The following is a 112,559-nucleotide window of genomic DNA, read 5'->3' on the forward strand; positions in this document are numbered from 1 at the left end:
CTGGAGTACCTGCCGGGCCATCACGATCCCGAGGCAGTCGTCATGCAGCTGCTCCAGACACGCACGGGGGCGGCGGCGAAAGAACTGGGCGTGACGGAGGACATCCTGAAGCACGCCCTGGAAGAAGCACACGTCTCCAACATCCACGACCAACCTGCCGTCGTGAGCGAACACACAGGTGTGGACGAGGTACGGCTGATCTCCTTCGCGGTGCGCAGAATCCGCTCTGCGCCGAGCTTCCGCAAGGACACTGACCGGCTCATGGAACGCATTCGCACACTCGTGGCGCCTTCGCCGTGACCTTGGCCAACTGGGAGGTGGTGAGGGCTGAGGAGCGAATCATCCTCAGACCAGGATGTGCTGCGGGGGTGACGTGAAGGCATCCTTCGTCGCATGAGGCGGGACGAAGCGCGTTTCACCTTGCTTGACTTCGTACGAGTCGAGCAGGAACGACGTGTTGGGTCGTGATCTCCTCGATTCACCCCAGGGGGGCGATCTGGCGCTTGATGGCCTTGACCTCCTCCGGGTTGTTCACCGTGGCAATCCCCTGAACGGCGACGGCTCAGGGATCGGAGACGCGGGCCGCCCTCCGCTCGCGGTCCGAGCACTTCGACGGCGACGGCTTGGAACGAGCCGATCCACTGATAGCGGGTGTCGAGGTCGGTCTGTCTCTACGCCTGCCCTTGTTGATCAGATCGAGAGCCTCCTCGGGCGGCATGGTCTCGCAGTACTCGCAGATCTCGGCCAGGATCTTCGCCAGCTCGGGGTCGATCTCCGCCGCGAACGAGAGTTCTTCGTCGTCGCTGGCCATGGTGATCACTATTTCGCGCCGACGCTCAGTCCCGGAGGTAGGGCCGGTGCCAGTGGCGTTCGCTGAGGACCTTGGTCCACTCGGCGGCGAGCCGCTCCCGCTTGTCGTCGGGAAGCTCGTCCAGGGTGGGGCGGAGTCCCTCGATGATCTTTGCGACCTCATACGGGTCACGCCGGACGGGCAGACCGAGGTGATGGGCGATGGTACGGAGAGTCATCGTGATCAGCTTCTTCAGGTTTTTGATTCCAGTGTGCGCCCCACGCTCCCGGCATCCAGCCGAGGGCACATCCGATGTGGCGGAGGCGATCCGGGAGGCCCTGGCCGGGCTCGGCCGGCGACAAGCCGTACGTGCACCTGGGCATGGGCCGCGCGGCTGTGGCCGAGCGGAGCGCACCTGGGCGCCCCGCCGTTTAGGGAACCAGGGCTATCCATCAGCTTGAGCTGGTTGGATGCGGTGGGCTCGACAAGAACGCTGACACCGTGTCCTTCTGACGTGAGCTGGTTCTCGGTTGGTGGATAGAGACACAGTGGCTTTGCAGAGACAAGGAAGGGCCGAAGAGTAGGCCCGCGTCGAACAACGAGAACATTTGCGTGCGCGTCAGCGCGGGTGTCTCGACCCAAACCGAAGGGTTTGGATCGAGGCTGCCTGTGCACCCGATCCGACCCATGACAGGGAAGGTAAGGATCGGTGGACGGCGCAGCCATCCTCTTCGTTCTGGCCGTCGCTGGCGTGGCTTCGATCTCCCTCTTCGCGCTGAAGGGGCTGCTCGACCAACTTCCAGACGTGTTCGACTCCGCTGGGCGGGCCCGCGATGCTTGGCATCGATTCCGGAAGCCCGAGGCCCCGCCTCCGACGGACGAGCCTGGGACGTCGGCAGCAGCAGATGAGGACGAACAGCCGCCTGCCGCCGCGTAGGCCGGGCTCGGGGTATCGCCCATCCCGGCGGAGCTCATGCTGCGCGGCCCTTCGCTAGGTCAGATGGCGCCAGCCAGGCCAGCTGTGTCACCGATGGCTTTGAGGTCATCCGTCCAGGGCGAGCCGACCATCAGGTCGTTGAACGCGATCATGCCAAAGAACAGGAAATAGAAGGCCAGATAGGGCGACGCTTCCATCGGGTCACCCTCGATGCCGTACGTCGGCGTGAGAGTCAGCTCAATGGTGTCGTCCGACTCCCGGTAGAAGCACCCGGCGGCAGTGAGAGTGGCGTGCGAGAGCTGGGTTTCCCCGATGTACGACTCGAAGAGCCCGCCGCCAAGCCTCTTGGTGAGAGCGTTCATCTGCGAGTACTGATTGGCTGGGCTGCCCGGGATCACCGCGTCCCGCACAGCGTTGGCAGTGTCAGCGTCGTACTGATACCCGCGATCGTCGGCGGCCTGGCGGAGGCCGGTGTGCTTGAACTGGTGCGCCTTGTTCATCGAGTCCACGGTGTCCTCGCCGTCCCTGACGAGCCACTGAAGGTGGGCGACGTACTCCACCATGAGACGTCGGTTGGGCGCGGCTTCGTGAGCAAGCCCGTTCCTGTGCAGAGAGACCACGGCGGCGGCCTGCCGGTGCAGGGCGGCCACCAAACCCCAGCCGACCTGAAACGGTCGGCGGTTCTCGGGGGCTGGAGCGTGGTCGGCAGCGCCGCCGACCAACAGCTCGGTCAGGGCCTCTAGGCCGCGAATCGCCAGCCTGTTGGCCTCTTCAAATTCCATGCGGTAGATCGTCCCGCATCCCGCGCAGAGCCTGCATTAGGTTTTCATAGTCGGCGCTGGACACAATCAGGACACCAGACAGCGAGAGACGACCGGAACTGACCGGAACTGACCGGAACCAATGATGATGCATCTTCCCAGGTCGGTCGCCTTTCGAGGCATCGCCCCAGGTAGGCCAGGACACGGGATAAGTATTGGTCGTACTGTTGCTCCACGCGTCTCTGGCCAGGGCGGGGAGCACGGTCAAGTCGCCGATGCCTACCCACGCCACCTACCGGCTCAGCCGAAGGCGGCGATCGTGACGGTTTTTCTCAATCTAGGATATTTCACCCCCAGCGCTCGCTCCCGACCTGCATCTATGCAGGTCAAGCACAGCGTTCACACGTCCATACTGCGCGACTACCTCGACTAGGTCGCGATCGTACGACGCCGAAGGCCCGGCCCCCTCCAGGGGAGCCGGGCCTTCGCGCTGAGCGGGTGCGGGGGCCGGAGTTGTGAATCACCCTGGGTTTTCCATGACCACCCCAGAGTGAGGAACGTGTATGCGTTTTCCTTTTTCCCGGGCGCTGACCCCGCCGCTGGTTCTCGCGGTCGCCGCCACTGCCGTAACGGTCGTGTCCGCCGTCCCGGTGTCCGCGGACAACGTCGTCGTCGGTGGTTTCCCGGTCGAGATATCCGAGAGCCCGTGGACCGTGGCGCTGTCCAGCCGTGACCGGTTCGGGGGTACGCGCGCGGGGCAGTTCTGCGACGGCGTGGTGGTAGGCCCCACCACCGTGCTCACCGCGGCTCACTGTCTGGGCGAGGACGTCCTGAGCGTGCCCCCGGACCAGGTGCGCGACCTCAAGGTCATCACAGGCCGTACGGACCTGCTCTCCGACCAGGGGCGGGAGATCGCCGTACGCGACACCTGGGTGAACCCTGACTACGACAGCGTCAGCAACGCCGGCGACTTCGCAGTGGTCACCCTTGCGCAGGCCCTCCCGAAAGGCTCGGTCGTCCCGATGGCGGCCGCCGGTGACCAGGCGTACGAACCGGGCACGGCCGCCACTGTCTACGGCTGGGGTGATGTCACAGGCTCCGGCGACTATGCACGCAGCCTACGGGGGGCACGCGTGCATGTGCTTCGTGATGCCCTCTGCGAGCAGGCGTATCCGGGCAGCGCCGAAGGCACCTATGGCGCCGACACCATGGTGTGTGCCGGGGAGGAGAAAGGTGGCCACGACGCCTGCCAGGGGGACAGTGGAGGGCCGCTCGTCGCACAGGGGAAGCTGATCGGGCTTGTGTCCTGGGGGAGCGGCTGTGGGCGCGCTGAGAGCCCCGGCGTCTATACGCGGGTGTCCGAGGTCATGCGCACGCTGGGCTGGGGCGGCAGTCCAGGGGCGAGGCGCACGGGGGCGCCTGGCCGGGTCTGAGGAGGGTCTCCGAGTACGAGCGCGCGCGGCGCCCCTGTCGGGGTGCCGCCCGCGGGCCGGCCTGTGCCGGTGCTGGCTCGTCGTGGACGCGAGGTGTCAGCGCTCTTCTTCGGAGGCGGATGCCGGAGCGGCCGTCAGTCGCTCCGTCTCGTCCTGTATCTCAGCGGCGATCTTCTTGAGTTCCGGCTCGAACTTGCGACCGTGGTGGGCGCAGAAGAGCAGTTCTCCGCCGCTCAGCAGGACGACGCGCAGGTATGCCTGGGCGCCGCAGCGGTCGCAGCGATCGGCGGCCGTCAGCGGGCTCGCGGGGGTCAGAACAGTAGTCACGTCGCCTCTTCTCTAGCTCGACGAGCTGTCGTACCAGGGTCAACATCCAACCAGCCCGAAAACGTTCCCGCTCGTGGCTTTCCCTCGAAAAAAATCTTCGCGGGCGGCTGACTGCTGCCGGTTGGCGGCGAATGTGCCGTATTGCGTGTCTATGTGTCTTACGGTTTCGCGCTGTCGGTCAATGTCGGTCCTCCCGGCTGGGTTGCCGGTTGTTCATGAGGACGTGCCCGGAGCCTAAATGGTTCATGCCTGGAAGGGAACGTGATGTGTGCTTCACTCCATCGAGGGATCGAACACCTATGCGACCCTGGGCTAGTGTGAGTTCATGACGAGGGTGGCGTTACAACGGCTCTACCAGGCCTCGGTACCCTCTGAGCGGCAACCGAAGCCGCGCCCTTACCCAGAAGGGCCCCACCTGAAATTCAGCGAGGAGCGAACCGCGTGACCGCCGAGACGTCCGTGCCGTCCACAGCGCTGCTGGCAGGAGCAGACCGGGACGGTTCCAATTACACCGCGCGGCACCTGCTCGTCCTCGAGGGGCTCGAGGCCGTGCGGAAGCGCCCGGGTATGTACATCGGGTCGACCGACAGCCGTGGACTGATGCACTGCCTGTGGGAGATCATCGACAACTCCGTGGACGAGGCCCTCGGGGGCCACTGCGACCACATCGAGGTGATCCTCCACGACGACGGATCCGTCGAGGTCCGGGACAACGGCCGAGGTATCCCGGTCGACGTCGAGCCCAAGACCGGCCTCTCCGGTATCGAGGTCGTCATGACCAAGCTGCACGCCGGCGGCAAGTTCGGCGGCGGCTCGTACGCCGCCTCCGGCGGTCTGCACGGCGTCGGCGCCTCCGTGGTGAATGCCCTGTCCGCCCGGCTCGACGTCGAGGTGGACCGCAGTGGCCACACGCACGCCATCAGCTTCCGGCGCGGTGCCCCCGGAGCCTTCGCCGCGGACGGCCCCGACGCCAAGTTCGAGGCCAAGAGCGGCCTGCGCAAGGCCAAGAAGATCCCCAAGACCCGGACCGGCACTCGCGTGCGGTACTGGGCCGACCGCCAGATCTTCCTCAAGGACGCCAAGCTCTCCCTGGAGAACCTGCACCAGCGGGCACGCCAGACGGCTTTCCTGGTGCCCGGCCTGACCATCGTCGTCCGCGACGAGTTCGGCCTCGGTGAAGACGGCAGCAAGGGCGAGGAGTCCTTCCGCTTCGACGGGGGCATCAGCGAGTTCTGCGAGTACCTCGCCACCGACAAGCCGGTCTGCGACGTCCTTCGCTTGTCCGGGCAGGGCACCTTCAAGGAGACGGTTCCGGTCCTGGACGACCACGGCCAGATGACCCCCACCGAGGTCACCCGCGAGCTCGGCGTCGACGTTGCGATGCGTTGGGGCACCGGTTACGACACGACCCTGAAGTCGTTCGTCAACATCATCGCCACGCCCAAGGGCGGCACCCACGTCGCGGGCTACGAGCAGGCGGTCACCAAGACGCTGAACGAGGTGCTGCGCGGCAAGAAGCTGCTGCGCGTCGCCGAGGACGACATCGTCAAGGACGACGCCCTGGAGGGCCTCACCGCAGTCGTCACCGTGCGGCTGGCCGAGCCGCAGTTCGAGGGGCAGACCAAGGAAGTCCTCGGCACCTCGGCGGCCCGGCGGATCGTGAACACTGTGATCACCAAGGAGCTCAAGGCGTTCCTCACCTCCACGAAGAGGGACGACGCGGCACAGGCGCGTGTGGTCCTGGAGAAGGCCGTCGCCGCCGCCCGTACCCGGATCGCCGCCCGCCAGCACAAGGACGCGCAGCGCCGGAAGACAGCCCTGGAGTCCTCGTCGCTGCCTGCCAAGCTCGCCGACTGCCGCAGTGACGACGTCGACCGCAGCGAGCTGTTCATCGTCGAGGGAGACTCCGCGCTCGGCACCGCCAAGCTCGCCCGGAACTCCGAGTTCCAGGCGCTGCTGCCGATCCGCGGCAAGATCCTCAACGTTCAGAAGTCGTCCGTGACCGACATGCTCAAGAACGCCGAGTGCGGCGCGATCATCCAGGTCATAGGAGCGGGGTCGGGCCGGACCTTCGACATCGACGCGGCCCGCTACGGGAAGATCATCATGATGACCGACGCCGATGTGGACGGCTCCCACATCCGGACGCTGCTGCTGACCCTGTTCCACCGCTACATGCGGCCCATGGTCGAGGCCGGCCGGGTCTTCGCGGCCGTCCCTCCGCTGCACCGTGTCGAGCTCATCCAGCCCAAGAAGGGCCAGGACAAGTACGTCTACACGTACTCGGACCGCGAACTGCGCGACAAGCTCATGGAGTTCGAGAGCAAGGGCGTCCGGTACAAGGACTCCATCCAGCGGTACAAGGGTCTCGGCGAGATGGACGCCGACCAGCTGGCCGAGACGACCATGGACCCGCGTCACCGCACACTGCGCCGGATCAACCTCGGCGATCTGGAGTCCGCCGAGCAGGTTTTCGATCTGCTGATGGGTAACGACGTCGCACCGCGCAAGGAGTTCATCTCCAGCTCGGCGGCGACGCTGGACCGGTCCCGCATCGACGCGTAGCCGCTGCGCTCGGCCGGGCCGGAAACGATGGCGGTCCGGTGCCGGAAACGGTGCCGGTGGCGGGCCGTCGGGTGAGAGTCGCGGCACTGTCGGGTGGAGGCAGGGGCCGTGGCTGTCGGCATGGCCGTTGTGCGTGCCGGTCACCGGCCGCGCTGCCGTGCGGATGACCGGCCGCCGAGCCGCTGTCGGGCAGAGGCGCTCTGCGAGCAGTTCTGTGGGGTCGCGGTCGGGCATGGCTTCGCCCTGCCCACAGTTCTGTCGGCCCGCTGCCGAGCAACGCGTCGCCCCGCCCACAACACCGGCGACCGGAGTCGGAGTCGGCCGTCTCCACCCGTGGGTGGACGCGGCAGCGGTGCCGGATCCACCCATGATCCACCCTGGCTCCGATCTCCTGACCAGCGAATTTCCGTAGCGTCGAAGGCGTCGGCAGCGCTCGCTGTCGGCACCGTCCTTCTTCGCTCACGGAGGCTTTGATGACCGGGCTCGTCGACGCGTTGTTGATCGCGGCCGTGGCCGCTCTGGTGATAGTGCGCCAGTTCCGCGCAAGCCGGATCGGCACGGGAAAGCGCTGGTGGCTCGCCCCCGCAGTCCTGACCGTCCTCGCGTTGCGCGAGCCCGCCATCATCGACGCCCATCACCGCACCGAGTCAGTGTTCTTGCTCGGCGCCGAACTCCTCGTCGGCCTCGCCACGGGAGCCGCGTGGGCGTGGACCACCCGCATATGGGCGGAGCCGGACGGCACGGTATGGAGCAGAGGCACCAGAGCGAGCGTGGTCGTCTGGGTCGCCGGTATAGCCCTGCGCCTCGCGCTCTTCGCCCTCGGTTCGGGGTTGGGCGTGAAGCAGGACACGTCCGCCCTTCTCCTCGCTCTGGCGATCACGTTGCTCGTCCGTGGAGGGATCCTCACCTGGCGCGCTCGATTCCTGTGCCCGACCCCCGAGCAGAGCCCGGCGTACGGTGACACCATGTCCCGGCCCGCGTGGAAGGAACATGTGTGACGGAGAACGCCTGGACACGCTGGCCTTCCCGGGAAGCGCTCAGCCGCAAGGAACTCACCCGGCCCCGTCGACTGTTCGCCTCGGCCGTCCGGCTGGTCGTGCTCGCCATTCTGCTCTGGGGTGTCGCCACCGGCAGTGTGGTCCACGGCTGGGGTGCCGTCGGGGCCGCGGTGGGGGTGCTGGTGGCTGCGGCCGTTGCCTGGGCCTTCTACCGAACCACCTTCGAGCACCAGCTCTGGTCGTCCCTGGCACTCGTCACGGTGCTCCTGGGACTTGCACTCGCCGCCCAAGCCGTGGGGTTCAGAATCCCGGCCCTCGTCCTCTGGTGCGGCTGCGCCGTCACCGCGCTGGAGCGGCTGCCTCTCGCGGCCGCGCTACCGGTGGCCTCGGCCGGCCTTGCGTCGTATGCCGTTTTCAACGACGACGCCTGGCTTACCACCGCGGCCACGGCGGCGGGGCTCGCCCTGGGCGGGTACGTGCTGCGACTGGACGCCGAGGCCCGTAGCAGCGCCCAGCGGCTGCTGGCCCAGGAGCGGGCGGCGCTGGCGGCCGAAGCCGAGTCGGCGGCGCTCGTGGAGCGGGCCCGTATCGCCCGGGAGATCCACGACGTACTGGCACACAGCCTCTCGGCGCAGCTTGTGCACCTGGAGGCGGCACGCCTGCTGATCGAGCGGGACGCCGACCGGGACCAGATCCTGGAACGCGTGGTGGCAGCCCGCGGGATGGCCCGTGAGGGACTGGAGGAGACTCGGCAGGCCCTCTCTGCACTGCGCGGCGAACTGACCCCGCTGGAGGACTTCTTGACTCAGCTCGTGGATACGGCCACGGGGACCGAGGTCACCGTTACGGGTGAGCGCAGACCGCTGGCTGCCGAGGCGTCACAGGCCGTACGGAGGGTTGCGCAGGAAGCTCTGACGAACGTGCGCAAGCACGCACCGGGCGCCAAAGTGCAGGTACGGCTGGAGTACGGCGAACACCAAGTCACGCTGGGTGTAAGGGATTCGGGCGGGTCGGGGGGCTCGGGCGGCGAACTCGCCGGTTCCGGTGCCGGGTACGGTCTGCTCGGCATGCGCGAGCGTGCCGAACTGCTGGGTGGCTCGTTGGAGGCCGGGCCGGACAAGGAGGGGTTCGTGGTGACGCTGAAGGTGCCCGCATGACGGAGGAGGCGGAGGTCGAGCCCGCCCGGGTGGTGGTCGCGGACGACCAGACCGTCGTCCGTGAGGGCATCGTGATGTTGCTGGGGCTGCTCCCCGGGATCGAGGTCGTCGGTGCCGCGGGAGACGGGGACGAGGCGGTGAAGCTCGTCGCCGAACTCGCCCCGGACGTGGTCCTGATGGACCTGCGCATGCCCCGCTGCGACGGAGTGGAGGCAACCAGACGGATCCGGAGCGAGCATCCCGGGACACAGGTCGTGGTGCTCACCACCTACGCGGACGACGAGTCCCTGTTTCCGGCGCTGAGAGCGGGAGCACGCGGGTATCTCACCAAGGATGCGGGAGGTGACGAGATCGTCCGGGCGGTGCGCAGCGTGCTGTCCGGGGACGCGGGACTGTCGCCGAGCATCCAACGGCGGTTGCTGGAGCGGCTGTCGGAACCTGCACCGCCAGCGGCGCCGGCGGTGCCCCCCGACGGGCTCACCGCGCGGGAGACCGAGGTACTGGAGCTGATCGCCGAAGGGCTCAGCAACCCTGAGATCGCCAAGAAGCTGCATGTCTCCACGGCCACGATCAAGACCCACGTCAACAACATCTTCACCAAGGCGAGGATCAAGGACCGCGCTCAGGCGGTGCGTTACGCGTTCGCGAAAGGGCTGGCGCGGCCGCCGACGGGGTGAGTCACCTGATGGAGTGAAGAGCGCGGGGAGAAGAGTCGGGGATCTTCCCGTTCTGTCCATCCTTGGGCATGCACTCAAGCAACGGTCGCTCCGGCGTAGGCGGGGGTGGACCCGAGAGTATGGCCGGGCAGAGCGGCGGCTATTGCCCACCTCCCGCCGAGAAGTCCGGAAGCGTGCGGTACGACGATCCCTGGTACGACGCGCTCGCTTCGGGCTGGGGGGAGTCGGGAGATGCCGGAGGGCCGGTTCCGGTCGTTCCGCCCGCGCGTGAGGAGCATGAGCAAAGGGCTGCGGCCGATGTGTACCTCGAGGTGCAACGCAGCGCGGCGTTCCGGGAAGTGCGCAGTCGCTACCGGCGGTTCGTGGTGCCGGCGGTCGCAGGATTCTTCGCCTGGTACGTGGGATTCGTTGTGATGGCAACGACTGCTCCAGGGCTGATGGGTCGGCCTGTGGCGGGTGCCGTGAATGTGGCGATGCTCGCGGGGCTGGGGCAGTTCCTCACCACGTTTCTGCTGACCTGGGCCTATGCCCGGCATGCTCGGCTGCGCAGGGACCGGGCCGCGCTCGAACTGCGGTGGGACACCCAGGAACTGACGCGTGAGGTCCGAGGCGGTGCTTCGTGACGGACAACCATCAGACGCTGGCGCTGCTCCTGTTCAGCGTCTTCGTGGCCGTCACCCTGGGCATCACGACCTGGGTCAGCCGCAACCGGCAGGGTTCGGTGGAGGAGTTCTACGCGGGCGGGCGGCTCTTCACTCCGGTGGAGAATGGTTTTGCCATTGCTGGCGACTACATGTCGGCGGCCTCATTCCTCGGCATCTCCGGGCTCATCGCCCTTTACGGCTACGACGGGATGCTGTACTCGGTGGGCTTCCTCGTGGCCTGGCTCGTGGTGCTGTTCCTGGTCGCGGAACTGGTGTGCAACTGCGGGAGGTTCACGCTCGCCGATGTGGTCGCGGCGCGGATGCGTGAGCGGCCGGTGCGGATCGCGGCGGGGACGTCCTCGGTCACCGTGTCCGTTCTGTATCTGGTGGCGCAGATGGTCGGTGCGGGCAGCCTGGTCGCGCTGCTGCTGGGGGGTAAGGGCGAGGCGGCACAGGCCTGGACGGTCGTCGGTGTCGGTGCTCTGATGGTGATCTATGTGTCGCTGGGAGGGATGCGGGCCACCACATGGATTCAGATCGTCAAGGCGGTTCTGCTGCTCAGCGGCACGGCGGCGCTGACCGTGCTCGTGCTGGTGCGCTTCCACGGTGACCTCGACCAACTGCTGCTGACGGCGGCGGAGCGCAGCGGCCATGGCGAATCGTTCCTGGCGCCCGGGTTGACGTACGGCGGCGACTGGACCGCCCGCTTCGACTTCATGAGCCTCGGACTCGCCCTGGTGCTGGGCACAGCCGGGCTGCCGCACATCCTGTCCCGCTTCTACACCGTGCCGACCGCACGGGCCGCGCGGCGTTCGGTGGTCTGGGCGATCGGGCTCATCGGCGGCTTCTACCTGATGACCATCGTGCTGGGCTTCGGCGCGGCAGCGATCGTCGGCCCGGATGCCGTACGGGGATCGAACGCGGCCGGAAACACGGCGGTTCCCCTGCTCGCGCTCGATCTCGGAGGCGGCGCCGATTCCACTGGCGGAACGGTTCTGTTCGCGATCGTCGCCGCGGTCGCGTTCGCCACGATCCTCGCGGTGGTCGCCGGCATCACACTCGCGTCCTCGGCGTCCGTGGCCCATGACCTCTACGCGTCCCTACGACGCCGGCACGCCAAGCCGCGCAGCGAGGTGGCCGTCGCCCGCGCGGCCGCGGTCGGCATCGGCGTGGTCGCCATCGCCCTCGGTCTGCTGGCCCGTGACCTCAACGTCGCCTTCCTGGTGGGCCTGGCCTTCGCCGTCGCCGCCTCGGCCAACCTGCCTGTGCTGCTCTACTCGCTGTTCTGGCGCGGCTTCACCACACGCGGCGCGGTGTGGGCCGTATACGGCGGGCTCATCCCAGCCGTGGTCCTCGTGGTGCTGTCGCCGGTGGTGTCGGGCAGCCCCGAATCACTGTTCCCCGGCGTGGACTTCCAGTACTTCCCGCTGCAGAACCCCGGACTGGTCTCCATCCCGCTGGGCTTCGTCGCCGGCTGGCTCGGCACGGTCACTTCGGCGGAGGAACCCGACGAGGCCAAACACGCGGAGACCGAAGTGCGGTCGCTGACCGGGGCGGGGGCGGTGTAGGCGGGGCGGCGGAGAAGAGGGCGCCCGGCATCCGTATGAAGAGGGGGCACGGTCCCTTCTCCCGCCCCCACCCGGGCCGTGTCCTCAGGCGCGGGTCGCCCACACGTAACGGTGTTCCGGGCGGCCCGCGTCGCCGTACTTGAGGGTGAGACGGGCCCGTCCGGTGCGTTCCAGGAGCTTCAGATAGCGCTGGGCGGTCTGGCGGCTGACCCCGGTCCGCTCGGCGATCTCCTGCGCCGACAGCGGTCCGTCGGCGCTCATCAGGCACTGACGGACCAGCTCCACGGTGGTGGGGGAGTGCCCTTTGGGCAGGTCGGGCTCCGACGGTGCCGAGAGCGCGCCGAAGATACGGTCCACCTCGGCCTGCTCCGCCTCGCCGCCGCCGTCGAGGGTGCGGCGCAGCTCCGCATACGCCTCCAGCTTGGCCCGCAGCCCCGCGAAGGCGAACGGCTTGACCAGGTACTGCAGCGCGCCCTGTCGCATCGCCGCCTGCACGGTCGTGATGTCCCGGGCCGCCGTCACCATGATCACGTCGGTCTGGTGGCCGCGGCGGCGCATCTCCTGGACGACCGCAAGTCCCGTCTCGTCGGGCAGATAGTGGTCCATGAGGACGAGGTCCAGTCGCGGCAGCGACTCCACCTGGCGCAGCGCCTCCTCCGCGCTGTGCGCCTCGCCGGCCACATGGAAGCCCGGCACCTTCTCGACGTAGGCGGCGTTCACCCGGGCGACCCGGGTGTCGTCGTCCACGACCAGGACCTCGATCATCGCGACTCCTCCTCGGCGGCGCTCGCCGGTGCCGACGGGACCGTGAGGGCCGGTTCCAGGTCCGGCTCGGTCAGTGCCTCGGGCAGGACGACGGTGAACTCCGCGCCCCCGCCGTGCGCCTCGCCCACAGCCGCGCTGCCCCCCTGCCGCTCGGCGAGCCTGCGCACCAGGGAGAGCCCGATGCCGCGCTTGCCGTGCGCGGGCGGCTGCTTGGTGGACCACCCCTCGGTGAAGACCAACTCCCGCTGCTCCGCCGGGATCCCGGGCCCCGTGTCGCGCACCCTGAGGACGACGGTCCGTCCCTCGGCGCGCAATTCGACCTCCACGCGCGTGTGCATCGTGCCCGCGACGGCGTCGAGAGCGTTGTCGACGAGGTTGCCGACGACCGTGACCAGCCCGCGGGGATCGACCAGCCGGTCCGGCAGCCGCGTCCCGTCCGAGACGCGCAGGGCGACTCCGCGCTCCGCGGCGACGGTCGCCTTGCCGACCAGCAGGGCGGCGAGCAGGGGGTCCTCGATCTTCTCCGTGACCTGCTCCGCCGTCGCCCGGTGGTCGCCGACCACCTCTCCCACGAAGTCCACGGCGTCGTCGTACATCTCCAGCTCGAGCAGGCCCAGGAGCGTGTGCATGCGGTTGGCGTGTTCGTGGTCCTGGGCGCGCAGGGCGTCGATCAGGCCGCGCGTCGAGTCGAGTTCCCGGCCCAGCTGCTCCAGCTCGGTGCGGTCGCGCAGGGTGGCGACGGCGCCGCCGTCGTCGGTGGGCATCCGGTTGGCGATCAGGACACGCTGGCCGCGCACTGTGAGCAGATCGGTGCCCGTTACCCGCCCGGACAGGACATCGGCGGTACGTCCCTCGCCGAGCGCCTCGTCGGGGGAGCGGCCCACCGCCTCGTCGCCGATGCTCAGCAGGCGCTGTGCCTCGTCGTTGAGGAGGCGGACCCGGCCCGCGCGGTCCAGGGCGACGACTCCCTCCCGGATGCCGTGGAGCATGGCCTCACGCTCCGCGAGCAGTCCCGAGATGTCGGAGAAGGCCAGGTCCCGGGTCTGCCGCTGGACCCGCCGGGAGATGAGCCAGGCGGCCAGCGCGCCGACGGCCAGGGCTCCACCCGCGTACGCCAGCAGCTCCGGGATCGCGTGGATCAGCAGGGCCCGGACACTGTCGTACGCGATGCCCACCGAGACCGCCCCGACGATCTCCCCGTCGCTGTCCCGCAGCGGCACCTTGCCACGGGCGGAGCGGCCCAGCGTGCCCTCGTCGATCTCCATGACCTCCTGGCCGGCGAGCGCCTCGCTGGGGTCGGTGGAGACGTGCTTGCCGATCTGCGCTGGCTCGGTGTGCGACCAGCGCACCCCGCGTGTGTCCATGATCACGACGTACTCGGCCTTGGTGGCCTTGCGGATCTTCTCTGCCTCCCGCTGAACCGGCCCGCCGGCCGTCGGCGGAGTGTTCTCGACCTGCTCCGCGAGCTGGGGCTGGGCCGCTGCGGTCTGTGCGATCGAGAGAGCTCGGCGCATCGCCTGGTCGTCCAGCTGGTCGCTGAGCGGCGCGAGGAACAGCCCGGTCGCGAGTACCGCGACGCCCGCGGCGATCGCCACCTGCATCAGCAGCACCTGCGAGAACACCCGGCGCGGCAGACCGAGCCGCAGACGGCGTGCGGGGGGAGTGGGGCTCATACCCAAGACGTTACGCGGACGTGCCGGAGCAGCCGTAGGGGTGTGGCATGGATCTCTTGATCAATGCATGGACAGGCGCTGCCTGCGGACATGCTGTGCTGCGGTGCCCTGATGTCGGTCGTGCGGTCGGCTCGCGAGCGCCGCCGGTGTGAGCTCGCGCACCGCCACCACGTCCATCCGCGCGGGTGAGCCGAGCACGGACGCGCCGCAGCTCTCCGGGCGGGGCGGAAGCGACGCACCCTGGGCGACGACCACGCGCCAGTGACGCCCGTCCGCGTGGGCGACGGTCACCTCCCAGCGCGGTGCCGCGCCGTCCGTCCGTACGACCGTCAGCGCGTCCGCGGTGGATTCGCGGGCCGCCGTGCGGACCGCGAGTTCGGCCGCCTGAGCGGGCCGTTCCCAGGCTGAGCTACCCCGGCACCCCTCCAGGACGATCCGTCCCTCCTGCACGCCGTGCAGGATCTCCTTGACGGCGGGCGCCTCGACCCTGCCGTAGGCGTAGCCGTACGGCAGGACGAGCAGCGTCGGCGAGAAGCGGTGACCGCCCAGATGGGTGACTTCCCAGACCCCCTCGACCCCGGAGGCGGCGAGTGCGGCCGCCAAGGGACGGCCGAGGAGCGCGCAGCAGCGGTCCCGCTTGCCGTTGGTGCACACGAGCGCGAGCGGATCACCGGCGTGGGGCCGCCCGCCGAGCGCCGTGCCGACACTGCGGTGGTCGCCTCTGCCGAGCGCGGCGAAGTCGAGGTCGAGCAGGCGCCACGGGTCGCGGACGGTGGCCCCGTGCAGCCACACGTTGCCGGGCACGGTGTGGGCCACGTACACCTGACGCGCGGTGGGGGTGCCGAGGTCGGCATGGCGTCCGGGGCGCCGGATGAGTGCGATGCGTACGCCGGTGCCCTCGGCGGCGGCCTCCAGGGCGCGTCCCAGCGCGGGATCCAGATGGCTCGAAGTGAGCGCCTTGACACCCCAGGGACCTGGCTGCTCCAGCAGCAGCCAGGTCGTCGCGGTCGCCGCGGTTCCCGAAATGGGCTCGTCGAGGTCTCGAGAGACGCTTGCACACGTACTCACAGAGGTGAGCCTAACCTGACTTGATCCAGGGCGACTTCCGGGCCCGCTCGACGTCCTACTCCGGCAGCGGTTGGGGCGGCCTCGGGCCCTCGTAGAGTCCGCTCGGGCGCATGCGCAGCGGGAGCTCGCCGTACTCCTCCAGGGCGTGGGCGATCCAGCCCGCCGTACGGGCCACGGCGAAGATCGTCTCGCCGGCCGTGGCCGGCATGCCGCTGGATGCGGTGAGCACGGCGAGTGCCAGGTCGACGTTGGCGTGCAACGGGGTGTGCCGGGCGGTGGTGGCCACGATGTCGCGGGCCGCGGCGAGGGCGGGTGCGGCCCGGGGGATCTCCTCCAGAAGGGCGAACAGCGCACGCGCGCGTGGGTCCTCGCCGGCGTAGAGCCGGTGGCCGAGCCCCGGGATACGGCGCCCTGAGCGCAGCTCGTCCGCGATCACGGGTCCGGCGTCGCCCTGGTCGAGGACGTCCAGCAGCAGGCGGTGGACGAGTCCGCTCGCGGCGCCGTGCAAGGGGCCCTCGATGACGCCGAGGCCCGCGGAGACGGCCGCGTAGGCGTGTGCGCGGGCCGATGCGGCGACGCGTACCGCGAGTGTGGAGGCGGCCAGGTCGTGGTCGACGAGGAGTCCGAGTGCGGTGTCCAGGACGTGCAGCGAGGCCTCGTCGGCCTCCCGTCCGCTGAGCCGCGCCCACAGCCGGCGGGCCAGCGGGCCCTCGTCGCCGTGGCCGGGTCGCATCGGCGGCAGAGCGGCGACGAGCGTGGGGATGAGGATGCGGGCCGTGCCGAGAACAGCTTCCTCGGACAGGTCGAAGCGCAGCGGATCCGCCGTCGCGGCGGCGATCGCGGCAACCCGCAACCGGTCGGTCGGGTCGGTGTGCTCGGGCAGCGCGGCGACGGCGCGGCGGGCGACGGCGACGGATGCCTCGGGGGCGGTGAAGTCGGTGCCGGGGCGCAGCTGCCCGGTCCACAGCCACTCGGCGACCTCTTCGTAGGTGTGGCGTGCGGCCAGCTCGGCCGCGTCGACGCCGCGGTAGTAGTACCGGTCCGTGTCGATGAGCGTGATGCGGGTGCGCACGGACAGCTCGCCGCCCGAGGCCGGACTCCCGCCGCCGACCCGCCTGTTGCGCCGTGCCAGCGCCTCGACCTCCTTCGCGTCGAAGGTGCTGCTCCGGCCGCCCGGCACTCGGCGGCTGCTGAGCTGACCGCGGCTCACGTACGCGTACACGGTCTCGGCCTTCACACCCAGAAGCTCGGCGGCCTCCTTGGTGCTCAGCCGCCGTTCCGAGCGACTGGGGGCGGGTTCTTGATCGGGCATGGAGGTCACCGTATCCGTCTTGCAGGTTCATTGATCTCAGATTGATTGAATCAATATTGACAGAGATTGAGTCAAGAGTGGACAGTCAAATCAAGTTCAGGGAGGAAAACATGTCCGTCAACAGGTCCGCAACCACTCTTGTCGACGTACCGCGAGGGCTCGCGGGTGTCGTCGTGACCGACACCGAGATCGGCGACGTGCGAGGGCTGGAGGGCTTCTACCACTACCGGCAGTACTCGGCCGTCGAGCTGGCGCAGGCCCGCAGTTTCGAGGACGTCTGGCATCTTCTGGTCCTCGGCGAGCTGCCGGACGCCGAGCGCGGTGCCGCGTTCTCCGCCAAGACCGCAGCCTTGCGCCGACTGCCCGACGAGGTGCGCGTGGCACTGCCTGTCATCGCGGCGGCGAGCGCCCGGTCCGGCCCGCTCGCCAGTATGCGTACGGCGCTGTCGTTGCTGGGTGCGGCCAAGGGCTTCCGGCCGGTGTACGACATCGACGCGGACGGGCGCCGCCGGGACGCCCTCGTCGCGGCCGCCGCCGTGCCGACGCTGCTGACCGCACTGCACCGGCTGGGGATCGGGCTCGAGCCGGTGGAGCCGCGGGAGGACCTCTCGTACGCGGCGAACTACCTGTACATGTTGACGGGTTCGGAGCCGGACCCGCAGCGGACCCGGGCGATCGAGCAATACTTGATCTCAACCATTGACCATGGCTTCAATGCATCAACCTTTACGGCGCGCGTCATCACATCAACCGGAGCGGATGTGGCCGCGTGCCTGGTGGGGGCCGTGGGTGCGCTGTCCGGCCCGCTGCACGGCGGGGCTCCCAGCCGGGCACTCGACACCCTGGACGCCATCGGCACGCCCGAACGCATCGACTCCTGGATCCGCGAGCGCGTCCTGGCCGGCGAGCGCATCATGGGCTTCGGGCACCCTGTCTACCGCACGGAGGACCCCCGCTCCCGGATGCTCCGCGAGATCGCCCAGAGCTTCGGCGGCCCACGCGTCGACTTCGCCGTCGAGGTCGAGCGGCGGGTCGAGGCGATCCTCGCCGAGCTGAAGCCGGGCCGCGAACTCCACACGAACGTCGAGTTCTACGCGGGCGTGGTCATGGAACTCTGCGGTCTGCCGCGCGAGATGTTCACCCCGACGTTCGCGGCGGCGCGGGCGGTGGGCTGGAGCGCCAACATCCTGGAACAGGCTGAGGACTCGAAGATCATCCGTCCGGTGGCGCGATATGTGGGGCCGGGAGCGCCGGTTGGCGTACCGGCAGCCTGAAACTGGATATATGTTCCTTTACGGGGAAGTGCAGGCTTCGCCTTCGTCCGTCACTCTTGGGGATGTTCTGGCGGTGTGCGATTGAATTCACCCCGACGAGTGATAACGAACTTGTAAAGAGGTGTATCTGCGCGAAGGCCTGAGGGGTTGGATAACTCGGGTGCTTGCCGTCCGGCGATCGCGGTTCGGACGCGCCGCTGGTCAAGGCTCGACGTATCCTGCCGTCGCCGCGCAGCAGCGTTGGCAGACGCTTGTGCCTTGAGACAGAGGAAATTGACAGTGAGTCAGATCATTCGCCGCCTCGGTGTATCTCCGCGCCTCCGGGGCAGCACGAACGGCGCGACGTGCCCCGACATCTTTGAATTGGCCGACGGCAATTTTGCCATTATCGGCACGGATGTCACCGACTCGCTGGACTCGCAGTTGCCCGCCGACGCGGCTCGCGCCGACTATGAGCGCATCGTCGTGATCACCCGCGAGACCCTCGTCAAGGCGAAGGCCGATATCCCGGACGCCTGAGCCGTCATCGGTATCGCCGAAGGCGTCTGCCCGGTACGAGATCGCTTCGTGCCAGGTGGGCGCCTTCGTCATGGGGCGCCGGGCGGGTCTCCCACGACCCACCACTCCTCGGGGTCGGCCTCTTCGAGTTGGTGGAGCAGTTCGTCGACGATCAGGCCCAGACCGGCCTCTTCGGTGTCGGCCAGGCTGGCGCGCTGCTGCTGGCTGGCGTACCAGTACTCCCTCATGACCGGGTTCTGGAGCATCCCCCGAACGTGTTGGAAGAACTCGTCCTTGCTCAGGTTGCCGATGCGGTAGGAGGTGAGCAGGTTGGTGTACATGGCGTTGGCGAAGAGGTACTGGCGCCGCTGCTTCGGGGTGAGGTTTCCCTCGTAGTGGTCGAGTACCTCGGCGAGTTCGGGGTCGTCGATGGCCTTGCTCAGCAGCTCCCAGTGCTGACGCTGTTGCCAGGCCAGGTTGGCGCGGGTGTTCTGTGCGGTCCTGGCTTCGTCCTCCAGGCGTTCCACGCGTGCGCACAGCGCATTGAGACGGCCTCGTTCGGCCGCCTTGCAGGCGAGGGCACCCGCGACGACGCCGAGCCCGGCCGCGGCGACCGAGCCGAGTCCGCGTACCCCATACTTCCGTGTGGCCATGTCAACCCCCGAATCAGGCGGCCGTCCGCCGGTCGTCGGGTGCGGGTCGACTGAGGGGGACCGGCGAGCGATGGGCGGCGCTTGCCGCCTCCAGGGTGCCGAGCGGCTCTGATCGGCGGGGAGGCGGAGAGGAGGCGCACAGAGGGATGCGAGGGTCGCACGCTCCGGCGCCATGCCCAACGTCTGCCCCGCGCGGGCTGCTAACAATCGTTCACTTCGCGGGGATTCTTTCCGCTCGTATCCTGGGGCGGCATTCACAGTTCGTACGCACGCCGAGCCGCGAGCCGGGGTGCGCGTTGGCGTGAGAGAGGTCGCACATTGGTTCCGAGTCCGGGCCGGCCGCAGATCCCGGTCGTCGTGCTCGCCGGGTTCCTGGGCTCCGGCAAGACGACGCTGCTCAACCATCTGCTCCACCGCAGTGGCGGCAGCCGTATCGGGGCCATCGTCAATGATTTCGGTGCCATCGAGATCGACGCGATGGCCGTGGCGGGCGCGCTCGGCGACTCCACCGTGTTGCTCGGGAACGGCTGCCTGTGCTGTGCCGTCGACGTCAGTGAACTCGATCTCTACCTCGATCGGCTCGCCCGGCCCTCGGCCGGGATCGACGTCGTCGTCATCGAGGCCAGCGGCCTGGCCGAGCCGCAGGAGCTGGTGCGGATGGTGCTCGCCAGTGAACATCCGGGGATCGTGTACGGCGGTCTGATCGAGGTCGTCGACGCCGCCGAGTTCGACGGCACGCGCGCGAAGCACCCCGAGATCGACCGGCATCTCGCCCTCGCCGAACTCGTCGTCGTGAACAAGGTCGACCGGGCGCCCGACGGTGAGCGGGTCCTGGACGTCGTCCGGTCCCTCGTCGACCGCGCCGCCGTCGTGCCCGCCACCTACGGCCGCATCGATCCCGAGTTCCTCTTCGACTGCCGCCCCGCGGGCGAGCGGATCGGGCAGCTCACCTTCGACGACATCCACGATCACGGGGAAGACGGCCACGACCACGCAGGTCATCTGCACGCGGCCTACGACAGCCTGTCCTTCACCTCCGAAGTGCCCCTGAACCCACGCCGGTTGATGGAGTTCCTCGACAGCAGGCCCGAGGGGCTGTACCGGATCAAGGGGTACGTCGACTTCGGCCCCCATGACGCGAACAACCGGTACGGCGTCCATGCCGTCGGACGGTTCCTCCGGTTCCGTCCCGAGCCCTGGGGCTCCGGCGACGCGCGCGTGACCCAGCTCGTGCTCATCGGCGCCGGCATCGATGCCCCGTCCCTCGGCAAGGAGCTGGAGGCGTGCAAGGACGACGCCCCACACGCCGACGAGCACGGCATGTGGGGCGTCCTGCGCTACGTACAGGATCCCGAAGGGGATCTTGAGGAGCCCGGTCTCTAGACCGGCCCCGCCACCACCGACACCGTCTTGCCCAGGGACACGCCCGAGCCGTCGCGGCGCGGGTCGATCTCCGGGAGGTCGGCCGGTGTGCCGTTCTTCTGCGCGGCCCGCGCCGGGACCGGGCCCGCCCAGGCCAGGGAGAGACAGTCCTCGCCCTTGAGGAAGCGCTGGCAGCGCACGCCGCCGGTGGCGCGGCCCTTGCGCGGGTACTGGTCGAACGGAGTCAGCTTGGCCGTCGTCTGCACGGAGTCGTCCAGCGTGCCGCGCGAGCCGGCGACGGTGAAGACCACCGCGTCGGCCGCCGGGTCGACCGCGGTGAACGAGATGACCTTGGCGCCCTCGGTGAGCTTGATGCCCGCCATGCCGCCCGCGGCGCGGCCCTGCGGGCGGACCTGCGAGGCCTGGTAGCGCAGCAGCTGGGCGTCGTCCGTGATGAAGACCAGGTCCTCCTCGCCGGTGCGCAGCTCGACCGCGCCGACGATCCGGTCACCCTCCTTGAGGGTGATGACCTCCAACTCCTCCTTGTTGGACGGGTAGTCGGGGACCACACGCTTGACCACGCCCTGCGCGGTGCCGAGCGCCAGACCCGGGGACGACTCGTCCAGCGTGGTCAGGCAGACCACCGTCTCGTCGTCCTCCAGGGACACGAACTCGGCCAGCGGGGCGCCGCCCGCGAGGTTCGGCGTCGCCGCCGTGTCCGGGAGCTGCGGCAGGTCGACGACGTCGATCCGGAGCAGACGGCCGGACGAGGTGACCGCGCCGATCTCACCGCGGGCCGTGGCCGGTACCGCCGAGACGATCACGTCGTGCTTGGTCCGGCGCGCGTCGGCGTCCTCCGCGAACGGGTCGCCGTTGGCCGTACGGGCCAGCAGACCCGTGGAGGACAGCAGCACCCGGCACGGGTCGTCCGCCACCTGGAGCGGAACGGCGGCGACCTGGGCGCCCGCGGACTCCAGCAGGACCGTACGCCGGTCGGTGCCGAACTTCTTGGACACCGCGGCCAGTTCGGCGGAGACCAGCTTGCGCAGCTCCGCGTCCGACTCCAGGATCCGGGTCAGCTCCTCGATCTCCGCCTTCAGGCGGTCCTTCTCGGACTCCAGCTCGATCCGGTCGTACTTGGTGAGGCGGCGCAGCGGCGTGTCCAGGATGTACTGCGTCTGGATCTCGCTCAGCGAGAAGCGCTCCATCAGGCGCTGCTTGGCCTGCGCGGAGTTGTCGCTGGAGCGGATGAGGCGGATGACCTCGTCGATGTCCACCAGGGCGGTGAGCAGGCCCTCCACCAGGTGCAGCCGGTCGCGGCGCTTGCCCCGGCGGAACTCGCTGCGGCGCCGCACGACGTTGAAGCGGTGGTCGAGATAGACCTCCAGCAGCTCCTTGAGGCCCAGCGTGAGCGGCTGGCCGTCGACCAGTGCCACGTTGTTGATGCCGAAGGACTCCTCCATCGGCGTCAGCTTGTAGAGCTGCTCCAGGACGGCTTCCGGCACGAAGCCGTTCTTGATCTCGATGACCAGGCGCAGGCCGTGCGCACGGTCGGTGAGGTCCTTGACGTCGGCGATGCCCTGCAGCTTCTTCGAGCCGACCAGATCCTTGATCTTGGCGATCACCTTTTCCGGGCCGACCGTGAAGGGCAGCTCGGTGATGACGATGCCCTTGCGGCGCGCGGTCACGGCCTCGACGGAGACCGTCGCGCGGATCTTGAAGGTGCCGCGGCCCGTCTCATAAGCGTCCCGGATGCCGGACAGGCCGACGATCCGGCCGCCGGTGGGCAGGTCGGGGCCGGGGACGTGCTTCATCAGGGCGTCGAGATCGGCGCCGGGGTGCCTAATCAGGTGGCGGGCGGCCGCGATCACCTCGCGCAGGTTGTGCGGCGGCATGTTCGTGGCCATGCCGACCGCGATGCCCGAGGCGCCGTTGACCAGGAGGTTCGGGAAGGCGGCGGGCAGGGCCACCGGCTCCTGCTCCTGACCGTCGTAGTTCGGGGTGAAGTCGACGGTGTCCTCGTCGATCGACTCCGTCATCAGGCCCGTGGCCTCGGCCATCCGGCACTCGGTGTACCGCATGGCGGCGGGCGGGTCGTCATTGCCCAGCGAGCCGAAGTTGCCGTGGCCGTCGACCAGGGGGACACGCATCGAGAAGGGCTGGGCCATGCGCACCAGGGCGTCGTAGATCGACGCGTCGCCGTGCGGGTGCAACTTACCCATGACCTCGCCGACGACGCGGGCGCACTTCACATAGCCGCGGTCGGGGCGCACGCCCATCTCGTTCATCTGGTAAACGATGCGGCGGTGCACCGGCTTGAGGCCGTCGCGGGCGTCCGGCAGGGCTCGGGAGTAGATGACCGAGTACGCGTACTCGAGGAAGGAGCCCTGCATTTCGTCCACGACGTCGATGTCGAGGATCCGCTCCTCGTACGAGTCGTCGGGCGGCGGGGTCTTCGTGCTGCGGCGGGCCATCGCTGCCTGGCTCCTCTGTCTACTGGTCGCTCGCCCACGGGCGCGCTCTTGCTGAAGCGTTGAATGAATCTGACGCGGACCATTGTGGACCGCTGCACTGACAACGCGGACCAGGACCCGGCGTCGGCCGTCCCGCCCGGCGTTCACAGGTGCCGCCCGCCTCAGGCGGGACAGCACGCCCGCAGGCTACGCGATCTCGCTCTGGGCGTACGTCGGGCGGGAACTTCGCCGACGCTCCGCACGCTTGCATACAGTGGCAGGACCGGCGGGATATCCGCAGTTACGACGAGTGTTTCCGCGATCGAAGGGACGTACATGCCCATGGGTCACACGGCCACAGACCAGGCAGGCACCGGGGGCCTGACAGCGACCGAGCACCGCCTGGCCAACGGCCTGCGCGTGGTGCTCTCCGAGGACCACCTGACCCCGGTTGCGGCGGTGTGCCTCTGGTACGACGTCGGCTCGCGCCACGAAGTCAAGGGCCGTACCGGCCTGGCTCACCTTTTCGAGCATCTGATGTTCCAGGGCTCGGGCCAGGTGAAGGGCAACGGCCACTTCGAGAAGGTGCAGGGCGCCGGCGGCTCGCTGAACGGCACCACCAGCTTCGAGCGCACCAACTACTTCGAGACCATGCCCACCCACCAGCTGGAACTCGCCCTCTGGCTGGAGGCCGACCGCATGGGCTCCCTGCTCGCCGCCCTCGACGACGAGTCCATGGAGAACCAGCGCGACGTCGTGAAGAACGAGCGCCGGCAGCGCTACGACAACGTCCCCTACGGCACGGCTTTCGAGAAGCTGACGGCCCTCGCCTACCCGGAGGGCCACCCCTACCACCACACCCCGATCGGCTCGATGGCCGACCTGGACGCGGCGACCCTGGACGACGCCCGCGCGTTCTTCCGGACGTACTACGCGCCCAACAACGCGGTGCTCTCCGTGGTCGGCGACATCGACTCCGAGCAGACGCTCGCCTGGATCGAGAAGTACTTCGGCTCCATCCCCGCGCACGACGGCAAGCCCGCCCCGCGCGACGGCCAACTGCCGGAGATCATCGGCGAGCAGCTGCGCGAGATCGTCGAGGAAGAGGTCCCCGCGCGCGCGTTGATGGCCGCCTACCGCCTGCCGCACGACGGCACGCGCGCGTGCGACGCGGCCGACCTCGCGCTCACCGTCCTCGGCGGCGGTGAGTCCTCCCGCCTCTACAACCGGCTCGTACGACGCGACCGTACGGCCGTCGCCGCCGGATTCGGCCTGCTGCGGCTGGCCGGCGCGCCCTCCCTGGGGTGGCTGGACGTGAAGACGTCCGGTGACGTCGAGGTGCCGGTCATCGAGGCCGCCATCGACGAGGAGCTCGCCCGGTTCGCCGCGGAGGGCCCCACGGCCGAGGAAATGGAGCGTGCCCAGGCCCAGTTGGAGCGCGAGTGGCTGGACCGGCTCGGCACGGTCGCGGGCCGCGCCGACGAACTGTGCCGGTACGCCGTCCTGTTCGGCGACCCGCAGCTCGCCCTCACCGCCGTCGGGCGGGTGCTCGAGGTGACCGCCGAAGAGGTCCAGGAGGTTGCCAAGGCGCGCCTGCGGCCCGACAACCGCGCGGTGCTCGTGTACGAGCCGACCGTCCCCACGGAGACCGTCGAGGAACCCACCGAAGACCTGGAGTCCGCGGCGACCGTGGAAGCCACCGACGAGAACGAGGAGGCGGCCAAGTGACCGAGCTCGCCGCTATGGAATTCCACCCCGAGCCCCGGGCCGGCGAGGCCAGGCCGTGGGCGTTTCCGGCCCCCACGCGCGGGACCCTCGACAACGGCGTCACGGTCCTGCGCTGCCACCGCCCCGGCCAGCAGGTCGTCGCCGTGGAGGTGCTCCTGGACGCACCGCTGGAGGCCGAACCGGCCGGCCTCGACGGTGTCGCCACGATCATGGCGCGGGCCTTCTCCGAGGGCACCGACAAGTACTCCGCAGAGGAGTTCGCCGCCGAGCTGGAGCGCTGCGGAGCCACCCTCGACTCGCACGCCGACCACCCCGGCGTCCGGCTCAGCCTGGAGGTCCCGGCCTCGCGGCTGTCCAAGGCGCTCGGCCTGCTCGCCGACGCCCTCAGGGCGCCCGCCTTCGCGGACAGCGAGGTCGAACGGCTCGTCCGCAACCGCCTCGACGAGATCCCGCACGAGCTGGCCAACCCCTCCCGCCGGGCCGCCAAGGAGCTGTCCAAGGAGCTGTTCCCGGCGGACTCGCGCATGTCGCGTCCGCGCCAGGGCACCGAGGACACGGTCGAGAACATCGACTCCGCGGCCGTCCGTGCCTTCTACGAGAAGCACGTGCGTCCCGCCACGGCCACCGCCGTGGTCGTCGGCGACCTCACCGGCATCGACCTGGACGCGCTGCTCGGCGAGACGATCGGCGCCTGGACCGGCTCACCCGCGCAGCCGCGCCCGGTGCCGCCGGTGAGCGCCGACGACACCGGCCGCGTCGTCATCGTGGACCGCCCCGGTGCCGTCCAGACGCAGCTGCTCATCGGCCGCGTCGGTGTCGACCGGCACGACCGCGTGTGGCCCGCCCAGGTGCTCGGCACGTACTGCCTCGGCGGCACCCTCACCTCGCGGCTGGACCGCGTCCTGCGCGAGGAGAAGGGCTACACCTACGGAGTGCGGGCGTTCGGGCAGGTCCTCAGGTCCGCCCCGGACGGCTCGGGCGCCGGGATGCTCGCCATCAGCGGCTCCGTCGACACCCCGAACACCGGTCCCGCCCTGCAGGACCTGTGGACGGTGCTGCGGACACTCGCCGCCGACGGGCTCACCGACGCCGAGCGCGATGTCGCCGTGCAGAACCTGGTCGGTGTGGCGCCGCTGAAGTACGAGACCGCCGCGGCCGTCGCCAGCACGCTGGCCGACCAGGTGGAGCAGTACCTGCCGGACGACTACCAGGCCACGCTGTACCAGGAGCTCGCCGCGACCGGCACCGTCGAGGCCACCGCGGCTGCCGTACGCGCCTTCCCGGTGGACCGTCTGGTGACGGTGCTCGTGGGCGACGCGGCGCAGATCAAGGAGCCGGTGGAGGCCCTCGGCATCGGTCAAGTCACCGTCGTGTCCGCCGAGTAGGGCCGCGGAGAGGCGAACCCTCGGGTTACGCGCGCGGGGAGCCCCGGTGACGGAAGCGTCACCGGGGCTCCCTTATGTCCGAATTACGGGAGAGGTTGCCTGTCTGGCCTGTGGCATGCGCTACAAAAGCCGTGATCCGTTTGGGGATTGAAAGATGTCCCGTTTAGCGTCTTCCGGGCTGTCCGTCAGGCACTGCGCCGCACCCGCGGCACCGGACAGTCATCGCCGAGTCCCCAGACGGCGCGAGCCAGGGGAGCCGGGGACCCACATGTGCAGTCCCTGGGGTGAATCGGACGCCCGCGCGTGCCGCGAGGGGGTCCGTAGGAGACCTTCCTGCTCCGAACCCGTCAGCTAACCCGGTAGGCGAGAAGGAAGGAAAGGACCAGCCACTACATGGCGTTCACCCGCGCCACCGGGAAGCACCGCCGTCCCAGCCGTATCCAGCGCACCACCGCTCGCGCGGCGGGCGTCGCGGCCCTCACCACCACCGGCGTCATCGGCACCCTGGCCGCCCCCGCACTCGCCGCCGAGCCGGCGGCCGAGACGACCGGCCTGATCCCGGTCCTCAGCAGCGCCGCCGCCGACCAGATCGCAGAGCAGGCCGCCGCCCAGCAGCAGGCCGCCGAAGAAGCCGCCGCCGCGAAGAAGGCCGCCGAGGCCAAGAAGAAGGCCGCGGCGGAGCGGGCGCAGAAGGCCCGCGAGGCCAAGGAGCGCGCCGCTCGCGAGGCCGAGCGCAAGCGCCTCAACAGCTACGTCCTGCCGATCACCGGCTCGTACGTCTCCACCGGCTATGGCGCCGGCGGCTCCCTGTGGTCCTCCGGCAGCCACACCGGCGTCGACTTCCACGCCGCCAGCGGCACCTCCGTCCACGCGGTCGGCCGCGGCACCGTCGTCGAGGCGGGCTGGGAGGGCTCGTACGGCAACCAGGTCGTGATCAAGATGAACGACGGCACGTACACCCAGTACGGCCACCTGTCGTCCATCGGCGTCTCGGTGGGCCAGAGCGTCACCCCGGGCCAGCAGATAGGCCTCTCCGGCGCGACCGGCAACGTCACCGGGGCGCATCTGCACTTCGAGGCCCGTACGACCGCGGAGTACGGCTCCGACATCGACCCCGTCGCCTACCTGCGCTCGCACGGCGTGAACGTCTGACGACAGACGTCTGAGCCCCCAGGCTCCGCCTCCCCAGGCCCCGGCTCCCCGAGCCGGGGCTTTCGGCCTTTCATACCCCCGGCTGTCCAAAAAATATCCATGGATTCCGGTCCGCCATCGGAAATTCCGGCTCATTGCCATAGAGTCACTGAACACGCGTCAATCGTCGACGTTTCACGGGGATTAAAGCGGAGGTCGGTCATGCGTATTCCGGCGCACTCGGTATGCACGGCGATCCGGGACGACATCGTCGCCGGTGTCTACGAGCGCGGCAGCCGGCTCACCGAGGAACTCCTGGCGCGCCGCTACGGCGTCTCGCGCGTCCCCGTCCGTGAGGCCCTGCGCACGCTGGAGGCCGAGGGATTCGTGGTGACCCGGCGGCACGCGGGCGCGTGCGTCGCGGAACCGACCGAGCAGGAGGCCGCGGACCTGCTGGAGATGCGCATGCTCCTGGAGCCGCTCGGCGCCTCCCGGGCCGCCCAGCGGCGCACCGAGGCGCATCTGAAGGTGCTGCGCGGCCTGGTCAGGCTGGGTCAGGAGCGGGCCAGGAGGGGCAACAGCGAGGATCTGCGCTCCCTGGGCGGCTGGTTCCACGAGACGCTCGCCCAGGCCTCCGGCAGCCCCGCGCTGACCTCGATGCTGACCCAGCTGCGGCACAAGATCGCCTGGATGTACGCCGTGGAGGCGCCGGCCAACCCCGTGGAGTCCTGGGCGGAGCACGGCGCGATCGTCGACGCGGTGGCGCGCGGTGACGGCGAGCGCGCGCGGGCGGTCACGGCGCAGCACACGGAGCGCTCGACGGTCGTGCACCGGCTGCGATTCGCCGTCCCGGGAGAGCGCACGGAGCGTGTGAGGAACTCGCAACATGCCGTAAACATGACGAGCCTGCGGCATTAACACAAGAGCCGTATACAAAGAGGGCCTAATTCGCGGGGGATTATTTCTGCTGCCCGCGATCGGAAAATGCGAAGGGCTCGCCCGGAAATTCGGACGAGCCCTTCAATTCTGCTACTCAGACGGTCTCGGGAAGCTCCTCGAGCCCCTCGGCGACCAGCTTCGCCAGCCGGTCGAGGGCGATGTCCGCGCCCTCGGCGTCGGAGGCGAGCACGATCTCCTCGCCGCCCTGGGCGCCGAGCCCGAGGACAGCCAGCATGGAGGCCGCGTTGACGGGGTTGCCGTCGGCCTTGGCGATCGTCACGGGGACCCCTGCGGCCGTGGCGGCCCGGACGAAGATGGAGGCGGGGCGGGCGTGGAGACCCTCGGCCCAGCCGACGTTGACGCGGCGCTCAGCCATGTGATGCTGCCCTTCAGGTGTTCAGGGTTGTCTAGACCAGTTTCCCATATCGTGAAGCAAGCCCGGAACTGTCCTGCGTCCCGTCCTTGAAGTGCCGTCGGACCGCGGCCTCGGCCCGACTCCCGTCCTCCACAGACTGCCTCGCGCCGTTGTCGTACGCGAGCCGTACTCTGGGCCCCATGCAGAGCGCGCCGGACCGGCACGAGTACCCCGCCCACTGGGAAGCCGACGTGGTGCTGCGCGACGGCGGCACCGCGCGCATCCGCCCCATCACCGTTGATGACGCCGAGCGCCTGGTCAGCTTCTACGAGCAGGTCTCGGACGAGTCGAAGTACTACCGCTTCTTCGCGCCCTACCCGCGTCTGTCCGCCAAGGACGTCCACCGCTTCACGCACCACGACTTTGTGGACCGGGTGGGACTCGCGGCCACCATCGGCGGCGAGTTCATCGCCACCGTACGCTATGACCGCATCGGCGCCGAGGGGCTGCCCGCGTCGGCGCCGGCCGACGAGGCCGAGGTCGCCTTCCTGGTGCAGGACGCCCATCAGGGGCGCGGTGTCGCCTCCGCCCTCCTCGAGCACATCGCCGCCGTCGCCCGTGAGCGCGGCATCCGTCGCTTCGCCGCGGAGGTGCTGCCCGCCAACTCCAAGATGATCAAGGTGTTCACGGACGCCGGGTACACCCAGAAGCGCAGCTTCGAGGACGGCGTCGTACGCCTGGAGTTTGACCTCGAACCCACCGACCGATCGCTCGCCGTGCAGTACGCGCGCGAGCAGCGCGCCGAGGGGCGGTCCGTGCAGCGGCTGCTGATGCCCGGCTCCGTCGCCGTCATCGGCGCCGGCCGCACCCCCGGCGGCGTGGGCCGCAGCATCCTCGGCAACATCCGGGACGCCGGGTTCACGGGCGGTCTGTACGCCGTGAACAGGGCCCTCCCCGAGGAGCTCAAGGACCTCGACGGGGTGCCGGCCTACCGCTCCGTGCGGGACATCGAGGGGCCCGTCGATCTCGCGGTCGTCGCCGTGCCCGCGGACCATGTCCCCGAGGTCGTCACCGAGTGCGGCGAGCACGGCGTGCAGGGGCTCGTCGTGATCTCCGCCGGGTACGCCGAGAGCGGTCCGCAGGGGCGCGAGCGGCAGCGGGAACTCGTACGGCACGCGCGCGCGTACGGCATGCGGATCATCGGCCCCAACGCGTTCGGGATCATCAACACGTCCGACGGCGTACGGCTGAACGCGTCCCTCGCTCCCGAGATGCCCCGCCCCGGCCGCATCGGGCTCTTCGCCCAGTCCGGCGCCATCGGGATCGCGCTGCTGTCCCGGCTGCACCGGCGCGGGGGCGGCTTCACCGGGGTCACGGGCGTGTCCACCTTCGTGTCGTCCGGCAACCGGGCGGACGTGTCCGGGAACGACGTGCTCCAGTACTGGTACGACGACCCGGACACCGACGTCGTCCTCATGTACCTGGAGTCCATCGGCAATCCCCGCAAGTTCACCCGGCTCGCCCGGCGTACGGCGGCGGCGAAGCCGTTGGTCGTCGTGCAGGGTGCGCGGCACGGAGGTGCGGCGCCGCAGGGGCATGCGGTGCGGGCGACGCGGTTGCCGCATGCCACGGTGTCCGCGCTGCTGCGGCAGGCGGGGGTGATCCGGGTGGACACGATCACCGAGCTGGTCGATGCGGGGCTGTTGCTCGCGCGTCAGCCGCTGCCTGCGGGGCCTCGGGTGGCGATCCTGGGGAACTCGGAGTCGTTGGGGTTGCTGACGTACGACGCGTGTCTCTCCGAGGGGTTGCGACCGCACGCTCCGCTGGATCTGACGACGGGAGCTTCGGCGGACGACTTTCATGCAGCGCTGGCGAGGGCGTTGGCCGACGACACGTGCGATGCGGTGGTGGTGACCGCGATACCGACAGTGGGGGAGGGGCAGGCGGGGGATGCGGCGCTGGCGGAGGCTTTGAGGTCGGCTGCGGCGGAGGTTCCCGGGAAGCCGGTGTTGGTGGTGCATGTGGAGCTCGGGGGGCTTGCTGAGGCGTTGTCGGCTGCGGCCAGTACTGCACCACAGGCGGGTTCAGCCGAACCCGGTGCTGCAGGCGGGGCCCACCCTCCCCCACTCTCGGCTTCGCTCGAGCGGGGGGACCCCCATCTCCCTGCGGAACGACTGCCCACCGCGGGGGCGGCAGCTGAGGAAGCTGGGCTCATCCCCGCCTACCCCGCCGCCGAGCGTGCCGTCCGTGCCCTCGGCGAAGCCGTGAAGTACGCGCAGTGGCGGCGTGATGCCGCCGAACCCGGCAAGGTGCCGGAGTACGAGGACATCGATGAGAAGGGTGCTGCCCAGCTGATCGACGGGCTGTTGGCGCGGGGGCAGGGGCTGACCCTGGGGACCGAGGAGACGTGTGAGCTGCTCGGGAAGTACGGGATCGGGGTCCAACGGGCTCTCCCCGCGCTGTCACCCGATGACGCCGCCGTGGCCGCCGACGCCCTCGGCTACCCCGTCGCCCTCAAGGCCACGGCCCCGCACCTGCGGCACCGGGCCGATCTGGGCGGCGTACGGCTGGATCTGGCGGACGAGGAGCAACTGCGCAGGGCGTACGCCGAGTTGACGGAGCTGTTCGGTAGGGCGGAGGAGCTGCGGCCGGTGGTGCAGGGGATGGCGCCGCGCGGGGTGGACACCGTCGTACGGGCGGTGATCGATCCGGCGGCCGGGGCGGTGCTGTCGTTCGGGCTCGCCGGGGCCGCCTCCCAGCTGCTCGGCGACACGGCGCACCGGATCGTCCCGGTCACCGACCGGGAGGCGGCCTCGCTGGTGCGGTCGATCCGGACGGCACCGCTCCTGTTCGGCTGGCGCGGCTCGACGCCGGTCGACACCCCGGCCCTGGAGGAGCTGCTGCTGCGGGTGTCGCGGCTGGTGGACGACCACCCGGAGGTCGTCGCGGTGACCCTGGAGCCGGTCGTCGTGGCCCAGCGCGGAGTCAGCGTGCTCGGGGCGTCCGTGCGGCTGGCACCCCCGCCCGCCCGCGACGACCTCGGCCCGCGAACGCTTCCGGTGTATTAGAGAGCGGCCTGTACGGGAGGCGGGCATGCATGAGAGACCGGCGTGACCGGTGCCTCGCAGTCGGTGGGCCCCCGTAGGATGGCGTCATGGCCAAGACCAGTACGACGACCCAGGGGCTGCGAGCGGCGATCGAGCGCAGCGGCTACTACCCGGCCCTCGTGGCCGAGGCGGTGGAGGCCGCTGTGGGCGGCGAGCCCATGCGGTCGTTCCTGGTCCACCAGGAGACGACGTTCGACCAGAACGAGGTGCGGCGGCATGTGACGGTGCTCGTCCTCACCGGCAACCGCTTCATCGTCAGCCACACCGATGAGCAGGCGGCCGACAGCACCTCGCCGACGCCGTACGCCACGACCTCCACCGAGTCGGTCAAGCTCAGCCGGATCTCGTCCGTCGTGGTCAGCCGGGTCGTCGCCAACCCGGAGTCGTACACGCCGGGCAAGCTGCCCCGCGAGGTCGTGCTGACCATCGGCTGGGGCGCCGTCTCCCGGCTCGACCTGGAGCCCGCCGCCTGCGGTGACCCCAACTGCGAGGCCGACCATGGCTACACGGGCAGTTCGACGGCCGACGACCTCAGCCTGCGGGTCAGCGAGGCCGGCGACGGCCCGGAGACGGTCCGCCAGGCTCTCGCCTTCGCCCAGTCGCTCTCCGAGGCGATCGCGGATCTCGACAGCTGATGGTTCAGCCAGCCTGGGACACCCACCCGGAACCCCTCACCGTCGACTCCGCCCCCCGGCCCGAGTACGGCAGCGGCTCACTCGCCGACCTGCTCCCCACGCTGGCCGCCGGCATGGACGTACCCGGAATGACCGCGGCCATTGAGGAGCTGACCGCGGCCGACCGCAACTGCGTGTTCCTGATCGACGGCCTCGGCTGGGAGCAGCTGAAGGCGCACCCGCAGGACGCGCCCTTCATGACCTCCCTCATCAGCAGCTCGCGCGGGGGCACGGGCCGTCCGCTCACCGCCGGATACCCGGCGACCACCGCGACCTCCCTCGCCTCCGTCGGCACCGGCCTGCCGCCGGGCGCCCACGGCCTGCCCGGATACACCGTCCGCAATCCGGCCACCGGCGAGCTGATGAACCAGCTGCGCTGGCATCCGTGGACCGCGCCGCGCCCCTGGCAGCCGTACCCCACGGTCTTCCAACTGGCCCAGGACGCGGGCGTGCACGCGGCTCAGGTGACCTCTCCCGCCTTCCAGAACACCCCGCTGACGAAGGTGGCGCTCAGCGGCGGAACGTTCCACGGGCGGCTGACCGGCGAGGACCGCATGGATCTCGCGGCCGAGCAACTGGCCGCCGGCGACCGCGCGCTCGTCTACACGTACTACGCCGAACTCGACGGCGCCGGCCACCGCTTCGGCGTCGACTCCGACACCTGGCGCGGCCAGCTGATGTACGTCGACCGGCTGGTCCAGCGCCTCGCCGAGCAACTGCCGCCGCGCACCGCGCTGTACGTCACCGCGGACCACGGCATGATCGACATCCCCTTCGACGAGCAGCACCGCATCGACTTCGACGAGGACTGGGAACTGCGCGCCGGCGTCGCCCTGCTGGGCGGCGAGGGCCGCGCCCGCCACGTCTACGCGGTGCCGGGCGCCGAGAACGACGTACTGACCTGCTGGCGCGAGGTGCTCGGCGAGCAGTTCTGGGTGGCGTCGCGGGACGAGGCGCTCGCGGCGGGCTGGTTCGGGCAGCCCGGGGAATGCGACGAGCGGGTGTACGACCGGATCGGCGACGTCGTCGCGGCGGCACGGGACGACGTACTGATCATCGCCTCGGAGCGGGAGCCGAAGGAGTCGGCGATGGTCGGCAACCACGGCTCGATGACCCCTGCCGAGCAGCTGGTCCCGCTGCTCGAAGTACGCTCCTGACGCCCACTCTCGTAGATCCTTGCCGAAAGGTGCTCAACTCCCCATGCCCGAGCTGGTGTTCTTCTCAGGGACGATGGACTGCGGGAAGTCAACTTTGGCGCTACAAATCGAACATAATCGATCGGCGCGTGGTCTGCAGGGGCTGATCTTCACGCGTGACGACCGTGCGGGTGAGGGCAAGCTGTCGTCGCGTCTGGGGCTGGTGACCGACGCGGTGGAGGCCGGGCCGGGGCTGGATCTGTACGGGTATGTGGTGGAGCAGTTGTCTCGGGGTGGCCGGGTCGACTACGTGATCGTGGACGAGGCCCAGTTCCTGCTGTCCGGGCAGATCGACCAACTGGCCCGGATCGTGGACGACTTGGAGCTGGACGTCTTCGCGTTCGGCATCACCACTGACTTCCGGACGAGGCTTTTCCCTGGCTCCCAGCGTCTGATCGAACTTGCCGATCGTCTGGAGACTTTGCAGGTCGAGGCGATGTGCTGGTGCGGTGCGCGGGCCACGCACAATGCACGCACCGTGGGTGGAGAGATGGTCGTCGAGGGGGAGCAGGTCGTCGTGGGCGACGTGGCTCAGTCGGCGGCGGAGGTCGGGTACGAGGTGCTCTGCCGACGTCATCACCGCAGGCGGATGACGAGCGCCACGGCGCGGGCGGCGGCGCTGTCGCCGGACGTGCTGCCGATCACCGCCACTTGACCTCCGGCCGGCGAGAAGCGCGTCGACTTGCCTGTCGGCCGCTGGCCATGGGGGAGCGAGTGTTGGGGAGCGGGAGGCTCTGGGCCGTGGGTTCAGGAGGGGCGGCCTTGGCCGCAGGTTTGAATCCTGGGCGGAAGTCGCAAACATGGGAAGCCGGATCGACGCCGGGCAGGGGCGGATCATTGGTGGTGACGATCCCTGTCGCACTCCGAATGTGGTGCCGCCGGGGGAGTCGTGCCTCTGCGCAGGTTCGATGCCGACACGGGTGGTCATGTGTCTCCCTGGGGCTGCCCGGAGTGGGAGGCGGAGTCACGGGTGAGGGCGATGTCGTGTGGACCGGCGGACGGGACGGCGTCCGCGGTGCCGGGGGCGATATCGCCGTCGAACCGGTCGGTGAGGCAGTGCGCCAGCAGGCCGAGCGCGTCCCGTACGGCGGGATCGCCGATCCTGGTGCATAGGTCCCGCGCCTCAAGCAGGTGCTCGGGGCGGCAGTGCAGAAGCGGGCGCTCCAGGAGGGCGCGGGCGGCGGGCAGGTGAGGGCTGTGCACCTCGAAGCTCTTGCTGCCAGACGCCGCGATCGTGACGAACATGTCCTGGCCCGGAGACAGGGTGAGCAGCTGCCTGTACGCCGGCCACAGCGAACGGGGCGGAAGCCAGGGCAGGTCGTCGGTCACCCCGGGGTTGTACGCGCGGGCGGCGAAGGCGTCGTCGAGGACCGGCACCCGCCACCTGGAGAGGGGCCAGCCGTCACGGAGCTTGCCCAGGCGCCGTTCGACGAGGCTTGGGGCACCGTCGGGCGGGAACTCCCAGATCTCGGTGACCTCGTTCTCGGGCGGGGAGGCCAGACAGTGCAGCACCAGCACGTCCGGGGCAAGGAAGGAGAGCGCGGGGTGGTGGCGCGCGGTGCCGTCGGAGGTTTCGTACGCCGTCGTCTTGGCCAGGATGTCCCCGTCCTCGCTCGCCATGTACACCTGTCCTCTGCTGACGAACGCGAGGAGACGGGCCCCGGGCAGCGTCGCCAGGGCGGAGTACACGGAGTACGTCGACAGCCTGTCGCTCCCGGTGAATTGCGGCAGCGGCCGGTGTCGCAACCCGTCCGCGCCGGGGTCGAGGAAAGCCGGTCCCTCGGGACACAGCACCACCGCGCCGCGGCTCGTGCGCCGCAGGCGCGCCATACTCGCGGGCCCGCCGACGCGCTCGTTTGCGGGAAGGATCCGGAGAATCCGGTCGCGCCTCTTCGCCGCGACCGTGATCAGCACCTCGTCGCCGAGGTGCAGGACCGAGTCGCCGGTCTCCGTTCCCCACAGGTCGCTTCCGCTGAAGCGGGGCGTGACCTCGCCCTCGCCTGTGCCGATCCGGAGTGTCTCCACATGGAGTTCGGTGGTCCCTCCAAACCTCCATCGGAGGTACCTCAGGGCGAGTTCGGAGGTGTCCGGCGAGAAGGAGGCGCCGTGGAGGCTGCTGTTGACCGGAAGGTCATGGGAGATCCTTCGGTATTGCGGCAACCGGTCGGTCAGGGCCCGCAGCGGGCCGGGTGAGGCCCTCGCGAGCAGTTCCACGGCCTCCGCGGTGCGCTCCCGCGCGGGCAGCAGCCGGGCCGCCGTGACCGCCTTGGGCAGGGGCAGGTCGCGGGTGAGGCGGCGTAGCTCCGCCCACTCCTGACGCTCCGCCAACTGGTGGCCGAGATAGTCGAGTTCGTCGTACGACAGCTCCGCGACGCGGTCGCGCCGGTCGCCGGAGACCACCACCCGGACGACGTCGGCGTTCCCGTCGGCGGCCATAACCGTACGCAGCCGCTCGCGCACCTCCCCGGCCGCCGCCCGGTATCCCAGGGCCAGCAGGGAACCGTCCGGATCCAGCGCCTGCCGCTGGGCGTGTTGTCCGATCAGGGTCAGGTAGGCGGCCCGGTCGGCGGGTTGCTCGGGGGCGGCTGCCAGCAGGTCGAGGACGTCGGGTTCGGGCAGTTCGGCGGTGCGTACGGCGTCTTGCGCGGCAGGGTCGCCCTCCGCGCACGCCCGTACCAGGCGGCGCCAGGCGAACCGGGCGAGCGGGCCTCGGGAGCCGTCGCGGCGGCGACGCAGGGCGCGGTCACTCCAGGGGGCGGTGCGCATCGGTGGCGTATCCCCTCTCTCCCCGTGTCTCTCCCAGCGCAATCGCGTCGCCGGGTGGCGCGTCCGGCGGGACGCCGATTCCGATGTCGTGGCGGAAGCGGTGTTCCAGGCAGGCCCGCAGCAGGGTCAGCACCGCGCGGGACTCCTGGTCGAGGGCGGGGTTCTGCTCGACCGCGATCACGTCCGCCAGGTTGTGCCGCGTCATCAGGCCCAGGGGCCGGGCGACGAACGGGGGCAGGGTGAGGACGCCGAGGGCGTACAGGTTGATCGCGTTGTGCTTGTCGTCCACGGCGAGTACGTCGCCTCGCGGTGACAGCCGTGCCTCGGTCGCCGCGTCCTGGCTTCCGACGAGGGCGATGCTCGCGGAGACGGGATGGTGCTCGTCCCGGGTCGGCGGGACGTCGAGGAGCTGCAGATGTGCCCGGGTGACCGCCAGGAAGCGGTTCAGCGCGGGCGACCAGAAGACGGCGCTGGGGCGCTCCCGTAGCAGCCCTCCCTTGCCATAGCGCAGCCGGGGGCCGGTCGTCGCCGGTGGACCCACTGCGGTGAGCGGGTCGTGCCACACGTGCAGACGGCCCTCGAAATCGCAGCTGATCAGGGTCGCAGGCGACAGGGCGGCCTGCCATGTGGCATTGCTCCGGGGCGAGCCGTCCGCGCCCTTGGGCAGTCTGTTCGCCTCGGCACCGCCGAGCCGGACGAGCACGCCCTCGTTGTCGTCGAACACGGCGATCAGCCGGCCTTCCGGATCCACCGCGGTGGCTCTCGGATGGATGCCGTCGACACCACCGAGTCCGGCCGGCGGCACGTCGGAGTCGGCGGTGAGCACCGTGCACCCCGCGGGGCGGTCCGTGGACACGATGAAGGACCGGTCTCCGGCGACGCGCTCCAGGGCGAGGATCTCGCCCGCTCCGAAGCCGGGCTCTGTTCGCACACCGTTGTGGTCGGCGAGGTGGATGCGCATCGTGTGGTCGACATCCGCGGTGGCGAGGAAGGACTCCGGGTCGTACTCCGCGACCGCGACCGTGTCGGAGCCGAGATGAGCGACGTACCCCAGCGGATAGGTGAAGCCCGTGTGGAGCTGCGAGAGTGTTCTGCCGGTGAGGTCCACGATTCCGGCGACGTCGTCCGTGGCGCCGGGCGGGAGGCCTTCGACGGAACCCGAGCCGATGAAGGCGAGTTGGGTGCCGTCCGGCGCGAAGTCGAAGGTGCGGAAGACGTCGATCCGCTCGTCGAGCTCTTCGGGCCTGATCCGGGTGTGCGGGGTGTCCCAGGACGACGGTACGGCGGACCAGGCGTCCACGCGGTCCCGTACGGCGGCCGGGTCCACGGCACGCAGCGCCTCGAACAGCCGGCGGTCGTCCTCACCGGCCGGCCGCCAGGCGCCGAACGCGCGGACCGTGCCGACGGCTTCGGCCAGCGGCAGCAGCGGGGTGATCCGCTAGAGCCCGGCCCAGTCGCGTCGGTCAGTCAACTGCCGTACCGCGTACGCCCGTTCCTGCTCGTCCAAGGCGGTGGCGGTGGGCTGCGTGGCGTCGCCCGCCAGCACCCGTAGAACGTCGAGGCCGCCGAGCCCGGTCATCGCTTCCCGCAGCGCCGAGCGCTCCTCGGACGGTGCGCCGCGGTAGCCGAGCGCCAGCAGCACGCCGTCGGGATCCAACGCCCGGTAATGGCTGTGCTGTCCGGTGCGGACGAAGAAGACGACGCGCTCCACCTCGCCGGCGGGAGCCAGCCCCCGCGCCACGCAGAAGGCGATCGCCTCCGGTACATCCCGGTCCACCGCCGCCGCACAGAACAGGTCTACGGCTTCGGGGTCACCCGACGTGAGGAGGCGGGCGCGGGCGCGTTCCCCGAGGGGGTGAGTGAAGCGGAGGGCGGCGTCGGCGAGGACGTCCGAGGGGAGCGGGATGGTGTCCTGGGGCTGGGGCTCGCTGGGTGTCTCGACGGGTGCCTTGCCGGGTTTCTCCTCGGGCATCGCGCCGCTCCCGCCCTCCGGTTGCCGTGCGCGGGTAGGCGTGGGCGAGAGTGCCAGTCGGCTGTGGGCCCACGTCCGGGGATCCGTGGGCGTCGCGGCACGCGCCCAGCCCTCCAGCAGCGACCACAGTGCCGGATCGTGGGCGTTCAGCCAGTCATGCCAGGCCGCGTCAACGACCGCGTCGGGCACCGGCGTCGCGGTCTCCAGGAGCAGGGGCACGGCCGGGGTGCTCCAGCGGGCCGGGGCCGGTCCGGACACCGCGGGGTCCAGCCAGGCCCGCCACACTGCCTCGGCACCCTGGGATCTGACGGCCCGGGCGAGCGGGCGCGTGACCCCCGGTGCGCCGGAAGCGGCCGCGCGCAGCACGCGCCGCGTGGCCCACCGGATCGGGAGGGAGCCCTTCGGGAGCGCCGACCGCAGCACGAGCGCGGCGGTGCGCAGGTCCATGTGCCGCGGATCCGTGTGTCTTGGTCCCGTGCGCCGCGACTCCACACGCCTCATTCCCACGCCCCTCACCCCTCACCTCTCCTGTCCCTCGCCGAGCCCTCGCTCCCCGCCGAGTGCGATGTCCGTGGCCCCGCCTGCCACCACGGGCCGCGCCGACCCCAGTCCGATGTCGTGTCCGAAGCGTTCCTCCAGGCCGTACTGGAGACGGCGGAGGGCGTCTCGCACCGCCGGGTCGCCGATCCTCGGCAGCAACTCCTGAACCTTCCGGAGCTGTTGCGGATCACCGTGTGCCGGCGGCCGTCGCAGCAGCTCGCGTGCGACAGGGAGGATCTCGTCACGGATGCCCACGCTGCCCACTCAGAACTCTCCTTCCGCGCCGACCGGCTAGGCCATGCCGGTGAACGTCACCGTCGCGTCGCCGGCGACGGTGACGTCCAACTACGGTACGGCGGTCAGGTCACCGGCGTGCAGCGGCCGGTGCGCAGCCAGTACTCCTTGTTCGACGAGCCCCGCAGCCCCCGGGCCAGCTGGAGCCGCGGGTTGTAGCGTCCGGCGATCACCAGATCGGCGTCGGCGACGGCCGCCGACCGGGCCGCGTCCACCTCGATGCCGGCGCGGGAGAACCCGCTCAGCACGATTACCGACAGGCTGCCCCAGCGGCTCGCCGCCGGTCAGGGTGACGCCGTCGATGTGCGCGGCGTCGGCCAGCGCCTCCTCGGCCACCCCGTCGGCCGTAGGCACGAGAGCGGAGCCGGCTGCCGAGTGGGTCTCGGGATTGAAGCACCCCGGGCAGCCCAGGGCGCACCCCTGGCTCCAGACGACGAACCGGACCCTCGAGCCCTTGGCGGCACTTCGGGGCACGACGGCATGCACCGCCACGGCGTGCGCGGGCCGCTCACCCCTGCCACAGGCGGTCCTGCTCCTCGGCCGCGCCCTGCTGGTAGGCCTCCTCGGTGAGCACCTGGTGCTCCACCGTTCCACCGAGCAGCCGGACCAACTCGTCGGTGTCCTGCAGACACCGTGTGCCGGAGACCCCTTGGACGTGCACCTCCACGGTGCCGTCCGCCGCGATGACGACCTCGATACTCTCCTCCGCCATCAACTCACCCTTCACCCGGGGGAAATGACTCCACTCACTATGCGGGGCGGGACTCGGGAGGGGTCCCAGGGGAAGCGGGCGTCATCGGACGGCTTGGTGTCGGTGCCGGAGGCGATGAGGGCGAGGATGGCCCGGACCGTGTACTCCGGCTGGAACACGCCACCGGCGTCTCGCAATCCCCAGATCATGCGCGGGCCCAGATAGAGGAGGAGCAGCGCGGCCGTCACCGTCGCCGTGATGCGGGCGCGACGGCATGCACCCGCCACGGCGTTTGACGTGTGCGGGGCGCTCGGGGGTCATGCCCGGGACCGTACGTCCGAAGCTCCGGGACCCCTCCCAGACGCAGAGTCGCACCATTCGGTGAGCCAGACGTCCTGCGATCGAGGGAGATCAGCATGGGCAACCCGACGTACGCCGCCGGGCCCGTGGTGCCGGAGCCGGCCGAGGGCAGGGCGTACGACCCGCTGGCCGTCGCCCTGGGCAACGCCTCCCTGCTCGGCGTCGGCTGTCTGTTGATGCGGCGGTGGAAGCTCGCCGTCGCCGCCGCAGCCGGCACCGTCATACTCGTCTCCCGGCTCGTGTCGACCGAAGAGGCGTCGTACGAGATCACAGTGCTCGTGTGGTGGGCAGCCGTCATCATCCACGGGTGGTATCTGGCAGGCAGGGGCGCCGACCGGGTCGCCGTACCCCGTCAGCGCCTGGTCACGCTGCCGGTGCTGCTGACCGCGCGGCTTGCGCGGTTCGACGCCTCCCAGATCGGGCAGAGCGTCACCGATGCCCGCGAACGCGGCGATCGCGCAGGGGTGTTGAGCGCCCAGGACGAGGTGTGGTTCGGGCACCGCATCGCCGATGCGCCACTCGCCGCCCGCGGCGACGAAGCCGTATGAGCCTGCGAGCGGCTGCAGACGGCCCGGACCGAGCTGACCACCGGGCTCACCGGGGACACCGAGGCTCTGGAGGACGGCTTCGGCACGCTCGCCTCGGTGCTCGCGGAGCCCGGCAACGACAAGACGGTCGAGACAACCCTGAACGGATTCCTCCGCGGCCTGCCCGCCAAAGACCCCTGCGACACGGTCACCGTCACCGACTGGCTCCGCGACCGGAAGCGGAGCAACGACGTTCTGGACCAGACCTCCGACACGGTCGAACGGATCGAGCCCGCCGCGCTCGTCGGGTGCGCCGACGGCCTCATGGCGGACGACAGCTGGGAGTCGGCCCGCGCACACTACGAGCAGCTGCTCGACCAGTACCCCGACGACGACCTTGCGGACCAGGCCCGGACGGGAGCCAGGAAAGCCACGCTGAACATACATCGAGCTGGCCAACGTCCGCAGCCTGCTCGCGGGCGGCACCGGCGCACAGCCCAAGTACTGCTCCAGCCCGGCGAAGTACAGCGGAGCCAAGCCCATGGGCACCAACCCCGCGCTGTTCTACCCCGACAGCGAGTATGCCATCGACCACTCGGAGAAACTCCCCGGCTCCTGGAAGGCCGACGGCCCCACCGACGCTGTCCTGGTGGTCTGCATGGGCGAGACGACGTTCGGAAGCCCCGTCGAGACCTGCTCGTATTACCAGAGCGGGTCTTCCGGCGCTGTCTCGAACGTGTCCTTCTACAAGATCGCGATCCCGGTAAAGGTGTACGAGTTGCGCACGGGGAAGATCGTCGTCAACCGCACGATCCGGATCAACGGCACGAGTTGCCCGGAGACCATCTACACATCCAAGGACTCGACAAGCGAGTACGTCGTGGAGACCACGTCCGACGTGAAGGCTGCCTTCCGGCCGCTGGTCGTCCGGTGAGCGGTGGCGCGGACCGTGGCTTCGGAGGATGGACGTCCTGGGACGGCTCGCGGGCAAGGCCAGTGAGCATGAGGCCGACGGCCGCAAGGAGCTGTGCTGGTCCAGAAAGGTCTGGAAGGCAGTCGGCGGCGATACCGACCGGAGCGGCTGGTCGTGGTTCTGGTCCTGGAGCCCGTTGATCGGGCTCATCGGGCTGTTCGGGTTCCTCTGTGAACGCGGCGGCCCGAAGACCAACGAGTACGGTCGCATGGACATGCCTGCACGAGTGAAGCGCGTCGCGGCGGTGGTGGTCGCGGGCGTACTGGCCGTCGGCGGTTGTTCGTCGGACAAGGACACGGACACATCCGAGGCCAAGCCGTCACCCGGCGCCTCCAAGCCCGCTGAACCCGCGTCCCCGAGCCCGTCTCCGACCGGCCCACTGCCCAAGGCCAAGGACGGCAAGGACACCGGAGCCTGCAAGGACGGGAACTGCGAAATCCTCGTCACCGAGCCGGTGGCCGTCGTGATCGGCGACGGGTATCTGCACGCGCTTCGAGTCCTCGGAATTCCTGGGCTATGTGAGCTTCGGCAACGGCGGGGAAGCCGCGTTCTCCACAGCGGGCGGCAAGAAGACCACCGTCGACGCCACCGCGGTCAACAAGGATGGCGCCATACTTGAAGTTCAGTACGAAGTAGCTCCGCAGGGGGAGAAAGAGGCTGAAGCTTCCCTTGGACTGGACACCGAACCCGATTGCTCGCGGTCTTCTCGCGGTCGTCGTCCTGCCCTTCGGCGACCTACAGGGTAAACAGGGCACGCCGGTCGCAGCATTTGGCCGTTGTCCAGCTCACCCGGCCGCCATGGCGGAGTGGGCTAGGAACAGCGTCCCTGCGCTGCTGGCCATCTACGCTCGCCGCATTTCGGGATCCCGGTCGTCTGCGACCGCAACGGGCATCAGGAACAAGGCCACTCACACATGGCAGATCGGCCCATCCGCACCCGCCACCATCCCGGGCCAGCGGGCCTCATTCTGAAAGATCAGTAGATGGTGGATGGTCAAGCAAAAGGACGCTGGCTCTCCAGATAGAGCACAACCGTTCGGCGCGCGGACTGCAGGGCGTGATCTTCACGCGCGACGACCGTGCGGGCGAGGGCAAGCTGTCGTCCCGGCTCGGGCTGGTCACGGACGCGGTGGAGGTCGAGGACGGGCAGGACCTGTACGCCTACCTCGTCGACCACCTCTCCCACGGTGGCCGCGCGGACTACGTCATCGCGGACGAGGCGCAGTTCCTCGCGCCGGAGCAGATCGACCAACTCGCGCGCGTGGTCGACGATCTGGGCCTCGACGTCTACGCCTTCGGCATCACGACCGACTTCCGCTCCAAGCTGTTCCCGGGGTCCCAGCGCCTCGTCGAACTCGCCGACCGGGTCGAGGTCCTCCAGGTCGAGGCCCTGTGCTGGTGCGGTGCCCGCGCCACGCACAACGCCCGCACGATAGGCGGCGCGATGGTCGTCGAGGGTGCCCAGGTCGTCGTCGGCGACGTCAACCAGGCCGACGACATCGGCTACGAGGTCCTGTGCCGCCGCCACCATCGCCGCCGTATGACCGCGGCGACGGCACACGCGGCGGCGCTGTCACCGGATGTCCTGCCGGTTTCGTCGGCCTGAGCGAAGCCGTACCGAGCCGCACCGCCGGTCTCACCGACCTGAGCTCAGGCCGGGCTCTGGACCAGGCAGAACCTGGCGCCCTCGGGGTCCGCGACCGTGGCCACGCGGCCGTGTTCGGTGTCGTGGGCCGGCTTGAGGACATGCCCGCCGAGGTCGGCGACCTGGGCGAGGCTCTCGTCCGTGTCGGCGACTTCGAAGTACGTCACCCAGTGCGGACCCCGGTCACGGGGCAGGGAGTTGCCGACGCCGTGGATACCGGCGACCGGGCGGCCGTCGATGAGCAGGGTCACGTGGTCGAAGTCGGCGGAGACCACCGGCTCCTCGTCGTAGGCGAACACGGTCTCGTAGAACTTGGCGACGCTCGCCGACTCGAAGGTCAGCAGGTCATGCCAGGCCGGAGTGCCGGGCACCCCGGCGATGGCCGTGCCGCGATGCGCCGCCGCCTGCCACACGCCGAAGACCGCGCCCGACGGATCCGAACCGATCACCAGCCGCCCGGCCTCCTCCGCGTCCAGCGGGCCCACCCCGACGGTGCCGCCGCACAGCCGTACCGTCTCGGCGGTCAGATCGACGTCGTCCGAGGCCAGGTAGGGCGTCCAGGCGATGGGGAGATGCCGGTCCGGCGGGAGCTGGCCGATGCCGGCCACTTCACAGCCGTCGAGCAGCGCCCGCACATAGGGGCCGAGCTGCCGGGGGCCGGGCCGGAACTCCCAGCCGAACAGAGCCCCGTAGAACTCCTGGGTCGTGGCCAGTCCGTGCGCCATCAGACTCACCCAGCAGGGCGTGCCGGGCGCGTGCGTTTCGCCGTTCGGGCCGGCCGACCCCCGTGCCTCGGTCATCGTCACTCTCTCCTCGACCCCTTGCGGCAGCCGTGTCGCCGCCGCTCTGCGGACCCCCGTGCCGATGCTCGCACCCCCGTGGGACCGCGCGCTCCGGGCGCGCCGCCGTCTTTGCGGCCCATGCCCGGAGAATGACCGGTGTGCGGTTCCTCGCCCATTTCGGTGCGATTGCCGACGGATGTCGATCTGCTGTACAGCATGTGCCCGATCCCGTACGCCTCGTGATCGGGGCTGTACGGCCGAGCAGAGTAGCCGGACATGGACGACGCGGCCACCCCATACGCAAGGATGGTGGCCATGAACGCCATCATCTTCGCAACCGAACTCGCGAGCGAGCTGGCGGGAGTGACCCCGCCCGTCCTGCTCGATGTCCGCTGGCAGCTGAGCGTGGCCAAGGCGGCCGGCGAACCGCCCTTCGACGGACGGGCCGAGTACGAGGCCGGGCACCTCCCCGGCGCGGTCTACGTCGATCTGGACCGGGAACTCGCGTCGGCACCGGGCGAACGCGGCCGGCATCCGCTGCCCGACATGGCGGAATTCGGTACGGCCATGCGCCGGGCCGGTGTCTCGTCATCGGTCCCCGTGGTCGTGTACGACGGCGGCCAGGGCTGGGCCGCGGCACGCGCCTGGTGGCTGCTGCGCTGGACGGGGCATCCGGAGGTGCGGGTCCTCGACGGCGGGCTGCCCGCTTGGCAGGGCCCGCTGGAGACGACCGTGCCCGTGCCGGCCGAGGGCGATTTCCAGCCGGTGCCGGGGGCGGTGGACATGCTGGATGCCGATGGGGCCGCGGCGTTGGCACGGAGCGGCGTGCTGCTCGACGCGCGGGCGGGGGAGCGGTACCGGGGAGAAGTGGAGCCGATCGATCCGGTAGGTGGGCACATTCCGGGCGCCGTGTCCGCGCCCACGAACGAGAACGTGGCGCAGGACGGCCGCTTCCTCGCCGCGGACGAGCTCCGGGCCCGGTTCAAGACTCTGGGTGTGTCCGAGGACGGCCCGGAGGTCGGCGTGTACTGCGGTTCGGGAGTCTCCGGCGCCCATGAGGTACTCGCCCTGGCGGTCGCGGGGATTCCGGCGGCGTTGTACGTGGGGTCCTGGTCGGAGTGGTCCGCGGATCCGTCCCGGCCGGTTGCCGTGGGGCCGGATCCTCAATAGCCGTTCAGCCGTACGACAGTGGGGCCCGCGCCTTGGCTCGGCGCGGGCCCCACTCTCGTACGACCGGCTACTCCTGCTTCTTGCGCCGTGTCCCGAACACGATCTCGTCCCAGCTCGGCACCGCTGCCCGGCGGCCGGGGCGGACACCGTCGGCTTCGGCCTGGCGGTCGGTGGAGCCGATCAGGCGGTCGCGGTGGCTGCCGACGGACCGGGGCATGAGGACGTCGGCGTAGGCGGAACCGGCCCCGGCCGAGGCGGCGGGCGCCGGGGGTTCCTCCTCGGCGGGTTCGGGAGCGGCGGGAGGTTCCTCCACCGGCTCCGGCGCCGGGCGTTCCGGGACGACCATGTCGCCGCGGAAGCTCGGCACCGCCTCCAGGAGGCTGGTCAGCGAGTCGCGTTCGCCGGTGCTCTCCACCTCGGGTTCGGGGGAGGGTGACGGCAGCACCGGACGCTCCGGGCGGTCCATCGGGCGATCGCGCGGCAGCCGGGCGATGCGGGGCACGAACGGGAAGCTGGGCTCCGCCGTGGCGAGGTCCTCGGACTCGCCGATCAGCGAGCGCGCCTCCTCGTCGACGGCCTGCACGAGCCGCCGCGGCGGGTCGTACGTCCAGCTCGCCGAGTGCGGTTCGCCCGCGACGAGGTAGACCAGCAGGACTTCCCAGGTGCCGTCGTCACGGCGCCACGAGTCCCACTGGACGCTGTCCTTCTCGGCGCCGCGCAGCAGCAGCCGCTCCTGGACGGTCTCGCCGAGCTGCGGTCCGGCGGCGTTCTCGCCGGGCCTGCGGACGGGTGTCTTGCGGGCCCGCTCGGCCATGAAGGCGCGCTCGGCCAGCACCGGGCCCTCGAAGCGGCGTACGCGGTCGACCGGAATTCCGGCCATCTGTGCGACCTCTTCCGCGGTCGCACCCGCACGTATGCGCGCCTGGATGTCACGGGGGCGGAGATGGCTCTCCACCTCGATCTCGATCTGGCCGAGGCGCGGCCGGTCGCCGCGCACGGCGGCGCGCAGCCGTTCATCAATCGGGAGGGTGTACTCCGTCGAGTCGGCAGCCTTGAGCACCAGCCGTGTGCCGTCATTGGAGACGGCCACGACACGCAGTTCGGGCATGGGGACCTCCCGGGTGGTGCCTGCCGACGTCACGTGCGTCGCTGCTTCCGCTAGTCGAGTGTGGCCTGCCCGGGTGCAGCCTGCCACAACCTTGCCGAGTTGCCCGGCGTGTCGGGCCAGGGCCCTGGATCGCCGTTATGGCACGGTTACCTATTCGCAACGCTAAGTGACATACTCCGTCACCCTGTGCAACTAGCCCCCTCACGGCGGTCCTTGAAGGCCACGGACGCCCTGGCGGGAGACCGGACCCAGGGCTCGCAACAGTACTCCATTCGGGCCACGTGCGTGGATTGGCTCGCCGCCCAACTTCTGGCAAGGGGTCGGACTTGGTCGTCCGGGCGCGGGTTTTCGGGATCTCGAACGTGGCGCACTTCACGCAATCGGCGGAAACGGAACCAATGGCTTCGCGCCTGCGTCACGAGTCGGCTACGACCCCAGCACCCTCCGCAAGTAGTCGTTCTGGAACCGCCGTTCGGGATCGAGCCGATCCCGCAACGCCGTGAACTCACCGAACCGGGGGTAGACCGCGGCGAAGTACTCGGCGTCCCGGGTGTGCACCTTGCCCCAGTGCGGCCGGCCCTCGTGGGCGGTGAAGATGCGTTCGGCGGCGGTGAAGTACGCCTGATAGGGCGTCCCCTTGAACATGTGGACGGCGATGTAGGCGGTGTCGCGGCCGGACGCCGTGGAGAGCGTGATGTCGTCGGCGGGGGCCGTGCGCACCTCGACCGGGAAACTGATCCTCAGGCCGGATCGGTCGACCGTCGTCTTCAGTTCGCGCAGCGTCTCGACGACGGCCTCGCGCGGAACGGCGTACTCCATCTCCACGAAGCGCACCCGGCGCGGAGAAGTGAAGACTTTGTAGGGAATGTCGGTGTAAGTCCGCGCGGACAGCGCCTTGCTGGAGATCTGGGCGATCGCCGGGACGGTGGCGGGCACCGCGCGGCCGGCCCACTGGGCCACCTGGAAGACGCCGTTGGAGAGGAACTCGTCCTCGAACCAGCCCGCGAGCTGCCCCACCGGCTGTTCCGGGCCCGCGCTGCGGTTGTTGCGCTTGGTGTTGGTGTTGCCGGTGTGCGGGAACCAGTAGAACTCGAAGTGCTCGTTCTCCGCCCAGAGTTCGTCGAACCGGCTGGTGACCTGGTCCAGACTCATCGGCTCCTCACGGGCCGTGAGCAGGAAGATCGGCTCCACGGCGAAGGTGATCGCGGTGATGATGCCGAGGGCGCCCAGGCCTGTGCGCGCGGCCGCGAAGACCTCCGGATGCTCTTTCTCCGAGCAGGTGAGCAGTGAGCTGTCGGCCGTGACCAGCTCAAGGCCCTTGATCTGGGCGGCTATCGAGGCCGAGTCGCGGCCGGTGCCGTGGGTGCCGGTGCTGGTGGCTCCGGAGACCGTCTGCTCCATGATGTTGCCCATGTTCGTGAGCGACAGGCCCTCACGGGCGAGAGCCATGTTGAGTCTCTTGAGCGGGGTGCCGGCCTCCACCGTGACGGTCCCCGCTTCGCGATCAATATTGCGGATGCCGGTCAACAGTTGAGGGCGGATCAACACACCGTCTGTGGCGGCAACGGACGTGAACGAATGCCCGGAACCGACGGCCTTCACCGTCAGCCCGTCCTCCGCCGCTTTCCGTACGGCCGCGGCCAGTTCGTCCACGGAGGCGGGTTCGACCTGCCGCGCCGGCCGGGCGGCGACGGTGCCGCCCCAGTTACGCCACGTGCCGTTCCTGCCGCTCACTGTGGTGCTCAACGGTGCCTCCCCGCCGTGGAGCCGGCCTGCTGAGCCGGCGGTACCCGAGGAAACCGACCGCGACCGCGACGGCCCCGGACACCGCCGGAACCCCGTACCCGGCACGCGCTCCGGCCGCGTCGATCACCCAGCCGGCCACGGAGGAGCCGAGTGCGACCCCGACCGCGAGCCCTGTGCTCACCCAGGTCATGCCTTCGGTGAGCTGCGCGCGTGGTACGTGCTCTTCGATGAGGGACATGGTCGTGATCATCGTGGGAGCGATGGACAGACCCGCAACGAACAGCGCCACGGCCAGAAACGGCAAGTTTCCGACCAGTAGGAGGGGGATCATACTCACGGCCATCATGAATACGCCCAGCAGCCAGCGACGTTCGGGCGCCCCATGGAACCGCAGCAGCCCGAACACGGCTCCTGCTGCGCAGGAGCCCGCAGCGTAGATCGCCAGCACGAGGCTGGCTGCGCCCTTGTGCCCCTGCTCCTCGGCGAAGGCCACGGTGACCACGTCGACGGCCCCGAAGATCGCTCCGGTCGCCACGAAGGTGGCCACCAGGACCTGCAGACCGGGTGCGCGCAGCGCGCTGCCGCCGCTGTGGTGCTCGCGCGGATGCGGCTTCGGCTCGGTCGCGCGCTGTGCGGTGAGCCAGAAGACCCCGGCCGCCAGGAAGCAGGCGGCGAGCAGCGGTCCGGCCTCCGGGAACCACGCCGTGGACAGGCCGATGGAGATGATCGGCCCGAAGATGAAGCAGATCTCGTCCACCACGGACTCGAAGGAGTACGCGGTGTGCAACTGCGGGGTGCCCCGGTACAGCGCCGCCCAGCGGGCACGGATCATGGCCCCGATGCTCGGCACGCAGCCGATCCCGACGCAGGCCACGAACAGCACCCAGTCCGGCCACCCGTAGTGCGCGGCGAACAGCAGCAGGGCCGCCGCGACGAGCGACACCAGCGTCGCCGGGCGCAGCACCCGCCGCTGCCCGTACCGGTCCACCAGCCGCGACACCTGCGGGCCCGCGATCGCGGCCGCCAGCGCGATGGTGGCCGACAGGGCGCCCGCCAGCCCGTACCGCCCGGTGATCTGGGAGATCATCGTGACGACGCCGATGCCCATCATCGACAGCGGCATCCGCCCGAGGAAGCCGGCGGCGGAGAAGCCCTTGGAGCCGGGGGCGGCGAACAGGGCGAGATAGGGGCTGGGCACGGGGTCTCCGGTACGGCGGGTGCGGGTGTCCCTCGGCCGGGCACTGGCCCGGCGCGGGCTGGGGTAAGGCGTAAACAGGGCTGATACAGATTACGAGCCATGTCACCCACGTGCACCACCGGGACCGCACTGGTCACCCCGCCGTTTCCCGGCTGTCAGTACCGGGTGGCAGGATCGGGTCATGCCAGACGCGCTCGATGCCACCCCCTATGACGCCCTGCTCCTGCTCTCGTTCGGCGGCCCGGAGGGCCCGGACGACGTGGTCCCGTTCCTGGAGAACGTGACGCGGGGGCGCGGCATCCCCAAGGAACGCCTCAAGGAAGTCGGCCGGCACTACTTCCTGTTCGGCGGGGTCAGCCCGATCAACGACCAGAACCGCGCCCTTCTCGACACCCTCCGCAAGGACTTCGCCGATCACGGCGTTGACCTGCCGATCTACTGGGGCAACCGCAACTGGGCGCCGTACCTGACGGACACCCTGCGCGAGATGGTCGCCGACGGCCGCCGCCGCATCCTGGTCCTCGCCACCAGCGCCTACGCCTCGTACTCGGGCTGCCGCCAGTACCGCGAGAACCTCGCCGACTCGCTCGCCGCGCTTCAGGCCGAGGGTCTGGAGCTGCCGAAGATCGACAAGCTGCGGCACTACTTCAACCACCCCGGCTTCCTGGAGCCCATGATCGACGGCGTGCTCCAGTCACTGGCCGACCTCCCCGAGGACGTCCGGGACGGCGCGCACATCGCCTTCACCACCCACTCGATCCCGACGGCCGCCGCGGACACCTCCGGCACGGTCGAGGACCACGGCGACGGCGGTGCCTACGTCGAGCAGCACCTGGACGTCGCGGAGTTGATCGCTGACGCCGTGCGCGAGCGCACCGGCATCGACCACCCCTGGCAGCTGGTGTACCAGTCGCGCTCCGGAGCCCCCCACATCCCGTGGCTGGAGCCCGACATCTGCGACCACCTCGAGGAACGGCACGCGGCCGGGGCGCCGGCGGTCGTCATGGCGCCCATCGGTTTCGTCTCCGACCACATGGAGGTCCTGTACGACCTCGACACGGAGGCCAAGGCGAAGGGCGAGGAGCTGGGGCTGCCGTTGCGCCGCTCCGCCACCGTCGGCGCCGACCCGCGGTTCGCCGCCGCGATCCGCGACCTCGTCCTGGAGCGGGCCGCCGTCGAGCGCGGCCAGGAGGCCACACCGTGCGCCCTGGGCGCCCTCGGCCCGAGCCACCACCTCTGCCCGGTGGGCTGCTGCCCGGCCCGTGCCCCCCGTCCCGCCGCCGCGGGCGCCGACAGCACGTACGCGTGAGGAGCGCCGTGACCGACCCCCTGCACTCGGACCTGCTCGCCCTGGCGCAGGAGGCCGCCCGACAGGCGGGCGAGCTGCTGCGTGACGGCCGCCCGGCCGACCTCGCGGTCGCCGCCACCAAGTCCAGCCCGATCGACGTGGTGACCGAGATGGACATCGCGGCCGAGAAGCTGATCACCGGGCTGATCGCCGACCGCCGCCCCGACGACGGTTTCCTCGGCGAGGAGGGCGCCTCCGTCGAGGGCGCGAGCGGCATCCGCTGGGTGATCGACCCGCTCGACGGCACAGTCAACTACCTGTACGGGCTGCCCACTTGGGCCGTCTCCATCGCGGCCGAGCAGGACGGCGAGCGAGTCGTCGGTGTCGTCGCGGCGCCGATGCGCGGTGAGACGTACCACGCGATACGCGGCGGCGGCGCGTGGGCCACGGGCGCGTGGGACGGTGAACGGAAGCTGACCTGCCGCCCGGCGCCACCCCTCGACCAGGCCCTGGTCTCGACCGGCTTCAACTACGTCTCCGAGGTCCGCGCCCACCAGGCCGACGTCGCCCAGAAACTCATCCCGCTCCTGCGTGACATCCGGCGCGGCGGCTCGGCCGCGGTCGACCTGTGCGACGTCGCCGCGGGCCGCCTGGACGGCTACTACGAGCGGGGCCTGCACCCTTGGGACCTGGCCGCCGGTGACCTGATCGCCCGCGAAGCAGGCGCGCTGACCGGCGGACGCCCCGCACAGCCCCCGTCGAACGCCCTGACGGTCGCGGCCACACCGGGCGTCTTCGAGCCCCTTCAGCGACTTCTGGAGGACTTCGGCGCCTGGCACGACTGAGCAGGAAACCACGACTGAGCAAGAACCACGTCCCCAAACAACAGTCCCCGGCGCTGGATTCGCCGGGGACTGTCGTCGTGCGCGTGCTGTGGATCAGACGCTGGACGCGCCGACCTCCACACCGTGCTCGGCCGCCAGGCGGCGCAGGTCGTCGAGTTCGCCCTGCTCCACCTCGACGAGGAAGTCGTCGCCCTCGTCACGAGCCCGCGTCAGGTCGGACTCGGTCGCCCTTATGCGCTGCAGAAGTCCTGCGGTGAATGCGTCCATGCTGCGCCCCCTCGTCCTGGGTCGTGGGTCGGTGGCACGGGGGTGTGCCGTTCGGAAGGGGCGATCACGTCTCCTGTGGATGCCCAGCGCTGCCCGGGCTGGGCGGCGACGGTGCCGGACACCCACGTCCGCTCTGCGGAAAGCGGATTGCGGCGCACCGCATGGTGCTGCGGTACATGCAGAGCGTGATCGCGGGGTGTAATCGGTCCTCCCCCCGCTCCCTTCCGCGGAAACCTCAACCGGAGGAGAAAATCTCGTATTCCCGGTCGCCGCACCCTCCTCCAGGGCCCCGGGTCCCCGCCTTACCGCCGACTTATGGCCGAAAAGGGCAGGATGGAGGTCAACAATCCCACGTAGACCCTGCCCGCGTGCGCCCTGGAGGCGCTACGCGGGTGGACACAGGAAGGACAAGCGACGTGCGCGTACTCGTCGTCGAGGACGAGCAACTGCTCGCCGATGCGGTGGCCACCGGACTGCGCCGGGAGGCCATGGCCGTCGACGTCGTGTACGACGGTGCGGCCGCCCTGGAGCGCATCGGCGTCAACGACTACGACGTGGTCGTCCTCGACCGTGACCTCCCGCTGGTGCACGGCGACGACGTCTGCCGCAAGATCGTCGAACTCGGCATGCCCACACGCGTGCTGATGCTCACGGCGTCCGGCGACGTCAGCGACCGGGTCGAGGGCCTGGAGATCGGCGCCGACGACTATCTCCCCAAGCCCTTCGCGTTCAGCGAGCTGACGGCACGCGTGCGTGCCCTGGGCCGGCGCACCAGCGTGCCGCTGCCGCCCGTCCTGGAGCGCGCCGGCATCAAGCTCGACCCGAACCGCCGCGAGGTCTTCCGCGACGGCAAGGAGGTCCAGCTCGCGCCGAAGGAGTTCGCCGTCCTGGAGGTGCTGATGCGCAGCGAGGGCGCGGTCGTCTCCGCGGAACAGCTGCTGGAGAAGGCCTGGGACGAGAACACGGACCCGTTCACCAACGTCGTGCGCGTGACCGTGATGACCCTGCGCCGCAAGCTGGGCGAGCCACCCGTCATCGTCACCGTCCCCGGCTCCGGTTACCGGATCTGATCCAGTGGCTGCCACACCGGCGCCTCCCCAGGCGCCCCCGAAGCCCACCTGGGACCCCCGCAGGCCGGAGGCCCCGTTCCCCTGGCTGCGCCCGACCATCCGGATACGGCTCACGCTGCTGTACGGCGGCATGTTCCTGATCGCGGGCATCCTGCTGCTGTCGATCATCTATCTGCTGGCGGCGCAGGCGCTGAACGTCGGAAGTGACCTCCCCTTCAAGATCGTCGAGGGCAAGGTCACCAGCGACATCTGCAACCTGCCCGACAGCGCCTCGCCGAGCACGTTCAACAGCGCCATGAACGACTGCGTCAACGAGCAGCGCCAGCACGCCCTGGACAACCTCCTCAGCCGCTCCCTCCTGGCCCTGCTCGGCCTCGCCGTGATCGCCTTCGCCTTCGGCTACGCCATGGCGGGCCGCGTCCTGTCGCCGCTGGGCCGGATTCTGCGCACGGCACGCGCGGTGGCGGGCTCGGACCTGTCCCGCCGGATCGAGCTGGACGGCCCGGACGACGAGATCAAGGAACTGGCGGACACCTTCGACGACATGCTGGAGCGGCTGCAGAGAGCCTTCACCGCCCAGCAGCGCTTCGTCGGAAACGCGTCGCACGAGCTGCGCACCCCGCTCGCGATCAACCGCACGCTCCTCGAAGTGCACCTGTCCGACCCGAACGCGCCGATGGAGCTCCAGCAACTGGGCAAGACGCTGCTGGCCACCAACGAGCGCAGCGAGCAGCTCGTGGAGGGCCTCCTGCTGCTCGCGCGGAGCGACAACCAGATCGTCGAGCGCAAACCGGTGGACCTCGCCGAGGTCGCCGCGCAGGCCGTCGACCAGGTGCACGCCGAGGCGCAGGCCAAGGGCGTGCGGATCGAGGGCGAGCAGAAACCGGCGGTGGTCCAGGGCAACGGCGTACTGCTGGAGCGGATCGCGCTGAACCTCGTGCAGAACGCCGTGCGGTACAACGTCCCGGAGGGCGGCTGGGTCGAGGTCAGCACCGAGGTCCAGCACGGTCAGGCGGTCCTGGTCGTCACGAACACGGGCCCGGTCGTCCCGGCGTACGAGATCGACAATCTCTTCGAGCCGTTCAGACGGCTGCGCACCGAGCGCACGGGCAGCGACAAGGGCGTCGGACTCGGGCTGTCCATCGCCCGGTCCGTGGCCCGGGCACACGGCGGGCACATCACGGCGCAACCGCGTGAGGGGGGAGGGCTCGTGATGCGGGTCACCCTGCCCGTCTGAGATCATGCCGCGACACACACGGGGATGTTCGCTTTGCGCGGAATTTTCGCGGGCCGCTCTTGGCGTCTCCGTGTGTGATCGATCACAAAGGCAACTTTCCGGCCATCTACTCTCAGTGATCATGCACGCTGTCGGAAAGCCGGGAAAATCCCGGTTTTCGGGGGGCTTGATCACGGGAAGTACACGGTGAGACGCCTTTGAAGTGCGGCATCAGGACCGTGTACGGTCCGCATCGCCATCCAAGCCGATCACTCTTGAGGAGTCCGGTTGGGTGTCGATTGAGTAACAGACCTTGATGTGAGGCAAAATCTCCGCCTCGGGTCGGGCACAAGTCCGGCCTCTCACGCGTTACGTGCGCTGGAGACACCGCAGACACCCAGAGGGGGAGAGCGACATGGCAACGGATTACGACACCCCACGCAAGACCGACGACGACGTCGACTCGGACAGCCTTGAAGAGCTCAAGGCCCGTAGGAACGACAAGTCGACCTCCGCAGTGGACGTCGACGAGTTCGAGGCCGCGGAAGGCCTTGAGCTGCCCGGCGCGGACCTCTCGAACGAGGAGCTGGCCGTCCGGGTGCTGCCCAAGCAGCAGGACGAGTTCACTTGCATGAGCTGCTTCCTGGTGCACCACCGCAGCCAGCTGGCCCGGGAGAAGAACGGTCAGCCGATCTGCCGCGACTGCGACTGAGGACGGGTCGGCCGTGACTGGCTCGACCCCTCCCTGGAAGCGCCGCTTCCCGTGGGGAGCGGACGAAGGGCCGCTCGACGGTCCTCATGGCGCGCGTGACGACGAGCGGGGCTCATCCGATTCAGGATCGGCCTCGCTCGAACCGGCCGACCCGGCTGACCTCCCGGTGCCGGTTCCGACGGAGGCTCCGGCACCCGTCGCACGGCGACGTGCGGCGGTCATCCGGGACAGGGCAAGGGAAGGCGTCCGCAAGGGCGGCAGCCGGGCCCGGGCGGGCCTGGCGTACCTCGCCGACCGGATGATCGAGATCGCCCCGCGGATCCCCGTACGCGACCTCGAGACGCTGCGCCGGCAGTTCCCGGGCCTCGGGCCCGAGGAACTCGCGGACAAGCTCGTGACGGGCGCGGCGAACGCGACGTCCACGGTCGGCGCCGGCATCGGAGCGGTGGCCATGCTGCCGGTACCGCCCGCGATGCCGACCGAACTGGCCGCCGAGATCACCGGCGTCGCGGCCATAGAGCTGAAACTGATCGCCGAGCTGCACGAGGTCTACGGCGTACGCCCGCCCGGCAATCTCAAGCAGCGCAGCACCGCGTATCTGAACTCCTGGTCGGGAGAGCGCGGGGTCGACGTGACGAAGCCGTCGACCTTCAGCGCGGCGATGAACGGGCAGATGAAGCGCCAGCTGCGCCAGCAGATCATGAAGCGCATGGTGCGCAACCTGCCGAACCTGATGCCGTTCATGGTCGGGGCCGCGGTCGGGGCGGTCATGAACCGCAGAGACACCCGCAAGCTCGCCGAGCACATCCGCAAGGACCTGCGCAAGGCACAGGTGCCGTGGGAGACGCTGACCGAGCTGCCACCGCTGGAGACCCCGGCGGATCCGCTGCGCATCGGCGAGATCCCCAAGGAACTCGGGAACTGAACCGAAACTTTGCCCGGCAGGCAGAAGCTTTACCTAGGAGGCCGCCCCGCGCGCCGCCTCCAGCGCCTCCGCCAGCCGCTCGGGCTCCCGCGTCGACAGGTACAGATACGGCGTCGGGTCGTCCGGGTCGGTGACCTCGACCTTCAGCGCGGTCGGGATGTAGGCGCGCAGCAGCAGGAACGCGCGCGTGTCCGCCTTGTACGTGCGCCAGGCGCGCGCCTCCTCCGGGTCCAGGATCTCCGCCTCGCCCAGGGCGGTCACCGGGATCTTCGCCTCGCCCGCGATCAGCGAGCCGCCGACGACGCGGATGCGCGGCGAGCCGTACGAACTGGCGACGACGGCCGCGGCCGCGGTGCCGCCGGCCAGGCCGCCGAGCATCGGCAGCGTGCCGAACGGCAGCAGGATCAGCGCCATGGAGACCCCGACCAGGAAGCTGATCAGCCACCAGGAGCGGGGTGCGGTGAGGCGTTCTTCGTAGGGGGCGGCGGAGAGCTGCATGGGCCAAGCTTGGCACGGTGTCGGTATATCTCCGAGATCGGGGGCAGCCAGCGCGAAGCGCTGTCAGGCAGGGTGGCGGTGGGTGACGGGCGGGCGGGTAAGGTCTGCGGCTGTGAGTGGTTCGTCCGCAGTTCTCAAGCCTCCCGCCGACGCCAGGAAGCCGGTGCGTCATCCCGACGCTCCCGCGCCCGGTGAACTGCTCGGCGCGCACTACGGCCAGTGCTTCGGCTGCGGCGGCGAGCAGGCTCACGGACTGCATCTGGAGGCGCGGGCGGGCGACGGTGTCTCCCTCACCGCCGAGTTCACCGTGCGGACCGCACACCAGGGCGCCCCGGGGCTCGCGCACGGCGGCGTGCTGGCGACCGCCCTCGACGAGGCCCTCGGCTCGCTGAACTGGCTGCTGCGGACGATCGCCGTGACCGGCCGCCTGGAGACTGACTTCGTCGCGCCGGTGGCGGTGGGCACCACGCTGCATCTGACCGCCGAGGTCGTGGCGGTGGCCGGACGGAAGATCTACTCGAGGGCCGTCGGACGCATCGACGGTCCCGACGGACCCGTGGCCGTCCGCGCCAACGCGCTCTTCATCGAGGTGAAGGTCGATCACTTCGTCGACAACGGCCGCCCGGAGGAGATCCGGGCCGCCATGGACGACCCGGACCAGATCAGGCGCGCCCGCGCCTTCGAGGTGAATCCGTGAGCCGTGACCCCGTGAACGTGCTGATCCGGCGCGTCGACCCGGACGTACCGCTTCCGTCGTACGCGCACCCCGGTGACGCGGGAGCCGATCTGCGCACCACCGAGGTGTGCGAACTGGAGCCCGGTGAACGGGCCGTGCTGCCCACGGGGGTGTCTGTCGCGCTCCCGGAGGGGTACGCGGCCTTCGTGCATCCGCGATCCGGTCTCGCCGCCCGCTGCGGTGTCGCCCTCGTCAATGCCCCGGGGACGGTTGATGCCGGGTACCGTGGAGAGATCAAGGTGATCGTGGTGAATCTCGACCCGCGCGAGGCCGTGCGGTTCGAGCGCTTCGACCGGATTGCCCAACTGGTCGTCCAGCAGGTCGAGAGGGTCCGCTTCCAGGAGGTTGCGGAGCTTCCCGGGTCGGCGCGGGCCGAAGGGGGCTTCGGATCCACCGGCGGCCATGCCGCGGTGACCGGAACGAGCAGCACAAGCGGTCAGGCCGCCGTGGGCGGCGCGACGGGTGGGAATCGATACGCTTCGGTCGTATCCGACCGGGAAGGACAGTGACGTGTTCGGACGTCGCAAGAAGAAGGGTGCCGCCGACGACGCGGCCGGCGAGGCCGAGCAGGTCGTCGACAGTGTCGACACTGAGGCGGACGTTGAGGTAGAGGGCGGGCGCGTGCGGCTCGAGCCGGAGCCGCGGCCCGACGGGCCCTGGGACAGCTCAGAGGTGAGCGATCCGGCCGAGGGCCGGGTCGACCTGGGCGGCATCTTCGTGCCGGGTGTCGACGGCATGGAGCTGCGGGTCGAGGTCGCGGGCGACGCGATCGTCGCGGCGACCGTCGTGCTGCGCGACAGCGCCGTCCAGTTGCAGGCCTTCGCCGCTCCCAAGCGCGAGGGCATCTGGGGCGAAGTACGTGAGGAGATCGCCGGCGGCATCACTCAGCAGGGTGGCATCGTCGACGAGGTCGAGGGCCCGCTGGGCTGGGAGCTGCGCGCCCAGGTGCCGGTGCAACTGCCGGACGGCACGGGCGGCTTCCAGGTCGTGCGGTTCGTCGGTGTGGACGGGCCCCGCTGGTTCCTGCGCGGGGTGATCTCCGGGCAGGGTGCGGTGCAGCCGCAGGCCGCGGGGCTGCTCGAGCAGATCTTCCGGGACACGGTCGTGGTCCGCGGCGAGGGCCCGATGGCGCCCCGCGACCCGATCGTCCTGAAGCTGCCGAACGACGCGCAGATGGTCCCCGAGAGTGTCCAGCAGGAGGAGGCGGGCTCGCGCTTCTCCGGTGGCATGGGGCAGTTGCAGCGCGGGCCGGAGATCACCGAGGTCCGCTAGTCAGACACGGGAAGGGCCGCACCCCGGGTTCGGGGTGCGGCCCTTTTTCGTGCGCGGACCCTTGACGGCGCATTGGTCTGTACCTACGGTCTCCGGCCGGCAGCAAGGTCAACGCCGGCGCCCAGCCCTGGAAGGGCGCCTTCGGCAAGATGATGGCGAGCAGGTACGCCGACCTGAACCGCACGCCCAAGCCCCGCGCGACCGTCGAGTGCGGCTCGTACTCGAACCCGAACCACGGCTGCACCGACGAGCGCGAGGACGCCCTCGCCGCGTACACCGACGTCCTCGCCGCCGTCGGCATCTCGGTCTTCCTCGAGGACAAGACGTCGTACGACAAGGCCATGGCGAAGTTCCGCACCCGCACCGCCGCCTACGTCCCAGGAAACCTGCCGCGACCTCACCCACACCGGCTACGGCATCTCCGTGATCTCGCACGTCGCCGAGACCAGCCGGATCCAGGGGCGGGACCTGTACGGCACCGATGTAGGCGAGCGGCTGCGGCATGCGCTCGGGTTCCAGGCGAAGTACGAGCTGGGGACGGCCGCGCCGAGCTGGCTGTGCGGCGGATCGCTGCACCTGGGGCTCGGCCCGGTCGCCGAGGTCGGCCACAACGCCCTGCACAACCGTCTCGGCCACGCCATGACCAACACCCAGACCGTCACCGAGCGAGGCCGGCCGGCGGGCAGCAACAACCTCTTCGTCGCCTGGGAGACGCTCACCCATGGGGACAACCCGAGCTGAGCCGTCAGGGTTCCGTCAAAGACGTCCCCTGGCGCCTACCTCGTCCCGTTTGTCCACATCGTTGGCCGTAAGGTCGACGCTGCGTACGCAGCAGTGAACGGGAAGACAATAGGGCCATGGGACGCGGCAAGCTTCGGATCTACCTCGGTGCGGCACCGGGGGTGGGCAAGACGTACGCGATGCTGTCCGAGGCGCATCGGCGGGTCGAGCGGGGCACGGACTGTGTGGTGGCGTTCGTGGAGCATCATGGCCGGCCGCGGACCGAGGTGATGCTGCACGGTCTGGAGCAGATCCCGCGCCGGGAGCTGGAGTATCGCGGCGGTCTCTTCACGGAGATGGACGTCGATGCCGTCCTCGCGCGCCGACCCCGGGTGGCCCTGGTCGACGAGCTGGCGCACACCAACATTCCCGGGTCGCGGAATGCCAAGCGGTGGCAGGACGTGGAGGAGTTGCTGGCGGCCGGGATCGATGTGGTCTCGACGGTGAACATCCAGCATCTGGAGTCGCTGGGCGATGTCGTCGAGTCGATCACGGGGGTGCGGCAGCGGGAGACGGTGCCGGACGAGGTGGTGCGGCGGGCGGATCAGATAGAGCTGGTCGACATGTCGCCGCAGGCGCTGCGGCGGCGGATGGCGCACGGCAACATCTACAAGTCCGACAAGGTCGACGCGGCGCTGTCGAACTACTTCCGGCCCGGGAATCTGACGGCGTTGCGGGAGCTGGCGCTGCTGTGGGTGGCGGACCGGGTCGACGAGTATCTGCAGCAGTACCGCAGCGATCACCGGGTGTCGGCGATCTGGGGTTCGCGGGAGCGGATCGTGGTGGGGCTGACGGGGGGTCCGGAGGGGCGGACGCTGATTCGGCGGGCGGCGCGGCTGGCGGAGAAGGGGGCCGGGGGTGAGGTGCTGGCGGTGTATATCGCCCGCAGCGACGGGTTGACGTCGGCCTCGCCGAAGGAGCTGGCGGTGCAGCGGGCGCTGGTGGAGGACCTGGGTGGGACGTCTCATCATGTGGTGGGGGATGACGTTCCTGCCGCCCTGCTGGAGTTCGCGCGGGGGGTGAATGCCACGCAGATAGTGCTGGGGGTGTCGCGGCGTAAGAGCTGGCAGTACGTGTTCGGGCCGGGTGTGGGGGCTTCGGTGGCCCGGGATTCAGGGCCCGATCTCGACGTCCATCTGATCACCCATGGCGAGGCGGGCAAGGGGCGAGGCCTGCCCGTCGCCCGGGGTGCGCGCCTGGGTCGGTCCAGGATCATCTGGGGCTGGGCGGTCGGGCTGGCCGGCCCGGCGCTCCTGGCGGTGCTGCTGAACGCCGTCGATCTCGGCCTGGCCAACAACATGCTGCTGTTCCTGACGGTGGTCGTGGCGGCGGCGCTGCTCGGCGGGCTCTTCCCGGCGCTGGCCTCGGCGGCCTTCGGGTCGCTGCTGCTGAACTACTTCTTCACCCGGCCCCTGCACCGGCTGACGATCGCGGACCCGAAGAACATCGTCGCCCTCGTGATCTTCGTCGGGGTGGCGGTGTCGGTGGCGTCGGTGGTGGATCTGGCGGCCCGGCGTACTCAGCAGGCGGCGCGGCTGCGGGCCGAGTCGGAGATCCTGTCGTTCCTGGCGGGCAATGTGCTGCGCGGTGAGACCGGGCTGGAGGAGTTGCTGGAGCGGGTGCGGGAGACGTTCGGGATGGAGTCGGCGGCGCTGCTGGAGCGGCAGAGCGATGTGGAGCCGTGGACCTGTGCCGGGAGTGTGGGGCCGCGGCCGTGCGCGGGTCCGGAGGACGCGGATGTGGATGTGCCGGTGGGGGATCACATGGCGCTGGCGCTGACCGGGCGGGTGCTGCCGGCGGAGGACCGGCGGGTGCTGGCCGCGTTCGCCGCGCAGGCGGCGGTGGTGCTGGACCGGCGGCGGCTGCGGGCGGAGGCCGACCGGGCGCGGGCGCTGGCGGAGGGCAACCGGATCCGTACCGCGCTGCTGGCCGCCGTCAGCCATGACCTGCGTACCCCGCTGGCGGGCATCAAGGCGGCGGTGACCAGCCTGCGCTCGGACGATGTGGCGTGGTCTCAGGAGGATCAGGCGGAGCTGCTGGAGGGGATCGAGGACGGTACCGACCGTCTCGACCATCTGGTGGGCAATCTGCTGGACATGTCGCGGCTGCAGACCGGCACGGTCACCCCGATCATCCGGGAGATCGATCTGGACGAGGTGGTGCCGATGGCGCTGGGCGGGGTGCCCGAGGACAGCGTGGAACTCGACATCCCCGAGACCTTGCCGATGGTGTCCGTCGACGCCGGGCTGCTGGAGCGGTCGGTGGCCAACCTGGTCGAGAACGCGGTCAAGTACAGTCCGGACGGCAAGCTCGTCCTGGTGTCCGCCAGCGCCATCGCCGACCGGGTGGAGGTGCGGGTGGTGGATCGCGGGCCCGGTGTCCCGGACGAGGCCAAGGTACGTATCTTCGAGCCGTTCCAGCGTTACGGCGATGCCCCGCGCGGCGCCGGAGTCGGCCTCGGTCTCGCCGTCGCCCGCGGTTTCGCCGAGGCGATGGACGGCACCCTGCACGCCGAGGACACCCCCGGCGGCGGCCTCACCATGGTCCTCTCCCTCCACGGGACCGGCTCCCGCCCGCCGGACGCGGCCGGACCGCACGCGCAGGAACCCCTTCACCCCGCTCGACCGGAAAGGCAGTCCCTATGACCCGGGTGCTCGTGATCGAGGACGAGCCGCAGATCGTGCGCGCCCTAGTGATCAACCTCAAGGCCCGCAAGTACGAGGTCGACGCGGCCCACGACGGCGCCACCGCCCTCCAGCTCGCCGCCGCCCGCCACCCCGACGTCGTGGTGCTCGACCTGGGACTGCCCGACCTCGACGGCGTCGAGGTGATCAAGGGGCTGCGTGGCTGGACCCGGGTGCCGATCATCGTGCTCTCCGCCCGGCACACCTCCGACGAGAAGGTCGAGGCGCTGGACGCGGGCGCCGACGACTACGTCACCAAGCCCTTCGGCATGGACGAGCTGCTGGCCCGGCTGCGGGCCGCCGTCCGCCGCGCCGAGCCCACCGGGGGCGGCGAGGACGACGTGACGGTGGAGACCGACGAGTTCACCGTCGACCTGGCCGCCAAGAAGGTCAACCGCGCCGGCAAGGACGTACGGCTGACCCCCACGGAGTGGCACCTCCTGGAGGTCCTCGTCCGCAACAGCGGCCGCCTGGTCAGCCAGAAGCAGCTGCTGCAAGAGGTGTGGGGGCCGTCGTACGGGACGGAGACGAACTACCTGCGGGTGTACATGGCCCAGCTCAGGAGGAAGCTGGAGGCCGACCCGTCGCACCCGAAACACTTCATGACGGAGCCGGGGATGGGGTACCGGTTCGAGCGCTAGGACGGGGGGTACGTAGCTGTCGGCGCCCCGGTACGCTTCAGATATGGGTGGTGTTCCTCGTTCCGAAAAGCCGGTGGGCCGGTTCCGGCGCATGCTCGACCGGCTCTCCTCGTCGCAGGAGGACCTGGAGTCGGAGGAGCTGCGCGAGGACGCCGACACCGCAGGCTGTATCCGCATAGGTGACTGCCACGACCGTCAGATAGTGACCGTTACTGGTACCTTGCGCACGGTCACCCTGCGGCCGCGTGCGGGAGTCCCGGCTCTGGAGGCCGAGTTGTTCGACGGCTCCGCCGCGCTGGACGTGGTGTGGCTCGGCCGGCGCTCCATCGTGGGGATAGAGCCCGGACGCAAACTGATCGCATCGGGCCGGATCTCGATGAGCCGCGGACGCCGTGTGCTGTTCAACCCGAAATACGAACTGAGACCCCTCGGACGGGAGTAGCCGGTGACGTCGCTCGACAAGCCGACCACAGACACCGAAGACACCGAAGACACCGCAGCCGCCGGGCACGACGCCCGGGCGGTGACCGAGGCAGCGCTGTTCGAGGCGTTCGGCGGCCTGCGGGGCATGATCGAGACGGTGCTGCCCGGTCTTCTCTTCGTCACCATCTACACGATCAACAAGGACCTGCACCTGTCGGCGATCGCCGCCCTCGGTGTGTCCCTGCTGCTGGTCGTGGTCCGCCTGGCGATGAGGGACACCGTCAAGCACGCCTTCAGCGGAGTCTTCGGCGTCGCGTTCGGTGTCGTGTTCGCGATGATGACGGGCAACGCCAAGGACTTCTACCTGCCCGGCATGCTCTACACGCTGGGCCTGGCGCTCGCGTACATCATCACGACCCTGGCCGGCGTCCCGCTGCTCGGCCTGATCCTCGGCCCGGTCTTCAAGGAGAACCTCTCCTGGCGCACCCGCAACCCGGGCCGAAAGAAGGCGTACGCCAAGGCCAGTTACGCCTGGGGACTGATCCTGCTCGCCAAGTGCGCGATCCTTTTCCCGCTGTACTGGTGGGCCGACACCACCCAGCTCGGCTGGGTCCTGGTCGCCCTGAAGATCCCGCCGTTCCTGCTGGCCGTCTGGCTGACCTGGGTGTTCCTGGCGAAGGCTCCGGCACCCATCGACGTGTTCGCCGAGATGGAGGCGGAGGAGAAGGCCGAGCAGGAACGCAAGGCAGCTCTCACGCCGGAGCACGGCGAGGCCACGGCGGGCCGGCACCGCCGGGACGCCTAGGCGCTCCGCTGGAGGTGCCGCGATATGCCGTCGATCGTCTGCGGCGCCGTCGTAGCTCGTCGCGCCCACGCGGCGGAGCCGCATATAGATACAGCCCCGCGCCCCTTCAGGGCGCTGCCGAACCGCAGCAGACATCGCCGGACCGCCTAGCAAGCGGTTCTACGACGACGGAGGGCGCCCCGCGAGTCGCGGGGCGCCCTCCGTCGTCGTAACCCTGGAACGGCTCAGCTCACCGTGTCCTCGCGCCGCACCGACAGCAGATCCTCCAGCTGCTCCTCGCGGGCCTGGGCCGCCACGAACAGCAGCTCGTCGCCCGCTTCCAGGGAGTCCTCCTGGGACGGGGTGAGGACGCGGTTGCCGCGGATGATGGTGACCAGGGAGGTGTCCTGCGGCCACTCGACATCGCCGACCTGCGTGCCGGCCAGAGCCGACTCCTCCGGCAGGGTCAGCTCGACGAGGTTGGCGTCGCCGTGGCTGAAGCGCAGCAGCCGGACCAGGTCGCCGACGCTGACCGCCTCCTCGACGAGGGCGGACATGAGACGGGGGGTGGAGACGGCGACGTCGACGCCCCAGGACTCGTTGAACAGCCACTCGTTCTTCGGGTTGTTCACCCGGGCGACGACGCGCGGGACGCCGTATTCCGTCTTCGCCAGCAGGGAGACGACCAGGTTCACCTTGTCGTCGCCGGTCGCGGCGATCACGACGTTGCAGCGCTGGAGCGCGGCCTCGTCCAGGGACGTGATCTCGCAGGCGTCGGCGAGCAGCCACTCCGCCTGCGGCACGCGCTCGACCGAGATGGCGGTCGGCGCTTTGTCGATGAGCAGGACCTCGTGGCCGTTCTCCAGCAGTTCGCCCGCGATCGAGCGGCCCACCGCACCGGCACCGGCAATGGCGACCCTCATCAGTGACCGCCCTCCTCTTCGGGACCCTTGGCGAACGCCGCCTCGACCTTGTCGACCTCGTCGGCACGCATCATCACGTGCACCAGGTCGCCCTCCTGCAGCACCGTCTGCGAGGAGGGCAGCACCGCCTCACCGAGGCGGGTCAGGAACGCCACGCGGACGCCCGTCTCCTCCTGCAGCTTGCTGATCTTGTGACCGACCCAGGCGGTCGAGGCGTGCACCTCGGCCAGCTGGACACCGCCGGTGGGGTCGCGCCACAGCGGCTCGGCACCCGAGGGGAGCAGACGGCGCAGCATCTGGTCGGCGGTCCAGCGCACGGTCGCGACGGTGGGGATGCCGAGGCGCTGGTAGACCTCGGCGCGGCGGGGGTCGTAGATACGGGCCGCGACGTTCTCGATGCCGAACATCTCGCGCGCGACGCGGGCGGCGATGATGTTCGAGTTGTCGCCGCTGGAGACGGCGGCGAAGGCGCCGGCCTCCTCGATGCCGGCCTCGCGCAGGGTGTCCTGGTCGAAGCCGACGCCGGTGACCCGGCGGCCACCGAACGAGGAGCCGAGCCGTCGGAAGGCGGTGGGGTCCTGGTCGATCACGGCGACCGTGTGCCCCTGTTGCTCCAAGGTCTGGGCGAGAGCGGAGCCCACTCTGCCGCAGCCCATGATGACGATGTGCACGACCGTCCTTCCGCTGTCAAAGAGTCGTTGACTAGGTCTGAACAGGGTCTCAGACCGCCGCCCAAGCTACACACGCGCGGTCGGCGGAGGGGACCCCCGTGCACGGGTCACTGCGGGTCAGCGGCGGCTGATGCTGCGGACGCTGACCAGGGTCAGGATGCCGAGGCCGACGAGGGCGGCCGCGGCGCCGATCAGCTGGGCGGTGCTGTGCATGGATCCTCCAGAGGTCGGCAACGGCCGGGAGACGGACGGGAATCGGGCGGGAGTCCACCGGGAATCGATCGGGAATCAGTCGGGCTTTGTCATATAGGCATAGGTGCCAGGCGGCCCGCGGAAACCGCCCCCGCACCGGTCCCTGTTTTCACCCGGTGAGCAGATGTGGGGTGGCAGGTGGGCGGCCCCCCGTTCGAACGCCTACGATCCTCTGTTGTGTCCAAACTGACCGACGTGCCCAAACGGATTCTGATCGGGCGCGCACTGCGCAGTGATCGGCTGGGGGAAACACTCCTGCCGAAGCGCATCGCCCTCCCCGTCTTCGCCTCCGACCCGCTGTCCTCCGTGGCGTACGCGCCCGGAGAGGTGCTGCTGGTCCTCTCGATCGCGGGCGTGTCGGCGTACCACTTCAGCCCCTGGATCGCGGTCGCGGTCGTCGTGCTGATGTTCACGGTGGTCGCCTCCTACCGGCAGAACGTGCGCGCCTACCCGAGCGGCGGCGGCGACTACGAGGTGGCCACCACCAACCTCGGCAACAAGGCGGGCCTGACCGTCGCGAGCGCGCTGCTCGTCGACTACGTCCTCACCGTTGCCGTGTCGATCTCGTCCGGCATCGAGAACCTCGGCTCCGCGATCCCCTTCGTGGTCGAGAACAAGGTGGTCTGCGCGATCGCCGTGATCCTGCTGCTGACACTGATGAACCTGCGCGGCGTCAAGGAGTCCGGCAAGCTCTTCGCGATCCCGACGTACGTGTTCGTCGCGGGCGTGTTCATCATGATCGCGTGGGGCGCGTTCCGCGGGCTGGTGCTGGACGACCCCATGCGGGCGCCGACGGCGTCGTACGAGATCAAGGCGGAGCATCAGGGACTGGCGGGCTTCGCTCTGGTCTTCCTGCTCCTGCGCGCCTTCTCCTCCGGCTGTGCCGCGCTCACCGGTGTCGAGGCGATCTCCAACGGTGTCCCGGCCTTCCGCAAGCCCAAGTCGAAGAACGCGGCGACCACGCTGGCGATGATGGGTCTGCTCGCGGTCACCATGTTCTGCGGGATCATCGGGCTGGCCATGGCGACCAAGGTCCGCATGGCCGAGAACCCGGCCGTCGACCTGCTCAGCAACGGTGTCGCGCTCGGCTCCGACTACGTCCAGAACCCGGTGATCACCCAGGTCGCCGAGGCCGTCTTCGGCAAGGGCAGCTTCTTCTTCATCGTGCTCGCCGCGGCCACCGCCCTGGTGCTGTTCCTCGCGGCCAACACCGCGTACAACGGCTTCCCGGTGCTCGGCTCGATCCTCGCCCAGGACCGCTATCTGCCCCGCCAGCTGCACACCCGCGGCGACCGGCTCGCCTTCTCGAACGGCATCGTGCTGCTGGCCGGCGCGGCCATGTTGCTGGTGTGGGTGTACGGCGCCGACTCGACCCGGCTGATCCAGCTGTACATCGTCGGCGTGTTCGTCTCCTTCACGCTCAGCCAGACCGGCATGGTCCGCCACTGGAACCGCCACCTGGCCACCGAGAAGGACCCCGCCAAGCGCCGCCACATGGTCCGCTCCCGCGCGATCAACACCTTCGGCGCCTTCTTCACCGGCCTGGTGCTGGTGGTCGTCCTGGTCACCAAGTTCACCCACGGCGCCTGGGTCGCGCTGCTCGGCATGGTGATCTTCTATGTCACGATGACGGCCATCCGCCGCCACTACGACCACGTCTCCGAGGAACTCGCCGCCCCCGAGGGCCCGAGCGACGACAGCGTACGGCCGTCCCGCGTGCACTCCGTCGTGCTGATCTCCAAGATCCACCGCCCCACCCTGCGGGCTCTGGCCTACGCCAAGCTGATGCGCTCGGACACCCTTGAGGCGCTCAGCGTCAACGTCGACCCGGCCGAGACCAAGGCGCTGCGCGCGGAGTGGGAGCGGCGCGGGATCGACGTACCGCTGAAGGTGCTGGACTCGCCGTACCGGGAGATCACCCGGCCGATCATCGAGTACGTCAAGAACGTGCGCCGTCAGTCGCCGCGCGACGTCGTGTCGGTGATCATCCCCGAGTACGTCGTCGGCCACTGGTACGAGCAGCTGCTGCACAACCAGAGCGCGCTGCGGCTGAAGGGCCGGCTGCTGTTCACGCCGGGTGTCATGGTGACCTCGGTGCCCTACCAGCTGGAGTCGTCCGAGCTCGCGAGGAAGCGGGCGCGGAAGCGGCAGGAGTGGAACGCGCCGGGGTCGGTGCGGCGTGGTCCGGCGGAGCAGCGGGCGAAGGAGCCGAGCGGGAAGGAGTGACGTGCGGCTGAGCACGTAGACTGGTGGGCTGTTGTCCAGCTGATCCCCTTGAGCGCCCGTTTTCCTCTTTCCTTTGACGTTGTGGAGTCACCCCGCCATGCAGGCAGAACCGAAGAAGTCACTGGTCGGGGAGGAGTACGAGGTCGAGATCGGGCCCGTCGCGCACGGCGGGCACTGCATCGCCCGTACGGAGTCGGGGCAGGTGCTGTTCGTCCGGCACACGCTGCCCGGTGAGCGGGTCGTGGCGCGGGTGACGGAGGGCGAGGAAGGCTCCCGTTTCCTGCGCGCGGACGCGGTGGAGGTGCTGTCCGCCTCCAAGGACCGGGTCGAGGCGCCCTGCCCGTACGCCGGTCCGGGGCGCTGCGGCGGCTGCGACTGGCAGCACGCCAAGCCCGGCGCCCAGCGGCGGATGAAGGGCGAGGTCATCGCCGAGCAGTTGCAGCGGCTGGCGGGGCTGACGCCCGAGGAGGCCGGCTGGGACGGCACGGTGATGCCGGCCGAGGGCGACAAGCTGCCTGCCGGTCAGGTCCCGGCGTGGCGGACGCGGGTGCAGTACGCCGTGGACGCCGAGACGGGACGGGCGGGTCTGCGCCGGCACCGCTCGCACGAGGTGGAGCCGATCGACCACTGCATGATCGCGGCCGAGGGTGTCAGCGAGCTGGGGATCGAGAAGCGTGACTGGACGGGCATGGAGTCCGTCGAGGCGATCGCGGCGACGGGATCGCAGGACCGCCAGGTGATCCTGACGCCGAGGCCGGGCGCGCGGCTGCCGCTCGTCGAGCTGGACAAGCCGGTGTCCGTGCTGCGGGTGGAGGAGAAGGACGGCGGCGTCCACCGCGTCCACGGCCGCCCCTTCGTCCGCGAACGCGCCGACGGCCGCACCTACCGCGTCGGCAACGGCGGCTTCTGGCAGGTCCACCCGAAGGCCGCGGACACGCTTGTGACGGCGGTCATGCAGGGGCTGCTCCCACGCAAGGGCGAGATGGCGCTCGACCTCTACTGCGGCGTCGGCCTCTTCGCCGGCGCCCTCGCCGACCGGCTCGGCGAGAAGGGCGCGGTGCTCGGCATCGAGTCCGGCAAGCGCGCCGTCGAAGACGCCCGGCACAACCTCGCCGACTTCCCCCGCGTCCGCATCGAGCAGGGCAAGGTCGAGTCGGTCCTGCCGCGCACGGGTATCACCGAGGTCGACCTGATCGTCCTCGACCCGCCTCGGGCGGGAGCGGGACGGAAGACGGTCGAGCACCTGTCGTCGCTCGGCGCGCGTCGTATCGCATACGTGGCGTGCGATCCGGCGGCGCTGGCGCGGGATTTGGGGTACTTCCGGGATGGGGGGTATCGGGTGCGGATGTTGCGGGCGTTCGATCTGTTTCCGATGACGCATCATGTGGAGTGCGTGGCGATCCTCGAACCGGTGGCGAAGGGTTCCTGACCTGCGGTTTTGTGCGTGCGCATTATGTGCGGTGTGGGCGTTACGGGCGATATCTTGACGCTGAAATGACGCTCGTGACGCTCATTTGACGCTCGTTCTGATGGGGTGTCAGGTGCGTTGCTGGGCTGGTCAGGCCACCTGAAAGGGCGGAGTGACAGGGGCTTGCTTCGGACCCAGGAGCTCATGACTGTGTCACCGGGTCGTATGTCTCTGTGCTGCTGCCTGGTCAGGGCGACGGGGTGTTGCCCATCTCCGCGGTGAAGGCCACGGGGTCGCTGTCGAACCCTCGGACCATCTCGTGAAACTCCCACGCTCCGGAGGTGTCCCGGGTGAACTCTGCGACGGTCGCGGCGGTGGATCCGGAGACCTGCGCGAAGTCGTCCTTGAGTAGTTCCTTGTACCCCTCGACGACCAGCACTCCGGCGTTGGATATGTCACCGAAGGTTTTTGGGCCGGTGTTCTGGTGGATCGCCACGCCCACGACCACCCGTGCGAAGGAGGAGGCGAGGCGATGGAGCTCCAGAGTCATCGTTTCGACATAGCCGAAGCCCTGACCGGTCTGGCTGTGCCGGCTCATGTTGATGGTGCCGTCCGGTGAGCGGCTCTCGAAGTGGACGACGTAGACAGGCCGCCCGTAGGGGGCATCCGCCGAGTAGGTCGTGGCGACGATGTCGAGATGGTGAGGTGGCTGATTCCAGGGACTCGGGTCCCACTTGAGCCGTACCTCAACCTTCCCCACTTCCTGGCTGTCGCTGCTCACCGGATTGCTTCCTCTCCATGCCAAGCCACCACGGGATGATCCCCGCATGGTCAAGTATGGCTCTTGGCCAACCTGTTGAAGCCTTGTGCAGCTGGCTCCTTGGACGGGCCGGTGCGTTCGCGCGTGCCCCGGCATCGGTCGAGGCGGTTGGGTGGGCAGTGACGTCCATGATGAAAGCCCGGAACGCCGGGGCACCGTGCATCGGCGGACCGTTACGGACCGGGGTGTTTCATCCCTGGGCGCGGACCTTGGTCCCGATCACGTCCTCCTCCGCGAGGACGGGCCATACGGGCTCTGGGCGACAGGTCGCCGGGTCGGTCACGGTGAAGCGGGCGGACAGCGGGGAGGTTTCCAGCGCGTGCACCTTCCAGCCGCGGGCTTCCAGGCCGGCGCGAAGCGTGGCGGCGATGTCGGCCATGGGCGCCGGGTTCTCGGTGGCGACGTCGAGGTCCTGGCTGGGGCGGTTCACGAGGCGGTGTGCCCGCACGGCGTATCCGCCGGTGAGGACCAGTGGATAGGGGGAGCCGAGGGCGATCACGTCCGCCAGGAGCCGGGTGTGCAGCTCCGGCATGTCCGTCACGCGGCTGCCCGGGTGCGGGAGGCGAGTTGGGGGAAGGCGTCTTCCCATACGGCGCGCACGGTGCGGCCGACGAGGGTGCGCAGCACCGGCCACAGCTGGAGGAGCAGGTCCTGGTTGAGGTGGCGGGGCAGGTCGTCGTGCAGGACGGTGCGGTACAGGCCCATACGCTGGCGCGGCTTGCCCAGGTCGTACGAGGTCATCCCCGACCAGGCCATGTGCAGCGGTAGCTCCACGACCCCCTGAGCGGGGCCCTGCAACTCGTCCAGCGACTTCGGCAGGCGCCGCCGGAACTTCTCCCGGTACAGCGCGAGGTCCTCGGCGTCCGCGCCCGAGACGTCCCTCGGGGTGGGTGCGGGGTGCCGTGGGCTGGAGGGCATGACTCCATTATGGCGGCCGGAGAAGTGGTGCGGATCATGATGCGCGAGCCGGCGTCCGGCGTGAGCGTCGGTGGGCTCGTGCAGGGGGAGCTGGTCGTGCAGCCTGTTCCGCTCCGAAGAGGAGGGGCGGACTGCTCGTCATGACGCTCGCGACGGCCGTTTGACGCTGCGCCGTGACGGTGGCTTTTACCACCCCACGCTGACCAGCGAAGCAAGGTTTACGCAAGGTTCCTGCCCACATGCACGTCACACCGTAGGGGCCTCAAAAGGCTTCATCCACGTCGTACACCAGCAAGGTCTGCTGGGCCGGTAGCCGCCAGTCGTGAGTTCGCACCGCCGAACTCACGCAACTTGTCATTCATCCAGTCCACGGAGGAGAGCAGATGCGTTTGCGCAAGCGTTCAGTTGCCACCGTATTCCTGGTCACAGCAGCGTGCAGCGTCCTCGGCCCGGGTGCCTTGGCCGCTCCCATGCCTTGGGACTCGCACAGGACCCCCGCGGTTTCACAGGGCGGTGTGTCTGACCGTGGTGGCCCGGACGGCTTCCATGACAGCGGCTACCACGACAACGGGCACCATGAGAACGGGCACCACGACAGTTGATCGGGCCTGCGGGGTGCAGCCTGCCGTTCCCCGGCGGTCTGTCTTGATCGGAGCAGACCGCCGGGCTTGTGACCTGGGCTGTCGCGCCGTGCGGCCGAGGAGCTTTCCCGGGTCCGGTCGGACGGGTGGATCAGCGCAGTCCGGCGAAGAGATCGTTCTCGGGTGTGGCCGCGCCGGTGGCGTCCTTGACGCGTACGAAGGTCTCCATGCCCATCAACTCGCCGAACCTCTCCTTGCCCATCTTGAGGAAGAAGATGTTCTCGCCCTGACTGGCGTGCGCGGCCAGCGCATCGAACTTCTGATCGCTGAACGCGGTGGTGTCCACCCATGTGGTGATCTCATCGTCGGGGAGGCCGATCTCGGCCAGCGCGGCGGCCTCGGCAGGGTCCGGCTCCGGCATGTCCGGATGGAACTCGCGCATGGTCTCCCCGAATCGCTGCATCATCGAGCGGGGCGCCGTCGTCCAGTACACCTTCGGCGTCAGCTCGGTCAGCTCCAGCGCCGCCATCGTGATGCGGTGTGCCTGGATGTGGTCGGGGTGGCCGTAGAAGCCGTTCTCGTCGTAGGTGACGACCACATCGGGTCGGTAGTGCCGCATGAGTTCCGCAAGTCGGGCGGCGCCTTCCTCCACGGGGGTCTGCCAGAACGCCCCGGGGGCGTCGTTGCTCGGCCAGCCCATCATCCCGGAGTCGGCATAGTCCAGCATCTCCAGATCGCTGACCTTCAGGACGTCACAGCTCGCCTTGAGTTCTTGACGGCGCATCAAGGCGACGGACGCCGGATCATGCCCGGGATCGCCCGGCTTGACACCCCCCGGTCCGTCACCGCAACCGCCGTCGGTACACGTCACGAGAACCGTGCGTATGCCTTCCGCCGCATACCGCGCGAGGACCCCTCCGGTTCCGGTGGCCTCGTCGTCGGGGTGGGCGTGTACTGCCATGAGCGTCAAGGGCCGGTCAGACATGAAACAGTCCTCCTGCAGAAATACGTCGTCTTGGTATGAGTGCGCGGCGGGCATACCGCGATCCTGGGGCCCGGATCCTGGTAGGCCGGACGACCTTGCGGTCTCCGGGTCCTTCGGTCGAGGCAACCTGCCGGCCGGCCCGGCTGTTCCCGGCGCGGCCGCTCGGCCTTCCAGGCTTCGGCGTTTCGACGCGAACGAGGTACAGGCGTGACCTGTACGTCTCGGCGCTACGTCGGATCCGACTTCGGTCCGACATCGACGATGGCTTTGAGCCAGTCCTCGACGGTGAGGACATCTGCCCACTGCGGGAACAGCTTTTCGGTGAGCATCGTGTGCACCTCGGGGTCGGTGTCGAGGCAGGCATCTGCCAGGACGGTGAGGCCGAAGTCCAGGTCGATGGCGTGCCACAGGGTGGACAGCACTACCGCGCTGGTGGCGATGCCGGTGAGAACAAGGCTGTCGATATCGCGAGCCCGGAGTACCAAGTCGAGGTTGCTGCCCGAGAACGCGCTCCCCCGCCTCTTGGTCACCACGACATCGCCCTGCTGGGGCACGACGTCCTGATGGATCTCGGTGCCAGGGGCACCCTCGGTGAACAGGCCGGCCCGTACGGCGTTGGTCATCACCCTGTTGCGAGGGCTGACTTCTGGATCGCCCGGCCGTAACCCGATCACCACGTAGATCACGGGGATGCCGGCAGCCCGGGCACCGTCGATCGCCCTGCGCAAGCGCGGCAGATATCCGGAACCGTCGTCGGCGATGGCCACGACGTCCCGTTGGACGTCCATCACCAGAAGCGCGCTGTTCGCCATGCTTGCCGTCCCTTCTCCGTTGGGAAACAAGAGCAAGTCTGGTATCAAGTCGCCCCCCGACGGCCGTCGGGTTCGGGTTCACGAACAGCAGCCCGAACTGCCCGTACGCGTGCTGGGCTGTCCGCTGTGGAGGTCGTCGTCGTGGCCTGTGGTCCAGTACGTCTCGTAGACGCGGTCCCCATCGCGGAGGTAGCACGCCTTCACCCACGCTGGTGCAGATAGGACAGTTCGTTGCTTCCGACGAGCGGGGCTGAGGGGTCCGCCTCGGTCATGGGCAGCCGTCGCCGGGCGGCGGCGATCGCGGCCGGCCATTCCTGGCGGGAGACGACCGGCGGCTTGTTCACATCAGTCATGGCTCTACTGACTCCGCAGCTCACAAGAAATCATCGGTGGAGCCCGGCGGGTTCTCTGACCGCGACCTCGCGAGGTGGCACGGACGGAGAAACGGCTTGATTTCCCCATCGGGAAGCCACTGAGCGGTTCAGATGTCCGAGGCACGCCGCCCGCGTGGGCGCATTCCGGCGCGCCTGGGGACCATTGGCGGCGGCCATGCTGCGGATGCAGCCTCACTCCCGTCCTGGCCTCGTGCCCCGCTCATGGACCGTGAGCCTGCCGTCGTCGATCTGCCACAGGGCGTCCGCGCGTGCGGCGAGCCTGGGTTCGTCGGTGACGTAGACGACGGTGCCCGGGTATCGGTCGAGCAGACGTTCCAGTAGGTCGGAACCCGGCGCCCTTTCCGGCCTGGCTTCGTCCAGCAGCAGGACCCGGGGGCCGCTGCGCAGTGCTCGTACCATCGCCACCTGGTAGCGCACGGTCGTGGAAAGGCCGTGCCCGCCTTCACCCACGCGGGTGCGCAGGCCGTCGGGAAGCAACTCGGCCAGGGCCTCGATGTGTTCCTCGTCCGCAGCCGTGGCCGTGTGGGGTGGTTCGCCGTGTCGCAGGTTCTTGCCCACGCTGCCGCGGAGCAACGGCAGTTCGGGGCTGGTCAGCCTGATCATCCGCCGTACGGATTCGGGGTCGTGCCGGGCGAGGTCCTGGCCGTCGAGGAGTACGGTGCCGGCGTCCGGTTCCTGGAGTCGGGCGATGAGGCGAAGCAGCAGCGACTTTCCCGCGCCCGGAGGGCCCTGCAGTACGATCCGCTGCCCGGGCCGTGCGACGGCCGACGCGTCCAGGACGCCGTACACGCGCAGCCCCGCGAGTTCCAGGCGCCCGGGCCCTTCCGCGAGCGGCTCGGCCCGGCGCCGCCTGCGCAGCGGCGCCGGTGCCGCGAGGACCTCGGCTATGCGACGGCGCGCGACGCGCGACTGCTGCCAGTGCTCCTGCACACGGACCAGCGAGGCCAGGGGCCCGCCGAGGAAGTTCGCCACCGTCAGCAGCGAAGCGAGGACCTCCCAGCTGGTGCCCGCCACCAGGCCCGCGGTGACCACGATCAGCAGGATCCCGATGCCGCACGCCTCGGCCGTCGCCGACATCACTCCGGTGAGCCGGGCCTGGCGCACCATGGCGCGACCGTACTCACGGCTGCGCCGCCGCATCACCCGGCGCTCCTGCTCGATGCGTCCGAGGGACTGAATGACGGCCGTGTGCGTGACCCGTTCGTTGACGAAGGCGGCGAGCCGGCCGTTGTGCCGTCTGGTCTCGCGTACGCGTTCGCGCAACCGCCGCCCGAACAGCGCGACGGTGGCCGCGGCGAGGAGGATCATCGCCGCCGAAAGCGTGCCGATCCTCGGCGCCATGACGGCCAGTGCGACGAGCGCGCACGCCACGAACACCCCGTCCACCAGCAGTGGTGCCACGCCCTTGCTGATCCACAGTCGGAGGGCGGATGCGTCGCCGGTGAACCGGAGCACGGTGACGCCGACCGTACGCCGGTCCGGGCCCCATGCCTCGCTTCCGGCGACGTGGTCGAAAAGACGCATTCTGACGCTGTGTACGTAGCTCTGGGCCAGCCGTTCCGCGAGCGGTTCGCCTGCCGCCCTGAGAAGTACGGTCGCGCACGCCGACGTGAGGAGTCCGGCGGCCAGTGTGCCGGGCGCGTAACCGGCGACGTGGGTGTAGATGGCGCTGCGGTCGTGGCCGGACGCCATCTCCCCGCCGTGCGTGATGCGGTAGGCCGCGCCATGCACCAGGAGGGCGAAGCCGACCACGCAGACCGCCTGCCCGAACCCCGCGAGGACCAGGAGGAGCATGAGCCGGCGCCGTACACCGCCGAGGGTGTGCGGCATCCGGACGCGCTGCCGTCCCGCCGCGGTCAAGCCACTGATTCGGCCGTCAGAGGGCCGCTGCAGTCCGTCAGTCGACTGTGGTCCTCCGGCAGGCCGCTCTCGTCCCTCACGAGGCTCCCGCCCGCCATGGCACCCGTGAGGATCCGGCCGGCGACGGAGGGGTCGGACAACTCGGCCGCTTCGAACACGGGGATGTCCACACTGGCCACCGCTTCGGCCATGGCCAGCGGAGAGGCCGTCAGCACCCCGCTCAGGGCCATGACGGGAAGCCCCTCCTCACGCAGCAGCCGTACTCCCGCCACCGCGCTGACCGAGTCACCGGCCGCGAACACGATGCCGTCCACATCGGCACGGAATTCCGGTGTCCGCATCAGCGCCGCCGTCTCCCGTTGCAGGATCCCGTCCGCGATTTCCAGCACTATGGCATCTGCCTGGTGGCTCGTCAGATCCGTGACCGCGCTGCGCAGAATGCGGATCACCTGCGCCATCGGCAGCTGGTAGGTGGTGGGGAAGCCCAGGTCGGTGAAGTCGATGACCCGTGACGCGCCCGCGTCGGCCATCAGCGTCGGATCCCCGGGCGCACCGGTGCCGGTCACCTTTGCCGCGCCGACCCGGCGGCCGGCCAGGCTGAGGCCGCGTATGAGGGCGGCGGCCACGGTCGTCTTGCCCGCGTTCATCGATGTGCCGAGTACGGCGATGGTGCGCGGGCGCGGTGCGAGGGCCGGCACGACGGGCCGGGCCAGGCGGGCGAGGTTGATGACCGCGCCGTGCTCGTCGGTGACCAGACCAAGGGGCTGCAGCCGGGTGGGAGGGTTCATTCTGGAGTGCGAGGAGACGACCCGGCCGGCTATGCCGCCTCCGGCGGCCAGGTCACACGGGCCGAGGTCGCCGGGCACCTCTGCCTCGAATTGGTCGGGGGCGTAGCGTGCGCCATATGCGACCACTATCGTGTCGCCGACGAACAGCCGATTGCGCTTTCCGTGTGCTTGCCCGAGGGATTTGTGATGGCCGATTTCGGTCACCCGGCACAGCACCAGGTCGCCTGCCCGCGGACGGGCATCCTGCCTGCTCAGCCCCAGTGTGCCGGTGCTTCCGTGGCCCAGCTCGACAAGGCGGCGGGCCGTATAGGAAACTTTCGCCGCCGCATTGCCGGAAGCGTTGAACCGCGCGCTCTGCATGGATTTCTCCTTATTCGCACGAGCTGAAAATCGCCCCGTGGAGCACCTTAGGGATTCTTCATCACTCAAATCCGCGGCGACCAAAAGAGAAACTTGAGGGGAGATCACCCGGGAGGGCGGGGTCTCAATATGCCCAGCGGCGATCGTCGTCGGCAACATGCCGACAGCCATTCGTGGCCGCACGTCGAAGAGGGGAGCCGCGGAGATGAGGCCCCTCATTCCGGCGACCGCACAATGGTCCCGTGGCCCATGTTCCGATCGCTCGTCATCTGCTCCGCGCCAGGGATCTCGTGGACGCCCACTACTCCGAGGCACTCACCGTGGCCGACATGGCTGCGGCCGCCGCGCTGTCCCCGGCCCACTTCAGCCGCTGCTTCAAGGCCGCGTTCGGCGAGTCGCCGCACCAGTACCTGCTGACCCGCCGCCTGGAGCGCGCCGCCGCCCTGCTGCTGGCAACCGACTGGACGGTGGCCGCGATCGGCGTCGCTGTGGGGGTGCGGAGCATCGGTTCGTTCACGACGAGTTTCCGCAGGATGTACGGGATGACCCCGCAGGCCTACCGTGCGGCCCATCCGCCCGCCGCACGGCATGTGCGTATCCCGCGCTGTGTGGCGATGGCGTACGGACGGCCGCAGAACCGCACATTTCGAGAAGACACGGCCTTGCCCGCTGCCTAGCGTCGGTTCCAGGCAACCGACCGAGGAGCGACCATGACGACGATCAAAATTGCCAACGCGCAGTTCTGGGTGCACGACCAGGACGAGGCGCTGGACTTCTACACCGGCAAACTCGGCTGGGAGGTCCGGGCGGACGTGCGGATGGAGGCATGGAGTTTCCGGTGGCTGTGCGTCGGTCCGCCCGGCGGGGACGGTCCGGCGCTGGTGCTGATGCCGATACCGGGGCAACCGATGCTGGACGAGGCGAGCAGTGCCCAGCTGTCGGATCTGGTGGCCAAGGGCGCGGGCGGCACGCTGTTCCTGGAGACCGACGACTGCAAGGCCGCGTATGACGAACTGTCCGCCCGTGGCGTCGAGTTCAACGACCCGCCGACGGTCCAGCCGTACGGGATCGACACATCGTTCCGGGACCAGTCGGGCAACAACATCCGGCTGACGCAGGTGCTGGAGTTCGATCCGGAGCAGCACTGACCCGTGCCGCTGATCGGGCCGCCGTCAGTCGTCCTCGTCCCCCTCCTCGTCCCCCTCCTCATCCTGACGTCCGTCGTGTCGCTTCTCCCGCTCCGGCTTCTCGGCGTCACGCTGTTCCCGGCTGTCACTCGGCTCTGCCGTCGGGCTCGGGGCGGCGGTGGAAGCCGGGCTCGATGCCGGGGGAGAGGCGGAGGCGGGAGCGCTCGTACGGGGCGACGGCTCGGATTCCGTGCCCGTCGCCGCGGTGTTGTCGGGGGCGAACCACAGCACGCCGAGGACCATCGCGGCCACGAAGAGCACGGCTGCGGCTGCCGTGGCCGCCACACGCGGCCGACGTGCGAGGCGGGTGAGAAGCGCCGGTCGTTCCGGACGGCGTGCCCGGGACCGGCCGGCGGTGGCGCTGCCTTGGACGGAGGGCAGTGCGTACGTGGTCGGGGCGCTGGTCTCGCCCAGTTGCTGTGCCCCCGGCCGGGGGGCCGGTGTCGCGTCGGGGAGCGGTTCTGGGCGCCCGAGCCAGGCGCCGTCGGCGAACCATTCGGCGGCCTGCTGGGCGGTGGGCCGGTGCTCCGGGTCCTTGGCGAGCAGGCCGAGGAGGTAGTTCTCGAAGGCGGGCGGGAGACCGGGGATGCCCAGTTCGCGGGGTGGTACGGGGGCGGCGTCGAGGTGCTGGTGCAGGATGGCGACGGCGGTGTCGGCCTGGAACGGCGGGCGGCCGGTGAGGAGTTGGTAGAGCACGCAGCCCAGCGCGTACACATCGGAGGCCGGGCCCGCCGGCTGTCCGAGGGCGCGCTCGGGGGCGAGATAGAGACTCGTGCCGACGATCTGCCCGGTGGCCGTCAGCGCGGCGCCGGGGTCGTCGAGGAAGCGGGCGATGCCGAAGTCGCCGATCTTGAGGGTGCCGTCGGCGTCCAGGAGCAGGTTGGCGGGCTTGATGTCCCGGTGGACGATGCCCTGCCGGTGCGCGGCGGCGAGCCCGGCGGCGGCTTGCGCGGCGATCGAGGCCACGCGGTCGGCGGGCAGCGCGCCCGACTGGGCCAGCGCGCGGGCGAGGCTGTCGCCCTCGACGAGTTCCATCACCAGGAAGAGCCGGTCGTCGTACTCGCCGAAGTCCAGGACGCCGACCACGTTCGGGTGGTCGATCCGGGCCGCGGTCTGCGCCTCCAGCCGGAAACGGGAGGTGGCGGTGGGGTCGGTCTCCTGGGGCAGCAGGAGCTTGACGGCCACCGGCCGGGCGAGAGTCTCGTCGTATGCCCGCCAGACCTCCCCCATCCCACCGCGTCCGATCGACTCGTCCAGCCGGTAGCGGCCCGCCATCAGCACCTGTTGTCATCCTCTTGCCGTGAGACGTCGCGGTCGCCGCAGGCCGTAACTCACCGCGTGGGAACGGGTGATGGTGGGGGGTGCCGCAGCCGCCTCAGCATACCGGCGGCTCAGCACGGGCTGTCCTTCGTGCCGCCGGTCCTGTCCGGTCCTGTCCGGTCCTGTCCCGTCCTGGGGGCGACGGCTCGGAGCCGGGCGCCGAGGCCGAATCGATCTCGGGTGCTGAGGGGGAACCGATCTCTGTGTTCGCGGATTGAACCATCACGGCGATTCGACCGTGGAGAACACACGGGGCGGCGGCACTGTGCGGTTGCTCCGGAGCCCCCGCGTGACGTGGGACATATGCGTTTTCGGTCCGATTGTGGCTACCTTGGGACGCTTGCCCTGTGCGCAGTGTCGCGTCCTCCGGTGCACCGTCCCATTCATCGTCCAGGAGACCCATGCGCCCCCGAATACCCTCCGTTCCGCCTCTCGCCCTGGCCGGCGGCGCTCTGACCGTCGGTGTGGGTGGCCTGTATCTCGCCGGGCTGCTGCTCGCGGGCGGGGACATCGACACCGGTACGACGGTGCGCGGTGTGGACATCGGGGGCCTGACCCGCGCGGAGGCCACCCAGAAGCTGGAGGAGCGCCTGGGGGAGGCCGCGTCGCAGGACCTGGCCGTGACGGTCGGTGACCGCAGGGGCACGGTCGATCCGCAGCGGGCCGGGATCGCCTTCGACATCGAGGAAACGGTCGACCGGGCAGCGCGCACCGGCGACGCCGATCCGTTCAGCGTGATCGGCGGTCTCTTCCGCTCCGGCGGCGCCGTCGAGCCGGTCGTACGCGTCGACGAGGACAAGGCCCACTCCGCCCTCGGAAAGCTCGCGAGGTCCCTCGACCAAAAGGTCCGCAACGGTGGCGTCACCTTCGCGGACGGCCAGGTCCGGCAGGTCGCTCCGCGCAACGGCCACGCGCTGGACGTGGACGCCGCGGTCGACCCCCTGCGCACCGCCTTCCTGCGCGGCGAGGCCGGCTCCACCACCGCGCTGCCCACCCGCGAGACGAAGCCGAAGGTCACGGCGGAGGAGGTGCGGCGGGCGGTGCGCGAGTTCGCGCAGCCGGCCATGTCGGCCCCTGTCACGCTCACCGCGGGCGGCAAGCGGTTCACGATCGACCAGGCCGTCCTGGGCGCATACCTGACGATGCGGCCTGACAGCACCGGCAGCCTGACCCCGAAGCTGGACGGCAAGGGCCTGCGCGCCGCCCCCGCGGTGGCCCAGTCCCTCGCCGACCTGCCCGCCAGGGCCGAGAACGCCGTGCTGCGCCTCGACGGCGACAAGGTCGCGGTGGCCGAGGACGGCCGCCCCGGCCAGGAGGTCACCGACAAGGCGCTGAGCAAGGCCGTACTGCCGCTGCTCACCAAGTCGGGCACCGCACGGACCGGCGAGGTGGCCACGCGGCTGACCCAGCCGCAGGTGACCCGCGAGAACGCCGCGCGGCTGGGGCTGAAGGAGAAGATGTCGTCCTTCACCGTCAACTTCGAACCGGCCCCGTACCGCACGAAGAACATCGGCCGGGCCGTGGAACTGATCAACGGCTCCGTCGTCATGCCGGACGAGACCTGGAGCTTCAACCGGACCGTGGGCGAGCGCACCGAGGCCAACGGCTTCGTCGAGGGCATCATGATCCTCGACGACCAGTTCACCAAAGCGCCCGGTGGCGGTGTCTCCGCCGTGGCCACGACCATGTTCAACGCGGTGTTCTTCGCCGGGGTAAAGCCCGTGGAGTACGGCGCCCACTCCTTCTACATAGAGCGCTACCCGGAGGGCCGCGAGGCCACGGTCGCCTGGGGCAGCCTGGACCTGAGGTTCACCAACGACTCCGGCAACGCCATCTACATCCAGGCCGAGTCCACCGACACCTCGGTGACCATCACGTTCCTCGGCACCAAGAAGTACGACGAGATCGAGTCGGTGACGGGACCGCGTACGAACGTGAAGCAGCCGGAGGAGAAGGTCAGCACCGACAAGGAGTGCGTGCCGCAGACTCCGCTGGAGGGCTTCGACGTCACCGTGGAGCGGGTCTTCCGCGATGGTGGCCAAGAGGTGAAGCGGGAGCCGTTCCGCACCCACTACACGCCGCGCAACGAGATCACCTGCGAATAGGGCAGCGGGTCGGACCTGGCGCGCGGTGGCTACCGGCCCGCTCCGTCCCTGAGTTCCGCCAGGGCGTTCTCGATCCGCCGCAGTCGCGTTTCGGGTTTCTTCGCGCTGTCGATGGCGAGGACATGCTGCCGCTTGCGGCCCTGAGGCAGGCGGTCGTAGGCGTCGCGGGCGGCCGGGTCTGCGTCCAGGGCGCGGGCGAAGTCCTCGGGCTCGACCAAGAGGGCCGCCGGTGCCGGTGCCGACGCGGTGGGCGGTACCTCCAGCCCCTTCATGGGCTCCGGGGGCTCCACATGGGTTCGGAACTTCAAGCCGCGGGCTCCCACACGAACCCGTCCGGGTCGGCGAAGGTCCCGGCGTCGCCGCCGATCGCGAGCCGGTGGGACCCGCTGCCCTCCGGCGGGACTCCGGCGACCTTGGCCAGGCCGCGATGTCCGTACAGCGAAAGTCTGACGGGACTCGACGAAGCGTCGAACTCGACGTACTTGCTGCCGAAGCTCTTCGCGACTTTGAGGCCGCGGTCGACGTAGAAAGCCTTGGTCGCGGCCATGTCCGAGACACCAAGGAGGAGAACGATCTCATCGATCTGCCGGCTGTCCGGGCCGGTGTCCTTCTTCGACGAGCTTGCGAGCTGCCAGATCGTCCCGTCGGGGGCCTGTACGACACCGCCGTAACCCCACAACGACTTCTTGGCGGGCTTCAGCTCGGTGGCGCCGGCGGCCAGGGCGGCGCCGAACAGGCCATTGACTATCGACGGCTGGGAGACCACGAGCGACACCGTGAAGCCGCGGAAGCCGGACGTCGGCTCCTCCGAGGCCCGCAGACGTACCTGTTTGCCCAGGCCGAAGGCATCGGTGTAGAAGCGCTCGGCGGCCGTGGGGTCGGCCACCTCGAGGGTGACGCAATCGATGGAGGTCATGGCATTCACGCTAAGCGCGGCTCGGTGACCGGCGCTTCTTGAATCCTGACCGGTCCTCGACGCGCTCACCCCGGCAGCGGTCGGACCGTCGGGATCTGCTGGGCGTGGCCGACCGGGCCGTCGATGTCGTGCAGGACCGTGCTGGTCAGGCCCTGCCTCGTGAGACCGAAGGCGACCGTGGTGTCCAGGCCGGTCCAGGCGCCGCACGGCCGGCGGTGCGAGATACGACGCGAGCGGGCTGGCTGACCGGAACGTCGGCGACCAGGTCCAGGGGCGTGGAGACCTGGGCGGTCGTACGGCCCGGACGGGGCGGGGTGAGCGGGCGGGGTGAGGCGGTCGTCGGGGCCTCTCGCGACCGGGCAGCTTACGGCTGGTCCTCGAAGGTGACGACGACCTTCTCGGCCGCTCCGGGGGTCAGTGTGAGCTAGGATGTGCCGTTTTACGGTGTATTGATGCGACTTGTGCCATGGTGGGCCTTGCTGTCATCGGCGTGTGCGCCTCTCGTGCTGATCGGCGGCTGGTCGGCCGCGGCGCTGCTCGAGGGGCCTGCCTATGACCCCGCCACCCAGACGATCAGTGTGCTGGGGGCCTACGGGGCGTCGGGGTACTGGGTGATGACCGCGGCCCTGTTCGCGCTGGGGGTCTGCCATCTGCTCACCGCTTGCGGCCTGCGGCCGGCCGCGTTCGCCGGGCGTGTGGCGCTCGGCGGGGGCGGACTGGCGGCGTTGGTGGTGGCGCTGGTGCCGCCGCCGAGCAGCGGGGGTTCGCTGCGGCACGGTTCGGTCGCTGTGGTCGGCTTCACGTTCCTGGCGGTGTGGCCGGTGCTGGCCGCCGTGCGCGATGCGGCCGCACCCTGGGGCCTGCGGCCGGGGCCCTCCCTCGCGGCGACCGCGCTGATGGGTCTCGCCGCACTCTGGTTTCTGATCGAGATGCAGCAGGACGACGGTGCCATCGGAGCCGCCGAGCGTCTGGTGACGGCGATGCAGGCCCTGTGGCCCTTCGTGGTCGTCGCGTCCTGCGCACGGCGCCCCTACGGCGATCGGCCGATGAACTGACGTTCCGGTTTTGAAAAGTTTCAATGCCCGTTCAATTTTCGCTGTGCTCGCCGTGAGCGTGAGTACGGCGGTCGCGGCGGCGGTGACGACGGGGAGAGGTACGGCGTATGCCGCGCCGCCCGCTTCGGCTGGCACCTGCGCTCGCCTGCCCGGGGCCGACGCCAGACGTCTCCCCCTACGGCGAGATCGTCAGCGAGTGGAGCGCGTCACGGGGGCGACGTTCACCCACCGGTCCGTGGTCCCGCCCAGCACGACGGCCACCTGGCGCGTCCCGACGGCCGATCCGGAATCGGTGCGGGAAGGACGGACACCGCTTGCTCGTGTGCCCGGGGTGAAGTATCTGGGTTACGCGGACGGGACAGCCAACTGCCGGATTCCGTCCGGCAGTTACCGGGTGACCTGCGCGTTGCGGTGACGACAGGCTGTGAGCGCGTACGCCGTCGAAGCCCGGGACGTCACCACGTGGGACCCAGCGCCAGCAACCGCTCCCGTACCCGTACGACGTCCGGATTCTCCGGTGTCCCCGGGCGCTGGACGAGATAGCCGGTGTTGATCGGCGGATCGTCCGTCTCGTGCAGCAGGACCAGTGCGCCGTCGGCGAGTTCGGCAGCGCAGAGATAGCGGGGCAGGACCGTGAAGCCCGCGCCCGCCGTGACCGTTGCCAGGACGCCGCGCAGGTCGGGCATGGTGACGGCGGCGCGGCAGTTGAGGCGTTGCTCGAAGACATGGCGCCAGTAGCGGCGGACGATGGGCAGGTCCTCGGCGTACGTGATCAGCGGGACGGTGTGCAGGACGCCGGGGCCCTCCGTGGTGAGGCGGCCGGCGAGGTGCTCGGCCCACTTCGGCGCGGCGACGAGGACGAACTCCTCGTCCAGCAGCGGCATCGCGGCCAGCGTCCGGCCGCGCGGGCGCGTGGTCGCGATGACCAGGTCGTGGCGGCCGGACCGCAGTTCGTCGAGGAGCGGGTCGGTCAGGCCCGGCGTGATCCGCATCTGCACACCGTCCGCGACGAGCGGTGCCAGCGCGGGCAGCACCCGGACGCAGAGGAGTTCGGCGGGACCGGCCAGATGGACCGGAGCGGTGGCCGGCGCCTCCGCCGGGTCGTGGCCGGCGGCGGCCAGCAGGGCGTCGAGCGGGCCCGCGATCCGGGTCGCCAGGTCATGGGCGTACGGCGTCGGCGTGACGCCGCGCGGCAGCCGGGCGAACAGCTCGCGCCGCGACTGCCGTTCCAGGGCCCTGACCTGCGTGGTCACCGTCGGCTGCGAGATACCGAGCAGCTGGGCGGCGGCGGTGAAGGAGCCGGAGCGGTAGACGGCGAGGAACGTACGGACGAGGTTCAGGTCCAGCGGCGGGGGCGGGGAGTGCGGCGCCCCGTCCGGGTCCCGGGGTTCGCGGGACCCGTGGGGGCCATTGGAATCCTTATGCCTCATAGCGATGAGCCTAGCTCTCGGCTATGGCTTGCGGCCCTGCCCGGTCAGGCCAGCTTCTTCAGCAGCTCGGTGGCGACCGGGGCGGCGGAGGCCGGGTTCTGTCCGGTGACCAGGTTGCGGTCGACGACCACATGCGGCGCCCAGGGCTCGCTGACCCGGACGTCCACGCCGGCCTCGACGAGACGGGTCTCCAGCAGCCACTTCGCCTTGTCGGCGAAACCGGACTGCGTCTCTTCGGCGTTGGTGAAGGCCGCGACCCGGTAACCCGCGAAGGCGTTCTCGCCGCCGGCCCGGACGGCGGCCAGCAGTGCGGCAGGACCGTGGCAGACGACGCCGAGCGGCTTGCCGGAGTCCAGGGTGTCGATGAGCAGCCTGCCGGAGGTGGCGTCGACGGAGAGGTCCTCCATCGGGCCGTGACCGCCCGGGTAGAAGACGGCGTCGTAATCGTCGAGCCGGACGTCCTCCAGCTTGACCGGCTGCTGAAGCTCGGTGATCGAGGCGAGTGCGGTCGCGACCCGGTCGGCGCCCTCCTGGCCGCCGTTGAACTCCGGCGCCAGGCTGGCCCGGTCCACGGTCGGTACGACGCCGCCGGGCGTGGCGACCACGATCTCGTGACCGGCAGCCTTGAACGCCTCGTACGGGGCGACGGCCTCCTCGGCCCAGAAGCCGGTCGGGTGCCGGGAGTCGTCGGCGAGCGTCCAGTGGTCGACACCGGTTACTACGAAGAGGATTTTTGACATGCGTCCACCGTAGGCGGGCCTGCCATAGCGATCCAATGAGGAAACCAATGCGTGCCATAGGTAATCCGATGCCGACGGGACCTCACCCGATACGCTTATTCAACTTGTTGAGTAATCTACTGTGAGGTGATCTCGTGCACCCCTTCCGCAAGGCCGTCGAGGACCGTGACATCGCAGCCGTGGAGGCGCTGCTGGCCGACGACGTCGTGTTCACCAGCCCCGTCGTCTTCAAGCCCTACGCGGGCAAGGCGATCACCGCCGCGATCCTGCGCGGTGTCCTGCGCGTCTTCGAGGACTTCACCTACGTCCTGGAGATCGCCAACCCCGACGGCCGCGACCACGCGTTCGTCTTCACCGCCACCGTGGCCGGAAAGCAGCTCCAGGGCTGCGACTTCCTGCACTTCGACGAGGAGGGCCGCATCGACGAGCTCACCGTCATGGTCCGTCCGCTGTCCGCCGCCAACGCGCTGGCCGAGGCGATGGGCGCGCAGTTCGAGCAGATCGAGCGGGAGGCGGCCGGCGCGCAGTGACGCGCGCCGCATATATGAGCCACATGGATCACATGGGACATACGGCTTCGCACTCCATGCCTTCCCTGTGCGGCTGGAGCCGTTGCCGCGAGGTTTCGCCGCCGGCCCCTCACATACGAGGCAACCCCGACGCCAGCAACTCCGCCAAGTGCACCCCCTCATGCCCCCCACTGTCCAACTCATGGATCTGCGTACGGCAACTGAACCCATCCGCCAGAACAGCCACACCCGCATCCGTCTCCCGCAACCGCGGCAACAACACCCGCTCTGCGCAAGCCTTGCTCACCTCCAAGTGCCCCCGCTCGAACCCGAAGTTGCCGGCCAGTCCGCAGCATCCGGACTCCAGCCGCTCGGCTTCGACTCCCGCCCGGCCGAGCAACTCCCGGTCGGCGTCCCACCCCAGCACCGCATGCTGATGGCAGTGCACCTGGACCAGCGCCTTTCGGCCGGGCAGCCGCGGGGGCTCGTAGCCGGGGGAGTGCTCGGTGAGCAGTTCGGCCAGCGTCACGGTCTGCTCGCGCAGCCTGCGCACATCCCGGTCACCGGGGAACAGCTCTGCCGCGTCCGACCGGAACACGGCCGTACAGCTCGGTTCGAGACCGATGACCAGGCCGCCGTCGCGGACATGCCCGGCGAGGCGGCGGACGGTCCGCCCGAGCACCCGTTCGGCGACGCTGAGCTGCCCGGTGGAGATCCATGTCAGCCCGCAGCACAGTGGCTCGCCGGGCAGCTCGACCCGCCAGCCCGCGTGCTCCAGCAGCCGGACGGCGGCCTGACCGACGTGCGGGTGGAAGAAGTTGGTGAAGGTGTCCGGCCACAGCAGGACCGTCCCGCGCGCCCCGTCGCCGTACGGCCTGTGCCGGGTGAGCCGCTGTTGCAGGGTGCGACCGGTGAACCGCGGCAGCTCCCGCTCCTCGACCCCCGCGAGTGCCACGGCCGCCTTCGACAGCGGTGGCAGGTGTGTGAAGGCGTTGACCATCGGCCCCAGCCGCGTGCGGCCCACCGCCTGGGCGACGACCGGCAGCCAGCCCATGGTCAGGTCGGAGCGTGGCCTGCGCCATGGCCGGCGCGCGTAGTGGTGGGCCAGGAACTCGGCCTTGTACGTGGCCATGTCGACGTCGGCGGGACAGTCGCTCTTGCACCCCTTGCACGCCAGACACAGATCGAGGGCGTCCTTCACCGCCTCCGACCGCCAGCCCTCCCGGATCGCGCCGTCGCCGTGCCCGTCGAGCATCTCGAACAGCAGGCGGGCCCGTCCGCGCGTGGAGTGCTCCTCCTCCAGGGTGACTTGGTAGGAGGGGCACATCACCGCGCCGCCGTTGTTGGTGAGTTGGCGGCACTTGCCGACGCCCACGCACCGGTTCGCGGCCTCGGCGAACGACCCGCCGTCGTCCGGGAAACGGAAGTGCAGATCGCGCGGGTCGTACGGGGCCCAGTCGCCGCCCAGCCGCAGATGCTCGTCGAGCCCGTACGGCGCCACGACCTTGCCGGGGTTCATCCGGTCCCGCGGATCGAACACGGCCTTGAGCCGGCCGAACGCCTCGACCAGTTCCTCCCCGAACATCCGCGCCAGCAGCTCGCCCCGGCTCTGCCCGTCCCCGTGCTCGCCGGAGAAGGACCCGCCGAACTCGGCGACCAGATCGGCCGCCCGTTCCATGAAGCGCCGGTAGGCGGCCACACCGTCGGCGGAGTACAGGTCGAAGGGGATCCGGGTGTGCACACAGCCCTGCCCGAAGTGGCCGTAGAGGCTGGGGCCGGTGTCGCTGCGGTAGCCGAACTCCTCGATCAGGTCCTGCAGCCGGCGCAGATAGTCACCGAGGCGTTCGGGCGGAACGGCGGAGTCCTCCCAGCCCTCGAAGGTGTCGGGCCGGTGCGGGACGTGCGCGGTGGCGCCGAGCCCGGCCTCGCGGACCTGCCACAGCTCCTCCTCGCGGTCAGGGTCGTCCACGAACGCGACCTCGGGATCGTGCTCGCTCTCGTCCAGCGCGGCCAGCATGCGATGCGCCCGCTGGTCCGACTCCTCGAGCGTGTCGCCCCCGAACTCGACCATCAAGTAGGCCTTGCCTTGGGGCAGTTCGGAAATCGCCTGCGGATTGAGGTTCTTGAGCTGCTCGTCGCGGATCAGTTTGGAGTCGACGCCCTCCAGTGCCATCGGCTCGTACGGCAGGATCTCCGGCACCGAGTCGGCGGCGCGCTCGACGCTCGTGAACCCGAGCACGACCAGCGTCCGTTCCTTCACCACGGGCACCAGCTTCAACTCCGCACGCACCACGGTGACGAGCGTGGACTCGCTGCCGACCAGCAGTCCGGCGACGTCGAAACCGTGTTCCGGCAGCAGTGAGTCGAGGTTGTAGCCGGAGACGCGGCGCGGGATGTCGGGGAAACGGTTGCGTATCTCGTCGGCGTAGGTGTCGCGCAGGGCGCGCAACCGCCGGTAGACCGCCGAGCGGAGGTCGCCGTGCCGCTCGATCTCGGCGTACTCCTCGTCGTCGGTCGGGCCGCACCAGAAGCGGGTGCCGTCGTAGAGGAGCACTTCCAGGCGGGCGACGTTGTCGACCACCTTGCCGGTGGCCTGGGCGGTGGCGCCGCAGGAGTTGTTGCCGATCATGCCGCCGATCGTGCAGTTCATGTGGGTGGCGGGTTCGGGTCCGAAGCGCAGACCGGTGCCCGCGAGTCGCCGGTTGAGGTCGTCGAGCACGATGCCGGGCTGGACGACGCAGGTGCGGGCGTCGGTGTCCACGGACTCCAGGCGGTTGCAGTACTTCGACCAGTCGATCACCACGGCCGTGTTGGTGCACTGCCCGGCCAGGCTCGTCCCGCCGCCCCGGGACAGCACGGGTGCGTCGTACTCGCGCGCGACGGCAACCGCTTCCACGGCCGCTTCGGGGGCATGGGGGACGACCACGCCGATCGGGGTCTGCCGGAAGTTGGAGGCGTCGGTCGAGTACGCGGCCCGGCTCCCGGCGTCGAACCGCACCTCCCCGTCGACGCGTGCGCGCAGCGCCTCCTGAAGGCCACCGCCGTCGACCGGCGGCGCGGTCCCCCGGCGGGTGACGGGTGCGGGCAGGTCGGACACGGCCATGGGGCGCTCCTTCGGCTGCGGTGGGCAGCCGGGTACCCCGGGCTCCTCGGGACAACCGGGGCGTCAGTGGCCTTCAGGCTCCTGGACGAGGTCTGGCACCAGACCGCACATGGCTTCCCGCTGGTCGGCCCCCATGAACTGGGCGAGGGCCTCCTTGACCGTGTCGGCGAGGCCGCCGGAGGCCTCCGACAGCAGGCGGCGGGCCTTGTCCGTGAGGGTCACCTCGATGCCGCGCTTGTCGCCGCAGACCGATCTGCGGGAGACCAGGCCGGCGTGCTGGAGGCAGGCGATCTGGTAGGTGAGCCGGGTCTTGGGGCGGCCCAGGAGTTCGGCGATCCGGGTCATGCGCAGACCTGTCTCGGGCTGCTCGGCCAGCAGGCACAGGACCAGGAACTCGTCGTGCGAGACGTCCAGGCGCTCCTTGACCACGGCCCGCAGTCGCTGCTCCACGGCTCCTGTCGCGGCCAGCAGGACCATCCAGGCGCGCAGCTCCGCGGGCAGCAGTCCGCCACCCTGCGCGGAGGGGCATTCGGGCAGGTCGGCGGGGTGTGCGTCGGAGTCGGCCATGGATTCGAGTGTACCTGTTGTCCATTTTTGGACCGAGGGGTTGTTCAGATTTGGATAGTCGGCTAGCGTGAGGTCATCCAAATTTGAATCATCAGGTAGTCATCAGGAAAGCAGGGAACGATCATGACCGTCGCCGTGGAAACCGGACTGTGGCAGCTCGACACCACCGCCTCCACCGTCGCCCTCCGGCACAAGACGATGTGGGGCCTGGTCACGGTGAAGGGCACCTTCGGCGCCGTCACCGGCCAGGGCGAGGTGCGGCCCGACGGGTCCGCCGTCGGCACCGTGACCCTGGACGCCACCACCCTGGACACCGGCAACGCCAAGCGCGACACGCACCTGCGGTCCGCCGACTTCTTCGACGCCGACCACCACCCCGAGATCACCTTCGCGGTCCGCGGCGCCGAACTCCGCGACGGCGACAAGGTCCACGTCGTCGGTCAGCTGACCGTACGCGGCATCAGCCGCCCCCAGTCCTTCACCGCCCGCCTGATCGGCTCGGACGCCGACTCGCTCACCCTGGACACGGAGTTCTCCGTGAACCGCGACCAGTTCGGCATGGGCTGGAACCAACTGGGCATGATCCGCGGCCTCACGACGGTCGCCGCCACCCTCCGCTTCGTCCGCACCGCCGCCTGACGGGACGTCAACCCTCCAACCCGCAGGCGCACATCCGCACTCGACAGCGTCTGCGGTACGGCGGTACGGGCAGGGTCGCCGGGCCTCGCCCGATCGACCCTGCGGGTGCGTGCCCTGGCCCGTGGTGAGCATGAAGTGCGGCGACAGGGCGCTGCCGCCCGCGTTGGTGACGCGGAGGTTCAGCAGGGAGAGCCTGTCGGCCGACGTCCGCCGCACCGAGGTCACCTGCATCCGCAGCGGCGGCGTCCCCGTCGCCGCCCGGACCGCGCTCGCGAGCGCCGGGGCGAGCAGCAGCACCGTCGCCGCGATCCGCGCCGGACGGCGCCCGGCACCGGACAGCGCACGCGGCTGCGACGCCTCTGCGTCAACGGCAGCGCGATGCCCCGGACCCAGTCAGCCGGCTCGCTCACCACGAAGTACGTGTTGATCAGCAGCCATACGGTGGCGGCGACCCCGACGATCTTGAGCAGCACCAGCGTCGCCGCCCGCGATCTCGGCTCCCCGCGCCGTAGGGCGTAGATCCCGGCCCGCAGGAACGGCGCCAGGAACCACGGCAGTTGCTGCGCCGCGCACGCCGCCCCCAGACACGCGGCCCGCGCCACCCCCGGCTGCCCCGAGCCGCCCGCCCCGCCCGCTCCGCGGCCAGCGCACCACTACCGGCACCAGCAGGGCCAGTGCCACGATCGCCGGGTAGCCGAGTCGGCCGTACGACGGCAGCAGCCCGAAACCGAGGCACACCATGGTCGCCACCGACCGGCGCGCCCGTGCTCACGAGGGTGGCCGAGGGCGCCGTGCCCCACCCGCGGCAGGGGCGGGGCCAGCGGGGGACAGCCGTGAGTCACCTTCTCGGCCGTGAACGGACGAACAACCGCCTTGACGGGCGCGGGACCGGTGACAAGGCCCCACACCCGGAGGACCCCGGTGACGCCAGCCCTTCCAAGGGCTCGCAGACCGGCTGAACCAGCCCAGCGGACGCTGCGCCGCGCCGGACGCGGTGCCCTGTAAGAGGAGGCGAGCCAGCAGGGTCCGGACAAGAGTGACGCTTGTCATGTGCCGGGCGCGGGACCGTGTCGCGGTTGGGCCGAACGGGTGGCGTGGCGTAAGAATTGGCTGGTGCAGGCATTGAAGGCGAGTCAGTTCGGGGGGAACCGGTGAACGGTCATGACGTCACCGATGAACAGTGGGAAGGGCTCGCCCAGGTCGTACCGCTGCGTGGTCGCGATGCCTGGCCGTCCGCGGTGGACCACCGTGCGCTTCCGGACGCGGTCACCGAACAGCGGCGCCGGTTCGTCGTCCTGAGGGTGAGTGTCTTCGGCGACGCCCGCGAGGTCGCCGAGACGCTGATGGCGGGCGTCCCGGTGCTGCTCGACCTGACCGGAGCGGAGACCGAAGTCGCCAAGCGCGTCCTGGACTTCAGCACCGGCGTTGTCTTCGGCCTGGCGAGCGGGATGCACCGCGTCGACCGCAATGTGTTCCTGCTGACGCCGCCGGGCACCGAGGTGAGCGGCCTGATGGAAGGCGTGGCCGGCCCGTGAGGCCGCGCCGGTCCCCCGATCGTAGGAAGCCGGACGGGGCGGAACGGTTCGGCTGACGGACGGAGCCCTACGGTCCGGATATGCCCGCGTCATCCGTGTCGCCGGGGACTCCCAGGTCTTCGGCGTCCTCTTCGTCCTCGCCTTCTTGCGCCCCCGCAACCGGCGGGAACCGACCCGACCGGCCCTGTGTCACCGAGTTGCGGCTGTCGGCGTTCGCCGGGCACCGACGGGCCGGGTTTCCGCTCGGGCCGCTCACCCTGTTCGCCGGCCGGAGCGGCTGCGGGAAGACGAGTGCGCTCAGGGCGTACGAGGCGCTGGCGCGGCTCGGTGGAGGGGCGGAGCTCGGTGAGGTGTTCCCGGATCCGGTCGCCTGCGTTCCCGAGCGGGCCCGGCCCGACGCGCAGCGCCGCCGCGGCTTCCGCATCGGCTGCACGGCCGACGGTCCCGAGGGTCCGGTCCGGCTGGATGTCGCCGTCCAGGCCGAGCCCGAACTGCGCATCGTGGGCGAGCGGTTGAGCGCCGGGGGGCTCGTCCTCCTGGAGACCGCCCTGCGCGACCCCGGGCGCCGTGCCGTACAGGCCGCCTGGCATACGGCTGGATCGGCGCCCGTCACCCGCGCCCCGCTGCCGGACGACCGGCTCGGTACCGCGCTGCTGCCGCTGCGGGTGGCCGGCAAGACGGACGGGCAGCGCCGCGTCCTCGCCGCCGCCGAGCAGATGGTCGTCGCCCTGCGCTCCGTCTTCGCCTGCGACCCACGGCCCGACCGCATGCGCAGGCCCGTGCCGCTCGGCTCCGGCCGGCTCCTCGGCGGCTGCGACAACCTCGCCGACGTCCTGTGGCGCACCCGCACCGAGTGCGGCCGGCGGCACGCGCAACTCGTCGCGGCGGTGCGCGCCGGATGCGCGGGACCCGTCGCGGACGTCCTCGCCGAACCGCTCGGCGACGGCACGGTCCGCGCCGTACTCGACCGGGGCCACGGCCCGCGCACCGCCCTCGAACGGCTCGGCGACGGCGAGTTGAGGCACCTCGCGCTGACGCTGGTCCTGCTCACCGGGCCCGGCGTCCTCGAAGTCGACCCGGCCGGAGAGGTGCCCGCCGCCATGCAGACGCTCACCGTCCTCGCCGACGGTCTCGACCGCTCCCTGGACCCACGGCAGCGCGACGGGCTGCTGCGGCTGGCGACGCGGATGTGCGAGCGCGGGCACATCCGCCTCCTCGGCGCGGTGAGCGACGCGTCCTGGGCCGCGGGGACGGACGGCGTCACGGTGGTACACCTTGACGCGTGACTGACGACCTGGACCTGGCGAAACTGCAGCGCAGGCTGGCCGAGTTCGCCGCCGCGCGGAACTGGCAGCCGTACCACACCCCCAAGAACCTCGTCGCCGCGCTCAGCGTGGAGGCCTCCGAACTCGTCGAGATCTTCCAGTGGTTGACGCCGGAGGAATCGGCCGGGGTCATGGACGAGCCCGACACCGCGCACCGGGTCACCGACGAGGTCGCCGATGTGCTCGCCTATCTGCTGCAGCTCTGCGAGGTCCTCGGCATCGACCCACTGGCCGCGCTGGACGCGAAGATCGACCGGAACGAGCGGAGGTTCCCGGCGGCGGGGGAGCGGGACGAGTAGGACACCCGGGGGAGTTGACGGCTCCATTTTCACTCTCCGCAGTCAAGAACCCGCCAGAATCCGATTTGTTGTCCGAGATTTCCGTCTTCCTCTGGCTTTTTGTCTCATCGGACCTCACTCTGGGTAGTGGACAGTGGAGTTCGGGCGAACGCGCGACGAGCGCGTCGGGACAGACTGGGGCAGCGCATGGACGCGGTGCGGCTCATCGTGACGAGCAGGCGCGCGCTCGCGGGGAGCGGCGAGGCGCCACAGACCATGGCGGAAGCGTGGCAGGCACAGGCCCTCGCGCAGGCGATAGGCAGCCGCCTCGCGGTCTTGGGCCCACCCGAACTGCGGGGTGAGGCACTGGGGTTGACCGAACTCGCGGGCAGAGGCTGCGGTGTCCTGGACCGCCCGGACGTCCCCGACACCGACCTGCGCGCCGCCCAGCTCACCGAACTGGGCGACGCCCGGCAGGCGCTGATGTACCTCGGCGGTCTGCTCGGCGAGGTGGGTATCGCCCTGGTCGGCATCGCCTCGTCCGCGGACGACGAAGCGACGTACTGGCAGTGCATGGAGGCGATCGACGCGGCGGACGAATCCCGTGACCGGGTTCGGGAGATGCTGCGGCGGCTGACGGACCGGGATACGGGGGAGGCCTTACCGGAGCGGGAGGCGGGCTGAGCGCTCCGCGGAACGTGTCACTAAGGCCGTCGATCGTCTACGGGTCCGTTGTGGCTGGTCGCGCCCACGCGGCGGAGCCGCATATAGATGCAGCCCCGCGCCCCTTCGGGGCGCTGCAGGGGTCGGAGCGTGCAGGATGGGTGTATGGATCTGCGTATCTTCACCGAGCCCCAGCAGGGCGCCGGCTATGACACCCTCCTCGCGGTTGCCAAGGCCACGGAGGATCTTGGATTCGATGCCTTTTTCCGCTCCGACCATTACCTCAAGATGGGCTCCGGCGACGGACTTCCGGGCCCCACGGACGCCTGGATCACCCTCGCCGGTCTGGCCCGGGAGACGCGGCGCATCCGGCTCGGCACGCTGATGACCGCCGGTACCTTCCGGCTGCCCGGTGTCCTCGCCATCCAGGTCGCGCAGGTCGACCAGATGTCGGGTGGCCGTGTCGAACTGGGCCTGGGCGCGGGCTGGTTCGAGGAGGAGCACAAGGCGTACGGCATCCCGTTCCCGAAGGAGAAGTTCGGCCGCCTCGAAGAGCAGCTGGAGATCGTCACCGGGCTGTGGGCCACGGAGGTCGGCCGCACCTTCGACTTCCACGGGAAGTACTACGACCTCACCGACTCGCCCGCCCTGCCCAAGCCCGCGCAGCCGAAGATCCCGGTGCTCATCGGCGGCCACGGCGCCACCCGCACGCCCCGCCTCGCCGCGCAGTACGCCGACGAGTTCAACATGCCCTTCGCCTCCGTCGAGGACAGCGAGCGCCAGTTCGGCCGGGTCCGTGCCGCCGCCGAGCAGGCCGGGCGCAAGGCCGACGACATCGTCTACTCCAACGCCCTCGTCGCCTGTGTCGGCAAGGACGACCAGGAGGTCGCCCGCCGTGCCGCCGCGATCGGCCGCGAGGTCGACGAGCTGAAGACGAACGGCCTGGCCGGTTCCCCCGCCGAGGTCGTCGACAAGATCGGCCGCTACGCCGAGACCGGCTCCCGGCGCTTCTACCTCCAGATCCTCGACCTCGGCGACCTGGACCACCTGGACCTGATCTCCTCCGAGGTCCAGTCGCAGCTGGCGTAGCACATTCCGGGCGAGGGACGGGCGCCCCGGAACCCTTCCGGGGCGCCTCGGCGCAGGTCGTGCCATCAGGCGCGCGCTGCCCCCAGGTACAGGGAGGACAGGTCGCGGGTCGGGTTGATCTTCAGGCTGCCGTCCTTGTTCTGGCCGCGGATCGCGAGGCCCGCGAGGCGGCCGAGAGGGGTGAAGCCGGCGGCGCCGAGGTAGGCGATCATCTCGGTGGGCGTGATGAAGTCGTTCCAGTCGTGGGCGCCCTTGGGGACGATGTCGAGTATCCGCTCAGGGAGCCAGATCATCATCACGCGCGAGCGGAACGTGCGGTTGATGGTGTCGTACAGGAACACACCGCCGGGCGCCAGCACCCGGTGGATCTCGCTGATCGCGAGCCCGGGGCTCTCCACGTGCTCCAGTACGTCCACGCAGGTCACGATGTCGAAGGAGCTGTTGGCGTAGGGCAGGGCCTCGGACTTGCCGACCGAGTACTCGATGTCCTTGCCGGTGTCCTTGGCGTGCCGCGTGGCCGCCTCGACGAGCCGCGGGGACGGGTCGATGCCCGACACGCGCGAGCCCCGCTGGTGCAGGAACTCGCAGGTGTAGCCGCCGCCGCAGCCGACGTCCAGGACCCGCTTGTCCGCCCAGGAGCCCTCCACGAACTGGTCGAAGTACTCGAAGCGGTACGGGTTGAAGGACTTGAGGGGGTTCATCTTGGAGCTGTCGTTCCACCACTCGTCGGCGTAGGACGAGAAGAAGTAGTCGTCCTGCGCGGGGGGAAGCTGCTGCTGAGCCATGGTCATGAGTCCTCTCGGGATCTGGGGAGGGTCAGATGTGCTGCGGAGTGCGGGTCCACCGTGTTCCGTACGCGACCTGCTCCTTCTCGGCGGCGGAGAAGGCGCGCGTGTTCCAGTTCCGGCGCATGAAGGCCTCGCGGGCCCGGATCGCCAGGGGGTGCTCGACGGCGCCCATGCGCCCGATCCAGTACGCGATGCGCTGCATCGGGGCGGTGCGGGCCCGGCGTTCGGCCTCGTACCTGCGCAGCGCGGCGGCGGGGTTGCCGCGGTCGCGCTCCAGGTGCTCGGCGAGGACCAGGGCGTCCTCCAGGGCCTGGCAGGCGCCCTGGCCGATGTTGAAGGTGATGGGATGCGCGGCGTCCCCGAGCAGCGTGACGAGGCCCTCGCCCCACCGCTTGTCCGGCTTGCGGTCCTGTACGTTGCCGCGGATGATCCAGTCCTCCGGGGTCGCGGCGAGAATGTCGGCGACCGGGCCCGCCCAGCCCTCGTGGCGGCGCAGGAGCATGTCGCGCACACCGGGCTCGTCCTGCCCCCCGGCCGCCGCGTTGGCCACGCTCATCCAGTGGACCAGGCCGGGCGCCACGTCGTAGTAGGTGAAGCGGGTGCCGGGTCCGAACATCGCGTTGAACGTGCCCGGCGGGATCTCCGGGTGCTCGATGGGGGCGCGGCCGCGCCAGGCGACGTAGCCGTTGTAGCGCGGGGCCGCCGGGCCGAGCAGGCCGCGGCGCACGGACCCGTGGATGCCGTCGGCGCCGACCAGCACATCGCCGGAGGCCGAAGTGCCGTCCGCGAAGCGGATGCTGACGGACCGTGAGGTCTGCTCGAAGCCGGTGACATGAGCGCCTGTGCGGACCGGTTCGGCGCCGGTCTCCTCAAGGGCCTCGCGCAGCACGCCGTGCAGGACCGAGCGCTCGACGGCGATGGTCGGGCGGCCGTACCGCTGGACGAAGTCGCCTATCGGCCAGTTGCCGAGGGTCTCGCCGCGCCAGGTGCTGAAGCGCGCGGTCTGCTGGGCCGGGGCGATCTCCAGCACCTTGTCGGCGAGGCCCAGATGGTCCAGGGCGAGGACACCGTTGGTCCATACGTGCAGACCGGCGCCGCCGTCGCGGAGTTCCTCGGCGCGTTCGAAGACCAGCGGGTCGAAGCCCTTGCGCTGCAGCGCCAGCGCGGCCGCCAGACCGCCGATGCCCCCGCCCGCTATCAGCACACGGCGGGCGCCTCCTGTCGTCATCTCTCTCTCCTCTCGGACGAGTTGGGGTATGGGCCGGTCCGTCAGCCGTTGAGGAAGACCATCTGCTCGGCCGGGTAGCGATCGCCGGCGGTGATGCCGTGCGGGGCGATCGCGTCCAGGGCCGCCAGGTCCCGGGCGGTCAGTGCGACGGCGGACGCCGCCACGTTCTCCTCCAGGTAGGTACGGCGCTTGGTGCCGGGAAGCGCCACCACGTCCTCGCCCTGCGCGAGCACCCAGGCGAGCGCGAGCTGGGACGGCGTGATCTGCTTCTCGGCGGCCAACTCCTTGACCTTTCGCACGACTTGGAGGTTCCGGTCGAAGTTCTCGCCCTGGAAGCGTGGGGCGATACGGCGGAAGTCGACCTCCGGCAGGTCGTCGACGCTGTTGATGCGCCCGGACAGGAAGCCCCGGCCGAGGGGGCTGTAGGCGACGAAGCCGATGCCCAGCTCCCGGACTGCCTTGAGCACGCCGTCGTTCTCCACGTCGCGGGTGAACAGCGAGTACTCGGTCTGCACGGCCGATACGGGGTGCACGGCGTGGGCCCGCCGGATGGTCTCCGCGGAGGCCTCGGACAGGCCCAGGTGTCGCACCTTGCCGGCGGCGACCAGCTCGGCGAGGGCGCCCGTCGTCTCCTCGACCGGGGTGTCCGGGTCCACCCGGTGCAGGTAGTAGAGGTCGAGGTGGTCCACGCCCAGCCGGTCCAGCGTGCCGTCGATGCTCTTGCGGAGGTACTCGGGGCGGCCGTTGACCCTGCCGGTGAAGCCGCCATTGTCGTCGATCTCGTTGCCGACCTTGGAGGAGACGACGACCTCGTCGCGGCGTCCCTTCAGCGCCCGGCCGAGGAGCCGCTCGTTCTCGTACGGGCCGTACATGTCCGCCGTGTCGAACAGGGTCACCCCGAGTTCGATGGCGCGGTGCACGGTGCGGATCGATTCGGTGTCGTCGACGGGGCCGTACGCGAATGTCATTCCCATGCAGCCGAGTCCCTGTGCGGAGACGGTCAGGCCCTGGCTGCCCAGCTTGCGAAGATTCATCGTGGTGGGTTCCTTCTGCCTCGAGGCTGATGTTATCAACGCTAGCAGTGCGAGTGGCGCTAGCGCTAGCGTTGACAATTCTCCTGTCCTTGCTATCGTCAGGTCATGTCCGTACACGAACGTCGACAACGTGAACAGGCGCAGCGCCGAAAACTGATCATCTCGGCGGCGCGCGAACTCGCCGAGTCCGTGGGCTGGAACGCGGTCACGACGAGGCGGCTCTCGGACCACATCGAGTACAGCCAGCCGGTGCTCTACAAGCACTTCAAGGGGAAGGAGGACATCGTTCGCGCCGTGGCCCTGGAAGGCTTCGGGGAAATGGCCGACGCGCTGCAGAAGGCGCGTGCGGCGGCCGGCTCGCCCAGGGCGAGGTTCGAGGCGGCGGCGCGGTGCTACACCCGGTTCGCGTCCACCAATCGCACCCTCTATGAGGCGATGTTCATGCTGAACACCGATCTGGCCTTCGGTGGACCCGACTCCCCGGAGGATCTGGTCCGCTGCTTCGACGAACTGAAGTCGTCCCTCATCGAGGTGGCGGGGAACCGGGATCCCGAGACCTTCACCGAAGTCGTCTGGGCCTCGCTCCACGGGCTCGTGACGCTGGAGGGCGCGGGCCGGCTGCGGGCCGGCCTGCAGGAGGAACGGCTCGCGATGCTCGTACAACAGCATTTCGAACCGCAGGTTCTCGACGATCAGCCGCAGGACGACGAGGCGTCGCACGCCAAGGGCGCCGGATCCTCCCTCGCGGGGAGTTTCAACGGCTCCAGGGACTGACGCCTGGAGGCGGGCCGGCCCCGGGATCGCGAGGGAGGGGCCGGCAGTCGCATCGGGGTTGCGTGGAAGCGCCGCTTCCTGCCCCAGAAAATTAGTGACTACTCACTACTCAAGCTCGCTACTCAGGCTCACTGCTCAAGGAGGAAGGAAGTCATGGCTGTCGATCACGCCGCCCAGAGCGGTCGCAAGAACGGATCGTTGGTGTGGGTTCTCGTCGTGACCGGCCTGGCCGGATTCATGGCGATGCTCGACAACCTCGTCATCATCATGGCCCTGCCGGCCATCTCGGAAGACCTCGGCGGCGGCATCGAGTCGCTGGAGTGGACGGTCAGCGCGTACACGCTCACCTTCGCCGTGCTGCTCCTGCTCGGCGCCTCGCTCGGCGACCGCTACGGCCGGCGGCGGATGTTCATCCTGGGCCTCAGCCTGTTCACCGCCTCCTCGGCGGCGGCGGCGCTGGCCCCCGGCATCAACGAGCTGATCATCGCCCGTGCCGTGCAGGGCGTCGGCGCGGCGATCGTCATGCCGCTCACCCTGACGCTGCTGATCACGGCCGTGCCGGCCAAGCTCCGCGGAGTGGTGCTGGGTGTGTGGGGCGCGGTCAACGGCCTGGCGATCGCGGCCGGTCCGCTGATCGGCGGCTCCATCGTCGAGCATGTCTCCTGGAGCTGGATCTTCTGGCTGAACGTGCCGATCGGCGTCCTGCTCGTGCCGCTCGCCCGCTGGAAGCTGGCCGAGAGCCACGGCCCCAACTCCCGTCTGGACGTGGTCGGTACGGCCCTCATCAGCGTCGGTCTGGTCGGCATCGTCTACGCCGTCATCCGTGGCAACGCCGACGGCTGGACCGACCCGGTGATCCTGGCCGGCCTCGTCGGCGGCGGTGCGCTGACCGTCGCGTTCGTGGTCTGGGAGATGTGGACGCGGCAACCGATGCTCCCCATGAGGCTGTTCCGCAACCGCACCTTCAGCGGTGTCAACGCGGCCAGCCTGCTGATGGCCCTCGGCAACTTCGGGGCGATCTTCCTGCTCACCCAGTATCTGCAACTCCAGGGGTACAGCCCGCTGGAGGCCGGGGTGCGGATGCTGCCGTGGACCGGTGCGCCGATCATTGTCGCGCCGATCGCGGGCATGCTCTCCGACAAGATCGGCGGCCGTCCGATCGTGGTGGCCGGCCTGCTCATCCAGGGCATCGGCCTCGGCTGGTGGGCCGCGGTCGCGACCACGGACGTGTCGTACGGCGCTCAGCTCGGGCCGATGATCCTCAACGGCGTCGGCATGGCGATGTTCTACGCCCCCGTCGCCAACGTGCTGATGGGTTCGGTCCGTCCGCAGGAGCAGGGTGTCGCCTCCGGCGCCAACAACGCCCTGCGCGAGATCGGCGGTGCGCTCGGAGTCGCCGTCCTGACGGCGGTGTTCGTCGCCAACGGCGAGCTGGGCGCGCCCGCCCCGTTCGTCGACGGGTTGGTGCCGGCGATCTGGGTCGGCGCCGTGGTGTGCGTCGTGGGCGCGGTCGCCATGCTCTTCACGGAGGGCGGCAGGCCGTCGGCCGGCGACTCCCTGGTGGTCGAGAAGGGCGGCGCCGACGCCGAGGTCCCCGTCGAGGCCGTGTACTCCTCGGCAGCGGACCGTCACTGACGCCTGCGGCGCATTGGCCCGGAGGTGGGCGGCGTTGGCGCCGCCCACCTCCGGAGGTCTGGCCTGTGTTGCTGTGCTGACTCCCAAATGCCCCTCGGATGTGCTCAGTTCGCTGTTTGAACCATCAAGTAGCCCGTCAGGAAAGGGAGTTGGCAGTGGAAGCTAGCCATGCTAGCGTTGCTAACCCCAAGAATTTGACCAGGTAGGGACAATTCCGATGGAAACCCTCATTCAAACGCTCATCGTCGTGTCGATTCTTGCCAACGCCGTGGTCTACGGCACCGACGTCTTCTGCGCCATCGTCCAGCGCCCCGCCCTCGCCCACGTCGACGACGCGGCACTCACCCAGTCCATGGGCCAGGTGCACCGCTTCGGTGACCGGCGCATGCCGATCCCCGGAGTCACCGGCCTCGTCGCCGCGCTCGTGGTCGCCGCGGCCGCCGGCTTCGACGGCAGCGCCACCGTCTCCGTCTCCGCCGGGATCGCCGTCGCGGCCCTCGTCATCTGGCTCGTGGTGTACGGCACGGTCAGCGCACCCGTCAACAAGCGGCTCACGGCCGCCGCGCTGGACGGCCGCACCGCCCCCGACGCCCGCTCCCTGCAAGGTACTTGGGACGGAGTCATCAACGCCCGCGTCCTGCTCCAGACCGTTGCACTGGGCGCCCTCTGCATCGCACTCGCCGCTTCCTGAGCCCGGCTCAGGCCGTCGGCCCGGCGTTCGTCAACCGCCCCAGGGGGAGAAGTGATCGAATTCCGCTTGATCGGACCCGTGGAACTGTGGGTCGGGCAGAGAAAGGTCGACCTGGGTCCCGCCCGGCAGCGCGGCGTCCTCGCGGCGCTCCTCGTGGAGCCCGACCGGTCCACCTCGATCCAGCTGCTGATCGACCGGGTCTGGGGCGATTCCCCGCCGAGCGGCGTGCGCAGCGTGATCTACACGTACATCACCCGCCTGCGCAAGCTGCTCGCCGACGCGACCGAGCACTCCGAGACCCCGGTCTCGGTGTGCAAGGACGCGGCCGGCTACCGGCTCGACATCGGCCCCGACATGGTGGACCTGGCCCGGTTCCACCGCCTGCTCGACCGCGCGCGGGCCGTGCCGGCGGGCGATCCACGACGCCGCGACTGGCTCGGCCAGGCGCTGCGCCTGTGGCGCGGCGAGGCCCTCGCCGGACTCAACAGCGACTGGGCGGAACGCTTCCGCGAAACGCTCCTGCCGCAGAAGTACGAGGCACTCACCGAGTGGGCGGACGCCGAACTCGGCCTCGGCAACACCGACACCGTGATCGGCGCCCTGCGCCACGCCCTCCTCGAAGCCCCCTTCTCCGAGCCCCTGCACGAACGGCTCCTGTACGCCCTGTACTCGGGCGGACGACGGGCCGAGGCGCTCAGCCAGTACGAGTACATGCGCCGTCTGCTCGCCGAAGAGCTGGGCGCCGACCCCGGGCCCAGCCTGCAGGCCATGCAGCATCTGATGCTCCAGGGCGAGCCGCTGACCTCGCTGTACTGCCCCGTCGCCGAACCGGCCGCACCCGTCCTGCGGGTGGCTGAGACGCCCGAGCCGCCCGCCGACCCCCAACCCCGGGGACCCGATCTGCTGCCCATGGGGTACGCCGACTTCAGCGGGCGCGACCAGGAGACGGAGTGGGTGCTCTCGGCGCTCACCGCCGACGCCTCGGACATGGCCCCGGTGGTGACGATCACCGGCGGTCCCGGCGTCGGCAAGTCCGCCCTCGCCATCACCGCCGGGCACCGACTGCGCCACGCCTTCCCCGACGGCCGGCTCTATGTCGACCTGCGGGGCAGCGGCCCCGATCCAGCGGACTCCCGCGCCGTCCTGGCCCGGCTGCTGCGGGCGCTCGGCATGGACTCCGCGCAGATCCCGGACGGCCTCGACGAACGCGCCGAGCTCTACCGCAACCGGCTCACCGGGCGACGCGTCCTCGTGGTCCTCGACGACGCCGCCGACGAGGACCAGGTGCATCCGCTGCTGCCCGGCGGACCCGGCTGTGCCGTCATGGTGACCAGCCGGACGCTGCTCAGCGGACTGTCGGGCGCCCGCTTCACGCTGCTGCGGGAGTTGCTGACCGCCCAAGGGGTCGAGATGCTCGCCCGGGTGGTCGGCCGCGAGCGTGTCCTGCGGGAACAGCAGGCGGCCGTACGTCTCGTCCGATACTGCTGCGGTCTGCCGCTCGCGCTGCGGGCCGTCGCCAACCGGCTGATCAGCCATCCGCACTGGACCCTGCAGCGCATGCTGGACCGAATCGCCGACGAGGATCACCGGCTCGACGAACTCGCCTACGGAACCCTGGACTTGAGGGCGAGCCTGGAGTTCTCGTATCAACGGCTGGACCCGTCGGCCGCGCAGCTGCTGCACCGGCTCGTGGCGCAGCACGGCGACAGCGGGTACTCCCTCGTCCCCGGGCCCGGTCCGGAGGCCACGCACGCCGCGTACGCGGACGCCTTCGACCAGCTCGTGGACTTCCACTTCCTCCAGGTTGCCGGCCAGGACTCGGCCGGGCGCATCCTCTACCGGCTCCACGACCTGCACCGCATCTACGCCCGCGGGGTCGCTCGTGCGGCGGGTGCGGGCGCGCATACGGGGTGCGAGAGCCTGAGCGCGTAGCCGGGATGGGGCGAGCTGGACTGAGATCGGCCGGGCCGTCGTGCCCGGCCGTCTCGCGACGTAGGGGTCGTTTCGGCCACCGCAAGCCGTGCGCTAGCGGCGCGAGCATTGCTTGACCAGGCAATACAGGTTCGGCTCAGAGTAGTTAAGGTCGGTTCAAGAAATTCGAACAGGCCCTCCTGGGAGCGTTGTACTCGTGAACGAGACGACTCTCTCGATGTTCCCCGGACAGGGATCGCAGCGGGCGAAGATGGCCGCGCACCTGATCCAGGACCATCCGTGGACAGCAGGCCGGGTTCTGGCCGAGGCGACCGAGGCACTCGGTCTGCCCCTCACCGAACTCTGCACCACCGCGGACGCCTCAGCACTGGAGCCCACTGAGATCGCGCAGCCCGCGATTCTCGCCACGAGCCTGGCTGTCCTCGCCGTACTGCGCGAGGAAGCCGGATACCGCCCCTCGGTCGTCGCCGGGCACAGCCTCGGCGAATACACCGCACTCGTCGCCGCCGGCGTCCTCTCCCCCTGGGACGCGGTACGACTCGTGCGGCGCCGAGGGGAGCTGATGGCCGCCGTCTCGCGCCAAGTGGCGGGCGCGATGACGGCGGTCATGGGCCTCGCACCGCAGCGGATCGAGGAGATCTGCGCCCAGGCAGGAGATGTGGGCCTGGTGGAGGTCGCCAACTACAACGAGACCGGCCAGACGGTGATCTCCGGTCAGCGTGCCGCCGTCGCCGAGGCCGCCCGCCTCGCCGCGGCGGCGGGTGCCGAGCGGACCGTGCCACTGAAGGTGTCGGCACCGTTCCACTGCTCGCTGATGTCGGAGATCGAGGACGAGTTCGCGGCCGAGCTGACGCGGTGCGCGTTCGCCGATCCGGCGGGGCTCGTCATCAGCTCGGTCACCGGTTTGCCGGTGCGTGACGGTGCGGATGCACGTGCGCTGCTCCGGCGTCAACTCGCCGGGGCCGTGCGGTGGGTGGACGTCCTCGACACCGCGCGGCGGCACGGCGTCACGACCTACCTCGAGATCGGGCCCGGGCGTGTGCTGAGTGGCTTCGCCAACAGGACCGTGCCGGGGGCGGTGGTGCGCAGCACCAATGATGCGCGGCGGGTTTCTGCGCTCGTACGTGAGTTGCGGTTGGCGCCGGTGGTCTAGCTCCGCAGGTGCGTGGTTTTGGCCGCGGGCCCGTCGTGGCTGGTCGCGCAGTTCCCCGCGCCCCTGTCGGGGCGCTGGTGTGCACGTCCGCACAAAGATGTGCGGGCGCGAATCTCATCCGGTGTTTCTCATCCGAAAGGCAATCAAAGGTGACTAATACACTTACCCTTCCCGACTCTCTCACCGCTGTTCAGGCCGCTGTCGCCGATGCTCTCGGTATCGATGAGGCCGAGGTCGTTCCCGAGGCGACGTTGCTCGGGGATCTGGGGGCGGAATCGATCGACCTGCTCGACATCCTGTTCCGGGTCGAGCGGGCCACGCAGGTGAAGATCGCGGTGGCCGACATCGCGGCTCTGCTCCAGGGCGGCATCCCGGACGAGGAGTTCGGTGACGAGAACGAGGTCGTCAACGACACCGGTCTCACCCACCTGGAGAAGGTGCTCCCGCAGTTCGACCGGAGCCAGCTGACCGAGCCGCTGACCGCCGACGGTGTCCTCGGCCTGTTCACCGTCCAGAACCTGACGGACCTGCTCACCGAGCGCGCCGCGGCGACGGCCGCCGATGCCGCCTGACCTCCCCGACTCCGGTCGGCGCCCGGGGCCCGTCGAGCCCCGGGTGCTGATCGGCACGGACCTGGTGGCCGTCGAGCGCGTCGAGCGGCTTCTCGAGGGCCAACCCGGCCTCGCGGAGCGGGTGTTCACCGCTCGGGAGCTGGCCTACTGCACTGGACGCAGCAGCCGCGCGGCAGATCATCTGGCTGCCCGGTTCGCCGCCAAGGAGGCCGTGATGAAGGCGCTCGGCACCGGGGCGTCGGCCGGCGTCGAGTGGACCGACGTGGAGATCGTCAACCGACTCGACGGCCGGCCCGTGCTCAAGCTCCATGGCCGGGCCCGGCAGATCGCCGACCGCAAGCGCGTCACGCAGACCGAGATCTCGCTGACCCACACGGCGGGGCTCGCGCTCGCCCACACGGTGCTCGTGTGCTCCGCCGGGCTTGTCGGCCTGCGGACCACGGCCGGCACCCCTGACCCCTCGTAGCAGAACGGGAAGAGACTCATGAAGCTCAAGGACCGTGCCGCCCTGGTCACCGGCGGCTCCCGGGGCATCGGCCGGGCCATCGCACTCGCGCTCGCCGCGCAGGGGGCGGCCGTCGCCGTCAACTACCGCTCGCGCGCGGACGACGCCCAGGCCGTGGTGAAGGAGATCGAGGCCGCGGGCGGGCGGGCCGTGGCCGTCGGCGCCGATGTCTCCGATCCGGCCGCCGCCAAGGAACTGGTCGAGGAGACCACTCGCCTGCTCGGCGGGCTCGGCATCCTCGTCAACAACGCGGGCGTCAGCGACGACGGCCTCATCTACGACGTGGCGCCCGACGCCTGGTGGGACGTCATGAAGGTCAACTTCGGCGGCGCGTACCACTGCACGCACGCCGTACTGGGCCAGTTCATGGCACAGGGCGACTCGACCATCGTCAACATCTCCTCCGCGATGGGCGAGCGCGGCTGGATCGGACAGTCCAACTACTCCGCCTCCAAAGGCGCGTTGAACGCCTTCACCAGGAGCTCCGCCATCGAGCTCGCCCGCTTCGGGGTCCGCGTCAACGCCGTACTCGCCGGATTCACTCCGACCGAACTGGTCGGCGAGGTGCTCCGCAAGGACGGCGGCAAGGGCATCAAGCGGCAGATCCCGCTGCGCCGCTTCGCCACCGTGGAGCAGGTCGCGAACGCCGCCGTGTTCCTGGCCGGCCCCGACTCCGGCTACACGACCGGCGAACTCCTGTACGTCGACGGCGGCTTCTCCGCGCAACTCGGCGTCGGCCGCCCGTGACCTGAGCAGGCCAACGGCAACCGTCCGCTCCCAAGCCCCGAAGGCCCCCGAAGGAAGAGACGATGCGATTCCATCTGATCGACAGGATCGAGTCCTGGACACCGCGCGAGCGCATCACGGCCCGCAAGGTCACCTCCGTCGACGAGGAACTCTGGCAGCCGGTCGGCTCCGGCCCGGTGCTGCCCTTCGGGCTGGCGCTCGAAGCGCTCTGCCAGTCGGCGACCTGGCTGATCATGCTCTCCACCGACCACCGCCTGCGCGCGGCCCTGCTCGCCGTGAACGAGGCCACCGCCCACCGCGCGGTGGTCCCCGGCGACGTACTGCGCATGGAAGCGTCCATCGAGTCGATGAACGACGAAGCGGCGATCCTCGACGGCACGGTCAGCGTCGACGGCGAGACCGTCCTGGAGGCCAGGGGCATCCTGTGCGCGCTCATCGCGGGCGAACTCCTCGACGACCCGGCGGACACCGCGCGCATGGCGCACCAGCTGGTGGGCGGAGGGCCGGTCCGATGAAGCGCGTGGTCATCACCGGGGCGGGCGCGGTCACCCCGCTCGGCAACGACGCCGCCACCACCTGGGAGGGCCTGGCCTCCGGCCGCAGCGGCATCGGCCCGCTCACCACCTTCGACGCCACCGGCTTCCCGGTGCGCATCGCCGGCCAGGTCAAGGACTTCGACCCGGCCACCGCGGTCCCGGCCGCCGCCGGGCGCGCTCACCTGTCCCGGGTGGGGCAGTTCGGCGTCGCCGCCGCCTACGAGGCCCAACTCGACGCCGGTGTCGACGAGTCGACGTACCCGCCTCAGGAGCGCGGCGTCGCCATGGGCGCCAGCGTCGGCCGCCCGGAACTCCGGGCGCTGCTCGACGTCGGCCGGTTGCGCGCGAGCACCGGCCGGGCGGACGCCTTCCTGCGGCACCCGCCGCGCACCGCGCTCACCGACAACCAGAACGTGCCGCTCGCCTCGATGGCCCGGCTGCTCGGCGCCACCGGCCCGATGATCGGCATCAGCACGGCCTGCTCCGGCTCCGGACACGCGCTCGGCGAGGCCTACCGCGCCATCCAGGAGGGCGACGCCCAGCTGATGATCGCGGGCGGCTACGACTCCCTCACCACCTGGCTCGACCTGCTCGGCTTCAGCCTGCTGGGTGCGCTCACCGACCGCTACAACGACGACCCGACGCACGCCTCACGGCCCTTCGACGCGGACCGCTCCGGGTTTGTCATCGGCGAGGGCGCCGTGGCCTTCGTACTGGAGGAACGGGAGTCGGCGCGGGCGCGTGGAGCGAGGATCCTCGCCGAAGTCCTCGGCTACGGGAGCACGTTGAACGCCTGGCGGATCACCGACTCGCCGCCGGACGGCTCCGGGGCCATCCAGGCCATGGAGGGTGCCATCGCGGAGTCCGGCCTCGGCACCGGCGGCATCGACTACGTCGTCGCACACGGCACCAGCACGCACGGCAACGACCAGTCGGAGACCACCGCGATCAAGAAGGTGTTCGGCGACGACGCCGGGCGGCTGGTCGTCAGCAGCCCCAAGTCCATGGCGGGGCACCTCACCTCGGCGAGCCTGGCGCTCAACGTGCTCGCCGCGATCGGCGCGCTGCGGCACTCCCTGGTCCCGCCCACCGTCAACCTCGACACCCCGGACCGCAAGCTCGACCTCGACTACGTGCCGCACACCGCGCGCCGGATGCCGGTCTCGGCGGTCCTCGTCAACGCCTTCGCCTTCGGCGGCTCCAACACCAGCCTCGTCGTCGGCGCCCACCAGGAGGAGTCATGACCACCTCCATCCTGCTCCCCGCCTTCGACCGGCTGGTGGAGCTGATCCCCGGCGAAAAGGCCGTCGCGGTCTGCAACATCGCCGGCACCCTGCCCGTCTTCGCCACGCACTTCCCACGCCACCCGATCCTGCCGGGCGTACTGCTCCTGGAGAGCATGACCGCCCTCGCCAAGGCAGCCGCCGGCAACGGCGGCGACTGGCGGCTCACGGCGGTGCGCGGAGTGCGGTTCAAGCACTTCGTCGGACCCGGCGACCGGGTCGAGATCACGGTCGACGTGACCGGCCGCGGCGAGCGGCTGATGGAACTCAGGGCCGTCGCCCGGGTCGACGAACGGGTGGTCGCCACCGCCCGCACCCTCGCCCTGGAGCCGGCCGACGACTCTTGGGAGGGGACCTCATGAGCACCGACACCCGCCGCGTCGTGGTCACCGGCATCGGCCTGCTGACCGCGCTGGGCGAGGGCCGCGAGGCCAACTGGACCGCGCTGCTGAACGGCAGGTCCGGAGTCGGGCCGCTGCGTTCGTACGATCCGGGCCCGTTGCGCACCCGGATCGGCGCCGAGATCCACGACTTCGACCCGACACGCTGGGCCTCCCGGCGCACCCTGCGCATGCTCTGCCGCACCGACCAACTCGCCCTGGCAGGCGCCACGCTGGCGATCCAGGACGCCGGACTCGACAGCGAACTGGGCCATCGCACAGGCCTGTTCCTCGGCAGCAACAAGGAAATGCCCCGCATGGACGAGCTGATCGCCCAGCTCCAGGCGGTGCGCGCCGAGGACGGCAGCCCTGATCTGCGCAAGCTCGGCGAAGAGGCCCGCTCGGTCGTCGCGCCCCTCTTCTTCGTCGAGGGACTCCAGCCCGCGGCCGGCTTCCACATCTCCGAGAAGTACGGCATCCGCGGCGCCAACAACTACTTCGCCGGCACCGCCGACTCGGGCGCCATGGCGATCGGCCGCGGGATGCGGGCCGTACGGCGCGGCGAGGCCGACGTGGTCGTCGCCGGCGGATACGACGACGCGACCGGCTGGTGGGCGATGTCCAAGATGGACGGCCTCGGTGTCCTGACCACCCGCAACGAGCTGGGCCAGGAGGCCTTCCGGCCGTACGACCGCGACCGCAGCGGCTCCGTCTTCGGCGAGGGTGCCGCGCTGCTCGTCCTGGAGGAGCGCGAGCACGCCCTGGCCCGCGGGGCGCAGGTGTACGCGGAGGTCACCGGCTTCGGCGCCGGCAACGACTGCGTACGGCCGCCGAGCCCCGAGCCGCGCGCCCGCGGGCTCGCCCGCGCGATCGGCAACGCGCTGCGGGACGCGGGCGGTTCACCCGACATCGACTACATCGCCGCGCACGGCTGTGCCACCCCGCTCGGCGACGCCAGCGAGACCGCGGCCCTGCACGACGTACTCGGCCCGGCCGCGAAGGCCGCACAGATCAGCAGCGTCAAACCGCAGACCGGCCATCTCGTCGGCGGCGCAGGCGCGTTGAACGTGGCGGTCGCCGCACTGGCCCTGCACTCCGGGGTCGTCCCGGCCACCCGCAACCTCGAGAACCCCGACCCGGCCTGCGACTTGGACTACGTGCCCGGCACGCCCCGCGAGTCCCGCCCGACCTCGGCGCTCGCACTCGCCCGGGGTCTGGAAGGACAGGCGGTCGCCGTGGCACTGGGGCGGGCGGCATGACCCACGAGACGGACGAGACGTACGAACGGACCGAGAGGGCAGCGGACATGGACGACGACGACATGAGCGGAATACACGGCGTGATCTCCGGCCACGCCACCCCCGACGAGCACCGGCCACCCACCGCCCGGCGCGTGGTCGTCGTCGCCGTCGGCGCGGTGACCGCGCAGGGCGACGGTGCCGACGAGCTGTGGGCCGGCGTACGGTCCGGGCGCACGGCGATCGGGCCGGTGCGTGGACTGCCGATGGACGGCTATCTCACCGGCATCGGCGGCGAGGTCAGCGAGTCCCGCCGACCCGCGTACGACTATCTGGCGGCGATCGGCGGCACCGACCGCGAGCCCGCCCTCGACTTCGCCCTCGCCGCCGCGGAGGAGGCCCTCGCCGCGGCCGGGCCGCTGGACGCGGTACCCGCCGACCGGTGGGGCGTCGCGTACGGCACCTGCAACGGCGGGTTGCGCAGCGCCGAGAAGCTGCTGCGGCGCACCCGCGACGGGGCGAGCGGCGCGGACGACGCACGGCACTTCCTGCTCGTCCCGCCGCACGCCGCGGCGGAGGCGCTGAGCAGCGCATTCGGGTTCAAGGGCCCCGCCCTGTCCGTGAACACGGCCTGCGCGTCCGGTGCGCACGCCCTCGCGCACGCCGTGGAGACCATCCGCGCCGGACGTGCCGACGCGATGCTCGTCGGCGGCAGCGATGCCTTCACCGAGACCGCGTTCGCCGGGTTCACCAGCCTGGAGTCCCTGTCCGTCAGGCCCGCCGCCCCCTACTCCAAGGACCGCGACGGCCTGTCCCTCGGCGAGGGCAGCGGCATGCTCGTCCTCGTCGAGGAGTCCCTGGCGCGCGCCGCCGGAGCCCCGATCCTCGCCGAGATACTCGGCTACGGGCTGTCCGCCGACGGCTACCACGCCACCGCCCCGCACCCCGAGGGCGAGGGCGCCGCCCGCGCCATCCGGGGCGCCCTGCGGACGGCCGGCCTCGCCGCCGAGGACGTCGGCTACATCAACGGTCACGGCACCGGCACCCCGAAGAACGACTCCGCCGAGTCCAACGCGGTCCGCGCCGCCCTCGGTGAGGCCGCCGAGAAGACCACGCTCAGCAGTACGAAGTCCATGATCGGCCACCTCCTCGGCGCCGCCGGGGCGGTCGAGGCCATCGTCACCGTCCTCGCGCTGCGCGAGCAGACCGCGCCGCCCACCGCCAACTTCACCGAGCTCGACCCCAAGTGCGGTCTGGACGCGGTACCGGTCACCGGTCGGCCGCTCGCCATGGACGCCGCCCTGTCGAACAACTTCGCCTTCGCCGGGGCCAACGCCTGCGTCGCCTTCGCCAGGCCGGGCAACCCCTTCGACGAGCCGCCCGCCCCCCTCGACGAGAAAGTCGTCGTCACCGGCTTCGGAGTGATCTCCGCGGCCGGGTCGAGCGCCGGCGAACTGTGGGAGACCTGGACATCGGGGCGCGCACTCGGCGCCGAGGAGGCCGGACTGCGCGTCGCCCGCGCCGACTTCGACCCGGCCGGCCACATCACGCCGCGCGAGCGCCGCCGGATGGACCGGCTCGGGCAGCTCGCCGTCGCCGCGACCCGCTCCGCCCTGGCGCACGCCGGTCTCACCCCCGACGAGCGGGTCGGAGTCGTCCTCGGGACCGGGCTCGGCCCGATGCGCTCCACCGAGGAGTTCCTGCTACCCGTCCTGGACGGCGACCCGTCCCACGCGAGCCCGGCCGTGTTCCCCAACACCGTCTACAACGCGGCAGCCGGACAGGTCGCCATGGTCGTGGGCACCAAGGGCCCCACCTCGACGGCCACCGCCGGGCACGCGGCCGGCGCCTCCGCGCTGACCATCGCCCACGACCTGCTGCGCCGGGGCCACGCCGACGCCATCGTGGTCCCCGCCGCCGAGGACCTGTCGCCCGGCGTCCTCGCCGCCTACCGTGACCTGCCCCTGTTCAGCGGCAGGCCGGGGCGTGCCTACACCCTCGCCGAGGGCGGTATCGCCCTGGTCCTGGAGCGCGAGTCGACGGCCCGAGCACGCGGCGCGCGCATCCTCGCCGAGTTCGCCGGCCATGCCACCGCCTCCGACGCGGTCGGAGTGGGCCGCTGGGACGCCCACGGCGCCGGCGTGGACCGCGCGATGCGGGGCGCCCTGCGGCAGTCCGGAGTACGCGCCGAGGAGCTGACCGGGATCTGGGCCAACGCCGCCGGGATCACCGTCGCCGACGCCCCCGAGGCACGCGCCACGGGACGCCTCGCCGCCGAGGCGGACTGCCCGGTGCACACCCCCAAGCGCACGCTCGGCGAACCGGTCGGCGCGGGCGCCCAGTTGTCGGCCGTGCTCGCCCTGACCGGCTGGGGGAGCGGCCACCCGGCCGGGCCCGTGCTCATCAACAGCTCCTCGCTCGGCGGCACCCACATCAGCGTCGTCCTGCGGCCCGCAAGCCCTGCCACGGAGAAGTGACCATGTCTCAGTCAACGCAGTCACCCCGGCCGTCGGACTTCCCCGACCGCCATGTCTCGGTCCTCGCCACCGGCGCCCACCTGCCCGGTGACCCCATCGACAACGACACCCTCGCCCGGCTCGCCGGCCCGCTGCCCGAGGACGTCCTGGAAGGCATCCAGGTGCGGCGCCGCCACTGGATGGCCGACCCGGCCACCGGTGAGCACCGTACGAGCACCTCGAAGATGGCCACCGCGGCCGCCCGGCAGGCCCTGGAGCGGGCCGGGGTCGAGGCCGCCGAGATCGACCTGATCGTCCTGTCGACGGCCAGCCCCGACCACCTGCTGCCGGTCGCCGGTACGTACGTCCAGGAGCAACTGGGCCTGGAACAGGCCGCGGTGATCGAGGTGCGGGCCGGCTGTGTCGGCGCCGTCCAGGCCTTCGACATCGCCCGCCGGCTGCTGGCCGACGGGACCTACCGCACGGCCCTCGTCATCGGCGCCGAGTCCGTGTCCCCGCTGCTCGTCCCCTTCTACCTGGGCCAGGACCCGGACCGGGTGCGGATGCGGGACCGCCTCACCGTCTACACCTTCGGAGACGGCGCGGGCGCGGCGGTGCTGCGAGCCGGTGCGGAGGGCTCGGCCGAGGGCAGGCTCCGGCCGGTCTTCGCGACGCGCTCCATGGGTGGTGCGCGCAAGCCCGGCATGCTCATCCTCGGCGGTGGCACCGACGTACCGCTCGCCCAACAGCAGGCCCGCAAGCGGCTGATGGACATCAAGCTCGACATCCCCGGCACCGCCCAGT

108 protein-coding genes, 4 pseudogenes and 1 riboswitch (2 of these 113 only partly in view) are annotated in these 112,559 nt (G+C 70.2%); of the genes and pseudogenes, 66 read left to right on the forward strand and 46 right to left on the reverse strand.

Going from position 1 to position 112,559, the window contains the following annotated elements:
- Positions 1-300 carry the 3' portion of an AAA family ATPase gene (locus tag QQY66_RS37670; RefSeq protein ID WP_301984820.1) on the forward strand. The gene continues 1,179 nt to the left of window position 1, outside the view, so the window shows 300 of its 1,479 coding nt (coding positions 1,180-1,479); its start codon lies beyond the left edge, outside the window; the stop codon is at positions 298-300.
- A gap of 262 nt (positions 301-562) precedes the next feature.
- On the opposite strand, the gene QQY66_RS37675 is transcribed toward QQY66_RS37670, so the two are convergent.
- The 3 genes from QQY66_RS37675 to QQY66_RS37685 form a co-directional block, all read right to left on the reverse strand.
- A complete protein-coding gene (locus QQY66_RS37675) occupies positions 563-811 on the reverse strand; it encodes a hypothetical protein (protein ID WP_301984821.1) in 249 nt (82 codons plus the stop codon).
- A 25-nt stretch (positions 812-836) separates the two neighbouring features.
- Positions 837-1,028, reverse strand: a complete 192-nt coding sequence (locus QQY66_RS37680) for a hypothetical protein (protein WP_301984823.1) — start codon at positions 1,026-1,028, stop codon at positions 837-839.
- Between the two features lie 758 nt (positions 1,029-1,786).
- Positions 1,787-2,509, reverse strand: coding sequence for a hypothetical protein (locus QQY66_RS37685; RefSeq protein ID WP_301984824.1), 723 nt, complete (start codon positions 2,507-2,509; stop codon positions 1,787-1,789).
- Positions 2,510-3,051: 542 nt separating this feature from the next.
- Between QQY66_RS37685 and QQY66_RS37690 the strand changes: the two genes are divergently transcribed.
- Entirely contained in the window at positions 3,052-3,921 is an 870-nt protein-coding gene (locus QQY66_RS37690) for a trypsin-like serine protease (protein WP_301984825.1), read from the forward strand.
- Between the two features lie 96 nt (positions 3,922-4,017).
- Here QQY66_RS37690 and QQY66_RS37695 read toward each other — a convergent pair whose 3' ends face one another.
- Positions 4,018-4,248 (reverse strand): hypothetical protein, encoded by a 231-nt coding sequence (locus tag QQY66_RS37695; RefSeq protein ID WP_155056247.1) that lies wholly within the window; start codon positions 4,246-4,248, stop codon positions 4,018-4,020.
- A 441-nt stretch (positions 4,249-4,689) separates the two neighbouring features.
- On the opposite strand from QQY66_RS37695, the gene QQY66_RS37700 reads away from it, so the two are divergent.
- The 6 genes from QQY66_RS37700 to QQY66_RS37725 all read left to right on the forward strand — a co-directional run bounded on the left by QQY66_RS37700 (position 4,690) and on the right by QQY66_RS37725 (position 11,857).
- The gene (locus QQY66_RS37700) at positions 4,690-6,813 is read left to right on the forward strand and encodes a type IIA DNA topoisomerase subunit B (RefSeq protein ID WP_301984827.1); all 2,124 of its coding nucleotides are present in this window, start codon (positions 4,690-4,692) and stop codon (positions 6,811-6,813) included.
- A gap of 473 nt (positions 6,814-7,286) precedes the next feature.
- Positions 7,287-7,811 carry a CcdC protein domain-containing protein gene (locus QQY66_RS37705; RefSeq protein ID WP_301984829.1) on the forward strand — a complete coding sequence of 175 codons (525 nt, stop codon included), beginning with the start codon at positions 7,287-7,289 and terminating at the stop codon, positions 7,809-7,811.
- Entirely contained in the window at positions 7,808-8,968 is a 1,161-nt protein-coding gene (locus tag QQY66_RS37710; RefSeq protein WP_301984831.1) for a sensor histidine kinase, read from the forward strand. Before QQY66_RS37705 ends, QQY66_RS37710 begins: the two co-directional genes overlap by 4 nt.
- Positions 8,965-9,645 carry a response regulator transcription factor gene (locus QQY66_RS37715; protein WP_301984833.1) on the forward strand — a complete coding sequence of 227 codons (681 nt, stop codon included), beginning with the start codon at positions 8,965-8,967 and terminating at the stop codon, positions 9,643-9,645. The genes QQY66_RS37710 and QQY66_RS37715 overlap by 4 nt, the downstream gene beginning before the upstream one ends.
- 119 nt (positions 9,646-9,764) lie before the next feature.
- Positions 9,765-10,268 (forward strand): DUF485 domain-containing protein, encoded by a 504-nt coding sequence (locus QQY66_RS37720; RefSeq protein WP_301984834.1) that lies wholly within the window; start codon positions 9,765-9,767, stop codon positions 10,266-10,268.
- The gene (locus tag QQY66_RS37725) at positions 10,265-11,857 is read left to right on the forward strand and encodes a cation acetate symporter (RefSeq protein WP_301984835.1); all 1,593 of its coding nucleotides are present in this window, start codon (positions 10,265-10,267) and stop codon (positions 11,855-11,857) included. The genes QQY66_RS37720 and QQY66_RS37725 overlap by 4 nt, the downstream gene beginning before the upstream one ends.
- 84 nt (positions 11,858-11,941) lie before the next feature.
- Here QQY66_RS37725 and QQY66_RS37730 read toward each other — a convergent pair whose 3' ends face one another.
- The 4 genes from QQY66_RS37730 to QQY66_RS37745 are packed head-to-tail and all read right to left on the reverse strand — an operon-like array spanning position 11,942 to position 16,675.
- Entirely contained in the window at positions 11,942-12,622 is a 681-nt protein-coding gene (locus QQY66_RS37730) for a response regulator (protein ID WP_301984836.1), read from the reverse strand.
- Complete coding sequence (locus tag QQY66_RS37735; RefSeq protein ID WP_301984837.1) at positions 12,619-14,295, reverse strand: sensor histidine kinase; 1,677 nt, start codon at positions 14,293-14,295, stop codon at positions 12,619-12,621. The genes QQY66_RS37730 and QQY66_RS37735 overlap by 4 nt, the downstream gene beginning before the upstream one ends.
- A gap of 60 nt (positions 14,296-14,355) precedes the next feature.
- Positions 14,356-15,363, reverse strand: coding sequence for a sucrase ferredoxin (locus tag QQY66_RS37740; RefSeq protein ID WP_301984838.1), 1,008 nt, complete (start codon positions 15,361-15,363; stop codon positions 14,356-14,358).
- A gap of 55 nt (positions 15,364-15,418) precedes the next feature.
- Positions 15,419-16,675 (reverse strand): citrate synthase family protein, encoded by a 1,257-nt coding sequence (locus QQY66_RS37745; RefSeq protein WP_301984839.1) that lies wholly within the window; start codon positions 16,673-16,675, stop codon positions 15,419-15,421.
- Between the two features lie 110 nt (positions 16,676-16,785).
- Here QQY66_RS37745 and QQY66_RS37750 point away from each other — a divergent pair, with 110 nt between their 5' ends.
- Together QQY66_RS37750 and QQY66_RS37755 are read left to right on the forward strand one after the other, a co-directional pair.
- Positions 16,786-17,949, forward strand: coding sequence for a citrate synthase/methylcitrate synthase (locus QQY66_RS37750; protein WP_301984840.1), 1,164 nt, complete (start codon positions 16,786-16,788; stop codon positions 17,947-17,949).
- A gap of 279 nt (positions 17,950-18,228) precedes the next feature.
- Entirely contained in the window at positions 18,229-18,468 is a 240-nt protein-coding gene (locus QQY66_RS37755; RefSeq protein ID WP_301984841.1) for a hypothetical protein, read from the forward strand.
- 68 nt (positions 18,469-18,536) lie between these two features.
- Here QQY66_RS37755 and QQY66_RS37760 read toward each other — a convergent pair whose 3' ends face one another.
- A complete protein-coding gene (locus QQY66_RS37760; protein ID WP_301984842.1) occupies positions 18,537-19,100 on the reverse strand; it encodes a DUF6082 family protein in 564 nt (187 codons plus the stop codon).
- Positions 19,101-19,418: 318 nt separating this feature from the next.
- On the opposite strand from QQY66_RS37760, the gene QQY66_RS37765 reads away from it, so the two are divergent.
- Positions 19,419-20,483 (forward strand): GTP-binding protein, encoded by a 1,065-nt coding sequence (locus tag QQY66_RS37765; protein ID WP_301984843.1) that lies wholly within the window; start codon positions 19,419-19,421, stop codon positions 20,481-20,483.
- Here QQY66_RS37765 and QQY66_RS37770 read toward each other — a convergent pair.
- On the reverse strand, positions 20,480-22,936 hold the full coding sequence (locus QQY66_RS37770; RefSeq protein ID WP_301984844.1) for a DNA topoisomerase (ATP-hydrolyzing) subunit A: 2,457 nt from the start codon (positions 22,934-22,936) through the stop codon (positions 20,480-20,482). The genes QQY66_RS37765 and QQY66_RS37770 overlap by 4 nt on opposite strands.
- Positions 22,937-23,257: 321 nt before the next feature.
- On the opposite strand from QQY66_RS37770, the gene QQY66_RS37775 reads away from it, so the two are divergent.
- The 4 genes from QQY66_RS37775 (at position 23,258) to QQY66_RS37790 (ending at position 28,077) form a co-directional block, all read left to right on the forward strand.
- On the forward strand, positions 23,258-24,643 hold the full coding sequence (locus QQY66_RS37775) for a pitrilysin family protein (protein WP_301987631.1): 1,386 nt from the start codon (positions 23,258-23,260) through the stop codon (positions 24,641-24,643).
- Entirely contained in the window at positions 24,640-26,028 is a 1,389-nt protein-coding gene (locus QQY66_RS37780; protein WP_301984845.1) for a pitrilysin family protein, read from the forward strand. Before QQY66_RS37775 ends, QQY66_RS37780 begins: the two co-directional genes overlap by 4 nt.
- A gap of 213 nt (positions 26,029-26,241) precedes the next feature.
- Positions 26,242-26,408, forward strand: a riboswitch (cyclic di-AMP (ydaO/yuaA leader).
- A 13-nt stretch (positions 26,409-26,421) separates the two neighbouring features.
- On the forward strand, positions 26,422-27,180 hold the full coding sequence (locus tag QQY66_RS37785) for a M23 family metallopeptidase (RefSeq protein ID WP_301984846.1): 759 nt from the start codon (positions 26,422-26,424) through the stop codon (positions 27,178-27,180).
- Positions 27,181-27,381: 201 nt separating this feature from the next.
- Positions 27,382-28,077: a GntR family transcriptional regulator gene (locus QQY66_RS37790; protein ID WP_301984847.1), complete on the forward strand. Its 696-nt coding sequence runs from the start codon at positions 27,382-27,384 to the stop codon at positions 28,075-28,077.
- A 115-nt stretch (positions 28,078-28,192) separates the two neighbouring features.
- Here the strand turns inward: QQY66_RS37790 and QQY66_RS37795 are convergent, their stop codons facing one another.
- The gene (locus QQY66_RS37795; RefSeq protein ID WP_071373146.1) at positions 28,193-28,474 is read right to left on the reverse strand and encodes an HPr family phosphocarrier protein; all 282 of its coding nucleotides are present in this window, start codon (positions 28,472-28,474) and stop codon (positions 28,193-28,195) included.
- Positions 28,475-28,653: 179 nt separating this feature from the next.
- Between QQY66_RS37795 and QQY66_RS37800 the strand changes: the two genes are divergently transcribed.
- From QQY66_RS37800 to QQY66_RS37815, 4 genes are all read left to right on the forward strand, one after another.
- A complete protein-coding gene (locus QQY66_RS37800; protein WP_301984850.1) occupies positions 28,654-31,521 on the forward strand; it encodes a bifunctional GNAT family N-acetyltransferase/acetate--CoA ligase family protein in 2,868 nt (955 codons plus the stop codon).
- 86 nt (positions 31,522-31,607) lie between these two features.
- Entirely contained in the window at positions 31,608-32,195 is a 588-nt protein-coding gene (locus QQY66_RS37805; RefSeq protein WP_301984851.1) for a DUF5998 family protein, read from the forward strand.
- Positions 32,195-33,391, forward strand: a complete 1,197-nt coding sequence (locus QQY66_RS37810; RefSeq protein ID WP_301984852.1) for an alkaline phosphatase family protein — start codon at positions 32,195-32,197, stop codon at positions 33,389-33,391. The genes QQY66_RS37805 and QQY66_RS37810 overlap by 1 nt, the downstream gene beginning before the upstream one ends.
- A gap of 43 nt (positions 33,392-33,434) precedes the next feature.
- Entirely contained in the window at positions 33,435-34,085 is a 651-nt protein-coding gene (locus QQY66_RS37815; protein WP_301984854.1) for a thymidine kinase, read from the forward strand.
- Positions 34,086-34,354: 269 nt separating this feature from the next.
- Here the strand turns inward: QQY66_RS37815 and QQY66_RS37820 are convergent, their stop codons facing one another.
- The 8 genes and pseudogenes from QQY66_RS37820 to QQY66_RS37850 all read right to left on the reverse strand — a co-directional run bounded on the left by QQY66_RS37820 (position 34,355) and on the right by QQY66_RS37850 (position 39,980).
- Positions 34,355-36,196, reverse strand: a complete 1,842-nt coding sequence (locus tag QQY66_RS37820) for a hypothetical protein (RefSeq protein WP_301984855.1) — start codon at positions 36,194-36,196, stop codon at positions 34,355-34,357.
- On the reverse strand, positions 36,174-37,523 hold the full coding sequence (locus QQY66_RS37825) for a hypothetical protein (protein ID WP_301984856.1): 1,350 nt from the start codon (positions 37,521-37,523) through the stop codon (positions 36,174-36,176). The genes QQY66_RS37820 and QQY66_RS37825 overlap by 23 nt, the downstream gene beginning before the upstream one ends.
- A 111-nt stretch (positions 37,524-37,634) precedes the next feature.
- Positions 37,635-38,615 (reverse strand): hypothetical protein, encoded by a 981-nt coding sequence (locus tag QQY66_RS37830; protein WP_301984857.1) that lies wholly within the window; start codon positions 38,613-38,615, stop codon positions 37,635-37,637.
- 72 nt (positions 38,616-38,687) lie between these two features.
- Positions 38,688-38,972 (reverse strand): hypothetical protein, encoded by a 285-nt coding sequence (locus QQY66_RS37835; RefSeq protein ID WP_301984858.1) that lies wholly within the window; start codon positions 38,970-38,972, stop codon positions 38,688-38,690.
- Between the two features lie 95 nt (positions 38,973-39,067).
- The gene (locus QQY66_RS37840) at positions 39,068-39,250 is read right to left on the reverse strand and encodes a hypothetical protein (RefSeq protein WP_301984859.1); all 183 of its coding nucleotides are present in this window, start codon (positions 39,248-39,250) and stop codon (positions 39,068-39,070) included.
- Between the two features lie 28 nt (positions 39,251-39,278).
- Positions 39,279-39,596 (reverse strand): annotated as a pseudogene (locus QQY66_RS50565) (4Fe-4S cluster-binding domain-containing protein); the annotation flags it as partial.
- Positions 39,511-39,714 carry a DUF2997 domain-containing protein gene (locus tag QQY66_RS37845; RefSeq protein WP_301984860.1) on the reverse strand — a complete coding sequence of 68 codons (204 nt, stop codon included), beginning with the start codon at positions 39,712-39,714 and terminating at the stop codon, positions 39,511-39,513. The gene QQY66_RS37845 and the pseudogene QQY66_RS50565, both read right to left, overlap by 86 nt.
- 11 nt (positions 39,715-39,725) lie before the next feature.
- Positions 39,726-39,980: a hypothetical protein gene (locus tag QQY66_RS37850; protein WP_301984861.1), complete on the reverse strand. Its 255-nt coding sequence runs from the start codon at positions 39,978-39,980 to the stop codon at positions 39,726-39,728.
- A gap of 129 nt (positions 39,981-40,109) precedes the next feature.
- On the opposite strand from QQY66_RS37850, the gene QQY66_RS37855 reads away from it, so the two are divergent.
- From QQY66_RS37855 to QQY66_RS37870, 4 genes are all read left to right on the forward strand, one after another.
- A complete protein-coding gene (locus QQY66_RS37855; RefSeq protein ID WP_301984863.1) occupies positions 40,110-40,601 on the forward strand; it encodes a hypothetical protein in 492 nt (163 codons plus the stop codon).
- Positions 40,602-41,121: 520 nt separating this feature from the next.
- A complete protein-coding gene (locus tag QQY66_RS37860) occupies positions 41,122-41,514 on the forward strand; it encodes a hypothetical protein (RefSeq protein ID WP_301984864.1) in 393 nt (130 codons plus the stop codon).
- Between the two features lie 28 nt (positions 41,515-41,542).
- Positions 41,543-42,172: a hypothetical protein gene (locus QQY66_RS37865; protein WP_301984865.1), complete on the forward strand. Its 630-nt coding sequence runs from the start codon at positions 41,543-41,545 to the stop codon at positions 42,170-42,172.
- A 390-nt stretch (positions 42,173-42,562) separates the two neighbouring features.
- On the forward strand, positions 42,563-43,159 hold the full coding sequence (locus QQY66_RS37870; RefSeq protein WP_301987633.1) for a thymidine kinase: 597 nt from the start codon (positions 42,563-42,565) through the stop codon (positions 43,157-43,159).
- A 44-nt stretch (positions 43,160-43,203) separates the two neighbouring features.
- Here QQY66_RS37870 and QQY66_RS37875 read toward each other — a convergent pair whose 3' ends face one another.
- On the reverse strand, positions 43,204-43,998 hold the full coding sequence (locus QQY66_RS37875) for a VOC family protein (protein ID WP_301984866.1): 795 nt from the start codon (positions 43,996-43,998) through the stop codon (positions 43,204-43,206).
- Positions 43,999-44,295: 297 nt separating this feature from the next.
- Between QQY66_RS37875 and QQY66_RS37880 the strand changes: the two genes are divergently transcribed.
- Positions 44,296-45,150 carry a sulfurtransferase gene (locus tag QQY66_RS37880; RefSeq protein WP_301984867.1) on the forward strand — a complete coding sequence of 285 codons (855 nt, stop codon included), beginning with the start codon at positions 44,296-44,298 and terminating at the stop codon, positions 45,148-45,150.
- A 67-nt stretch (positions 45,151-45,217) separates the two neighbouring features.
- Here QQY66_RS37880 and sepH read toward each other — a convergent pair whose 3' ends face one another.
- The 3 genes from sepH to QQY66_RS37895 all read right to left on the reverse strand — a co-directional run bounded on the left by sepH (position 45,218) and on the right by QQY66_RS37895 (position 49,202).
- Positions 45,218-46,258, reverse strand: a complete 1,041-nt coding sequence (gene sepH / locus QQY66_RS37885) for a septation protein SepH (protein ID WP_301984868.1) — start codon at positions 46,256-46,258, stop codon at positions 45,218-45,220.
- A 426-nt stretch (positions 46,259-46,684) separates the two neighbouring features.
- A complete protein-coding gene (locus tag QQY66_RS37890; RefSeq protein WP_301984869.1) occupies positions 46,685-48,004 on the reverse strand; it encodes a D-arabinono-1,4-lactone oxidase in 1,320 nt (439 codons plus the stop codon).
- Complete coding sequence (locus QQY66_RS37895) at positions 47,964-49,202, reverse strand: MFS transporter (RefSeq protein ID WP_301984870.1); 1,239 nt, start codon at positions 49,200-49,202, stop codon at positions 47,964-47,966. Before QQY66_RS37895 ends, QQY66_RS37890 begins: the two co-directional genes overlap by 41 nt.
- Before the next feature lie 181 nt (positions 49,203-49,383).
- Between QQY66_RS37895 and QQY66_RS37900 the strand changes: the two genes are divergently transcribed.
- Both QQY66_RS37900 and QQY66_RS37905 read left to right on the forward strand, forming a co-directional pair.
- Entirely contained in the window at positions 49,384-50,511 is a 1,128-nt protein-coding gene (locus QQY66_RS37900) for a ferrochelatase (protein WP_301984871.1), read from the forward strand.
- Between the two features lie 8 nt (positions 50,512-50,519).
- Positions 50,520-51,335 (forward strand): inositol monophosphatase family protein, encoded by an 816-nt coding sequence (locus QQY66_RS37905; protein WP_301984872.1) that lies wholly within the window; start codon positions 50,520-50,522, stop codon positions 51,333-51,335.
- A 93-nt stretch (positions 51,336-51,428) separates the two neighbouring features.
- Here QQY66_RS37905 and QQY66_RS37910 read toward each other — a convergent pair whose 3' ends face one another.
- On the reverse strand, positions 51,429-51,602 hold the full coding sequence (locus QQY66_RS37910; RefSeq protein ID WP_003997305.1) for a hypothetical protein: 174 nt from the start codon (positions 51,600-51,602) through the stop codon (positions 51,429-51,431).
- A gap of 416 nt (positions 51,603-52,018) precedes the next feature.
- On the opposite strand from QQY66_RS37910, the gene QQY66_RS37915 reads away from it, so the two are divergent.
- From QQY66_RS37915 to QQY66_RS37930, 4 genes are all read left to right on the forward strand, one after another.
- Positions 52,019-52,672 carry a response regulator transcription factor gene (locus tag QQY66_RS37915; RefSeq protein ID WP_007385219.1) on the forward strand — a complete coding sequence of 218 codons (654 nt, stop codon included), beginning with the start codon at positions 52,019-52,021 and terminating at the stop codon, positions 52,670-52,672.
- A gap of 4 nt (positions 52,673-52,676) precedes the next feature.
- Complete coding sequence (locus tag QQY66_RS37920; RefSeq protein ID WP_301984874.1) at positions 52,677-53,909, forward strand: HAMP domain-containing sensor histidine kinase; 1,233 nt, start codon at positions 52,677-52,679, stop codon at positions 53,907-53,909.
- 394 nt (positions 53,910-54,303) lie between these two features.
- Positions 54,304-54,600 carry a DUF4193 domain-containing protein gene (locus tag QQY66_RS37925; RefSeq protein ID WP_005481602.1) on the forward strand — a complete coding sequence of 99 codons (297 nt, stop codon included), beginning with the start codon at positions 54,304-54,306 and terminating at the stop codon, positions 54,598-54,600.
- Positions 54,601-54,613: 13 nt separating this feature from the next.
- On the forward strand, positions 54,614-55,525 hold the full coding sequence (locus tag QQY66_RS37930; RefSeq protein WP_301984876.1) for a hypothetical protein: 912 nt from the start codon (positions 54,614-54,616) through the stop codon (positions 55,523-55,525).
- A 33-nt stretch (positions 55,526-55,558) separates the two neighbouring features.
- On the opposite strand, the gene QQY66_RS37935 is transcribed toward QQY66_RS37930, so the two are convergent.
- Positions 55,559-56,023, reverse strand: coding sequence for a DUF3093 domain-containing protein (locus QQY66_RS37935; RefSeq protein WP_301984877.1), 465 nt, complete (start codon positions 56,021-56,023; stop codon positions 55,559-55,561).
- A gap of 112 nt (positions 56,024-56,135) precedes the next feature.
- Here QQY66_RS37935 and QQY66_RS37940 point away from each other — a divergent pair, with 112 nt between their 5' ends.
- The 8 genes and pseudogenes from QQY66_RS37940 (at position 56,136) to QQY66_RS37975 (ending at position 63,364) form a co-directional block, all read left to right on the forward strand.
- A complete protein-coding gene (locus QQY66_RS37940; RefSeq protein ID WP_301984878.1) occupies positions 56,136-56,720 on the forward strand; it encodes a PaaI family thioesterase in 585 nt (194 codons plus the stop codon).
- Positions 56,717-57,268, forward strand: coding sequence for a dUTP diphosphatase (gene dut, locus QQY66_RS37945; protein ID WP_301984879.1), 552 nt, complete (start codon positions 56,717-56,719; stop codon positions 57,266-57,268). The genes QQY66_RS37940 and dut overlap by 4 nt, the downstream gene beginning before the upstream one ends.
- Before the next feature lies 1 nt (position 57,269).
- Positions 57,270-58,031: a DUF3710 domain-containing protein gene (locus QQY66_RS37950; RefSeq protein WP_301984880.1), complete on the forward strand. Its 762-nt coding sequence runs from the start codon at positions 57,270-57,272 to the stop codon at positions 58,029-58,031.
- Between the two features lie 101 nt (positions 58,032-58,132).
- Positions 58,133-58,772 (forward strand): annotated as a pseudogene (locus QQY66_RS37955) (hypothetical protein); the annotation flags it as partial.
- 116 nt (positions 58,773-58,888) lie between these two features.
- Positions 58,889-61,456, forward strand: coding sequence for a sensor histidine kinase KdpD (locus tag QQY66_RS37960; protein WP_301984881.1), 2,568 nt, complete (start codon positions 58,889-58,891; stop codon positions 61,454-61,456).
- Complete coding sequence (locus tag QQY66_RS37965) at positions 61,453-62,136, forward strand: response regulator (RefSeq protein ID WP_301984882.1); 684 nt, start codon at positions 61,453-61,455, stop codon at positions 62,134-62,136. Before QQY66_RS37960 ends, QQY66_RS37965 begins: the two co-directional genes overlap by 4 nt.
- A 43-nt stretch (positions 62,137-62,179) precedes the next feature.
- The gene (locus QQY66_RS37970; protein WP_301984883.1) at positions 62,180-62,578 is read left to right on the forward strand and encodes an OB-fold nucleic acid binding domain-containing protein; all 399 of its coding nucleotides are present in this window, start codon (positions 62,180-62,182) and stop codon (positions 62,576-62,578) included.
- Positions 62,579-62,581: 3 nt separating this feature from the next.
- Positions 62,582-63,364 (forward strand): DUF3159 domain-containing protein, encoded by a 783-nt coding sequence (locus QQY66_RS37975; RefSeq protein WP_301984884.1) that lies wholly within the window; start codon positions 62,582-62,584, stop codon positions 63,362-63,364.
- 224 nt (positions 63,365-63,588) lie between these two features.
- On the opposite strand, the gene QQY66_RS37980 is transcribed toward QQY66_RS37975, so the two are convergent.
- Both QQY66_RS37980 and QQY66_RS37985 read right to left on the reverse strand, forming a co-directional pair.
- Positions 63,589-64,266 (reverse strand): TrkA family potassium uptake protein, encoded by a 678-nt coding sequence (locus QQY66_RS37980; protein WP_301984885.1) that lies wholly within the window; start codon positions 64,264-64,266, stop codon positions 63,589-63,591.
- Positions 64,266-64,937: a TrkA family potassium uptake protein gene (locus QQY66_RS37985; RefSeq protein ID WP_301984886.1), complete on the reverse strand. Its 672-nt coding sequence runs from the start codon at positions 64,935-64,937 to the stop codon at positions 64,266-64,268. Before QQY66_RS37985 ends, QQY66_RS37980 begins: the two co-directional genes overlap by 1 nt.
- Positions 64,938-65,366: 429 nt before the next feature.
- Here QQY66_RS37985 and QQY66_RS37990 point away from each other — a divergent pair, with 429 nt between their 5' ends.
- Together QQY66_RS37990 and QQY66_RS37995 are read left to right on the forward strand one after the other, a co-directional pair.
- On the forward strand, positions 65,367-67,415 hold the full coding sequence (locus QQY66_RS37990) for an APC family permease (RefSeq protein ID WP_301984887.1): 2,049 nt from the start codon (positions 65,367-65,369) through the stop codon (positions 67,413-67,415).
- 97 nt (positions 67,416-67,512) lie between these two features.
- Positions 67,513-68,844 (forward strand): class I SAM-dependent RNA methyltransferase, encoded by a 1,332-nt coding sequence (locus QQY66_RS37995; RefSeq protein WP_301984888.1) that lies wholly within the window; start codon positions 67,513-67,515, stop codon positions 68,842-68,844.
- Between the two features lie 226 nt (positions 68,845-69,070).
- Here QQY66_RS37995 and QQY66_RS38000 read toward each other — a convergent pair whose 3' ends face one another.
- From QQY66_RS38000 to QQY66_RS38035, 8 genes and pseudogenes are all read right to left on the reverse strand, one after another.
- Entirely contained in the window at positions 69,071-69,604 is a 534-nt protein-coding gene (locus QQY66_RS38000; RefSeq protein WP_301984889.1) for a TerD family protein, read from the reverse strand.
- 238 nt (positions 69,605-69,842) lie between these two features.
- Positions 69,843-70,175, reverse strand: a pseudogene (locus QQY66_RS38005) (nucleotidyl transferase AbiEii/AbiGii toxin family protein); the annotation flags it as partial.
- A 5-nt stretch (positions 70,176-70,180) separates the two neighbouring features.
- Positions 70,181-70,561, reverse strand: coding sequence for a hypothetical protein (locus tag QQY66_RS38010; protein WP_301984890.1), 381 nt, complete (start codon positions 70,559-70,561; stop codon positions 70,181-70,183).
- Positions 70,562-71,293: 732 nt separating this feature from the next.
- On the reverse strand, positions 71,294-72,127 hold the full coding sequence (locus QQY66_RS38015; RefSeq protein WP_301984891.1) for a PIG-L family deacetylase: 834 nt from the start codon (positions 72,125-72,127) through the stop codon (positions 71,294-71,296).
- Between the two features lie 227 nt (positions 72,128-72,354).
- Positions 72,355-72,939: a cysteine hydrolase family protein gene (locus QQY66_RS38020; RefSeq protein ID WP_301984892.1), complete on the reverse strand. Its 585-nt coding sequence runs from the start codon at positions 72,937-72,939 to the stop codon at positions 72,355-72,357.
- A gap of 200 nt (positions 72,940-73,139) precedes the next feature.
- Positions 73,140-73,292: a hypothetical protein gene (locus QQY66_RS38025; protein WP_301984893.1), complete on the reverse strand. Its 153-nt coding sequence runs from the start codon at positions 73,290-73,292 to the stop codon at positions 73,140-73,142.
- Positions 73,293-73,505: 213 nt separating this feature from the next.
- Positions 73,506-75,194: an ABC transporter ATP-binding protein gene (locus tag QQY66_RS38030; RefSeq protein ID WP_301984894.1), complete on the reverse strand. Its 1,689-nt coding sequence runs from the start codon at positions 75,192-75,194 to the stop codon at positions 73,506-73,508.
- Positions 75,191-76,342, reverse strand: a complete 1,152-nt coding sequence (locus QQY66_RS38035; protein WP_301984895.1) for a DUF1611 domain-containing protein — start codon at positions 76,340-76,342, stop codon at positions 75,191-75,193. The genes QQY66_RS38030 and QQY66_RS38035 overlap by 4 nt, the downstream gene beginning before the upstream one ends.
- Before the next feature lie 242 nt (positions 76,343-76,584).
- On the opposite strand from QQY66_RS38035, the gene QQY66_RS38040 reads away from it, so the two are divergent.
- Both QQY66_RS38040 and QQY66_RS38045 read left to right on the forward strand, forming a co-directional pair.
- Positions 76,585-77,019 (forward strand): helix-turn-helix transcriptional regulator, encoded by a 435-nt coding sequence (locus tag QQY66_RS38040; protein ID WP_301984896.1) that lies wholly within the window; start codon positions 76,585-76,587, stop codon positions 77,017-77,019.
- Positions 77,020-77,052: 33 nt separating this feature from the next.
- A complete protein-coding gene (locus QQY66_RS38045; RefSeq protein ID WP_301984897.1) occupies positions 77,053-77,490 on the forward strand; it encodes a VOC family protein in 438 nt (145 codons plus the stop codon).
- 24 nt (positions 77,491-77,514) lie between these two features.
- Here the strand turns inward: QQY66_RS38045 and QQY66_RS38050 are convergent, their stop codons facing one another.
- Positions 77,515-78,810 carry a serine/threonine-protein kinase gene (locus tag QQY66_RS38050; protein WP_301984898.1) on the reverse strand — a complete coding sequence of 432 codons (1,296 nt, stop codon included), beginning with the start codon at positions 78,808-78,810 and terminating at the stop codon, positions 77,515-77,517.
- A 440-nt stretch (positions 78,811-79,250) separates the two neighbouring features.
- Here QQY66_RS38050 and QQY66_RS38055 point away from each other — a divergent pair, with 440 nt between their 5' ends.
- A complete protein-coding gene (locus tag QQY66_RS38055; RefSeq protein ID WP_301984899.1) occupies positions 79,251-80,954 on the forward strand; it encodes a VanW family protein in 1,704 nt (567 codons plus the stop codon).
- 29 nt (positions 80,955-80,983) lie between these two features.
- Here QQY66_RS38055 and QQY66_RS38060 read toward each other — a convergent pair whose 3' ends face one another.
- From QQY66_RS38060 to QQY66_RS38070, 3 genes and pseudogenes are all read right to left on the reverse strand, one after another.
- The gene (locus QQY66_RS38060) at positions 80,984-81,262 is read right to left on the reverse strand and encodes a YdeI/OmpD-associated family protein (protein ID WP_301984900.1); all 279 of its coding nucleotides are present in this window, start codon (positions 81,260-81,262) and stop codon (positions 80,984-80,986) included.
- The gene (locus QQY66_RS38065) at positions 81,259-81,870 is read right to left on the reverse strand and encodes a glyoxalase (protein ID WP_301984901.1); all 612 of its coding nucleotides are present in this window, start codon (positions 81,868-81,870) and stop codon (positions 81,259-81,261) included. The genes QQY66_RS38060 and QQY66_RS38065 overlap by 4 nt, the downstream gene beginning before the upstream one ends.
- A gap of 65 nt (positions 81,871-81,935) precedes the next feature.
- Positions 81,936-82,195 (reverse strand): annotated as a pseudogene (locus tag QQY66_RS38070) (thioesterase family protein); the annotation flags it as partial.
- A gap of 127 nt (positions 82,196-82,322) precedes the next feature.
- Between QQY66_RS38070 and QQY66_RS38075 the strand changes: the two are divergent.
- Positions 82,323-82,925, forward strand: a complete 603-nt coding sequence (locus QQY66_RS38075) for a DUF998 domain-containing protein (RefSeq protein WP_301984902.1) — start codon at positions 82,323-82,325, stop codon at positions 82,923-82,925.
- Positions 82,926-83,121: 196 nt separating this feature from the next.
- Positions 83,122-83,340, forward strand: a complete 219-nt coding sequence (locus QQY66_RS38080; protein ID WP_301984903.1) for a hypothetical protein — start codon at positions 83,122-83,124, stop codon at positions 83,338-83,340.
- 40 nt (positions 83,341-83,380) lie between these two features.
- Here the strand turns inward: QQY66_RS38080 and QQY66_RS38085 are convergent, their stop codons facing one another.
- Together QQY66_RS38085 and QQY66_RS38090 are read right to left on the reverse strand one after the other, a co-directional pair.
- Entirely contained in the window at positions 83,381-84,355 is a 975-nt protein-coding gene (locus tag QQY66_RS38085) for a LysR family transcriptional regulator (protein ID WP_301984905.1), read from the reverse strand.
- A gap of 44 nt (positions 84,356-84,399) precedes the next feature.
- Complete coding sequence (locus QQY66_RS38090; RefSeq protein ID WP_301984906.1) at positions 84,400-85,095, reverse strand: type 1 glutamine amidotransferase domain-containing protein; 696 nt, start codon at positions 85,093-85,095, stop codon at positions 84,400-84,402.
- Positions 85,096-85,229: 134 nt separating this feature from the next.
- Between QQY66_RS38090 and QQY66_RS38095 the strand changes: the two genes are divergently transcribed.
- Entirely contained in the window at positions 85,230-85,625 is a 396-nt protein-coding gene (locus QQY66_RS38095; RefSeq protein WP_301984907.1) for a nuclear transport factor 2 family protein, read from the forward strand.
- A gap of 109 nt (positions 85,626-85,734) precedes the next feature.
- Here QQY66_RS38095 and QQY66_RS38100 read toward each other — a convergent pair whose 3' ends face one another.
- Positions 85,735-88,707: an FAD-binding and (Fe-S)-binding domain-containing protein gene (locus QQY66_RS38100; RefSeq protein WP_301984908.1), complete on the reverse strand. Its 2,973-nt coding sequence runs from the start codon at positions 88,705-88,707 to the stop codon at positions 85,735-85,737.
- Between the two features lie 63 nt (positions 88,708-88,770).
- Positions 88,771-89,274 carry a MarR family winged helix-turn-helix transcriptional regulator gene (locus QQY66_RS38105; protein ID WP_301984909.1) on the reverse strand — a complete coding sequence of 168 codons (504 nt, stop codon included), beginning with the start codon at positions 89,272-89,274 and terminating at the stop codon, positions 88,771-88,773.
- 123 nt (positions 89,275-89,397) lie between these two features.
- On the opposite strand from QQY66_RS38105, the gene QQY66_RS38110 reads away from it, so the two are divergent.
- From QQY66_RS38110 to QQY66_RS38135, 6 genes are all read left to right on the forward strand, one after another.
- Positions 89,398-89,913 (forward strand): YceI family protein, encoded by a 516-nt coding sequence (locus tag QQY66_RS38110; protein ID WP_301984910.1) that lies wholly within the window; start codon positions 89,398-89,400, stop codon positions 89,911-89,913.
- A 1,151-nt stretch (positions 89,914-91,064) separates the two neighbouring features.
- Positions 91,065-91,448 carry a cell division protein SepF gene (locus QQY66_RS38115; RefSeq protein WP_301984911.1) on the forward strand — a complete coding sequence of 128 codons (384 nt, stop codon included), beginning with the start codon at positions 91,065-91,067 and terminating at the stop codon, positions 91,446-91,448.
- Positions 91,449-91,528: 80 nt separating this feature from the next.
- The gene (locus QQY66_RS38120) at positions 91,529-92,734 is read left to right on the forward strand and encodes an ATP-binding protein (RefSeq protein ID WP_301984912.1); all 1,206 of its coding nucleotides are present in this window, start codon (positions 91,529-91,531) and stop codon (positions 92,732-92,734) included.
- A complete protein-coding gene (locus QQY66_RS38125; RefSeq protein ID WP_301984913.1) occupies positions 92,731-93,072 on the forward strand; it encodes a nucleotide pyrophosphohydrolase in 342 nt (113 codons plus the stop codon). Before QQY66_RS38120 ends, QQY66_RS38125 begins: the two co-directional genes overlap by 4 nt.
- 186 nt (positions 93,073-93,258) lie before the next feature.
- The gene (locus QQY66_RS38130; protein WP_301984914.1) at positions 93,259-93,735 is read left to right on the forward strand and encodes a DUF6099 family protein; all 477 of its coding nucleotides are present in this window, start codon (positions 93,259-93,261) and stop codon (positions 93,733-93,735) included.
- Positions 93,736-93,879: 144 nt separating this feature from the next.
- Complete coding sequence (locus QQY66_RS38135; RefSeq protein ID WP_301984915.1) at positions 93,880-94,803, forward strand: LLM class F420-dependent oxidoreductase; 924 nt, start codon at positions 93,880-93,882, stop codon at positions 94,801-94,803.
- 65 nt (positions 94,804-94,868) lie between these two features.
- Here the strand turns inward: QQY66_RS38135 and ubiG are convergent, their stop codons facing one another.
- The 3 genes from ubiG to QQY66_RS38150 are packed head-to-tail and all read right to left on the reverse strand — an operon-like array spanning position 94,869 to position 97,853.
- Positions 94,869-95,588 (reverse strand): bifunctional 2-polyprenyl-6-hydroxyphenol methylase/3-demethylubiquinol 3-O-methyltransferase UbiG, encoded by a 720-nt coding sequence (gene ubiG, locus QQY66_RS38140; RefSeq protein ID WP_301984916.1) that lies wholly within the window; start codon positions 95,586-95,588, stop codon positions 94,869-94,871.
- Positions 95,589-95,619: 31 nt separating this feature from the next.
- Positions 95,620-96,819, reverse strand: coding sequence for an FAD-dependent monooxygenase (locus tag QQY66_RS38145; protein WP_301984917.1), 1,200 nt, complete (start codon positions 96,817-96,819; stop codon positions 95,620-95,622).
- A gap of 41 nt (positions 96,820-96,860) precedes the next feature.
- Positions 96,861-97,853, reverse strand: a complete 993-nt coding sequence (locus tag QQY66_RS38150; protein WP_301984918.1) for an aldo/keto reductase — start codon at positions 97,851-97,853, stop codon at positions 96,861-96,863.
- 105 nt (positions 97,854-97,958) lie between these two features.
- Between QQY66_RS38150 and QQY66_RS38155 the strand changes: the two genes are divergently transcribed.
- The 14 genes from QQY66_RS38155 to QQY66_RS38220 all read left to right on the forward strand — a co-directional run.
- Positions 97,959-98,627, forward strand: coding sequence for a TetR/AcrR family transcriptional regulator (locus QQY66_RS38155; RefSeq protein ID WP_301984919.1), 669 nt, complete (start codon positions 97,959-97,961; stop codon positions 98,625-98,627).
- Between the two features lie 153 nt (positions 98,628-98,780).
- Positions 98,781-100,262: a DHA2 family efflux MFS transporter permease subunit gene (locus QQY66_RS38160; protein WP_301984920.1), complete on the forward strand. Its 1,482-nt coding sequence runs from the start codon at positions 98,781-98,783 to the stop codon at positions 100,260-100,262.
- A gap of 247 nt (positions 100,263-100,509) precedes the next feature.
- Complete coding sequence (locus tag QQY66_RS38165) at positions 100,510-100,953, forward strand: DUF1772 domain-containing protein (RefSeq protein ID WP_301984921.1); 444 nt, start codon at positions 100,510-100,512, stop codon at positions 100,951-100,953.
- Between the two features lie 51 nt (positions 100,954-101,004).
- A complete protein-coding gene (locus QQY66_RS38170; RefSeq protein ID WP_301984922.1) occupies positions 101,005-102,885 on the forward strand; it encodes a BTAD domain-containing putative transcriptional regulator in 1,881 nt (626 codons plus the stop codon).
- A gap of 196 nt (positions 102,886-103,081) precedes the next feature.
- Positions 103,082-104,038 carry an ACP S-malonyltransferase gene (fabD, locus tag QQY66_RS38175; protein ID WP_301984924.1) on the forward strand — a complete coding sequence of 319 codons (957 nt, stop codon included), beginning with the start codon at positions 103,082-103,084 and terminating at the stop codon, positions 104,036-104,038.
- Between the two features lie 149 nt (positions 104,039-104,187).
- A complete protein-coding gene (locus QQY66_RS38180; RefSeq protein ID WP_301984925.1) occupies positions 104,188-104,610 on the forward strand; it encodes an acyl carrier protein in 423 nt (140 codons plus the stop codon).
- The gene (acpS, locus tag QQY66_RS38185) at positions 104,600-105,076 is read left to right on the forward strand and encodes a holo-ACP synthase (RefSeq protein ID WP_301984926.1); all 477 of its coding nucleotides are present in this window, start codon (positions 104,600-104,602) and stop codon (positions 105,074-105,076) included. Before QQY66_RS38180 ends, acpS begins: the two co-directional genes overlap by 11 nt.
- Before the next feature lie 18 nt (positions 105,077-105,094).
- Complete coding sequence (locus QQY66_RS38190) at positions 105,095-105,862, forward strand: SDR family NAD(P)-dependent oxidoreductase (RefSeq protein ID WP_301984927.1); 768 nt, start codon at positions 105,095-105,097, stop codon at positions 105,860-105,862.
- A 62-nt stretch (positions 105,863-105,924) separates the two neighbouring features.
- On the forward strand, positions 105,925-106,377 hold the full coding sequence (locus QQY66_RS38195; protein WP_301984928.1) for a 3-hydroxylacyl-ACP dehydratase: 453 nt from the start codon (positions 105,925-105,927) through the stop codon (positions 106,375-106,377).
- Positions 106,374-107,642 carry a beta-ketoacyl synthase gene (locus QQY66_RS38200; protein ID WP_301984929.1) on the forward strand — a complete coding sequence of 423 codons (1,269 nt, stop codon included), beginning with the start codon at positions 106,374-106,376 and terminating at the stop codon, positions 107,640-107,642. Before QQY66_RS38195 ends, QQY66_RS38200 begins: the two co-directional genes overlap by 4 nt.
- A complete protein-coding gene (locus QQY66_RS38205) occupies positions 107,639-108,043 on the forward strand; it encodes a 3-hydroxyacyl-ACP dehydratase FabZ family protein (protein WP_301984931.1) in 405 nt (134 codons plus the stop codon). The genes QQY66_RS38200 and QQY66_RS38205 overlap by 4 nt, the downstream gene beginning before the upstream one ends.
- A complete protein-coding gene (locus tag QQY66_RS38210; RefSeq protein ID WP_301984932.1) occupies positions 108,040-109,320 on the forward strand; it encodes a beta-ketoacyl synthase in 1,281 nt (426 codons plus the stop codon). Before QQY66_RS38205 ends, QQY66_RS38210 begins: the two co-directional genes overlap by 4 nt.
- A complete protein-coding gene (locus tag QQY66_RS38215) occupies positions 109,317-111,776 on the forward strand; it encodes a beta-ketoacyl-[acyl-carrier-protein] synthase family protein (RefSeq protein ID WP_301984933.1) in 2,460 nt (819 codons plus the stop codon). The genes QQY66_RS38210 and QQY66_RS38215 overlap by 4 nt, the downstream gene beginning before the upstream one ends.
- 2 nt (positions 111,777-111,778) lie before the next feature.
- A protein-coding gene (locus tag QQY66_RS38220) for a 3-oxoacyl-ACP synthase III family protein (protein WP_301984934.1) crosses the window boundary here: on the forward strand, positions 111,779-112,559 show its 5' portion. Its footprint extends 356 nt past the window's final position; the window shows 781 of its 1,137 coding nt (coding positions 1-781); its start codon is at positions 111,779-111,781; its stop codon lies off the right edge, out of view.

The organism is Streptomyces sp. DG2A-72, assembly GCF_030499575.1.
Lineage (GTDB): Bacteria > Actinomycetota > Actinomycetes > Streptomycetales > Streptomycetaceae > Streptomyces.

Coding starts and splice junctions, on each gene's coding strand:
- QQY66_RS37790 (WP_301984847.1), top strand. CDS start 27,382: ATGCGTATTCCGGCGCACTCGGTATGCACGGCGATCCGGGACGACATC.
- QQY66_RS37705 (WP_301984829.1), top strand. CDS start 7,287: ATGACCGGGCTCGTCGACGCGTTGTTGATCGCGGCCGTGGCCGCTCTG.
- QQY66_RS37675 (WP_301984821.1), bottom strand. CDS start 811: ATGGCCAGCGACGACGAAGAACTCTCGTTCGCGGCGGAGATCGACCCC.
- QQY66_RS38130 (WP_301984914.1), top strand. CDS start 93,259: ATGGACGCGGTGCGGCTCATCGTGACGAGCAGGCGCGCGCTCGCGGGG.
- QQY66_RS38035 (WP_301984895.1), bottom strand. CDS start 76,342: ATGCAGAGCGCGCGGTTCAACGCTTCCGGCAATGCGGCGGCGAAAGTT.
- QQY66_RS38025 (WP_301984893.1), bottom strand. CDS start 73,292: ATGACTGATGTGAACAAGCCGCCGGTCGTCTCCCGCCAGGAATGGCCG.
- QQY66_RS37880 (WP_301984867.1), top strand. CDS start 44,296: ATGAACGCCATCATCTTCGCAACCGAACTCGCGAGCGAGCTGGCGGGA.
- QQY66_RS37810 (WP_301984852.1), top strand. CDS start 32,195: ATGGTTCAGCCAGCCTGGGACACCCACCCGGAACCCCTCACCGTCGAC.
- QQY66_RS37785 (WP_301984846.1), top strand. CDS start 26,422: ATGGCGTTCACCCGCGCCACCGGGAAGCACCGCCGTCCCAGCCGTATC.
- QQY66_RS37750 (WP_301984840.1), top strand. CDS start 16,786: ATGTCCGTCAACAGGTCCGCAACCACTCTTGTCGACGTACCGCGAGGG.
- QQY66_RS37805 (WP_301984851.1), top strand. CDS start 31,608: ATGGCCAAGACCAGTACGACGACCCAGGGGCTGCGAGCGGCGATCGAG.
- QQY66_RS38120 (WP_301984912.1), top strand. CDS start 91,529: ATGCCCGCGTCATCCGTGTCGCCGGGGACTCCCAGGTCTTCGGCGTCC.
- QQY66_RS38210 (WP_301984932.1), top strand. CDS start 108,040: ATGAGCACCGACACCCGCCGCGTCGTGGTCACCGGCATCGGCCTGCTG.
- QQY66_RS37685 (WP_301984824.1), bottom strand. CDS start 2,509: ATGGAATTTGAAGAGGCCAACAGGCTGGCGATTCGCGGCCTAGAGGCC.
- QQY66_RS37875 (WP_301984866.1), bottom strand. CDS start 43,998: ATGACCGAGGCACGGGGGTCGGCCGGCCCGAACGGCGAAACGCACGCG.
- QQY66_RS37865 (WP_301984865.1), top strand. CDS start 41,543: ATGGACGTCCTGGGACGGCTCGCGGGCAAGGCCAGTGAGCATGAGGCC.
- QQY66_RS38160 (WP_301984920.1), top strand. CDS start 98,781: ATGGCTGTCGATCACGCCGCCCAGAGCGGTCGCAAGAACGGATCGTTG.
- ubiG (WP_301984916.1), bottom strand. CDS start 95,588: ATGGCTCAGCAGCAGCTTCCCCCCGCGCAGGACGACTACTTCTTCTCG.
- QQY66_RS38065 (WP_301984901.1), bottom strand. CDS start 81,870: ATGACCTCCATCGATTGCGTCACCCTCGAGGTGGCCGACCCCACGGCC.
- QQY66_RS37775 (WP_301987631.1), top strand. CDS start 23,258: ATGGGTCACACGGCCACAGACCAGGCAGGCACCGGGGGCCTGACAGCG.
- QQY66_RS37910 (WP_003997305.1), bottom strand. CDS start 51,602: ATGGACGCATTCACCGCAGGACTTCTGCAGCGCATAAGGGCGACCGAG.
- QQY66_RS37715 (WP_301984833.1), top strand. CDS start 8,965: ATGACGGAGGAGGCGGAGGTCGAGCCCGCCCGGGTGGTGGTCGCGGAC.
- QQY66_RS37795 (WP_071373146.1), bottom strand. CDS start 28,474: ATGGCTGAGCGCCGCGTCAACGTCGGCTGGGCCGAGGGTCTCCACGCC.
- QQY66_RS37965 (WP_301984882.1), top strand. CDS start 61,453: ATGACCCGGGTGCTCGTGATCGAGGACGAGCCGCAGATCGTGCGCGCC.
- QQY66_RS37745 (WP_301984839.1), bottom strand. CDS start 16,675: ATGCCCGATCAAGAACCCGCCCCCAGTCGCTCGGAACGGCGGCTGAGC.
- QQY66_RS38190 (WP_301984927.1), top strand. CDS start 105,095: ATGAAGCTCAAGGACCGTGCCGCCCTGGTCACCGGCGGCTCCCGGGGC.
- QQY66_RS37815 (WP_301984854.1), top strand. CDS start 33,435: ATGCCCGAGCTGGTGTTCTTCTCAGGGACGATGGACTGCGGGAAGTCA.
- QQY66_RS37970 (WP_301984883.1), top strand. CDS start 62,180: ATGGGTGGTGTTCCTCGTTCCGAAAAGCCGGTGGGCCGGTTCCGGCGC.
- QQY66_RS37855 (WP_301984863.1), top strand. CDS start 40,110: ATGGGCAACCCGACGTACGCCGCCGGGCCCGTGGTGCCGGAGCCGGCC.
- QQY66_RS38090 (WP_301984906.1), bottom strand. CDS start 85,095: ATGTCAAAAATCCTCTTCGTAGTAACCGGTGTCGACCACTGGACGCTC.
- QQY66_RS38195 (WP_301984928.1), top strand. CDS start 105,925: ATGCGATTCCATCTGATCGACAGGATCGAGTCCTGGACACCGCGCGAG.
- QQY66_RS37680 (WP_301984823.1), bottom strand. CDS start 1,028: ATGACTCTCCGTACCATCGCCCATCACCTCGGTCTGCCCGTCCGGCGT.
- QQY66_RS37820 (WP_301984855.1), bottom strand. CDS start 36,196: ATGCGCACCGCCCCCTGGAGTGACCGCGCCCTGCGTCGCCGCCGCGAC.
- QQY66_RS38145 (WP_301984917.1), bottom strand. CDS start 96,819: ATGACGACAGGAGGCGCCCGCCGTGTGCTGATAGCGGGCGGGGGCATC.
- QQY66_RS38100 (WP_301984908.1), bottom strand. CDS start 88,707: ATGGCCGTGTCCGACCTGCCCGCACCCGTCACCCGCCGGGGGACCGCG.
- QQY66_RS37690 (WP_301984825.1), top strand. CDS start 3,052: ATGCGTTTTCCTTTTTCCCGGGCGCTGACCCCGCCGCTGGTTCTCGCG.
- QQY66_RS38205 (WP_301984931.1), top strand. CDS start 107,639: ATGACCACCTCCATCCTGCTCCCCGCCTTCGACCGGCTGGTGGAGCTG.
- QQY66_RS38075 (WP_301984902.1), top strand. CDS start 82,323: ATGCGACTTGTGCCATGGTGGGCCTTGCTGTCATCGGCGTGTGCGCCT.
- QQY66_RS37830 (WP_301984857.1), bottom strand. CDS start 38,615: ATGGACCTGCGCACCGCCGCGCTCGTGCTGCGGTCGGCGCTCCCGAAG.
- QQY66_RS37770 (WP_301984844.1), bottom strand. CDS start 22,936: ATGGCCCGCCGCAGCACGAAGACCCCGCCGCCCGACGACTCGTACGAG.
- QQY66_RS37980 (WP_301984885.1), bottom strand. CDS start 64,266: ATGAGGGTCGCCATTGCCGGTGCCGGTGCGGTGGGCCGCTCGATCGCG.
- QQY66_RS38135 (WP_301984915.1), top strand. CDS start 93,880: ATGGATCTGCGTATCTTCACCGAGCCCCAGCAGGGCGCCGGCTATGAC.
- QQY66_RS38215 (WP_301984933.1), top strand. CDS start 109,317: ATGACCCACGAGACGGACGAGACGTACGAACGGACCGAGAGGGCAGCG.
- QQY66_RS38150 (WP_301984918.1), bottom strand. CDS start 97,853: ATGAATCTTCGCAAGCTGGGCAGCCAGGGCCTGACCGTCTCCGCACAG.
- QQY66_RS37935 (WP_301984877.1), bottom strand. CDS start 56,023: ATGCAGCTCTCCGCCGCCCCCTACGAAGAACGCCTCACCGCACCCCGC.
- QQY66_RS38155 (WP_301984919.1), top strand. CDS start 97,959: ATGTCCGTACACGAACGTCGACAACGTGAACAGGCGCAGCGCCGAAAA.
- acpS (WP_301984926.1), top strand. CDS start 104,600: ATGCCGCCTGACCTCCCCGACTCCGGTCGGCGCCCGGGGCCCGTCGAG.
- QQY66_RS37730 (WP_301984836.1), bottom strand. CDS start 12,622: ATGATCGAGGTCCTGGTCGTGGACGACGACACCCGGGTCGCCCGGGTG.
- sepH (WP_301984868.1), bottom strand. CDS start 46,258: ATGCCCGAACTGCGTGTCGTGGCCGTCTCCAATGACGGCACACGGCTG.
- QQY66_RS37735 (WP_301984837.1), bottom strand. CDS start 14,295: ATGAGCCCCACTCCCCCCGCACGCCGTCTGCGGCTCGGTCTGCCGCGC.
- QQY66_RS37995 (WP_301984888.1), top strand. CDS start 67,513: ATGCAGGCAGAACCGAAGAAGTCACTGGTCGGGGAGGAGTACGAGGTC.
- QQY66_RS38045 (WP_301984897.1), top strand. CDS start 77,053: ATGACGACGATCAAAATTGCCAACGCGCAGTTCTGGGTGCACGACCAG.
- QQY66_RS38110 (WP_301984910.1), top strand. CDS start 89,398: ATGACCGTCGCCGTGGAAACCGGACTGTGGCAGCTCGACACCACCGCC.
- QQY66_RS37925 (WP_005481602.1), top strand. CDS start 54,304: ATGGCAACGGATTACGACACCCCACGCAAGACCGACGACGACGTCGAC.
- QQY66_RS38015 (WP_301984891.1), bottom strand. CDS start 72,127: ATGTCTGACCGGCCCTTGACGCTCATGGCAGTACACGCCCACCCCGAC.
- QQY66_RS37800 (WP_301984850.1), top strand. CDS start 28,654: ATGCAGAGCGCGCCGGACCGGCACGAGTACCCCGCCCACTGGGAAGCC.
- QQY66_RS37720 (WP_301984834.1), top strand. CDS start 9,765: ATGGCCGGGCAGAGCGGCGGCTATTGCCCACCTCCCGCCGAGAAGTCC.
- QQY66_RS38020 (WP_301984892.1), bottom strand. CDS start 72,939: ATGGCGAACAGCGCGCTTCTGGTGATGGACGTCCAACGGGACGTCGTG.
- QQY66_RS37760 (WP_301984842.1), bottom strand. CDS start 19,100: ATGGCCACACGGAAGTATGGGGTACGCGGACTCGGCTCGGTCGCCGCG.
- QQY66_RS37860 (WP_301984864.1), top strand. CDS start 41,122: ATGGGCACCAACCCCGCGCTGTTCTACCCCGACAGCGAGTATGCCATC.
- QQY66_RS38010 (WP_301984890.1), bottom strand. CDS start 70,561: ATGCCCTCCAGCCCACGGCACCCCGCACCCACCCCGAGGGACGTCTCG.
- QQY66_RS38105 (WP_301984909.1), bottom strand. CDS start 89,274: ATGGCCGACTCCGACGCACACCCCGCCGACCTGCCCGAATGCCCCTCC.
- QQY66_RS38055 (WP_301984899.1), top strand. CDS start 79,251: ATGCGCCCCCGAATACCCTCCGTTCCGCCTCTCGCCCTGGCCGGCGGC.
- QQY66_RS38200 (WP_301984929.1), top strand. CDS start 106,374: ATGAAGCGCGTGGTCATCACCGGGGCGGGCGCGGTCACCCCGCTCGGC.
- QQY66_RS37960 (WP_301984881.1), top strand. CDS start 58,889: ATGGGACGCGGCAAGCTTCGGATCTACCTCGGTGCGGCACCGGGGGTG.
- QQY66_RS37900 (WP_301984871.1), top strand. CDS start 49,384: ATGCCAGACGCGCTCGATGCCACCCCCTATGACGCCCTGCTCCTGCTC.
- QQY66_RS38085 (WP_301984905.1), bottom strand. CDS start 84,355: ATGAGGCATAAGGATTCCAATGGCCCCCACGGGTCCCGCGAACCCCGG.
- QQY66_RS37845 (WP_301984860.1), bottom strand. CDS start 39,714: ATGGCGGAGGAGAGTATCGAGGTCGTCATCGCGGCGGACGGCACCGTG.